This window comes from Aliivibrio sp. 1S175 (genome assembly GCF_001690985.1).
GTDB lineage: Bacteria > Pseudomonadota > Gammaproteobacteria > Enterobacterales > Vibrionaceae > Aliivibrio.
On sequence record NZ_MAJS01000046.1, the window covers coordinates 115344 to 230686 of the forward strand.

Here is a 115343-nt window from a genome sequence, read left to right on the forward strand (position 1 = left end):
GAATTATTATGCTGAGGAACATTGATTGGCGATAAAATATCTTGGGCCGCTAATGCATTAATGGAGTCGATTAAAGAAACATTACTTTGTGAATTTAGCGGTTTTATTGCTTCTAAAATCTTAGCTCTGCCTTGACTAACAGATAAAAAAGCAGGTGATAATTCATCACAGTTAGCCGATAGGTCACTTTGTTGTTTATGTTGATGCTGTTTTACGTATTCCACAATGAATTGTGTAATGGTATCAGTATCGTTGATGTCCATTTGAGGCAATTCAGATGCTGCTTTTGAGTCTGCTGCAATCGCAATGATGTTATCATCTTCTGGGAAGATCCACGGCTTACCCACGTCATCACGGTGCAATTCAATCTTGGTGTATGGCAGTTGCTTAAAGCCTTCAATAAGAATCAAATCAAGTTCAGTTTGATCTAATTTATTGATTAATTGCTGACAGGTTGTTTCTTCATCAGGGGTTTCAGTAATTAAGGCATTACGAAAACGAGAGCTGATTAGCATTTGGCTCGCACCCGCTTTACGTAAGCGGTAGCTGTCTTTGCCTTCTTGGTCGATATCAAAGTTATGGTGAGCGTGTTTGATGACTGCGACTTTTAGTCCCATTTCATTCAGTTTTGGTAATAACTTTTCCAATAATGTCGTTTTACCTGTGCCGCTATAAGCAGCAAAACCCAATAAAGGGATAGACGCAGTCGTTAAACTCATAATAAAGATCCAAATTGTTCAAGTTCTTGTGGGCTATTCAAATTGATAAAAGCATTTGAGTAAGCAGAGAAATCAGCAAAAACGGTATTACACTCTTTGTATAATAGGATGATTTTTCTGTCACCGCGCGCTAAGAAGGCATCAATTTTAGGAATAATACGTTTGTGCATTAGCGTGACAACCGGTTGCATGTATTCGCCGTCGTGTGCGACAACGATATCTGTGTCTTCTTTTACTGCATCACATAATAAAGAGATAAGATTGCTTGGTAGGTTAGGCGAATCACAAGGAATGAAACCAACCCAATCTGAATCCATATTAACTAAGCCAGAATGCATGCCAGCCAATGGACCAGGATAATCAATAAATAGGTCAGAGAACGTAGTGGCATAATCTGAATATTGCTCAATGCTACGATTAGCATTAATGGCGATTTGATCAGTTTGAGGTGTTAAAATTCCTATGGCGTGTTCGATAAGTGGTTTGTTTTGAAATACAACAAAACCTTTATCTTGACCACCCATACGACGGGCTTGTCCACCCGCTAAAATTACCCAACTAGTTTGCTTTGGCTGGAGCATACTTATCCTTGCTAACAATCACTTTCAATGGGGTTGATTCTATCAGCTTTGCGTCAGAAATAGTCCATTGACGGTGACAAATTTCAGTTAAGGCGTTGGTTTGGTGGCTGGTCACGACAATGCTAGAGCCTCGTTCGAGAAGATCTTTTGCCATAATCACTAATAATTGAATCGATTCTTGATCGACACTGGCACTCGGTTCATCCATTAATAGAATGGAAGGGGTCAATATCCAAGCTCGAGCCATCGCAACGCGCTGTTTCTCACCACCAGAAAGAACAGAAATATGTTCATCAGCTAAGGTTTCTAACCCAACCATGCGTAATGCATTGATCACCATATTGCGTTTTTTAAGCTTATTCATGGTGGTGTATTTCATGCCATAAATAACATTGTCATACACTGTACCATCAAATAAAAATGGATTTTGGTGAAGATAAACGATTTGGTTATTGCCTGAACGCCCAAATAAACGAGCAGACCAATGAGGTTGGTTAAGGTTAAGTTTACCTGTTGTTGCTGTTTGCAAACCGGATAAAATTTTAAGTAATGTTGTTTTACCGACTCCATTAGCACCACGTAAATAAACGGAATCTTTTGGCCCAAGCGATAAATGAGGAATGTGAAAAAGCACACGGTCATTGAATCGCATCGATAGATTATCGGCAGTAATTCTTATTGTCATGCTATGCCTACTAAGTACGTAAGTACCCTTTACCACGAGTGAATGAAAGGAAGAAGTTTAAAACTAATGCCAAAATAAGCAATACCATGCCAAGGGCGACGCCTTGAGCAAAGGCACCTTTTTGGCTTTCCATTGCAATGGCGGTTGGAATGTTACGTGTTGCATTAAATATGTTGCCGCCTACCATCATAGAGCAGCCAACTTCGGTGATTATACGTGAAAATCCTGCGATGATAGCAGCAAGAATAGGAAAGCGAGTTTCCCAAATTAAACTGCCAAAAGCACGGGGAAGGGAAGCGCCTAAAGTAAACGCTGTTTCCCATACTCTTCTATCACTGTGTTGAAATGCACCATGCATCATCGCGACCATAATAGGGAAGCAAATAAGCATTTGACCAATAATCATTGCTTCTTGAGTGAACAGAAGTTGCCAATCGCCTAAAGGCCCTGCACGTGAAAGCATCATATATAATAAGAGCCCGATCACGACAGTTGGAACCGATTGTAATGTATTGATAAGAGAGAGCAGTAGCCACCGCCCAGGAAACGATCCATACGCAAGAGCAAACGCCAGTAATAAAGCTGGCAGCATAACAACCGCCATTGCGAAAAGCGAAACCGAAAAAGAAACACCAACAATGCTCCATAATGCAGTATCACCGCTGAACAATAGTTGAATTGCTTCATGAGAAGTGGCTAATATAGTCATGGATTATTTAGCGTCCGCTGTGAACAGCTGTTTACCACTCAGTTGGAAACTATTAATCAATGCTTGACCTTTGTCGCTGACTAACCAATCACTAAATGCACGTGCACCTTTCGTGTTTAGGTTGTTGTAACGCTCAGGATTAATTAGGATCACTTGGTACGGATTAAACAGACGTTTATCGCCTTCAACCATAATGTCTAAATCCAATTTATTTTGGTAAGCTAACCAAGTGCCGCGGTCTGTCAATGTATAAGCTTGCAGTTCAGACGTCATGTTCAGTGTTGGTCCCATGCCTTGGCCAACGGCTTTGTAACCACCAAAGTTTGGTTCAATATTCGCTTGAGACCATAGGATCAATTCTTTCTTATTTGTGCCTGAATCATCACCACGAGAAACGAAGGTTGCATCAGCTTTTGCCATTTTTTTGAAGGCAGCCGTTACGTCTTTCATACCATAGATATGAGCGGGATCAGCTTTAGGACCAACAAGCACGAAATCATTGTACATTAGTGCTTTTGGTTCAATACCGTAGCCTTTTTCCACAAAATCTGCTTCTGCTTTAGGGGCGTGAGTCATCACTAAATCAACGTCGCCATTTTCACCCATTTTTAATGCTTTGCCTGTACCAGCAGCAAGTACTTGAACTTCATAACCCGAATCTTTTTTAAACACAGGTAAAATATAATCGAGTAGACCCGAGTGGTAGGTGCTTGTTGTTGTCGCTAAACGCACAACGCTTGCGTCGTCCGCATATACATTCGTTGCCGAAAAAGAACCCAGAGCCACAACAGCCATTGCTGAAAACGTACTGATTTTATTATTCATGTTATATCCATGTAATGAAGTTAAATATCACTGCAAGTGCAATGAGTGAATAGACTTATTGGCTATAAAGCAATCCTTATGCCAAGAATCCTGCTGATATTTTTATCTATAAGATAATGATAAATAAGCCATTGAGCGGCATTTTGACATAAAAACCTTACAAAAAATGTGACTAGGACAAAATGTCTCATTAGAAAGGATACATTTTGTTGAATACAGGTTAGAATAATTAGGACATTTTGACCCACAAATATCCACTTGTTCTCTCTAATTAGGAAATACTATGGTCGCGAAATCAGATTGGCACGCATTTTCAGTTCTTGTTGTTGATGATGAAATAGGTATGCAAACTATCCTAAAGAAAGCATTAAGCAAACAATTTGGTCAAGTCCACACTGTTGGCACGATTGAAGATGCAGAAGTTATCCGTCAATCTCATCATCTCGATCTTATAATCTTAGATATTAACTTACCAGGCCAAACAGGATTAGAGTGGCAAGAAAGTATTGCCAGTGATTCTCGTAATTATGACGTTATATTTATGACGGGCTATGCCGAGTTAGATACCGCGATTCAAGCGCTGCGTTTAGGTGCGGCTGATTTCATTTTAAAGCCATTTAATCTTGAAAATATGCTACAAGCGATCAGACGTTGTATGGATCGCCGACTGGTTGAAAGGACTAATTTTGCGTTACAAAGAGAAATAGAAAAGAGTAATCCAATTGAAATTATTGGTAATGCAGATAAAACCTTACAGTTAAAACAAATGGTGGCTCAATTAGCGCCCTCTAATGCTGCCGTGTTAATTGAAGGGGAGTCAGGGACAGGCAAAGAGCTTGTTGCTCGTGGTTTACATCAGTTAAGTCATCGTAAAGGACCGTTTGTGCCTTTGAATTGCGGTGCTATTGCCCCAGATCTTTTAGAAAGTGAATTATTCGGTCACACATCTGGCGCATTTACTGGCGCGAAAAAAAGCAGAGAAGGGTTATTTAGAGTCGCTAATGGTGGGACATTATTCCTTGATGAAATTGGTGAAATGCCAATTGGAATGCAATCATCATTGCTTCGTGCTCTTGAACAAAAAGCGATTCGACCGGTGGGTTCTGAAAAAGAGATACCAGTTGATGTTCGTATTGTAGCGGCGACCAACCGAAATTTGCTTGAAGAAGTAGAAAAAGGGAATTTTAGAAAAGATCTCTTCTATCGCTTAAATGTCCTTACTGTCTCATTGCCAACCTTGCGTGAACGTAAAGCCGATTTGGCCTGTTTGACTGAGCATTTTTCACACATGATCGCGAAAGAAATGGGATTGAAACCAATTCATTGGGCGCATGAAGATATCGTGGCGATGGCACATTACGATTGGCCTGGTAATATTCGTGAACTTAAAAATATGATCGAGCGTTGTATTTTATTAGGAAAACCACCAGTTGAACATTGGTCAGGGTTACAAGGTAATACACCTCTGCATCAAGATTCTGTATTTGATGCTGCAATAGAGCAAAAAGAAACAGAGTGTAGCTGTATGCCTGAAATGGATGTTTACCCTGAGCAATGGACACTAAAAGAAGTAGAAAAAAAGCACATTATTGCCGTTGTTGATTTACATGATGGCAATAAATCAGCAGCAGCAAGACAACTTGGTGTCGCCCGAAAAACATTAGAAAGAAAGTTTAAAGAGTGGAGTGAAGAGATCGCATGATGTTATCTCCTCTTTTATGGAAACGTAGAATTAAAACCATGGTGAGATACCGCTTGCTGTGGTTGAACTCTGTCCCTTTATTCTTAACCTTACTTGCTCTAGTGATTATTACTGCGTTTTGGTCTGTTCATTATACGTGGCAAAATGCGCTTAATGACGTAGGAAGTAAATTGTCTGTTGCAGATAACAGCATTAATTTTTTACAGCAAGAGCAAAGTGCTGAACTTCGTGGTTTTGTTGAGTCTTATCAATTTCAAACACGATTAAAAAACAACGATAAAAACCTTCAACGATGGTCGGTACAACAAGCAGATAAGTACAATTCTGATTTTATTGTCGTGCATCCCATTAGTTATATTAATCATTTACCGGACTCATCAATAAAAGCCTTATCATTAGGTATATCTCGTACGTTTTTTCAAGTAATGAATAAAGACGAATTGAGCAATATTAACCCTCAATTAAGTACTCAGGTAAGTATTGTAAACAAAGAAGATGGCAGCATAGAAAGTCGAAGCTTAATTATTAGAACGTTAATTCCTATTTTTGATGATCACGGGAATTTAGTTTGGATCGTTGATAGCGGGATCATTCTTAATAACAGTACATTTTTGGTCGACCGTATCCGAGATCTCATTTATCCAGAAGGCGATCTTGATTCTGATAGCTATGGAACGGTTACTCTATTTTTAGATGATTTACGTATTAGTACCAATGTGCCATTACATAATGATTTTGCGAATAAATCGCTAAACCAAGGTCGGGCGATAGGAACCAAAGTGTCGCTTGAAGTTAAAAAAAGAGTGATTGAAAACGGAGAACGTTGGGTAAACCGAGCTTATGTTTATAACGATTGGTATATCTCAGCTTATCAACCAATTAAAGACATGAACGATAACATTATTGGTATGCTGTATACCGGTTATTTAGAGTGGCCTTTATTAAAACAATATTTACAAAATTTGGTAGAAGCGGGCGTGACTATTCTAATTACGTTGTTGTTATCAACCATCTTTGTCCACCGTGGGGCAAGAGATCTCTTTCAACCGATTGAAAAAATACATTATGTAGTAAAATCAGTTCAAATGGGTAAAGAAGTTCGTATTGGTGATTTAGGGTTAGATAATGGACACGAACTGGCTAGCCTTGCACAGCAATTCGACAATATGTTGGATCAATTGCAACAACGAAATATGGAGATCCAGCATGCATCTAAAGAACTTGAATCAAAAGTAGAATCTCGTACTGCCAGCTTGCACGAAAAAACCATTGAGCTTGAGCAATATATTAAGTTATTAAAACAAGCGCAAGATAAGCTCATTATGAGTGAAAAATTAGCCTCTCTGGGTGAATTGACCGCAGGCATTGCTCATGAAATTAATAATCCTACCGCTGTGATTTTAGGAAATGCTGAATTAATTAAATATGAGTTAGGTGAGGGAGCGGATGTTATTTCAGAAGAGTTAGAAGCTATCATGGAGCAGATCGACCGTATCCGTAATATCACTCGTAGTTTGCTGCAGTACAGCCGCCAAGGTGGTATTCAAGATGAAGTAACATGGCAATATATCAATCCAATTATCGAAGAGAGTGTCACTCTTGTTCGTACTGGGTCTAATAAGCGTGATATTGAAGTGGAATTTGATTTCCAGCAAGCCCCTAGAGTTGAAGTGAATCGACATCATTTATTGCAAGTCCTCGTTAATTTACAAATGAATGGAATTCATGCAATGAACAGTAAAGGAAAACTGATCATTCGCAGCCGAACGTGGTCAGAAGAGGGGATTGAACTTGGGGCGATAATTGAAATCGAAGATTTTGGTACAGGAATGAATTTAGAACAATTAAACCGAATATTTGATCCATTCTATACCACTAAGCGGGATGGAACAGGACTTGGTTTGTCAGTGTCTCAAAGTTTATTAAGTCAAACTGGTGGAGAAATAAAAGCGCGATCTGAACTTGGCGTGGGCTCTACTTTTATTATCTATTTACCAACAAAATCAGAACATCATCAATATGATAATTTGGTTGGTTAGATATTGAAGTGTATGAATTTAAAAAAAGAGGGGGGCGGAAGTGTTACCCCCCTCACAAAAATGTGGAATAGCCTCATTTTTGTTTCTTTTTTCGCCACAATGTTATCAAAAAATGTTGAAATTTAGTCAGTGTTATTAGATAGTTAGCACGTCCGGTTATGACCCCGAACAGTACTAAATTAAGCCACATTCTGAGACGTGTGGCTTTCCTTCCTCTCTCTTTATGTTTTCTTTTATTTACACTTTCCTAAAAACAGTATCTACCTTTACTTGAACAACTTACTCAATAATTATGATGTTATCAGTTTGATCTGTATGTAATTGAGCTTTGTTTTGTTCGATAAGCTGAGCTGCGTAAGAAGGCGTTACTGCATGAAGCTGACCTTTTAAGCGTACGCTTGAAGCTTCCCAAGGATGATCCTTATAAACACCAGTTTGAATGTATTGAATGAGCACTTTCATTTACTTTCTCCTTAGTAACAAATGACTGAATGTCTTTCTAACCATAAGTCTTACTTTTATTATGTGCTACAGATAAAAATGTAATATTAGATTTATAAAATAGATTCGGTTTCGTTTGTGTAATTTAACGAGGGATGAAGTACCAGGTAGCTTATTTTTATAAAGATAAATGACCTGTGCATGAACGCAAAATGAATAATTTCCTCATGAATCATTAAGGTATGGTTAGGTATTCTTACTCCTAAGTTAAACCAGTTAGGTTTACATCGAATAGGGTAAAGAATATGAAACCATTAAGCATTGTCGTTATCACATTAAATGAAGAAAAAAGAATCGGCCGTTTATTAGAAGGGCTAAGTAAACAAACACATCAAGATTTTGAAGTTATTGTTATCGACTCAAATAGTGAGGATGCAACGTGTGAGGTTGCACAAGCATATCAAGCTTCTATTCCTGAATTAACGGTTCATAAAATGGAAAAACGCGGAGTGAGCCTAGGACGAAACACAGGCGCTTCTCTTGCTAAACATGAACGTTTACTTTTTTTGGATGCCGATGTGTGTTTGAAACCTGATTTTCTAGCTACGGCAATGACTCAATTGAGTGCTAAAAAACTAGAAGTCGCTGGTGTGTATATGGGGTCTAAAGGGTTGCCAGTGGCTCATAGACTTGGCTATGGTATGTTTAATATTGGATTGTTCCTTACTCAATATACTTTCCCTACAGCTGTCGGTGCTTGTATTTTTTCAACGAAGCGTGCTCATGAAGAACTGCAAGGATTTGATGAACATATTACGCTTTGTGAAGATTGTGATTATGTAAAACGAGCTAGCCAAACGTGGCGTTTCCGTTTTCTACCAATAACATTTGAATTTGATCCACGTCGTTTAGATCAAGATGGATTATTTAAAATGGGCGCTACGTATTTAAAAGCGAATATACGTCGATTTTTCTTTGGTGAGATGCGAAATAACGAAATGGAATACAAGTTTGGGCATTATTCTGAACAATAATAATTAGAATAACGAGAATTGGCTATGTACGCTTCGATGACATTATTTATAGGCGCATTATTAGATGCGCTTATTGGACCTAATTTATTTGTACCGGGAGAGCCATTTTTAATTGCAGCTGGCTATCAACTTCATCAGGGTCTTTGGTATGGAGTCATTGCGGTATTATGTGGTGGTTTAATTGGAGACCAATTAAGTTACTTGATAGGGTATCATTATGGACGAAAAGCACAGAAGAAACTAATTCAATGGCAGCCTAAAATTCGTCGTCCCATTGCTCGTTGTCGATTGTTATTAAAAAGAAAAGGGAACTTCGTCCTTGTTTTTTCGCGCCTATTAGGACCTGTTGCTTGGATTGTCCCTTTTATCGCAGGGGTTAATCACATCGAATGGCGTCGTTTCTCTTTATTTGCAACGGTTGGATTACTTTTAGGTGTTGGCCAATTTGTACTTTGGGGATATTTGTTATCATATGGTTTAGAGGCTTTTCCTTGGTTTAATAACGTTAAGATTTTTGTAATAGAGCATAAGCAATTTATTATTACCTTATTCACAGTTATTATTATTTTAGCCATTGCATACAAATGCCAATGGAAAAATAGTCGTCAAAAATTAGTGATGATGATCCTTAGCGCTGTTATTTATCTTAATTACAGCCACTTCTTTTGGGTCGCTGATGATGTTACCGAAAACCCAATTGCGGCCCCTTTGTATTTCGATGAGCAGCAAGCATCATTTAAAGTATTTCCTGGTGTGTCATCTATTTTTGATGCTCAAGCCATTAATATCGCACTGATTGGTTATCATCCTAAAAGTGTAATGACTCAATTAGGTTGGATAGAAAACAAAACATTTTCTCGAGATGATATTGAATTTTTAGATTACCTTGCGTTATTAAAGAATAAAACACCACCAGTCTCGGATTTGTTTTGGAATGGGCGAATACAGACATGGCATTTCAATTTTATTAATGGCAAAGAACTAGGGCTATTCATTTGCCCTAGTTCTTTATGAGAAGTAGAAAAACTAATTTTGTACTAGAGGGAAGGTCAGTGTTGCTTTTAAACCACCCATTGGGCTTTTATCTAATGCTAATGAACCTCGATAACTGTGTGCCATTTCATTAACTATGTGTAAGCCAAGCCCTGTTCCTGGTGTCGATTCATCTAAACGAAAACCCCGCTTTAAAACATGCTCGAATTTTTCTATTGGAATTCCGCAGCCATCATCTTCAATAATAATACTTATTTGGTTGTTAACCGGTATAGAGGCATGAACACGGATCATCGAATGTGCCCATTTGTAGCTATTTTCAAGTAAGTTACCTAACATTTCATCGAGATCGGTTTTATCGACCGTTATTTTTGAATCGGTATCAAGCTCATTAATTAATAAAATCTCACGCTCTGCATAGACTTTATCGAATGCCATTGATATTGCATCGATTCGTTCCGAAGGGGACGTAGCAACAGAAAGAATGTTCATTGCTCCAGCCATTCGAGCGCGACCAAGATGATAATCAATGTGTTCTTGCAATTGATCTATTGGAATTGAAAGGCGGGCTTTTTCTTCTTCTGTTAAATAAGACAACTCGTTCTTTAATACCGATAAAGGCGTTTTGAGGGAATGAGATAAATTGCCAGCATGATGACGGGCACGCTCTAGTAACTCTTGGTAATGAAATAATAGCGCGTTGAGATCAGAAACCAGCGGTGCGATTTCTTGAGGATAATGTTGGCTTAATGCCTGTTGCTCACCTTTACGCAACATGACTAACTCAGATTGCATTTTAGCTAAAGGACGAAGTGACCAACTGACTTGAATACCGATAAGAAATAATACCCCGCTGAACAATAAGCCAAGAATGACCCAGAGTTGGCCCGTAAGTTGATGTAAGGTTTTTTCTAGTGGGTCTTCATCAAGACCAATAGTGATGGTTATTGGCTGTTTAATTTCAGGAAGGTAAATATTTTTTTGTACATAAATAAGTTCCTCGTTATTAGCGCCTTTAACTTTTGTGTTAATTGATAAGCTATCTTCTTCGAATGTGAGCTTTTTATCCCATAATGAACGCGAACGGAGCTCATTTCCTTTGGTTTTTATTGTCCAGTAAATACCGCTATAAGGTTGATTAAAGCGAGGATCAGATAAGCGTGAAGGCATAATAAGTTTCCCTTCACTGTCTACTTCAATGTTAGCGGTGATTTCATCCATAGAGAGAGATAACTGATCTTTTGTATCTTGAACTAGATAATCACTTACCAATTTTGGGATCCCAACCCCAGCAGCTAAGATCATGGCAGATAGCCAAAAAGCCGCAGCAAGAAGCAAGCGGCTTTTTAGGCTTAGTTTTTTAAATGTATCTTTAAGGTGTCTTGGTGCTTTTTTCACTGCGAACCTTTAGTATTTTAAGGATTTAATTGGTAACCAAGCCCACGGACTGTTTTGATAATATTAGGCGCAATTTTTTTACGAATACGTCCAATAAATACTTCGACAGTGTTTGAGTCACGATCAAAGTCTTGTTTATAAATATGCTCAACTAAGGTAGTTCTTGAAATTACTTTTTCTGGATTGTGCATAAAGTAGGCTATAACTTTATATTCTAGCGCGGTAAGACTAACTGCTTGCTCTTGCCATAACACTTTTGAGCTTCTGGTATCTAAACTTAAGTCACCAATTTTGAGAATAGGAGATGCGTTTCCTGATGCTCGACGTAACTGAGCACGAATACGGGCAATTAACTCGACCATTTCAAATGGTTTAGTTAAATAATCATCGGCTCCGGCATTTAAGCCTTCGACGCGTTGAGATAGTGTGTCACGCGCACTTAAAATAATAACAGGCGTATTAATGTTTTCGTCACGGATGCTTTTTAAAACCGTTAAGCCATTTAATTTTGGTAAACCAAGATCAAGAACAATTGCATCCCATTCCTCTGTCGTTGCTCGATATAAGGCATCGATACCGTCTTGGGATAATTCAGGAACCCAATCAGCACCTTCTAAGGTTTCAATGATTTGTTCACCTAAACGCGGCTCATCTTCTACGACTAAAATTTTCATTATTATTCTCTTAGTAATTATCTTTTTTGTTGTTATTTAAGAGCTGCGCGAATATCGCGGCCTTTGATCTCTGTGATTGCTAAGGTTGCTGCATCATATTCAACTTTGATTATATTGCTCTCATGAACCAGTTTTAATTCGTAGGTCCACTCATTATCGTCTTCATCGAGCTCTACCTTGATAATTCGGCCATGAAAGTCTTTTTCAACCATAGCGTAAAGATCAGAAAATGGCTTTACTAAACCGGCTTGAACTGCGTCATAAACTTCATCTTGATCTTCATCTATATCTATTTTAGCGCCATTGTGCTGAACATCTTGAATGAGCTGATGCCCATCAGGGTGATCATTAGCAAAAGCACTTTGCGATAATGGAATAAAAGTGAATAGGGCAGCAAGGTATATAGCTGGTTTTTTTAGCATAATGCTTCCTAATTAAGTCAATTATAGGAGAAGTATAAAACAGCCAAGATGAATAGAACATGAATTTTCATTTTACATGACCTACAAATAATGAGTTATTTTGATAAAAGTGTAAATTTATTTGAGTTATTGTGCTATTTAATGACTATTTTTATAAGCGTCTGATTTTACGGCTTAATTGTTAAATAATGTGATTAGAATCATAATTATTTGACTGTTTTTTTGCCTTTTTTAAAAATATTTCACTGGTTTTACGTTTTTCAAGCTGCTAGAGTCCCATCCCTCACGCATCAAGTGGGATACCCATGTTTAAAAATAGCAATGAAAATAGCGATAAACTAGTTCCAACACTTACTATAGGATTTATCCTTTTATTTCTTCTCTTTGCTCTTGTTGATCTCTCAACATTTACTGCAACGATTCAAACCATGTTTATGTCGGCATCGACAATGTTTGGTTTGTGGTGGCAGTGGTTAATGATCATCACGTTTGTTTTAGCTCTTATCATTGCGATGAGCAGTTACGGCAAAATCAAAATGGGTGGTGAAGAAAAACCAACGTTCGGTACGTTTAAATGGGTCGCAATGATCATGTGTACCTTACTTGCTGGCGGTGGCGTTTTCTGGTCAGCTGCTGAACCTATCTTTCACTTCATCACGCCTTCTCCAACTTTCTCAGACATTAAAAGCGGTACTCTTGCTGCGGTAACTCCAGCATTAAGTCAAAGCTTTTTGCATTGGGGCTTTCTTGCATGGGCGGTATTGGGCACATTAAGTACGATTGTACTAATGTACGCACATTATAACTGCGGTGTTAAATTACGTCCTCGTGCGTTGCTATACCCGATTTTAGGTACGAAACTTGAAAACCATTGGTTAGGTTCATTAATCGATGCTTGTTCAATTATTGCAGTTGCAGCAGGTACTATTGGTCCGATTGGCTTCTTGGCAACTCAGCTAAGCTATAGTTTAACTGTTCTAACAGGGCTTGAAAGCTCCCTGATGAGTCAAATGGGTCTTTTATCGATAATTGTTGCCATTTATTCAGTTTCAGCCTTCACAGGGATGGACAAAGGCTTACAGTGGTTAAGCCGAATGAATGTTATTGCAGCTGTTACATTATTAGTGGCTATTTTAGTACTAGGTCCAACAAGCTTTATCTTTACTGAGTTTGGTCTTGCATTTGGTAACTATATTCAACACCTTCCGGAAATGAGCTTAAGCACAGCAGATCCTGCATGGAACTCGTGGTGGACATGGTTCTTCTGGGGTTGGTTTATTGGTTTCGCTCCAATGATGGCTATCTTTATTGCGCGTATTTCAAAAGGTCGCAGTATTCGTGAACTTGTGATTACAGTCGCAATTATTGCTCCTATCGCAACAAACTTCTGGTTCTCTGCATTGGGTGGTACAGGTATTTTCCTTGAGTTACAAACTCCGGGCAGTATTTCTGGACCATTACAAGAAGCGGGCTTACCTGCGGTATTACTGGCGTCATTAGAACAACTGCCATTAAGTTGGTTGCTGATTCCAGCATTCTTAGTGCTGACGACGACATTTGTTGCTACAACGGGTGATTCAATGGCGTATTCAATTGCAATGGCAGTTGAGGGTACAGATACACCATCACGTTACCAACGTCTGTTTTGGGCAATAATGATGGGTGTGGTTGCTGGCGTACTATTGATTGCAGGGGATGGTGGATTAAACGCTCTACAATCTTTCATTGTGATCACGGCGGTTCCAGTTTCAATCTTACTTGGCTTTACGTTTATTTCAGCACCTATTGCTGTATTACGAATGAAAAAAGTTGAGCAAGAAAATAACCAATCTGAATCGGTTAGCCAAAAAACAGCGACTGCATAACAGATAAAGAACAGTACTGAATCAAAGGCTTATCGCAGGATCTGTGGTAAGCCTTTTTTAATATCTGCTATTTGAGTGAAAAACGAATAGTAGAACGATAAATGAACTATGATTTTAGTGTTGATACAATAAGACATTCGTCCAGAGCACACCGCGCAAGATGTTGCTAATGATATGATGGGGTAAGAATGAAAAATAAAGCCGCTATTTTACAACAATTATTTCTTAGAGAGACACTGGGAAGCCCAATAGCAGAGCGAGGAAGTCAATCACTAACGGAAATGCAATTAGAGCAATATGATCAGTGGTTGTCTGAGAAACGTGATTTTTCAGTTGAAGAGGTATGTGCATCCCATTGGATTAAGTCATGTACAGCGGGTTACATTACCGAGGTTATTTTCAAGGCGAGTGGCAGCTTAATTGAATTTACGTTGTTTGATAGATTAAAAACGGTCGGGCAGTGGGAGTTAGATGATGGTTTATTGTATGTATCAATATTTAAAGGTGAAAACCAATACGATTTTGCGATTGTGGCAAACTCTAGCGTTAACATTCACTCTGCGATTGAATACAAAAATGATGAACTTCATTCCTATCTTAAATTAGCTCAGACTAGAATGTGAATGGGAAATAGGCCGCTACTAATAGCGACCTATGATTCTTTCTTAAGTGTTTTTAAACTCTTTTCCAAACTCCCCATTCGCCAGAGGTCTCAGGGTTATTACCTTGAGTCCACCACTGAGCTTGATAAGTTACGCCGTTAACGGTCACTTGGTCACCGGTATTATAAGTTGCGGTTGTATCCCACGTTGAATTAGGGTCAACAGGTACTGTTGGCGGTGTTGGCTCTACAGGTGGTGTTGGTTCTACAGGTGTTGGCGGTGTCGGTTCAACAGGTGGTATTGTTGGTGTTCCGCTGATCGCTTCCCAAACACCAGTTGTGCTTGTTACTGGGTTATCACCTTGGTTCCACCATTTAGCTTGGTAAGTTACTCCACTTACAACAACTTGATCGCCAGTATTGTATACTTTATCAATATCCCAAGAATTTGTTGGATCAGTCGGGTCGGTTGGCTCTGATGGATCGGTAGGTAGCGTTTCAACAACACGAGTCACAGGCCAGTTAGCGTGGGATTCATAGAAGTTAGTCACACATTTTTCATAGTCGCCAGGGACAAGCGCTGAATACGCGGTTTGGAAACCGACCAACTCACACTCAAATGAAGCGCCTTCTGGACGATCAGAATAGTATTTCCAGTTACCATCCCAGTTAGTGTATAAAACATCAGTAGCGCCATTTAAGTTCAAGCTACCATAAGGTGTTTGCTGCCAACAAGTATTTGTTTCATCCGCTTCAACAGGGATTTGGTAATGTGAAGATAATCCTTCCCAATAACGAATACGGTTAACAGGTTGGCCCTTGTCTTTGTTTTGCTCACCGCATTCGATTCCACCATTAATGACATTAATCGTAGTACCAAATCCATAACCGATCCCCGCATCCGTTTCTCGTTGTGAAGGGGTCCAAGTGCGATCGATAACATGAAGCATGGCAGGTTTAGGTGCTTGCGGTGTTAAGAAAAACCAAATTGCAGAAGCAAGATTTAACCAAGAATCGGCAACAAGTGCAGGGTTATTAAGCAATACGGTTGCATCGCCATCGTACATTACTTCAGAGAAAGCACCGTAGTTAAAGTGGTAAGACAGTTGTTTTGCACCACGCCCGAAGTAACCTTGGCCCGCAGCACATGGCCAACGTTTATTTTGCCAATCATTTTGACCACACCCTGTTGTGTAGCCTTCTTGGCCTTCAGACCAACCCATTTCACGAACATGGACTAATGCTTGTTGCCATTCTTCAAGCCCCAGTGGATTATCCCATGTATTATCTATTGCGATATGGCCGCCAGTTTCCTGAGAAAAGTGTGCAAATGCGGTAACGATTGATTTCTTACAGATAGCATCAGAATCACGGCCATCAGTATAGTCACCACAGAAAGCAGGGAACTTACCAATTGCCTGTAAAAAACGAGTATAAGAATATTCAGGGGCTGCCATCTGAGTTAAAAAGAACCATTCAGATGCAGGAAAAACACGTTCAACACGTTTTACGTTGGCAGGGTTTGTTGCTAAGCCTGTATCGATAGCGTCAACAACAGAGTTAGGTTGAGTTGCTAAAGCTTTTGCCCAAACATCATACATAGGATCTGCTGTCTTTGCGGCTTCAGCAGCATCAATTTCAGCTTGAGTAACAATATAGCCTGTCGGGTTTTCAGGATCCGGTTGGGGATTCATGGTAAAACTATTAGCTGCAAAACTGCATGCAAGCAATGTTGGCAGAACGGCCAGTTTAAACATGGGTAACGCTCCTTGTAGTTAATTACAAAATAAAAATAAGTTGGAATAACTATAGAAGTTTTTATACAGTTTAGTTATCTAGATGTGTGAACCTGTTTTAACTATGCGAGTCGCATCAAAGAGTATAAATTATAAGAAAAATTACAGTCACAGTGTGATTTTTTGTCAGGTAAATAAGAGGCATTAATGGTAAGTATTGTTCAAGCGACTAAAGCAGATCTAAAGTGTATTTACAATGTAGAAACGGAAGCTTTCGGTTCTCATGGTTATCCAGCTTTCTTTATACGACAAGCATTTGATTGTTGGGCTAATGGATTATTAGTTGCCAAAAATGAAGACCAAATATTTGGTTACGTACTTCAAGTGCCATCAAGCAATCATCAAGGTGATGCATGGGTATTATCCTTAGCTGTTTCTAAACAAGCGCAGGGAAAAGGGTTAGGTAAGAAATTACTAGAGACAGCAATAAAGAATGCAAAAGGATATAAACGATTATTATTAACGGTTTGTCCTAAAAATACAGGAGCGTATGCTTTGTACCAATCATATGGCTTTTACTTAGTTGAAGAAGAACAAGACTATTTTGATATTGGTGAGCACCGTCTCGTTCTGGCGCTAGATATTGCAGAGTAACTTGTTATTGTACTTGTAGTAAGAAGACAAAACGATTTGAATTCGAGGTGAAGAGAGCATGGAAATCGATTATAAAGTTAATGAACCTATTACTGCTGAGCAGTTTATTACCTTATTAAAGAAAACATCTTTAGGGGAGCGTCGCCCAATCGACGATGTTGAAAGAATACAGGCGATATTAGATAACTCAAATCTAATAGTCACTGCGTGGGGAGATGGAGAGTTAATCGGTGTCGCTCGTTCGGTGACTGATTTTAATTTCTGTTGTTATCTATCTGATTTAGCTGTTGATAAAAGTGTTCAATCAATGGGGGTCGGTAAATACCTTATTTTGGTTACTAAAGAAGAGGTGACACCTGATTGTAAATTGATTTTGTTAGCGGCTCCACAAGCAGAAGGCTATTACCCTAAGATCGGTTTTGAAGCGCACAACAGCGCCTGGGTTTTGTCGGATGAAAGCCAATTGAAACTCTTTTAAGGATAAATAATGACATCAATTAGTGTATTAGGTTGTGGTTGGTTAGGCTTTCAGTTAGCAAAGCACCTGGTAAGTAATGGTTTTACCGTTAAAGGCTCTGTTCGTAGCAAAGAAAAAACAGGGCTATTGGAAAATGCTACGGTGACTTCGTTTTTGTTGGATATCGACGGTGAAGTAACCGGGCAATCATGGAAACAATTTTTAGATTCAGATATATTAATTATTGCTATCCCTTCTAAGAACCAAGCAGGCTTTGCTTCTCTGATCTCTACTTTAGAATTGTCATCTATTAAACATGTTATTTTTGTTAGCTCAACTTCTGTATATACAGATAACAATGCCGTGGTTACTGAAGAGGTAGCTGCATCTGAGTCTTCTGCATTATTTCAAATTGAATCTCTATTTTTTCAATCGTCTGCATTCACAACAACAGTGATCCGTTTTAGTGGTTTAGTTGGTTATCAACGAAATCCTGGGCGATTTTTTCAGAAAAGTGGCCGTTCGGTCAGCAATCCGGATGCGCCTGTAAATATGATCCATCAGGATGATTGTGTTGAATTAATTACGCAGATTATAAAACAAGAAAAGTGGGATGAAGTATTTAATGCGTGTGCTGATAACCATCCAAGTAAACGTGAATTTTATACTCAAGCGACCCAACAAATTGGGGTCAACACTCCTGAATTTATCGAATCAGAAACCCAAACCTTTAAAATTATTAGTAATGAAAAAATTAAAAGGGCATTGGGTTATGCGTTCATTTACCCTGATGTAATGCAAATTTCTTATGACATCTAAACGCCATTAATTAAGGATAGAATAATGAGTAATCCAATAGTAGCTAATCCATTAGTAACCACAGCATGGTTAGCTGAACATCTTGATGACGATAACCTTGTAATTGTTGATGCCTATATGGCGAATGTCGTAGGTAAAGAACCGTTAGTTTATGATGAATTTTCTTGTTTACCGACGGCGCGTAAATTGGATATCGAAGCTGATTTTTGTGACCATTCTTCTTCTCAGAGCCATGCATTACCTACTGAGTCGCAATTCACTCAAGCAGCTCAAGCATTAGGAATTAATAGCGATAGCACCGTTGTTATTTATGATAACCAAGGCATTTATTCATCACCGAGAGCGTGGTGGACGTTTAAGGTGATGGGATTTGAACATGTTTATGTTTTAGATGGTGGATTACCTCAATGGATAAAAGAAGGCAGAGAAACGGCTTCTGAATATGCAACAAATAAGAGGGTCGGCAACGCGATAGGAAAAGAAGTCGCAGGATTAGCTTGTGGTTCAGATGAAGTACTTAAGGCTATAAACACCACTACTGCTATTTTAGATGCTCGAGCTGAAATGCGATTTTTAGGTAAAGCTCCAGAACCAAGAGAAGGGGTTCGTAGTGGGCATATTCCAGGTTCAAGAAACCTCCCGTTTTCTATATTGTTAGATGAATATTCCTACCAAGATAAAGAGACATTACGAGCTATTTTTGAAGAAAGAGTGCCATCAGTAGATACAGTAACCTATTTCAGTTGTGGGTCAGGTATCACAGCATGTATCTTAATGTTAGCCGCAGTATCTATTGGTTATAAAGAGGTCACTTTATACGATGGTTCATGGGCTGATTGGGGAACTAATCACGCATTACCTATCGAATAACGAAAGTAAGGATTGTGAATGCGTGACAGTTTACGGAAGAAGATCATCGAAGTATGTGATAAGAAAGTAGCGCAGAAAGGAGACAATGTCGGGTTGTCTTTTTATGCTTTTTTTGCCAATAAAAATGATGATCCAGAATTGCTTATGGAAGCCGCTACGTGGTGGATATCTACCCATAAATTAGACCATTTTGAAAAGGCGATTAAGGTTAAAAATATGGTAGTTAATAAGCTATGAATATACATATACGCCAAGGAACAATTGAAGATGTGGTTCGTGTAGATGGTCAAATACCAGAGTTTGATAATCGTAATACTAAAGAAAAAGTCGCCTTACGCTTGGATGGTTTAGCTCATTTAATCCTTATTGCATTTGAGAATGACTTGCCTGTTGCATATAAAATGGGTTATCAACTTTCAGCAACAGAATTTTACAGTTGGCTTGGCGGTGTTATTCCAAGAGCCCGTAAAAAAGGCATTGCCACTCAGCTTCGACTACTTCAGGAGCAATGGGTAAAAGAAAAAGGCTATCAAAGCATTAGCGTTAAATCGATGAACCGTTATCCTGCAATGTTACAACTCCTTATTTCAAGTGGTTATCATATTTCAGGTTATGAAGATGAAGGGACGCCGGATAGTAGCAAGATTAAGTTTCAAAAGAATATGATTGAATAACAATAGGCTTATTTTTTCAAAGCAATACGAAGTTATGGTCTACAATTGAAGTAGACCCAACCTAGATATGATTGGTGGGATTTTTAAATAGAAAGTACAGGGATAATCGATGGATAGAATCACCTTTCAAAAAGTGACAGCGTGTGAATATCCATCACTTTTCTCTATCTACAAAAAATACCTCTATTCTACGATTGAAGATACTTTTGGTTGGGATGAGGTTTTCCAAACTCAACATTTTGCTGATTCCTATCGAAAAGAATGGTTTGAATGGATCATGTTCAATGGAGAGAGACTTGGATTTATTTGTGTTAAACAAGAACAAACTAGTGTGCATTTTCATTTGTTACTTATTTTTGAAAAATATCAAAATAAAGGGGTAGGGTCTGCGGTGATGAAATATTATCAACGATACTACAGTGACAGGGTCACTAAAGTCAGCTTGTCTGCGTTTAAATGCAATCAAAAGGTGATCGATTTTTATTCAGCGCTTGGCTACCAGATCACAGGTGAGAATAAATATTTTTACGATATGGAACGTTCGCTTTGTTTTAATGGGTATTTAGGAACGGACAGCTATATATAGTACTGGTTATTCTATTTAAGTGTAACGTATTATTCCTCTATACATATGGGGTTTATTTGTATTTTAATAATATCCCCACCAGTATAAACCGCCATAAGTAACATAAAAAGGGAAGGATGCTTATTCATTGTAGACCTCACAATTCAAAAAATGAAAAAGAATAGCGAGACAATCGATGATGTTGTCTCACTACTTTTCAGGGGTTATTGTATTTTTTGAGATAGTCCTATGTTTTTAGGCGGAAACTTTTTAAACGTTGCTGCGTGCATTTTTGCTTCTTCTCCCATTGATGCTAACCAAGGGTTAAGTCTATGTCCTACTGGCATTTCTTCTTTAGGATCAATGTATAAATTGAATAGCCATGGTGCTAACCCAACATTTTGCTTCACAGAGTAGTCAATTCCCATGAAATTACTTTGTTCATTAGTGACTTTTACGTGCATTTTATATTCACGCATACGCAGAGCCATGAAATCTTCACCCGCCCAAATATAAACATGTTCACGTTTACTTTTTCCGTCGTCCGTAATTAAGAATGACGTTTGATCAATACCATCAAAGTACTTATCACTTGGCAGTTCTTTTTTGTATCCAGCAAGGTGCAATGAGGTATTAAATAAATCCATCATATCGAAAAGTTCCGCACTTTCTCGTGGTTGGATAACACCTTTCCAGTAAGCAATACCGGGAACCCGAACGCCACCTTCCCATGCCGAAGCCTTACCTCCTCTAAATGGAGTAAAACCACTGTCTGGCCAACTGTCACGTTGAGGGCCATTATCTGAGGTGAAGAAGATAAAGGTATTTTCTTCAATGCCTTCGTCTCTAATAGTTTGTATGATTCGGCCTACAAGGGCATCTACTTCGACGACATTATCTTTATAAGGGTATTTACTAGCACTTGCACCTTTAAATTCTTTACTTGGGTGATTATCGGCGTGAACGCGCATGAAATTGTGTGAGATAAAGAAGGGTTTATCTGTTTTTGTTAGTTCTTTAATTTTAGTCATCGTAAAGTCAGCTAAGATATGGTCTGCTTCGGCAAACTGTTCAATTCCAGTTGTTGGTACAATAACTTTTTCGTCTTGTCCTTTTACTGCATGATACATATCGATCTTTCCACCAACGGCTTTAAATCGTTGCGCTTTTTCTTTATCAAGGACGAGATCCGGATAACGGCGTTCATCAAATTGTTGGGTTAATTCTTTTTGAGACGCGTAATAGCCTTGAAACTCATCAAATCCAACATCTACCGGACGCATACCTTCATCTTCACCTGTATGCCATTTCCCTGTTAATACAGTGTAATAACCAACACTTGATAGTGCTTTGCCAATACTCATTTCATCAACCCATGGATTTGAGGTGACTTTATCTCCAGCTAGAATAGGGCGAATTAATCCGGTTCTTATCGGTAAGCGTCCCGTCATCATTGCTGAGCGCGTCGGAGTACAAGTAGGTTGAGAATATACTGAGGTTAGGGCGAGTCCATTTCTAGCTAGCTCATCTATATTGGGTGTTGCAGCTCCTATATGCGCACCGCCTCCCCAGGGGCCACCAATATCCCCAAAACCTAAATCATCAACAACCAACCAGACAATGTTGGGTTTTTTATTGGTAGATTTCAGTTTTGATGCTAATTCAGAATTAGCGGCTTTATCTTGTTCTGGTCTTGGTATGTTTGGCTGCATATTATTTTCATTAGAAACCGCGCGCGATAATGCACTCGCAGAAGTCAATGATGGTGCAGATAATACAATACCTGCGAGTAAGCATGTTGCGAGTTTTCTGGTTGATTTCATAACACTCTCCTTAGCGATTAAGATAAAGAATAGTAGACAAGATCCGTTTCGCAATCTGGATGGCTCTTATTTATATCCAATAAGTAATTTATTTGAAGAAAAGAGAAATAAAAGAGTTTTTTTACTGATTCAATTCATTTATTTCGGTTATGTACTATATTTTTATTATTGTTCTTAATAGTAAATGGATTTCTATTTATGAAAATAAGAGTTATTCCGTCAGCGTTGATAAGCACACTATTGATGTCTTTTTTTACCTCTTTATACAGTATTCACGTATTTTCTGAAGAAGGAGGGAGTGGTCATTATATGCCCGGTTCGATGTCTTCTTTTGTGGATGGTATTCCTGATTCTCCTTCCTTTATCGCCCGCCTAAATGTGTTAACTTACGAAGGGAAATACGATAAAAATCTTCCTATTGCAGGCTTGAATACCGCAGATATAGACGTTAAATCACAAGCCTTAGGACTAACGATGGTTTATCGTCCGAATTTTGAGATCGGTGATAATTGGAGTTATGCATTTGGTGGAACGATTCCATTTGTTGATATAGAAGTAACGGCTAGTGTTGAAACAAGCGGCCAATATGGCGTAAAAGTGACAGAAACTGACTCTGGTTTGGGCGATATCATGCTAATGCCTGTCATGCTGAATCAAATCATTAATCCTGATTTAAATGTGAATTATCGTGTCAGTGTTTACGCACCAACGGGTGATTATCAAGTGGGACGATTGGCGAACACAGGTAAAAACTTTTGGACGATAGAACCGACGATTGCGGCTATTTATGTAGGAAAAGAGAATGGTATTGAGGCTAGTATTTTTGCTGGAATGGATTTTAATACCGAGAATAAAGACACGAATTATAAATCAGGAATACAAGCGCATATTGAGACAACAATTGCTCAACACTTCCCCTTATTTGGTGGGTTAGCTGGCGTAGGAGCAACGGGTTTTTATTATACCCAGTTAACGGGGGATAGCGGATCTGGTGCAACATACGGTGATTTTAAAGCCAAATCGGTTGGCGCAGGACCTACGATTTCTTTTGTTCATTCCGTAGGGAAGACCGACATTTTAACTGAACTTAAATGGCTTCATGAGTTTGAAACCAAAAGACGCGTACAGGGCGATACCATTTTTTTAAAAGCGATGGCTAAATTTTAGTAACGCATTATCAAACGGTGTGCATCACTACATATGGAAGGAAATAATAAAAATGAATAAATTTAGAGCATTTCCCCAAGCCTTATTGGTATTCGCGGTATCACTTCAATTAGTGGGGTGTGAAAATGAGTCTCCACCAGCGTCTGACGTTAAGCCTATCAGTGATGCATCTGTGGACAAACAGAAATCAGATAGTGATATTGCCCTTAATCCAGAAAGAGATGTTTATTTTGGTGAAACTCACATGCATACCGCTTTTTCTTTAGATGCTTATATTGGTGGTAATCGAATGAGCCACGAAGATGCGTATCGTTATGCGAAAGGCGAAGGTGTGATGGTTGATGGACGTGAATTGAAGCGTCATCGACCACTTGATTTTGTCGCTATTTCTGACCATGCAGAATACATTGGTGAAATGTACTCAACAATGACAGAAGGTGCTCCGGGTTATGATCAAGATCTATTAAAGCAATTGAGAACCATGACGGACACTAAAGAAAGGGAAGAATGGTTTTTGAAATATGTTGTTTCTGCCAATCGAGGTGCTAATCCTCAACATCCGCCATTTTTCTCAGGGCAAGATACCGTGAAAAGTGCGTGGAAAGTCATGACAGAAACGGCGGACAGATACAATAAACCGGGCGAGTTTACGGCGCTAAAAGCATTTGAATGGAGTGGTGCGCCACAAGGTGGGAACTTGCACCGTAATGTTATATTTCGTGATGGAAATGTGCCAGATGCTCCTGTGAGCTACATTGATATAAATAGAGAAGATGGGTTATGGGAATGGATGGCAACGCTTGAATCTAAAGGCATGAAATTACTAGCCATACCGCACAACTCTAATGCGAGTAAGGGAATGATGTTTCCAAGCGTAAAGTCGGATGGTCAACCGATTGATTTGGAATACGCGCAAACGAGGCAGCATTTTGAACCATTAATGGAAACGATGCAGATTAAAGGGAATTCAGAAGTACATAGAAAATTCTGGCCTGAAGATGAATTTGCCGATTTTGAAAATGCCGATTCCATACAAAAATCAAGTGGACGAACGTTTCACAAAGGGGACTTTGTTCGTGAAGGGTTAAAAATGGGGCTGGTGTATGAGAAAGAGCTAGGTAGTAATCCGTTTAAATACGGAACAATAGGTGGCACGGATAATCATAATGGCTTGCCATCCGCAGTGGCAGAAGATTCCTTTATTGGTGGTCATGGGCCTGAAGATGGGACGGTTGAACGCCGTAGAACCGCCGGCGTTGCTGGGTGGATTGATGGCAAAGATCTGAGTATCGGTACCTTATCTGGTGTATGGGCGACTCAAAATACGCGCACCGGACTTTGGGATGCAATGAAGCGCCGTGAAACGTATTCAACGACAGGGCCTCGAATTAAAGTGCGCTTTTTTGCCGGCGTTGAGTTACCTGCTAATCCAACATCAGCGAAAGAGTTGGTACGTCAGGGGTATGAATTAGGGGTTCCAATGGGGAGTGATTTACCCTCTATTGGTAGCGCTCCAACCTTTACGGTTCACGCACTAAAAGACCCTGATGGTGCGAATCTTGATCGTGTTCAAATAATTAAAGGCTGGGTAGATAAGCAAGGTAAAACTCATGAGAAAATCATTGATGTTGTGTGGTCAGATAAACGTGAATTAACCGCAGAAGGTAAGTTACCTCCAGTGGGTAATACCGTTAATTTGAAAACTGCAGAATACGATAACAGTATAGGGGACACGGCATTGATGGGAAGTTGGGTCGATGCTGACTTTGACGCGGCACAAAATGCGTTCTATTACGCTCGTGTTATTGAGATCCCAACTCCTCGCTGGAGTACGTACGACGCGGTAAGAAATAATTTACCGTTACTCGAAGACGTTCAATCATCAATACAAGAACGGGCTTGGACATCACCAATTTGGTATAACCCTGCGAATTAAAAATGGAAAATCAATGAGCGGCAGTCAGCTGAGAGAGGTCGCTTAATTTTCACACTAAATAATGGATTATGTTGTGATAAAACTAATAAAAGACCCGTTTTTACATTTTATGGTGATAGGTGCAGGCTTGTTTGTCGCTTATGGACTTACTGTTGATGTAAATGCAGAGGATGAGAATCAAATTACAATTTCACAATTGGATGTAAACAATACCATAAAGCGTTGGGAGCAACGTTGGCAGCGATTACCATCGGATAAAGAGCTTGAAATTGTGATTGAAAAAAAAGTACGACAAGAAGTTTTTTATCGAGAAGCGTTAGCATTGGATTTAGGCAAAGATGATCCGGTTATTCGTCGACGTTTAGCCGAAAAAATGATGTTCATTGCGAATGATTTATTGGTGCCTGAGCAGGCATCTGACGCTCAATTATTGGCATTCATGAAAGCCTCACCCGCGCAATTCTCTAAACCGATCACCACGTCATTTCAACACGTTTATTTTAATCCTGATCTGCATTCAATGGGGACGAACTCTTTCAACGTTGAAGTACAAAAATACAAAGGAGAGCTGAATGAAACTGACGCAACGATGGTTGCTTATCAAAGTATGGGTGATGATTTTTATGATGAAAAAAATTATCAAAACTTACCTAGCCATCAAGCTGCGCGCCTCTTTGGTCAAGAGTTTACTCAAGGTTTAACGCAAGCGCCAATCGGTGAATGGTATGGTCCTATTCGCTCAGGGTATGGACAACATTTAGTTAAAATAGATCAACGATCTAAGCCATCATTACTTCCTTTGGATGAGATCAGAGAAGGCGTATTAATTCAATGGAAAGCCGAGCAACAACAACAAAGTAATGATTCTTTATATGAAGAATTGAAAAGTACTTATCACATCGTGATTGAATTGCCGAAAATAACAGAAAAGGGCAATGAATTATGAAAATCTTACCCGCTTATGCTTTTTTTCTGCCCTTGTTTTTGTTTTTCTCTACGGTTTCAATAGCTGATGAAATTCGTCCTGCCTATTTAGAAATCATGAATGACAGTGGGGATCATTATAATGTCACTCTCAAACTACCGAAAAAGAACGACAGAGTCTTAAATTTGACGCCTATCTTTCCGGAACGTTGTCAGTCTCAAGAGTTAATACGAATCAGTCATACTGACAACTCTCAAGTGAGTCGTTGGAGGATGGATTGTGAAGGCGGTTTACTTGGCGAGCAGATAGAAATAGAAGGGTTAGAACAAAGTTCAACGGATATATTAGTCCGTTTGCAACAAGATAAACAAACTCAAGTCGAACGATTATACGCAGGGAATAATCAATTTAGTGTCGCGTCCCATCCATCGAGTCTAGAGGTTATCAAGGTTTATACAATCATAGGTATTGAACATATATTATTAGGGTTTGATCATCTTCTTTTTGTATTCGCGTTATTGTTAATCATAAAAGGAAAACGGAAGTTAGTTGGTGCAATCACTGCGTTTACTGTAGCTCACAGTATTACATTAACGTTAGCGTCTTTAAATATGGTTACGATAGCACTGCCACCCGTCGAGGCGGTGATAGCCCTTAGTATTTTGTTTTTAGCGGTAGAAATCATTCATGATATCAAAGGAAAACAAGGTATTGCGGCACAATATCCATGGATTGTTGCGTTCTCGTTTGGGTTGTTACATGGCTTTGGTTTTGCAGGGGCATTGGCAGAAATAGGGTTACCACAAAATGAAGTTCCGCTTGCGTTGATCTGTTTTAATGTTGGAGTCGAGTTAGGCCAACTTGCGTTTGTTTGTATAGTTTTGCTTATTGGTCGAATATTGGTCCCCCGATTAACGGCACCATACGTAAAAAAAGGGACCGTCGTTATTGCCTACAGTATTGGTAGTTTAGCGAGTTTTTGGGTTTATGAACGCACCTTTAGTTTTTTATGGTAAAGCGGAATGTAGGTTATTAACGTTGTTTTTTACGAGAAGGAATGCCACCAAATAAAATAGGCTCATTACCACTTTTCCATTTTGGGTAGATCTGCATTACTTTTGCAAAAAGTGGGTCATTATAATGATTAATTAGCCATGCACGTAAATAAGGTAAGGGCGCTTGAGCGTACCATTTCTTATCTACTCGCGAAAATTGACGAATAAACGGCAAGATGGCGTAATCAATTAAACTGGGTGTTTCTCCCATGATGTAAGCGTGCTGACACAATGACTGCTCGATAGTCATCAACCAATCACAACATACATTACGCCATTCAATTTCATTATCATCATGGTAACGAGACGCGGCTCGGTACTTCTGTAAAGCATTCACAAATTCAGTGTCACTGCGGTTCATTAACTCAAGCATCACAGGCAATAGAGCTTTATCGTGTGAATACAGTAGATTATTAGGATCTGATTGGTTGAGAGTCCATACCATCACATCAAGACTTTCATCTATTACAGAGCCATCACTCAGTAGCAATACAGGAACCGTGCCTTTTGGTGAAATCGACAACATTTCTTCAGGCTTATTGTTCATATCAATATCGCGTAATTCTACGACTTTCTGAGCATGCAGAATTCCAAGGCGAGCACGCATGGCATAAGGACACTGTCTTAACGAATAAAGAATCGGCGTTGTCATTGGATAAGTACCTAAAATTCGAGGGCTTATGAACATCTTATCGGATAGAAGAAAGAGATTCACGGAAAATTCGTCATGATCTAGATCAATAAAAGCTTAAGTGAGTGGTAATAAAAGCGAGAGGCGAGTAGAATGCCCCCTCAAAAAAATTATTACATAAAAACCGAAGCGAGCAATTTCATAATGAGTAGAAAACTTGAATTATTGGCACCTGGTGGTGATGTTGAAGCGATTAAAGCGGCCATAGTTGCAGGAGCAAATGCGGTTTACTGTGGTCTAGATATGTTCAACGCCCGTAACCGAGCGTCCAATCTTTCATTTGATGAGCTAAATGGCGTATTGCGACTAGCTCACGAATACGGTTGTGAAGTATTTCTGACATTAAACGTTGTTATTCTTGAGCATGAAATTAAATCAGTAGCGAAGCTGCTTAATCAATTAGTTAATACGACTATTGATGGCATCATCGTTCAAGATTTAGGTATGTTTAACTTAGTTAAAAAATACTTCCCAACATTAGACGTTCACGCATCTACTCAGCTAACGACGCACAATGAAGGTCAAATTCACTTCCTTTCAAAAGTCGGCGCTTCACGTGTTAACTTGTCCCGTGAACTGAATATCGACGAAATCAAAGAAATGACAGCCGTTGCTCATGAACACGATATCCTAACGGAAGTGTTTGTGCATGGTTCGTTATGTATTGCTTTCTCTGGTCAATGTTACTCAAGTTCGGTGAGCGTTGGTAACTCAGGCAACCGTGGCCGTTGTAGCCAAGCGTGTCGTGATGAATATGAAATTACCGCAGCGGGTAACAAATTCCCACTAAATCTAAAAGATAACTCAGCGTACTTTGATTTACCGGAACTTGTGGACGCGAAAGTGGATTCACTGAAAATTGAAGGCCGTATTAAAGGCGCTCATTACGTTTACACCGTGGTTGAAAACTGGCGTAAAAACATCAATAAATTTGTTGAGACAGGTGAGCTATATGAAGATGACTCAAATCTTCATAAAGTATTCAACCGTGGCTTAACCAACAAATTCTTGAAAGGTAATTTGACTAAAGACATGTTCATCGATAACCCTCGTGATAACAGCGTAAATTACGCCGTAGCTCAGAGTAACTCGATTGATGTAGTACAAATTCAAGAAGTAAAACAAGATCTTTACAGTGCTAAGAATGCACTGGGTGCGACACTAGAAGAAAAAGTAAAATCTCTAAGTATTGATAAAATTGCGATTACGATTGCGTTTAAAGCGGTATTGGGTGAGCCACTAACAGTCGTGATCACACCAAGTAAAGACGATCAAGATACGTTTGAAGTGAAGTCTACGTCACTACTGAGCGAAGCGGGTCAAAAAGCGATCACGGAAAAAGAACTAGAAAAACGCTTTAAAGGGGTTATTACGCCAGATTATCTTCTTGAAGGTTACGATTTCTCAGAGCTTGGTGAAAATTTAGCCATTCCATTTAGAGAGCTTTCTGAGCTTAAAGAGAAAGTCGCGTTTTTATTGAATGGTTCTAAAGAAGTAATTAAGTACACTGATGTTGAAGCATTAGTTCAACAGCCAAAAGTCGAAGAAAAACCGACTCTATCTATGTTGATCTCTGATGTTGCTGATTTGAATATATGTGATGTGACTGACGCAGATATCTACTTCAAATTACCAGAAAGCTTTAAAAAGCGTGATAAAAAATACATTAATATCTTCTTAGAAAACCCTCGTTTAATTCCATGGTTCCCAGCGGTCCTGATTGGTAAAGATTACGACGAAGCAGTAAAAGTCTTAGAAGAAGCAAAACCGACTCGTATCGTAACCAATAATACGGGTATTGCGTATAAAGCATTTGAAATGGGGATAGAGTGGATTGCAGGTCCATTACTAAACACGACCAACTCTCATGCGTTAATTACGATGAAAGAAGCGTTGAATTGTGCAGGTGCGTTTATTTCAAATGAGATTAATAAGGGTCAGATAAAACACATTCGTCGCCCTGAAAATTTCAAATTGGTATACAGCATTTATCACCCGATCCTGATGATGACAAGTCGTCAATGTTTCTTCCAACAAACCGTGGGTTGTAATAAGCCATCGATTGAAGCGGGTTGTATGTTGAAGTGTGAAAAAGCGACCACAATTACCAATGTGAAGGGTATTTCATTTGCGGTAGATAAGCAGAAAGGCGGCTATCCAAGCATCTACAATCACGAGCAATTCTTAAACATGGATATCGTGACTGATTTGTCAGATTTGTTTGATGAGTTCTTCATCGATTTGACCAATATTGGTGGTGGTTCTAAAGAGCAAGCGGACAAAGTTGAATTAGTTAAACATTTTGAGAAACTAATCAATGGTGATGTAAGCGTGCAAGAAGATCTATTCACTATGGTGCCAATCAATACCAATGATCAATATCAACAAGGTCTTTAAGATTTACACCTTGTAGGTTAGAAGAGAAAAAGATAAAGCCGCGATATATTATCGCGGCTTTTTTTGTCTATAATTCAAATAATACTATTATATAAATAGACGAAATTAAAAACATTAGAGGAATTGATTATGGTGACATTGCAACTACTCAAAACAGAAGATGAAGAGGCGTTATTAGCATTTGAACTCATTAATAAGGAATGGTTTGAGTCTTTCGTTGAAGCTCGTGATGAAGATTTTTTTAGTGAAGAAGGAATAAAAGATCATATTGATTTCTACCTTTCTGAACATAAAGCGGGTCGAATTTATCCAATGTTATTAAAGAATGAACAAGGGGTAATTTGTGGGCGAGCAAATCTTTATAATATTAATAGAGAAAAAGAGTTGGGTTTTATTGGATATCGAATTGGTGAAGATTTTATCTCACAAGGCTTAGCAACTTATGCAACAAAAGAACTGATTGATATAGCAAGAGAGGCGTTAGCATTAAACGTATTAGTGGCAACAGCATCAACAGACAATCTTGCGTCACAAAAAGTATTAAGTAAAAATGGTTTTAAACGGGTTGCTTTTAAGCCTGAATTTACCATTGTGGATGGTGAGATTATCGATTGTTATGAATATCGCTGTGTAATTAAGCAGTTGTCTGCGGCGACATAAAGTGAATATAGAAGTAGGTTGATGCTTACTATATAATTCCTTTTTTTGAAAGGAATTCCTATAATGGAAATGATCATAGTTTCTTCTGAAAGACAAAAACGTCTCATCATGATATTTGCTCGCATGAAGGCAAAAATGTCAGATAAAGCGCTTTTAAAGAATTTAGATGCGTACGATATCAATTCAACGGCTTATGCTGCTTTTAAAAAAGCATCAGATCTTCATGTTGAGCGTATTCATTTACCGTTTGGCGATGACAGAACTGGCTCACTAGATGGTGGCGATTTCCTATTCCGCTATCTTTCTAAAGGCTACATTTGCCTTGGTGATTTTGAAGGTCAACCAAAACCAGATCTAGGCCCATGGGGCGTTCGCTCTGTTCGTCGTCAACCTAAGATCGGTTTCGGCCTGTAATAGATTAAAACTATTAATTACATAATAGTTATAGCTGCATCGTGATATTTTCGAGCTAAGCAGAATTAAATTGCAATGGGAGTATTCTATAAAATTCATACTAATGAGTTTTGTAGAGGACTTCCATGAATCACCTCACTATAAGTATCATCACACTTCCTTTATTATGTTTACCCCCTTCGCAACATTCAAATGTGTAACTGTCCGTATTTTAGAATCCCCCAATGAAACAAATGCTTCAACACGATATAATGCAATTCAAATAAGTATTTGGTTGTTTTGTGTTCTAAAATGATTCAGCTCACTTACTTATCCAAATTGCTATAAAAGGAAGTTAAAGTGAAAAACAGATCGTTTTCGTCAATATTTACGTTCAGTGTGTTGTCTCTTTCGATGTTGAGTGCAAACAGTTCGGCCAACGTCAGTTCAATCCCCGTAGTTGGCGGAGTTGTTAACTCAGCAGAAATACTAAAAAATCAGATACACTCTTCTGTCATTTATACAACGAAAACGGTTCGTGATGCCGCTATTTTTACCATTGCTGGCATCACATTAGACGCTTACATTTTATCTCTTCCATTGGAGAGTGATGTTAAGAAAAGCATCATTGCAAAGCTTTCAAATCCCTCATACGCGATCCCTTTAGGGCATTTTCTTTATACCTTTGTGGATAAATACGGAGATATGGACAATGAAGATGCCTTTAAAGCTTACTTAAAAACTCAATATGATGAAGAAACACTCACCGGATTTAGCCACTCTTTGTTTACTCTCAATGACGTAAAAAAAGAAGAGAAGCCAGAGTTAGCTGATAGTCATCACCAAGGGCTAAATATTGATCGTAAATTCATTGCGAACATGGTGATTGTTTATGATGAATTGGTACAGATTGGTGAGTGGAAGGACCTAGAGGTATTACCCGAGCGCTATACTTATCTCTCTGATACTCCAGAAGACAGAAAAATAATAGATAAAATTCAACCCATCATTATTGCTGGAATGACAAAAGCGGTCACAAGTATGGATGAGGGAGAAATGCGTGGGGCGTTAGAACAAATCATTGAAGAGGGCAAGCCTGAGCATAAAGGTTCTGTGAACAATAAAGCAGAAGCATTAACCATAACACTTATCGATTTTGTTCGTCTTAATGTATTGAAATCGTACCGTCAGTTTGTCTATCAAGAGCAGCGACAAGAAGTGCTGAATGAATGGTTACAAGAGAGCTTTAAAGAAGATCCTAATGCCCTAATTTCTTATTTAGAGTCTCGTCAACAACGTCGACTAGCAGTTCAGATTACGGTGGATGGTTTGCAACAAGGTCTGCTTGAAGGACTAATGTCACCGCTTGAAAAACCATTTATTAAGCAGATATATCAAGATCACCTTAAGCATGAAAACTATAAGCCTCAGAATGAAATCACCACACAGCCAGAACATGAGCAACAACTGTCATTCTTAAAAAGACTTACCGAGAAAGAGTATAAAAACCCATCGTACTTGCCATTTTTTACTGAGCTGTATAAAAACTACGATAACAGCATTATCGATGTGGGCATTTCATCAACACCGACTATCAGTGTTCGTAATTTACCGATAATAAAAACGGGTGCGAAAGTATCTGGTAAAGGGGGCACTGGAATACCGAACTTCCACTTTGTCGATAGAAAAGAAGATCGTGCCTATTACTTCTTTGGCAACGATGCGTTGCAACTTGACCGCTTGATGGAAGCGAACAAGGTTCAAACCATGTTTGATCGCTTGGATTATTTAGTCACTTTAAACTGTAATGCGCAATATGATTGGAATGCACATACCACCTATGATGGCTTGGTGAATTTAGGGGCAGGTGAGAGCTTACGAGATTTTGGTGAAAAGCGTTGTTTACGAGAATTGACACAACGAGCCAAAGTAGAGAAAACAATTGTTAAGATGCGAGCAGAGTTAATTGACGATATTCGTGTTTATGATGATATTTTTGTTTTGGATATCTACAGTAAACTAACGCAAAAATGGAAGATCCAACAGAACTTAGAATCCCTCTCGAAACTCGAACAAAAAGGGATGCCAGATTACACACTAATTTATAATCCATGGCCAGATCACTTTGCCCATTTCACTGGTCCGTTTAGTGATGAAATACTCATGCCGACAGGGGAGTTAAACCGATTAGATTATTGGTTAACGCAATTTACCAACACATATAAAGACGCGGGCGTATACGATAGAACCCTTTGGGGAATGGCTGGGGATCATGGCTTATCTCCAGTGTATTACTCTCTTAATCCAGAAAAACAGGTGTTTGATCCTCTTCAAACAGAGCTTGGTTACCCGTTAGTGATTAAGAAGATCTCTTCGGATGAAGGTGAAGGCCCTAAAATTACCAACGCGCTTAATTATGAAAGTAATAAAGAGGTAGATGTGGTGGTCGCCTCTACAGCGGGCGGTAACTTTATGATGGATTTCTTTAATTCAGCTCAAGGTTGGAAAGTGCAACCTACATACGCCGAACTAACAATGTGGACGCCTGTTAATGCACAGAAAGGCGGATCTATTAATGTGGTTAATGAAATAGCATCACGTTTACAAGAGTCGCTAGATTATCTCGTTGTTAGAGAAACAAACTGTACGCTAGATGAATGTAATGTTCGAGTTATTGGTTTTAAAGACGGTGTTAGAGTTGATGAATTGATATCTAAAAAAGGTAATCGACTGTTTTACCAACCAGTGATTGGATCATCTCAGTTACTTGAACTTGATGTTCTTAATCCATATAAATCGCAACCAAATGACGCTGAATTAGTATCATATCAAGAGTTATATCAACGATGTATGGTTTCTGCTGTTAGCGACAATGTGAACTCATGGTGTACAGAACAAGAGTGGAGAGAATTGACGGCTTACACGGCGCGACCCGATTCAGTCAATCAATTGGCTACATTGTATGAAGAAGACAGAGCAGGGACGATAAACTTGTTCCCTAAATTTGGTGTTGGTTTTAATACCAAAGTACCGGGCAGACATGCTGGCGAACACTATTTAGAAAAAGATGCTTTTTTAGGATTCTGGGGACCCCCTGTAGGCCCTAATGTTACGCCATTAACGAGTGAGGCGAATGGGTCATTGGCGCCAACATTGTATGAATACCTTACTCAAGAAACCGTTATCGAGAATAACAACGGCTGGGGCTATCCTTCTTTACTTGATGATCTCGATATACAACTGAGTAAATAGACAGAAGGCTGATTCATTACAGCAACAAAATCGGCAATTGTTGGTGACTATAAACACCCTTTTGGATGCCAGTCTTCAGTTGGTTAATCACTGGTATGATGGCTCTTATGAGTATATACACCTTTTATTTGATGGTATTTTAATCAGTTAGGCTAATTATCCTAAGAATATCGTTATATTTTAGAATTATAATGCAGATAAATACTTTTCATCTGCTTAATTTTCAATATACTCAATAGCTGACCCCAATACGTTTACCAACGTGTTGGGGTCAACTTAGTTTTACATACTGTAAAATTTACAAGTATCCGTCCTTCATGATGTAGGACTGAGATAAAGCAAATAAGGATATATGATGATTGATTTTTGGCCTTTAATCGGGGTAGTAATTATTACTCTTGGGCTGGCTTTACGCTTAAATACGTTATTGGTTATTTTAACCGCAGGGATAGTGACTGGTTTAGTTGCTGATATCGACTTTATAGAGATTTTATCCATTTTAGGTGCTTCATTTACTCAAAATCGCTATATGTCTTTATTCATACTTGTACTCCCTATGATTGGTGTACTAGAACGCTTTGGTTTAAGAGAGCGAGCAGAAACGCTGATTGGCTCAATCAAGCAAGCGTCTGCTGGTCGAGTTATGTTTACGTACTTATTACTGCGTAAAGTAACGAATGCGTTAGGTTTGAATTTAGGTGGACATCCATCGATGATCCGCCCTTTAGTGGCACCAATGGCAGAAGCCGCTGCTGAGAAGAACAGAAAACCGCTAACGATTAAAGAAAGACAACACCTTCGTGCGCTTGCTGCAATGAGTGAAAACTTTGCTAACTTTTTCAGTCAATTAATCTTTATTGGTGCGGGTGGTTTACTGCTTATTAAGGGCGTACTTGAAGAGCATGGTTACAGTGTTGCGTTAAATGACATGTTTATGTGGGGGATTCCTACGGCGTTAGCCTCGTGCGTTGTGTTCTATGTTCGAGCGTGGATAGAAGATTCACGTTTAGCGAAAGCTGGTAAAGAAGAGTAGGGATTAATCATGTTAGAGTATATTTATCAAGCGACAGGCTTACTTCTGATTGCGTTTTCATTTCAAAGTTTTACCGATAAAAAGAACCCAAAAGCCATTGGCACAGGACTTTTTTGGTTAGCTTATGGTCTTTCTTTTTGCTTAGGTGCGGTATTACCTGATTGGGTTGTCGGTTTATTAGTATTATTGATGACGTTGATTGCTTCGGCGGGGTTAATGGGCATTGGTTCTTACAACTCAAGTAATAATGAGTTCAGAGAAACGAGCGCGAAGTCATTACAAAATATGTTGTTTCTTCCGGCCTTAATTGTACCAGTGGGTACGATTTTATGGAGTCAGCTAACCGGAACAAGTGCATTGATTGGGTTAGGATTAAGCTCATTATTGTCACTTCTTGTCGCGAACTGGCTAACAAAATGCAAACCAGTACAAAGTATTCATGAAGGTCGTCGCCTGATTGATACCATTGGTTGGGCAGCTATTTTATCTCAATTTCTAGCCGCATTAGGTTATCTATTTGGTCAGGCTGGAGTCGGTGATACCGTTTCTCAAATAGTAAAAGAAATTGTCCCTCACGGCAGCGTATTAGCTTATGTCATTGCGTATACGTTTGGTATGGCTATTTTCACTATCGTTATGGGTAATGCGTTTGCGGCTTTTGCTGTCATTACCGCAGGTATTGGTATTCCATTGCTGATTGTTGAAATGGGCGGTGATCCAATTGTGGTTGGTGTATTAGGCATGATCTCAGGCTATTGTGGCACCTTAATGACACCAATGGCGGCTAACTTTAATGTTGTACCTGCGGCATTATTGGAATTAGATAATAAAAACCAAGTGATCATTACCCAGTTCATTCCCGGTTTTATCATGCTACTTATTAACACTACCTTTATGTACTTTTTTGCCTTTTAGGGATTAACGATGAAAAAGATTCTAATTACAGGTTTCGAACCTTTTGGTAATGACAAAATTAATCCAGCGCTAGAAGCGGTAAGATTAATTGCAGGCCGTAAATTGAACGGTGGCGAGATCAGCATTTGCCAAGTGCCGGTTGTGCGTTATAAATCGATCGACGTGGTTAAACAAGCCATTGAAGATCAACAACCGTATGCGGTGATCACAGTAGGTCAAGCTTCGGGTCGAACGGCTATAACGCCAGAGCGAATTGCAATTAATGTGGATGATTTTCGCATCCCAGATAATGATGGCATTCAAGTGATTGATGAACCCGTAGTCGAAGGGGGTCCAGATGCTTACTTTACCACTCTGCCAGTAAAAGCGATGGTAAGTGCGATGCAAAGTGAGGGGATCCCTGCAATGGTATCGAATACTGCTGGGACATTTGTATGTAATCATTTGTTTTACGGGATCCAACATTACCTAAAAGACACCAATATTCGTCATGGTTTTGTACATATTCCACTATTGCCAGAGCAATCTGTTGATGGTTCTCAACCAACAATGAAGTTAGAGCAAATAGCAGAAGGCTTAGCCATTGCTGCTCAAGCGATTATTGATAATGACGAAGACATCCAGCAAGGTGCAGGAACGATTTGTTAATGTAATAACCACCGAATAATATTCGTATATAAGCCTAACAATCATCATTATTGTTAGGCTTTTTTATTTGCTTGTGTGTGGGATAAATAGACTAGCTTCCGTCATTAAACGTGCTGTTTAGTTGTGTGGGCGTAGTTTTGATAACAAATTTATTACTACTTAGGTAGCAGTTTGTGAAAAAGAACACATTTTTAAATGGTAAGACTGTTAGTATGATTCATAATGTAAGCATTTGTTTCATTTATGAGTCTCGCACTTATGATTGCAGTGTAGGCTCCGCTGTTTATCATTAATTGCCTCCATTCTTATTTAAAATCACAATCATTAGAAGTAGAAAGATTATGCACCTAACCTTAAAAATGAAACTTGTTTTAACAAGTGTGGCACTTATCGTATTCACGATTATATCGCTAGGAACGTTTTCATACCAAACCATGAAAACCCAAGCATGGGATGCAATTCGTAGTGAGAGCGGAAATACCGCGAAAGCGTACAGTTTAGGCATTGGTGACTGGTTTAAAGGTCGTCAAGATGCAATAACCGGCATGAAAGAAGCCATTGAACGCGATCCTAATCTCGATATGGTAGCTCATTTAAAGCAAACTTTTACCTCCGGTGGTTTTGGTTTAAGTTACTACGGTGACGCGGAAGGCGTAATGCAACGTCAAGATCCATCATTGAATAAAGCGGGCTACGATCCTCGTACTCGTGGGTGGTATAAAGAAACATTAGCTGCAAATAAAGCGATTACCACAAAACCGTATGTTAGCCACACAATGCAAGCGTTAGTAGTAACCTTAACAGAACCGGTTCGTGAGAATGGCAGAATCGTTGGTGTTACGGCTTCAAATTTAGCATTGGGTGCATTAATTGATGATGTGCTTGATATTTCAGTACCTGGAAATGGCTATGCGATGCTTTTAGATGTGAGTAATCGAATTGTGGTTGCACACCCAAATGAAAAAATGGCGTTAAAACCAATTTCAGAATTAGGGCAAGGGTTTGATGCGAATAATCTGAATAGCGAAATTTCATCGGATGGTTTCTTCTTTACTGAACAACAAGGTAAAGAGAAAGCTGTAATGGTGACAGCGGTGCCTAATACTAATTGGGCGATAGCGCTAGTCATGGATCAAGAAACATTAGAAGCCCCATTACATGCGATGCTAGTTAAATTATTGCTTATTGGTGGTTTAATTCTATTGTTTGTTTCATTGTTTACGGGATGGTTAGTGACGCGTCAATTACGTGAACTAGGTACAGTATCAGAAGCATTAGCAGACATCGCCAATGGTGAAGGGGATTTAACGGTTCGCATCAATGTGAAATCGGATGATGAAGTGGGTAAACTGGCAGAGAACTTTAACCAATTTGTTTCTCGCTTACATACAATGGCATCTAATTTACGAGAGATAACATTAGACCTGAATCGCTCGGCAGCAGATTCCGCCGATTCTGCGATCAAAAGAAGTGAGAATATTCGACAACAACAAGATGAAATCACAATGGTGGCCACTGCGGTAACAGAGATGGCAAGTGCAACACAAGAAATCGCAGGTAATGCAGAGAACACCGCAAAATCAGCATCACAAGCCGTTGATCTAACGCAAGAAGGCCATCAACAAGTGAATCAAAGCCAATCTTCAATTGGTAATTTAGCGCGCGAAGTGAATAGTGCGGTAGGGATAATTGAAGATCTTAATGGTCATGCACATAAAATAAGTTCAATCTTAGCCACAATACGTTCTATTGCAGAGCAAACTAACTTACTGGCGTTGAATGCAGCTATTGAAGCCGCGCGAGCAGGAGAGCAAGGTCGTGGTTTTGCTGTGGTTGCGGATGAAGTTCGAGTATTATCACAGCGAACACATACATCCACCGAAGAAATTCAATCAATGATTGAAACATTACAATCGACCACACAAGAAGCGGTATCTGTTATGTCTGACAGTCATCAGCTTGCAGAAACCAGCGTGAAAGACGTTGATGAGGCAGGGGTGAGTATCGATAATATTGCCGCGCAAATTAATGTCATTAGTGATATGGCAACGCAAATAGCGTCAGCGGCAGAAGAGCAATCAAGTGTAACTGCAGAGATAAGCCGTAATACAGAAGGTGTGCAAGAAGTTGCTAACCAAATGGCGAATGAAGCAGTAACCGCAGCCAAGCAAGCTGAAGCACTAAAATCATTAGCGGATTCGTTAGAAGAAGAAATTAAACGCTATAAGCTTTAATAACTCACATTATAATAAAAAACCGTCATTTTTTGGCGGTTTTTTTGTGTCAATAAATTGTGATATTGATCTAAAAATAAAGTCTATTTAACATTGGATGAAAATATTAAGAAACTTCTTTCTCTGACTATTCCCAAAATTGAAACAAAGTGTAGAATACGCCTCCTTATCGGCTAATCTGCCAGTGTAATTTATCCCAGTCTATTGAAAATTAAGATCAATATGCTATTTAGGACATAAATGAAAAACGTATTAATTTCTCTTGTTATTACTTTAGTGACGGCTTCTTGTACGCCAATTTTTGATGGCAACTATAATAGACCAGACTCATGTAATTGCAGTGCTGAGAGTGGAAACTCTCAATCCAATTCATGGAAGCCGAGTACCACCAAACCAAATCAATCAATTGAAGATCAGTTAGCGAATTTGTCTGAGCATGTGCATAAAACATGGGGTGATAAAGAGTTTTTAGAAGCAGGCAAACATCGCTATGTAAAGTACCTTGATGGCTATCGCACTCGTGCTCATATTGATTTTGAGAAAGGTAAGATTTATGTATCAACCATTTCTCAATATCAACCCAAAGAGACGCTTAAAAAAGCCATTATAGGCACGGTACTCATGCCTGCCGATCCATCGCATGTTGATTTATTCAGTGATAAATCGATTCCTTTACGTGGACGTCCATTTTTACTTGGTCAAATTAAAGATCAAGAAAACAAAGACATTGAATGGCCATGGCGAGCAGGGGAATACGCGGATTATTTAATCGAGAATAAGCTTAAAACGAAAACCATAAAAAATGGCAAAGCGTATTACGTTGAGATCTCAATGGTGGATGACCATCTAGAGCAGCGTGAATTTCAATATGCAGATTTAATTAAAAAAGCGTCGAAAGAATACGGTATTTCAATCGATTTAATCTACGCCATTATCCAGACCGAAAGTAGCTTCAATCCTTACGCAGTAAGTCATGCTGGAGCTTATGGTTTAATGCAAGTGATCCCAAAAACAGCAGGAGCAGATGTATTTAAACTAGTAAAAAACAAATCAGGTATCCCAACAAAAGAGTATTTGTTTAACCCTGCGAATAATATAGACACAGGCACCGCTTATTTTTATATCTTGAAGAATAGATATTTACGAGATATCACTCATGCAACCAATAAACATTACAGCATGATATCAGCGTATAACGGTGGTTCAGGTGGTGTATTTTCAACCTTTGATACAAGTAAAACAAAAGCGATAAGCGAGATAAATAGTTTACAACCAAGTCAATTGTACTGGGCGTTAACAAATAAACACCCAAAAGCAGAAGCGCGTCGTTATCTTGAAAAAGTATTAAAATATCAAAAAGAATTTAATGAAAAAGCATAGATAGAATTATGCCTCTGTTAAGGGATTAGATTGTCGGGATTAAGGACGAGTCATTGCTTTTTGCTCTTACTCGTCCTTGCTATGCTTAGTTTCTAGTTTCTAGTTTCTGTTTTAGTCCCCAAGCGCCGCTTCGCCTTTCACATCAAAGTTGATTTTTTCATATCCAGCAAACACTTGAAAACGCTTACCTTTCGCGCGAGCAATAATCGTAATGCCAAATTTCTGCGCCAAATCTAAACCCATTTGCGTGACACCTGAGCGAGAAAGTAAGACCGGAATACCCATTTGAGCGACTTTAATCACCATTTCAGAGGTTAAACGACCCGTGGTGTAAAACAGTTTATTGTCGCCCGTACCACGGTTTAACCATAATTCGCCCGCAAGTGTATCTACTGCATTATGACGGCCTACATCTTCCACAAAAGACGAGACTTGGTTGTTTTCACAAATCGCACAGCCATGCACTGCACCTGCGGCTTTGTACGTGTCATTGTGATAAGTCAGTGCTTCTAACGAGGCGTAAATATCCGATTGATTGATGGTTACTTGAGGCACTTGGTAATTCTCAAGTTGCTTCATCACGTTGCCATACATGGTGCCTTGACCACAGCCAGAGGTAACCGTTTTCTTCTTTAAATTCTCTTTAACGTGTTCAGTAGTCTCTTTAGTATTCACCGCGGCTGTTTTGGTTTCCCAATCAATCATGATGGATTCTAATAACGTTACATCGCTAATGAAATGTTGATTCTTTAAATAGCCAACGACTAATTCAGCAGGGCGTGCGCCTAACGTCATTAGAGTCACCACTTCTTGCCAATTCAACATAACCGTTAATGGTTGTTCACACGCGACTTCTTTTGTTAGCTTCTCACCGTATTCATCATAAACATCCACAGTAAGAGTTTGTTTAGGTACAGCGCCAGTAGTTATTATTCTTGGTGATTGGCTCAAAGTAAGCTCCAAATTAATGAGATTTAAGGTAATTAACGTATTACACGCAAATTTTATACCACAGGATGAGTTGTGGTTAAATTAGAAATAAACCGTTGTTGGTATAAGGATTGCTTTATAGTGTGAATAGAGATAAAAAAGCCTCATAAAAAGAAGGGTGACTTGTGGATCAAAAAACAGAAAACCAATGGCCGCTTCAATTTGAAGTGATTGAAGAAATCAAACAAGTGGGACGTTGGAGTGCGCCATCTTGGCATATTGGTGACATTCATCTTTATGAGAAAAAAACACAAGCAGCGCAAAGTAACGGCATCTTATTTGAGCGAGATCTAGAAATATTTTTAGATGAACGAACCGATTACCGTTTTAATTTAAGCTCTCAAGATCCAAAGCTATTTTTTGCCTTTGAAAATGATAATGACGTACTTACCCTAGTAATGATCACTGCGTCACAAAGCTTGATAGGGCAATACATGGATGGTGATTACGTTGTGCTATCGATTGGTATGCCACTACCTGTACAGGCATGGCTAGAAGCCTTTATCGGCAAAAACGGTGAACTGATAGAAGTTCGTAGAAAGAAACGTAAAGGTGCGGGGCGCGCAAGTGAGCAACTTCCTAAGTAGATGGGCACTGAGAAAACAGAAGGTAAAACAAGGTGAAGAGGTCAGTGATGAGCCTATTCAAGCACCGTCAACACCTGTTATTGACGCTTCTGTCGAGGATGTTGAAACAGCATCAGTTCTAGAAGAGGTAGAATCAACGCCTGAGATAGATCTGCCTACCGAGGCCGATCTGGGTACGATTACAGGAACCAGCAATGTCAGCCAATTTATGGCAATAGGGGTAGATAAAAACCTGAAAAAAGCCGCATTGCGTAAGATGTTTTTGAACCCTGAATTTGCAATGGAAGATGAGCCAAACTACTCAACACCACCCAAATTGGATAGTGAAACTGCAGCCAAATTACGAGATTGGATGGTAGAGCCTGTTGAAGAAGCAGGCGAGATTGAGCAAGAGTTAGTGGCAGAGCAATTATCAGAATCATTATCAAAAGAAGCATCAGAACAACAACAAGAATTAACCGCTAAAAATGAAGCAATAAACAGTAATGATAATGAATATCAATACGTTACTGACGACGAAAAAGCCTCAAGTGAGACAAAAAAGACCACTTAAACAATCGGGACATTTTGAACCATGGTGAGACAAAATGTCCCGACAAAAAACACCGCCTGCCAAATAGTCTAAAAATTGCGCATTTTACCCAATTAATATTTCTAATTATTACCCATTAAGTTGGTACGGTTATTGCGATGTACTACCTAGAAACCAGTCTTAGAACTGAATAGGCCCAAATGGGGTCAAGAATAGGTGAAGCAATGTTAACCCAATTTTTAGCACAATCTGAAACAACGAATGCCAAAGCGCGTCAGTTCGCTATTGCGCAAACCGTTGAGTTAAACAACTTAATCCCACCAACGGTTAGTTACGAAAGCCGTGGTAACTTGATCATCATTGGACCTACCAGCATTATTGTTGATGTTGCCGAGCAGTTCTCAGAGCTGAACAGCATCACACTGGTATCAACCGAATCCGATGCACACGATAAAGAGACTGAAAAAACGGTTTACCACGCTAAAGATCTAAGCATCAAAGGCTTTTTAGGCGCATTTGATGTTGAGTGCACGTTAAATGGTGAACGCGTGAATCTAGCAAAAGCAACCATTGGTGCCGCTGCGTTCGATCTTGTGTTAGACATGAAACTAGACAGCGTAATGTCAGAGCAAGTGCCTGTACCGGGTTATTATCCTGTCGGTCGTGGTTATCCAACGCTTGCACAAGTGCTTGATGAATTGCCAGCGCTTGTTGGTACGTTTGATAAACCAAAATACTTTCGCTTAAACCCAGAATTATGTGCACACAGTTCACGTGGCGTAAAAGGGTGTGAGCGTTGTGTCGATGCGTGTCCTGCTGGCGCACTAACCAGTGAAGGCTCAGATCAAACAGGCCACCACATTCAAATTAACCCATACCTTTGTCAAGGTGTTGGTACCTGTGCAACGGCTTGTCCGACTGAAGCGATCAGCTATGCATTGCCAGAAGCCGAGAAAACACAAAACTTCGCAACTCGCCTACTAGAAAACTACAAGAAAGAGGGTGGCAAAACACCTATTATTGCTTTTTGTAGTGATCGTCATGAAAACTTTAACGTGATGGCACTGAAAACCATGCCAGATCATGTTATCCCAGTGGTTCTTGATGAGCTTCTTTCTGTTGGTATTGATACATGGTTCTCTGCACTTGTTAATGGCGCAGCACAAATCCTTTTCATTGCCAGCCGCAGAATGCCAGAAACCATTCAGCGTGTATTAACGCAAGAAGTCGAAATCGCACAGGCTTTCTTATCTCAATTAGGATTAGAACCTCAACGCATCCAAGTCGTTTACATGGAAGCGTTACACGAAATGACACTTATCGATACGCCATTAGCGGTAATTGAACAACCTTTAACAGGCAATAAGCGTGCACGTTTAATGGGCGCGTTAGATCACCTAGCTGCTGATGCGACATCAAATAATATCGAAATTACTGAAATTCAATCTCTTCCTTTTCATGCACCTTATGGCAGCGTGAGCTGTGAAACGAAAGACTGTACCTTATGTATGGGTTGTGTTGCGGTTTGTCCGACTCGTGCATTGCACAGCGATCCCGATTCACCAACATTAAAATTCATTGAACAAGATTGTGTTCAATGTGGCCTTTGTGTTAGCGCGTGTCCAGAAAAAGTATTGAGCATGAAAGTGCAAATGAACTGGAGCCAAGCAGAGCGTCAAGAAACACAAATCATGCATAAAGAAGATGCCGCTTGTTGTATTACTTGTGGAACGCCTTTCGCTCCAGCATCAATGATTGAAATGCTAAGAGTTAAGTTACAGGGTAACCCACACTTTAGTGACGAAGCCTCAATCAGTCGTCTATACATGTGTGAAGATTGTCGAGTAAAAGACATCTTTATCGATTTGTCTGCAAATCCAGAAAAACAATTAAAGGTGTAATGACCATGAATGAACAACAACAAGTAAGACAAGAAATCTATGGTTTATTAGCGCATTTATTTCGTATTGCACCTGATGAAATGGTGATTGATTGGTTAAGTACGCTTGAAGTCGAAGGCAATGACAATCATGAGATGAGTCAAGCCTGGGTTGCGGTTTCAAAAGCAGCTCAAGAATCAAATCAAGAAGCACTAACAGACGAATACCAAAACTTATTCATTGGCGTTGGCCGTGGTGAAGTGATGCCGTTTGGCTCATGGCACATAGCGGGCGCTTTAATGGAAAAACCGTTAGTTGCCCTTCGCCAAGACCTTATGCAATTAGGTTTTGAGCGAGCAGATGACGTAAAAGAACCTGAAGATCATATCTCAGCATTATGTGAAGTAATGGCTATGCTTATTGGAGCGAATGATGCAGAAGTTTTGCAACAACGATTCTTTAACCGCCATATCCAACCTTGGTATGTCGCACTGTGTGAGCAAATCAATAACGCTGAAAATGCGGATTTCTACAAATCAGTGACACAACTAGTTGAGGCGTTTTTCATTGTAGAACAAACGCGCTTTGCAAAAAATCCAAACGCAATTGAAGTCACAGAAGTATAAACGTCGTTGTGATTTAAAAGAATTAAAACCATAAAAACAGACGCCCATTCCAAGTGAATTGGAAGCAAAGGAGCATTGAATGAGCAATAAAAATACGGACCTAAACCGCCGCACGTTACTGAAGGGCCTTGCAACTGCAGCTGCCGCAGGAACAGTAGCCGCAGCCGTTTCAGGAACAGCAAGTGCAAGCACAGTAACGGATAAAAAAGACGTTGAGAAGAAAGGCGATGGATATCGCGAAACTCAACATATTCGTGACTATTACGATAGCCTATAACGGAGCTTAATAATGAAATTGACTAAACGTTCCGATTCGGTACAAAAGCAAGAGAACCAGCTGGGCATTACACGTCGTATGTTCATGCGTACTTCAACCATTGCTGCGGGTGCAGTAGCAAGTGCAAGCATGTTTGTTCCAAGCATGATGAAAAAAGCACAAGCGAAAGAAGTGCCAGTTGATGCGCCAACAGAAGTGAAACGTACAATTTGTTCTCACTGTTCTGTTGGTTGTGGTATCTACGCTGAAGTACAAAATGGCGTATGGACTGGTCAAGAGCCAGCATTCGATCACCCATTTAACGCAGGCGGTCACTGTGCAAAAGGCGCAGCACTGCGTGAGCATGGTCATGGCGAACGTCGTCTAAAATACCCAATGAAGCTAGAAAATGGCAAATGGGTAAAACTGTCTTGGGATCAAGCGATCGAAGAGATCGGCAATAAAGCACTTGAGATCCGTAAAGAATCAGGTCCAGATTCAGTGTACTGGTTAGGTTCTGCGAAGCACAACAACGAACAAGCGTATTTGTACCGTAAAATGGCGTCACTATGGGGTACAAACAACGTCGATCACCAAGCGCGTATTTGTCACTCAACCACAGTAGCCGGTGTTGCAAACACATGGGGCTATGGTGCAATGACCAACTCATTCAATGACATGCATAACTGTAAATCTATGCTATTCATTGGTTCAAACCCTGCAGAAGCACACCCAGTAGCAATGCAACATATTCTGATCGCAAAAGAGAAGAATGGTTGTAAGATCGTTGTTGCCGACCCGCGTCGTACACGTACTGCTGCAAAAGCCGATCATTATGTTTCATTGCGTCCGGGTTCAGACGTTGCCTTCATTTGGGGCGTCTTGTACCACGTTTTTGCTAACAAATGGGAAGATCAAGAATTCATTAACCAACGTGTGTTTGGTATGGATGAGATCCGCACAGAAGTAGCTAAATGGAATCCTGCAGAAGTGGAACGTGTTACTGGCGTTACCGAAGCGGAAGTATACGAAACCGCAAAACTGCTTTCAGAAAACCGTCCAGGTTGTGTTGTTTGGTGTATGGGTGGTACTCAACATACAACAGGTAACAACAACACGCGTGCTTACTGTGTACTAGAACTTGCACTAGGTAACATGGGTAAATCAGGCGGCGGCGCAAACATCTTCCGTGGTCACGATAACGTACAAGGCGCAACGGATTTAGGTGTTCTTTCAGATACGCTTCCTGGCTACTACGGTGTTGGTGAAGGCGCGTGGAAACACTGGTCAAAAGTGTGGGATCTAGATTACTCATGGGTTAAAAACCGATTCGACCAAGGTAAATACAACGGCAAAACGCCGATGAACAACTTTGGTATTCCTGTATCTCGTTGGGTTGATGGTGTTTTAGAAGACAAAGCAAACATCGAACAAAACGACAATATCCGTGCAATGTTCTACTGGGGTCACGCAGTAAACTCACAAACACGTGGTACTGAGATCAGAAAAGCAATGAAACAATTGGATATGATGGTCATCGTTGATCCATACCCAACCGTTGCTGCTGTAATGAATGATCGTACAGACGGCGTATACCTTCTTCCTGCAACAACGCAGTTTGAAACGCACGGTTCAGTAACGGCATCAAACCGTTCATTCCAATGGCGTGAGCAAGTCATTCAGCCGTTGTTTGAATCAAAACCTGACCACGAGATCATGTACCTACTGACTAAAAAGTTAGGTTACTCAGATCAACTGTTCAAACACATCAAAATTGATGAGAACAATCAACCTGTAATTGAAGACATTACTCGTGAATTCAACAAAGGTATGTGGACAATTGGCTATACAGGTCAAAGCCCAGAGCGTATTAAAGCGCACACACAAAACTGGCACACGTTCCACAAAACAACGCTAGAAGCAGAAGGCGGCCCAGTTAATGGTGAAACCTACGGCCTTCCTTGGCCTTGTTGGGGCACGCCAGAAATGAAGCACCCAGGTACGCACATTCTTTATGATACGTCTAAACCTGTAGCGCAAGGCGGCGGTAACTTCCGTACTCGTTTTGGTGTGGAATTTGAAGGTGAAAGCTTACTAGCAGAAGACAGCTACCCAGTAGGGTGTGAGATTGAAGATGGCCACCCAGAATTCACTGACAAACTGCTTAAGCAACTTGGTTGGTGGGACGATCTGACTGCGGCTGAAAAAGTAGCAGCAGAAGGTAAAAACTGGAAAACCGATCTATCTGGCGGTATTCAACGTGTTGCCATTAAACACGGTTGTATGCCATTTGGTAATGCAAAAGCACGTGCGATTGTATGGACGTTCCCTGACCGTGTTCCACAACACCGTGAGCCGTTATACACACCACGTCGTGATTTGGTTGCTGATTACCCAACATGGGATGATCGTGCGGCTAACTTCCGTATACCAACATTGTACAAAACAATTCAAGACCAAGATAAGTCAAAAGAATACCCAATTATTCTTACGACGGGTCGTCTTGTTGAGTATGAAGGCGGTGGTGAAGAGACGCGTTCTAACCCATGGCTTGCTGAGCTTCAACAAGAAATGTTTGTTGAAGTGAACCCGAAAGACGCAAACGACATCGGCTTTAAAGACGGTGAAATGGTGTGGGTTGAAGGTGCAGAGAAAGGTCGAATTCACGTTAAAGCCATGGTGACACGTCGTGTGAAACCAGGTCTGGCGTTTTTACCATTCCACTTCGGCGGTAAATTCCAAGGCGAAGACTTAACGACTAAGTACCCAGAAGGTACGGTTCCATACGTTATTGGCGAAGCAGCAAACACAGCAACCACTTATGGCTATGATCCTGTAACACAAATGCAGGAAACCAAAGTGACACTATGCAAAATCACGAAAGCGTAAGGGGTGATATAAAATGGCTAGAATGAAATTCTTATGTGACACCAAACGTTGTATTGAATGTAACGGCTGTGTCACTGCATGTAAAAATGAAAATGATGATGCACTAGTGTGGGGCATCCAACGTCGTCGCGTAGTAACACTAAACGACGGTGAGCCGGGTGAAACATCAATCTCTGTTGCATGTATGCATTGTACGGATGCGCCTTGTATGGCGGTTTGTCCTGCGGATTGTTTTGAACAAACAGAAGATGGCATCGTGCGTCACAACAAAGATCTTTGTATCGGTTGTGGTTACTGCCTATTTGCTTGCCCATTTGGTGCGCCGCAGTTCCCTAAACAGGGTGCATTTGCTGAGCGTGGCAAAATGGACAAATGTACATTCTGTGCAGGTGGCCCGGGTGTAGAACCAGGTTCACAAGAAGAACGTGATAAGTACGGTGCAAACCGTATCGCTGAAGGTAAATTGCCAATGTGTGCTTCATTATGTTCAACCAAAGCACTGCTTGCTGGTGATGCAGAGAAAGTCTCTGACATCTTCCGTCAACGTGTTGTAGAGCGTGGCGCAAAAGACGCAGGTTGGACAAACGGTGAAGACTTATCGTTCGATGCGACTAAGAGCTAATCCGGTGGAGAGAGCGATGTTGAAACAACTAAAACGTCTTTCTCTTTCGTTATTGCTGCCAGTATTGGCAGCATTAACACTGACATTTTCTATGCCTAGCATGGCAAATGACAGTGTAGCCGCGAAAAGTGCAGAGAAAGAGATGACCCAACTTGGTGGTGCTGATTTTTGGCGTCAAGTAAGAGCGGGCGAAGAAGGCTACACGACCTCACAATCACCAGAGCATGGCGTACTTATCAGTACGGCTGGCGAAACGTGGTATGTGTTAAAAGAGAAGTGGATGTCACCATTAGGTGCATTAGCGATCTTTGGTAGTTTAGCAATGGTGACACTGGCGTATTTTACCATTGGTCCCCTAAAATTAAGCAAACCAAAAACAGGACGTCGAATTCAACGTTGGAGCAAAATGGACCGTGCATTGCACTGGAGCATGGCGTTCACGTTTTTAACACTGGCGTTCAGTGGATTATGTTTGGTCTATGGTAAGCACTTCTTAAAACCGATATTACCGACCGATATTTGGGGCATGATCATTTATGCAGCGAAGCAGTATCACAACTACATGGGCCCGATCTTTGGCATCCTATTAATGACTGTTTTAGTGAAATGGTGGAGAAAATCCATTGTAAACAAGACAGACATTCAATGGTTCCTAAAAATGGGCGGCATGGTTGGTAAGCATAAAGGCTCGCATCCATCAGCGGGTTTCTCAAACGGTGGTGAAAAAGCGATTTTCTGGCTTCTAATCTGGTTTGGTGCTATTGCAGCGATCAGTGGTTTTGTACTAGATTTCCCAATCTTCGGCCAATTACGCCGTGATATGGAATTATCAAACTTGATCCACATGTTCTCAGCTCTGATCTTGATTTGTGGTTTTATCTTCCACATCTATATCGGTCTATTTGGTATGGAAGCTGGACTAGAGGGCATGGTGACTGGCGATGTTGACGAAACATGGGCTAAAGAACACCACGACTTATGGTATGCCGAAGTAAAAGACTTACCAGAGAATCAGCCAAAAGACAAAAACAGCTAATAACGAGTTAATATTCGTATAGCGATAATTGGTAAAACTAAAAGCCGAGCAGGGTAACTTGCTCGGCTTTTTTGTGCCTGAACGTTAGCTACCGGACAATCAATGGTTGTTAAGTTACTAGTAATATTATCAATAGCTTATGACTTTGAAAAATACAGATCCCAAAAGCGAAATGAAAAAAAATAGAATGAAATCCATTTATGGAAGGGTATGATGTGCGAATGAAAAATATACATCTTCATTAATTTTTAACGACAAGATTAGAAATCAATAAGTTCGTTGAGGATTTGGGGTGTATGTATAAGGGTTATATTGGCAAAAGGTGAATTATGTTTACAGTGGAAGTTGATAGTGAATTGAAATTGGCTCTTATTGAGCCCTCTTTTGCTAAGAAGTACTTTGAAATCGTCTCAAAAGAAGAAGCCTATTTATCTCAATGGCTAGCTTGGCCGTCACACGCAAAGTCTGAGGATTTCTTTCTACGCTTTGTGCGTAAATCGTTACTTGATTATGCCGAAGGTAAAGGAATGGTTTGTGCCATGATTTACCAAGGTGAGTTGGTTGGTAATGTCAGCTTCAATACGATTAATCATCCGTTAAAAATGGCTGAGATTGGTTATTGGCTCAGCGAGTCTTATCAGGGTAAAGGCATTATTACTCGTGCAGTGTCCAAGTTAATCGAGATTGCTTTCACAGATTTACAGCTTGAGAAAATTCAAATAGCAGCAGGTGAGCACAATCTACCAAGCCGCAAGGTTTGTGAACGTTTAGGCATGACATTAGAAGGCATTATTTCTAATCGAGAAAACCTGAATGGCCGTATTATCAATCATGCTATTTATGGTTTATCAAAGCAGCCTGTGAGCTAACCGCATAAAGCGACACGTTGTCGTATAGTCTGAATACATCGACCTATATGACGTGGTTTATAGTGTTGATTTATTTGAGTTTTAGAAAAAGGCTAGATGCCTTAATAGAATAGCTAGAGACAAATGTGGTAGGGAACTATAAGACATTTTGTCGTAGAAAGAGCGTTAGCCATTGCGAAATATTCGTGAGCGAAATTAACTTTTAATTTAATAAGAAGATAAAATGAAAAGACTATTTAACCGTAAAGCATCTGTCTATGCTCTATGCTACCTATCACTGATTCCAATATTTGCTCTAGTTTTTTCTTTGGTTGATCTCAAGGTTGGAGAACATTCAAAGGATGTGATCACCTATATTTATTTTAGCGTTGTATCAATTACAACGCTTGGCTATGGTGATGTTCTGCCTAACAGTTCATGGGCTCAAATTGCTGCTGCTTCAGAATCATTATTGGGAATAATGTTAATTGGTTTGTTTCTAAATGCATTATCGATACAACATAGTCAGGAAATCGAGCAGAAAGAATTAGAAAAACAAGAAAAAGAGAACGCTAGGGTTGCGAAAGAGCGTTTCATTTCATTTGAAAGGCTTTTGTTGATACGGATTCAGAGATATCAGGAGTATTCTATACCTTTGACTGTCCCTATTGGTGGAGACCGAAGTGAAATTAATCGAAATTTCAAGTTTAATGATATGAAAGACCTATTTAAAACCACTTTGAAATTGGCAGATAATAATTTTAAACCAGCGGTTAGTTACTATTTTGAGAGTCTTTTTGATCTTACTAGAACCTTAGAGGACTTGGTTAAGCTAGGGTACGCGTCGAAGTGGCCAGAAATGGAGAGTCTTTGCATTGATTTCTGTCAGCTAAGTAAGTCTTTGGACTTCAGTGAAAGCATCCTAAATCAACCCAAGACAAGGTATGGTGATAACGATGCTTCAGAAGAAGATGCGAGTTCGATTGAAAACCATACAGGAAAAGTAGAGTTTCGTCATTCCAATGGCATGAACCAATATGTGGCTCTATACATGTTACTCAATGCTAGTTTTAAATTCATTGAACAATATGAAGAATATGCGGCTCGAATAAAAAATGGCTAACAAACGACTATGGTGTCAATAACTCAGTTTTGGAGTTTCCCCTCAAGCTGAGGCTTTTTTATTACTAATACTTCCAAACTCAGGGAGATTACTTATTGGTATGTTCAAGCTTCTATTATGATGAAATATTGGTAGGTTTTTGATTGGAGCTGGGTGAAGGTGAAGTCCTACAGTCTCGTTAACTGCTTCTCGGTTTAAATTAATTCACCGATACTGGCTCTAATGTCTGCAATTGTAATAAACAGTTTGTTATCAGCGTCTTTGAACGCAGTAAAACCGTATTTTTCATAGAAATACTCAGCGCCATCTTTTGCATCAACAATGACGACAGGGAAGGCGACGGTTTCACTTGCCATTAATAGCTTTCTAAGTGCATCAATCAAAAGCCATTCACCGAAACCTTGACCTTTGTATCTATGGTCAACGGCTAAGCGAGCAATCAAACCACCAGAAGTTACACTGTGATGTTTCTTTTGTAATTTGGGAGGTAAATCCTGAATATCAATGGGTATCATTGTTAATGTGTAATAACCAATAATGTGCTCAGGACATTGTTTATCTTCAAGAACAAAAGTACGAGTATTGTCTTTCTTAGCTTGTTGGCTTGCCATAACTTTCAAGTAATTATTGAGTGCGGTAATGCCACAATCAAAGCGATTTCGGTCATGCTTAGCTTTTTCTAATTGGACAGTATTCATTATTGAGTTTTATCCATGTAACGTGAAGCGGCTTTTTGTAATTTGCTATTTGGTTTAGCTGGTTGGTCTAACGCAGTCATTAACGTCATAGCATCTTGCTGACTTAGCTGTAGGGCACGTTCACGTTCCAGAATAGTTTTTGCTTTTTCTACAGCTGCACTAAGCACAAATGAGTTAATGCTAGACATACCGGCAATAGCCGCAGCTTGAGACAGTAGTTCTTGTGTATCAATATCTACACGTGCTGTAATACGAGGTAATGCAGTCGCCATAATAATCTCCATGCAGTGTCAAAGTGGCACAAGTGAATTCTAGTTTAATTATTATACTATGACAAGTTTTGTGTCACTTTGGCACGCAGTTAGCAAATGCATTAACACAACTTACCACGCTCGGGGAAATCAGAAAGGGGTACGAAATGAATCAGCATGAAAAACTAAATTATGTAGAGTTTGGTGCAAAGGACTTGGAATCAACCAAATCATTTTTCTCTTCAGTTTTTGGTTGGAATTTTGTCGATTATGGTCCGGAATATTCAGCGTTTTCCAATCAGGGTTTAGGCGGTGGTTTCTATAAGGCAGATTCTTGCAGCCAGACAAATTCTGGCGGGGCTCTTTTGGTCTTTTACAGTGCGGATATTGAATCTACATTGAGTAAAGTTGTTCAAAGTGATGGTGAAATCATTCGTCCTATATTTGAGTTTCCTGGTGGCTGTCGTTTTCACTTTCTAGAGCCAAGTGGCAATGAGTTCGCAGTTTGGTCGGAAGCTCGCATATAACAAATAAGGATTAAGCGCTACACCGCCAGCGTTAAATCCCGGGTGTTGAACAAGACTATAGCCACTTCTTATCGTAAATTGTGCGATCTAGTTTGATGGGCACATCGCATTGAGTCTTTTTTCAAGACGAACGAGGCTAAGATAAGATTTCGATATTAATTTTATCAATGGGTTAGCTGTTTTTTTATCGTCTTTTTTGTTGTGTCTCCTCTGGCTTAACGTCAGTCATTATCCTTATTATATTTGCCTTTTGGCTATCTCGGTCGCGTTATTCCCACATACTCCACGAGAGTAGGCATCAATGGTGGCAGGCCGCTTACCTTGCAGAGTTAAGTTGGTAAGGTGTAATTCATAAAGGCGATGATATCGTTCTAGTTCGGTTGGGATCATGGTGTTTACTCCTGTTATCCTCCATCAAAACGATGGAGGTACAGAGAGTATTGACGATACCGGCTTTACTCTGCCGCTAAGCGGCTTCGTTCACAAATACATTAAGACAGATTTCCAACGCTTGGAATTTTTTCATTCCATCGTTGGGTTTTGTGTTTATGGTGGTATGGTTTAGTTTTGTGTCAGCGTTGTTTACACCTAATTTGGCGTTACATGTTAAAGTTGTCTCCTTTGGGATACGGCGCTATAGTTTAACCAGATTTGATAATTAGAGGTTGCTATGCCAGAGATAGATGCATAGCTTGGACTTTTTGCTTGTATTTTTTCGATAACAAGCAGCATAAATTGCCTCATATTCATGTCAAATATGGTAGTTATGAGTTAATCATAGCAATTGAAACAGGTGAGTGCTTAGAAGGTTATTTGCCAAATAAGCAACGAAAACGAGCAGAAGCTCACATTGAAAGTAATCGAGTAAAATTGATGGCAATGTGGGAACAAGCTGTTGCTGGTATTAATCCGGGTAAATTATAGGTGACGTATGTTAAAAGTAATTGATGTTGATTTGGTAGCTGACTTTACACTTGAGCTTACTTTTAGTGACGGTTATACCGGTGAAGCAAACTTAGCTGAGTATTTCCAAAAAGAAGTATTTAGTCATGTGACTAATTTTCAAAAGTTTTCATTAACGGCTGAAGGCTCTCTTGATTGGGGTGGTGTTGAGTTATCAGCGGCAACGTTAAAAGAAATCACGGTTGGTAGTTATACTGAATCTGATTTAACGCCTTTTGACGTTAAAGAAATGGAAGTGGTAATTAAACAGGCATCATGGGATTCAATGCAAGAAGGTCGAGCTGACATTTTGCAAGCGGCTATCCGCTCTTATGTTGAACTATTTGGTCACAGTGTTGTAATTGAACGTGCAGGAATTAAAAGTAGGACGAGTGCTTACCGTTCATTAAAACCTGAAACAACACCAAGTTTTGGTACTTTGGTTCAACTGGGTCATGCAGTTATTGAATTGGCTAAAGATAGAGTATCTGCTCATTCTTTGAGTAGCATGTAACAAGCGTTTAAGACAGTTCCCTAACGCTTGGCATTTTTCATTCCACAGTAGGGTTTTGAGTTTACGACGGTCTGGTTAGGCTTCACAAAGGGAATTATGAAGATCAATATTCGAAATGCAGACATCAAAGATGTTCACTCAATAGCTTTGGTTCACGTGACTTCTTGGGCTCAAGCTTATGATGGTTTGCTACCTAAGTCGTTCATTGAAAGCTATAACATTGAACGTCGACAAAAGTTATGGAGTAACACGCTATCTGATAACTTAGCATCAGTACTTGTTGCTGAGATGGGTAATGAGATTGTTGGATTTTTAAGTTATCGAGAGCCTAGAGGTGACCAATCGAGTAATTCTATCGAGCTTAATTCTCTGTATGTAGCTCCTAGCTTATTTGGTCGTAGCATTGGCAGTGACTTATTCGATTATTTTGAGAGAGGTCTGCTTAATAGCTCTTATACACAGATAGTATTATGGGCTTTAGACACCAATCAAATAGCTTTGAATTTTTATCGTAAGCACGGTTTTTGTGAAACGGGGCTTCAAGGTAAAGAACGTCTTGATGGCACTATTCTAAATGACCTTCAAATGGTTAAGTCGATAAAAGCCTAACAAATAAATCACTCATAAGGATACTCATGGAAGAGCTTCAAGGTGGGCGTGAAGGGCAGGTTTTTCGCTCTGAAAACAAGATTTATCGACCTCGTGGTAAGTGGTCTGAAACCATACATAGTTTGTTGTCCCATATTGCCGAAAACGGTTTTAATGCAGCCCCTAAGCCTTACGGTTTTGATGGAGATGATAATGAAATTTTATCTTATGTCGAAGGAGAGGTTTTCAATTACCCGCTAAAAGGTAATATTGCCACGACTGAAGCACTGACTTCTGCTGCTAAACTACTTCGTTTATACCACGATGCATCAAGTTCGTTTCTATTACATCATTCGACTGAATCATTAGAGTGGATGCTTCCCAGCAGAGAACCAATGGAAGTTATCTGTCACGGAGACTACGCGCCATACAATGTTGCATTGATTGGCTCAGAAACCGTGGGTATTATTGACTTTGATACTGCGCATCCCGCGCCGAGAGTTTGGGATATCGCTTATGCCGTGTATTGTTGGGCTCCATTCAAAACCAATGAATACGATGCCATGGGGGATTTAGGATCTCAATCTATACGAGCCAAGCAGTTTTGTGATGCTTATGGATTGCTTGAAGTTGATCGTTTGGCTTTAGTTAAAGCAATGACAGAGAGAGTTCAATCGTTGGTTAACCATATGCATAATGAAGCAAGTAATGGCAATCAAGCTTTCATCGAAAATATCAAAGACGGTCACCATTTGGCGTACCTAGCAGATATTCAATATTTGAATGACAATGAGCAGTATATTACCGATGTAGTGGTTGGTGAAAAGTGCTTATAACAACGCTTTAAGAGGTTAATTATGATCCCATTAAATACATCAATTGTGTCAGGCGTGGCATTATCTAAAATTGATGGCGAAGTGAAAATATTACTCATGAAAAGAGTAAAAGGTGGTTTTTGGTGTCATGTTGCAGGCTCAATTGAAGAAGATGAAACTGGCATTGATGCTATCATTCGTGAGTTCAAGGAAGAGACTCAAATTGAAGTGTCAAACCTATACAACGCGCAGTTTTTAGAGCAGTTTTATGAAGCGAGTGTGAATGTCATTCAGCTTATCCCTGTTTTCGTTGTGATGTGCTCACCGGAGCAAGAGGTGGTTCTAAATGAAGAACATACAGAATATAAGTGGTGTAATTTAGAAGAAGCGCTAGAGTTGGCTCCATTTCCAAATCAACACGCAGTGTTTAAGCATGTGTGGTCGTATTTTGTAGAAAAGCCAGTCAATGCGCTTTATCGGGTAGATGTCGACGAATAAACAATTAAAATCTTTTATGGAGGCGTGGCGTAATGAGCAATCGTGATCTATTTCAGAGTTACAACCACTTTTCAATGCAACCAATGGTCGCTATTTTCTCAGATCCCTACGGTTACTGGTGAATAAAAAGGCAATCAACATTCATTTTGTGAATTATTACTTTCTGCGCCTGATCGAACTTATCAAATATGTTATGTTTTATAAATAATAAATAAGCCAGAATTATTCGCTAGGTAAATAATGAAAAGCAGTGGTTTCACTCTAATAGAACTCGTCGTCGTAATCGTTCTTCTTGGTATTCTTTTAGTCGTTGCCGCGCCTAAATTTCTCAATTCACAATCAGATGCACGTATCGCTGCATTGGATGGTTTTATTGCACAGTTTCATACGGCAGATACTATAGCAGTGAGCAAAGCGGCCATTACGGGAGTTGATGATAGTGATGGGGATGTGTTGTTACCTGGAACGGATGTGTACGTGAACCGTGGTTATATTAGTTTAAAAGCCGATAATGTAAAAAATGCGATGAATACAACAGGCTATTCAATGGAGAATTTTATGGGCAATAATATTCCACTACTAATGATTGGCTTGGGAGAGGATGTCGATTTTAGTAAATCGAGAACGGAGCAATGCTTTGTTATGATTTCAAGAAGCTTTGGTAATTTTGGTGCTAACAATCAACTCGCTTACGGTGATTTAAAGATCACTAAATATTACCGAGATTGTTAACCCACCACATCTCACGGCATTAATCCCTATGTAGCTGAGAATTTAACGGTCAATCTTGTTAACAGTATAATAGATTGAATTCGTCAATTAATCGATTTTGGGTAGATTAAAACGCCAAGTTACTTCTCGTGACTTGGTGTGTTTCTCGTTTTAGCTCATCAATTTTAGGTATAGTAATAAATACATTGTATAGAATTAAAGATAGGAGAATCAATGTATGACTACTATTAATGAACTTACCGTATTTTTTGGTTGGTGCTCCGTAATCAATATGGTTTTTTTAGTTTTCGCTGGGTTATCTATTTCCTTATTTAAAGGTTTTATTATTAACGTTCACAGTAAAATACTGAGTATTCCTCCATCAGAGCTCCCTATATTGTATTTTAAATATTTGGCTAACTATAAAGTTGTAATTTTGATTTTCAATCTAACGCCGTACATAGCATTAAAATTAATGGGTTAGCTCATATTGATGTGCATGTTAGTGGCCTGTAACGTATATCGTGGTCGGTTTCTAGCCTTTAAGTATTTAAGTTAAGGGCTAGAAGGTTCAAATAGGATTAACGTTAATTTGTTTTATCTTTTAAAATATCACAAGCTTTAGTCATTGCGTTATCAAGGTTTTCTAATCTTCCTGCACCAACAGGCCCAAGCACACTGGAATATAAAGCAAATTTTTTGTCAAACGGTAAATTTAACTGGTCATATAATTTTTGTCTGATTTGCGCGTATTGAGCAGGATCTGCGTTTGTTAAATCTGTCAACGTGTCATAGACGAGTGATGTTGTATCCATAGTTTTATCTCCATATTGTCATCTAATATTATGGCTATTATAGGACGGATTTTTAAAGATATCCGTCACATAACAAAATGAAATACTCTTTTAAAGAGGAGAAAATTGGAGGCGCCAGTTAATGACTAATAAATTATCTATTAGTCATTAACCTAAAGGTTAGATAACATTATTATCAGTGGTCTGCTAAAATTCAGTAATAAAACTTAAACCAGTTTTATATAGTGCGTATATCATAAGTATTGGTTTATTAATGCCCTTGGTTCTGGATTGGGTATTGTGTTTTTAGTTTGTATTTACATGGTGTAGGGAGTGGTTTGTGAAGATAGTAAGCATCGATAATAGTAATGAACAGGTGTACGCCAATCTATATCAAGGCTATGCGGCAGAGTTTTCAAAAATTATAGACGATAAACCAAATGAAAATGGTTTGTTTGAAATATACCCAAAAATTGAAGGTAAGGTTTCAGGCTATTTATTGTATGTTGATGGCATTCCTGCAGCGCTCACTGCAATTATGGAAAAGTCACCAAAAGAGTATGAGATTTGTGATTTTTACGTTTTACCCTGTTTTCGTAAAAATAAAGTAGGTAAAAATTTCATCTCAATTCTTTTTGAACGTTTTAGAGGCTCTTGGGAAATAAAACAAGTTGCTGGTGCTGATCATGCAGTGAAATTTTGGCAAGATGTGGTTAATGATTATACAGCAGGTAGATTTGTTGAGGATAAGTACGTTGATGAAAAATGGGGCTTAGTGACAAGGCAGCGTTTTAATCACAATGTCGATAATTAAATCAATAGTATACGTTTCTTAGTCCAGAAATTATCGTTTAAAAGAGTAGATATATTATGAATAATAACGGAGAGATCATTGAGATCCTACGTGAGCGAATTCCATCGTTTGAATGCACAAAAGGTTGCCATGATTGTTGTGGTCCAGTCACAACCTCTTCGGAAGAAATGTCACGTCTGCCAGTAAAAACGGATGCAGAGCATGAAGCCGCATTGGATGAATATAACTGCGTACATTTAGGACCGAATGGATGTACAGTCTATGAAGAACGTCCATTAATCTGCCGACTGTTTGGAACAACACCTCGAATGGCTTGTCCAAATGGTTGCCGTCCTGAAGAAATGATAGATGTAAAAACTGAGCGTCAAATTCATTATTACATCGCGAATACACGACAAGTTTTGGTCTAATGCTCTCTAAATAAATACAAATAGTACCAATATTAACGATTTTGATTACCCACGATAACCTCATGTTATTGTGGGTTTTCTGCTTTAGGGATCAACATTATCGTGTTTATTAACAATAGTCCTCTACACTTTATAAAGACAATATAATTAATATTGGGAGGATGACATGGAATTTTTACATGAAGAAAAAATACATTGTCCATATTGTAATGAGCAGATAGTAATCCTTATAGACAAAGAAGATCTTGAACATGAATATGTTGACGATTGCAGCGTGTGCTGTCGGCCAATTAGCATTCAAATATCAAGTGATGACAATGATGAATTATTAGTAACCGTTCGTGATGAAGACGAAGCTTAAATTCTTATTTAAGAATATAGGCTATTAACGTTTCACTTTGTCGAGTGTTTCTCTTTTAAATCGTTAAAATTACGTTATGGCTTTACTTACGACGCTGCACTTTCTATCCAGCCAGATAACTGTTTTGCTTGTTTAAAAGCATTAAAATGATCTTCTACACGTTCTCTGGCCATTTTTCCCATCTTTGTTCTTTCGTTAAAAGTGAGTTGAGCAAATTGTTTAATACTTTGTTGTAGTTCAGCCACATTTTTTTCATTAACTAAGTATCCTGTCTCTGACGTAACAATTTCTTTGCATCCCATTATATTGGTTGTAATAACCGGAGTCCCGACAGCCATCGCTTCTTTTAAAACTAATGGACCAGTATCAACACATCCAGTCTCAGAGAAACAAAAGGGAGCAACTAAACAATCATAGTTTACTAAGTTTTCTTTTACCCAGCGATGTGGTTTTGAGCCTAAGAAATGCACATGGTTTGATAATCCTTGTTGAATGGCTTGGTCTTTTAATTGTTCTTCCATTTCTCCTGTGCCGACAATATCTAATTGAATATTAAGCTGTTTAGCAATGGGAGCTAAAGCGTCAATTAAATGGTGGATCCCTTTTTGTTCAACTAATCGTCCAAGAAAGACAAACGTTAACTGCGTTGAAGGTATTTTGGGTTGAATGACGAATTGCTCGGTTTTTACACCACAATGCAATAGCTTAATATTGCCAGAAGCCATATGTTCAAAATCGCGTTGCATATCTTTACAAACGGTAACCACAAAATCACTGGCAATGATTTTCTTGTCTATATCATAGGCCGTTTCATAGACGTCATGACCGTGAGCAACGAATGAACAGGTGATGTTAAGCAGTTTTGCCGCGACAATAGCATGGGCGGCAGTGTGTTGGCAGAAATGAGCATGAATATGTTCTGCTTTTATATCAGCAAGTTGCAGTGCTAATTTTAACCCATAATTAAAGAGTGATTTTTTAGGAAGATGCTCTTGTTCTCGTACGAATTTTAACGCCTTTAGAATGCCAGGAAAAGTAAGGTTTTTATACATGCTTGTATGTATATCCTTGCCTATCTTAATGACACTGTAGTCAAATTGTTGTTTAAGATCTTCAATTTCAAAAGTTAGAACGCACACCTCATGACCACAGGCTTTAATAGAATCTACCTCTGTTTGAATAAAGGTTTCACTAAGCACTGGGTAGGTGGGTGAGATAAAAGCCACTTTCTTCATATTCAAATCCTTTAATGCTGGTTTATATTAATATAGCAAAATATAGGCCAATAAAAAGTGATTAAATATCAAGGTGTTATATTGTTAATGGTGTTTTTATAAGGGCTTTCTCAATATGACAATCAATATGAAATAATGTGGAAACTTCGCTTTATTATCTTTTCATTTTAAGAAATGTAAAGAATATTCCATCAAATTCAATTGGTTATATTTTGGCATAAATTCTGCTGTAATAAATTATTACTTAGAATGTTGAGAGGTGAGCTTTATGGTTAAGGTCTCTATTATTATTCCGACATATAACTGTTTACTTTTTTTACCAAAAGCGATTAACAGTGTACTTGAACAAACACATAAAAATATTGAGCTAATAATAATTAATGATAATAGTAATGATGGAACAACAGACTATTTAAATGAGTTAACTGATAAAAGAATTAAAACAATAACGACGAATGGCGTAGGTGCTTCCCAAGCTCGAAATCTAGGCATTGCCAAAGCTTCAGGTGAGTTTGTTGCATTTTTAGATGCCGATGATTTTTGGTTACCAGAAAAGCTGGCATTACAGTTAGCACTGCATACAACGTATCCTAATTTAGCGATGAGTTTTACTAATTATGATCATTTAACCGAAAGCTACCAATCAATAGTCGATTGTTTTAGCTATTGGGAGCAATTTAAAGAACGAAAAGAAGAATTCATTATATTAACTAAACCTCTTGATTTCATTATTAAAAATAACGTTGTTGGTACATCTACCGTTATGCTAAAAGCCAATGTATTAGACAAAATTAATTGGTTTGATGAGAGCTTAAAATATGGTGAAGATTGGGAATTATGGCTAAGGATCTGTGAAAGCCATGACGTTGGTGTGCTGAATTCTGTTCAAACCGGTTATTTGATGCGTCAGAGTTCAACAACACAAACGGATGGATTGCGATTGAAAAATCTCAAATGCATTGAATCTATTTTGGATCATTATAAAAGTAAACAACAGCGTTGGAATTTGTCTTCTTCTGCTCTGAAAAACGCAAGAGCTAGAATTCTTGAAGGGTATGCTGATTATCACCGTGGTTTACAGCAGTACAGTTCTGCAATCGGATATGGTGTTTATTCGTTATTGCTTGTCCCTCAAAAGCGAAGAGTGCGTAGTTTGCTTGGTGACTGTAAAAACCTTTTACTGCCGACTTAAATAAGGAAGACAAATGGACTCGCTAAAGCAACCAGCCTATTACGCAGTAGGGATCTTGATGATGAAAGGGATCTCACTCATTATGATCCCTTATATTACCCATAAAATGACGCTTGAAGAATACGGCTCTTTAGAGTCTTTAATCTTACTTGCTGATATAGGAACGATCTTGTTTGGGTTTGGTATTGTTGATGCAATGTACCGTTATGTCGGCGTATCTAAAGGAGAAGAAAAACGTAAGCTAATATCTAATTGCTTTACTTTAAGTGTATTTGTTTGTCTTGCTGGTGGTTTTTTAATGTTAATTAGCTTACCTGCATTATTAATGATATTACCGGTTAAATTTTCTGCCTATCAAATAGGCTTGCTACTTATACCAACGATGCTTGATGGCGTGATATCTATTCCTTTAACATTATTACGTATGAATGCAATGGCGAAGCGTTTTTGCTTTCTCAACGTATTTAAAGGTTTGCTACAAGCATTAATGACATTCTGTCTTTTAGAGGCTGGTTACGGTATTGACGGGGTTCTTATTTCAGGTGCGGTCTCAAGTATCATATTGTTGCTTTGTTTATTAGGTTATCAATGGAAAGAGATGGGACGGTTTGGTCACCTTAAATCGTCAAAATTGGTGTTGAGCTTTGGGCTTCCAGTGTTGGTCGGTGGTGCGTCCGTATATATGATTAATGGATTAGATAGATGGTTTTTAGCCAGTTTTGTCGGTGTAGAAGAACTCGCTGTGTATGCCGTGAGTGCTAAATTTGCATTAATACTTGGATTAATCCTCCAACCTTATGCATTGTGGTGGTTCCCCAATCGTATTGCTATATTTCAGTCTGATAATGGCAAACAACAATGTGCAGATAAATCCTTGCTTGGTGTAAATCTTGGCGTTGTTATGGGGACTTTTTTAATTCTAACCGCTCCTGGTGTTATTACATTACTTCTACCGAGCAGTTATAGTTTAGCTGGCACTATTTCCGTCGTTTTACTCACTATCGGTATGATTAAGAATGCAGGGGATTATTTGAATTTTGGTTGTTATAGCGGGAGTTCAAGTCATTCCCAGATGTGGGTACAAGGGCTTTGTGCTGTTGTTGCCGTTGCTGGGTATTTTGTTATTACCCCAATTTACGGTCTATGGGGGGTAGTAGGGGTTCTTGCTACCGCTTATACACTGCGCTTGGTTTTATTGTATATGGTTAGCCAATCTATGGAATACCTCCCTTATGACCATGTTAAATGGATTATATGTATTGTGATTGCTTTACTGGCGATTACGTTAAATCATATTTTAAACAGGGTATTCGTTAGTGTTCCTGATCTTGTTCTTGGTATATTAGTTAGTGTTGTTGCTCTGCTGAGTTTTATTATGTGTGGCATTATTCCGTTCCCTAAGACTGGAATTATGGCGTTTAAACAGAACAAGAACAGTCTCCAATAAGTACCTTCTGTATCTACAGACATACATTATGAATTGACGGGTGTTTTTTGTTCTCTTTTTAATCACTGAATGTTAAGTTTGAAATGTATGACGCAGTAATAAATATATTAATAAGACGTAGATTATAAAAGGGACGAATTTGCAAAACGTATTTAGAGAAAAGATCGCGACTACTATATATACCTTTATTGCTCTTCTCGCGTTTGCAGCTAATTCAGTTTTATGCCGCATGGCGTTAAAGGGGGAGATGATAGATGTATCTAGCTTTACTATTATTCGCCTTCTTTCTGGAGTGCTAATGTTTACGGTTTTGCTTAGTTTTACATCGAATCGAACTCAAAAAAAGCTTAAACAGAATGAAAGGCGTTGGCAGTCTTCGATATTACTCTTTGTTTATGCGATTACCTTTTCATTGGCTTATGTCTCACTAGATACGGGAACGGGGGCGTTGGTTTTATTTGGTGCCGTTCAATTGACCATGATTGTGTATAACGTGCTTAAAGGAAGTAAGTTGCATTTTTTTGAATGGTTTGGTATCGCTATCTCTTTTTCCGGCTTAGTCTATTTAGTATATCCTACATTAACGACTCCAACTGCGTCTGGTTTTGTGTTAATGCTCGTCTCTGGCATTGCATGGGGAGGATATACGTTATTTGGTAAACAGTCGACAACGCCTCTTATTGATACGGCGTCTAATTTTACATATACCATCCCTTTAGTGTTAATACTGTGCCTGTTTTCTATATCAACGCTAGAACTTTCAAATAAAGGAATAATACTGGCAGTTATGTCAGGGGCTTTTGCGTCTGCATTAGGATATACGATATGGTACCTAGCCCTTAGAGGGTTGTCTTCAACTCAAGCTGCGGTAGTCCAATTATCTGTTCCTGTAATTGCCGCGATTGGAGGGGTGATATTTGTCTCTGACCCTATTTCTGAAAGATTAGTTCTCGCTTGTATCCTTGTGTTAGGTGGGATATTCATTGTTGTGGCTAGTGGAATTAGAATTGATAATCAAAAAGATAACCGCTAATCTGTCGGTTATCTTGATACGAACATGATGAAGTTTTAACATTGTTTTTTTTATAAGTAGGGATCAAAAATGTCAGGAATTACTGATTTAGACGTATTATTAGCATCAATGTCCCCAAAATTAATGGATGGTGAGTATGTGTTTTGTACGGTACAAGGCTCACTGGCTGAGTATGTTAAATATAATCCATTAGCTACATATCAAGAACATGAGGGCCTAACGTTAGTACTGCCGCTAAAAGAAGCAAACACAGGCAATTTTGAATTCGATGGTGTTTATAAATTAATTACCTTAATGATTCATTCCAGTTTAGATGCAGTAGGCTTAACGGCAGCAGTAGCGAGTAAGCTAAAAGATCATGGGATTAGTGCTAATGTTATTGCCGCTTATTATCATGACCATATTTTTATTCAAAAAGACAAAGCAGTTCTTGCGTTAAAGGCGCTAAACGAATTTAGTCAATAAACATAAACATAAACATAAACATAAGATGGACATTAAATGAGAACGCGTAATTTGGGCTCCGTGCTAATGGTATTTTTAACTGGATGCAGTGCTCATTTAGACCCTCTTGATGGGCCGATTTCGATTTTTGATATTAAGCCTCAGGTATTCACTTATACAGAGTTGAATAGCACTCAAGATATCTTGTGGGAAAAAGCTCGACGCCACATTATGTCTACTTATGGTAAAAGTCAGCCAATCTTGCGAGTTGAAAACAAATCGAGAGGAGCCTTACTTGGTAAAGGGGTTATTCGATGGAAAATATCGACATCTACCAGTAATACATATTGTAACTCTGAATACGATGTTCGATTTATGAGTAGAGATAACAAAGCACGCTTGCAGTTACTGCTTTTGCCTAATGTGTCAGGTGATTCTGAATGTGATAATTTAGGGCTGCCTTCTAAATATGGTTATGAACAGATACTTAATAAATTTGAGTTCATGTCTAATAACCTTGAATTGGCGTTAACCACTCAATCTAAAATCTAATCAATTACCTTCAATATTAATGTCGTTGTAATTTATTTCTTAATCATCACTGTGTTGAGCCATCTCCTTATCCTAGACTGACTACCATGGACAGTAAAAGAGAGGGATTTCAATGGGAGTTAAGAGCACGATCACAACAATTATTTCTATCGGTTTTAGCTTGTTGTTACTAACGACAAATTCAGTTTTTTCTGAATCGACAGACTTTTCTTTGCCTAATCACAAACCCCTTCCTTACTTTGATGAATGGCCACAAATACAGAGTGCGATCCCAAAGCGCGATTATATTGAAGAAAGAGTCTCTGATATTGTGGCTCAAATGACCCTTGGTGAAAAAGTGGGTCAAATGATCATGCCTGAATACCGTCAAATAACCCCAGAAGAAGCGAAACTGTATAAAATTGGTTCAGTACTTAATGGTGGTGGTGGTTGGCCTAATGAAAATAAGCATGCATCAGCTATGGATTGGGCTTTGCAATCAGATCAATATTGGATTGCTTTAGATGAGGCTTATGCTGGTCGAGGGTTTAAAGTTCCATTTTTATGGGCAACCGATGCCGTTCATGGGAACAATAATGTCTATGGAGCCACATTATTTCCTCATAACATTGGATTAGGCGCGGCAAATAACCCTGAACTACTGTTTGAAATTGGCCGAGTGACGGCAAAAGAAGTCGCAGCGACAGGGCTTGACTTGACCTTTGCTCCAACCGTTGCCACACCGCGAGACTATCGTTGGGGAAGAGTGTATGAAGGGTATTCTGAGATCCCCGACATTACCTATCAATACGCGAGTGCGATTGTTCAAGGCTTACAAGGAAATGAAAAAGAGCTGCGCTCTGAGACTCAAGTGTTATCTACCGTAAAGCACTGGCTTGGTGATGGTGGGACATATAACGGGGTTGATCGCGGTATCAATTACTACACAGAAGATCATTTACGTAATATTCATGCAATGGGCTATTTCTCTGCACTTGAAGCGGGCGCGCAAGTGGTTATGACGTCATTTAACTCTTGGCAGAATAACCATAAAGACAAATCAACGACCGCAACAGAGATAAGTAATGATCGGTTTGGTAAGCTTCATGGCAGTCATTATCTGATTACTGACGTATTAAAAGAAAAAATGGGGTTTGATGGCATAGTCGTTACCGATTGGAATGGTCATGGAGAAGTCAAAGGCTGCACTAACATGAGTTGCCCTAAAGCGGTGAATGCGGGTAATGATTTATTCATGGTGACAGACAATAAAGATTGGAAAGCCTTCTATAAAAATGTGATTAAACAAGTTAAAGATGGGCAAATATCAATGGAACGAATTGATGATGCCGTTACTCGTATTTTACGCGTTAAGATGCGAGCGGGGTTATGGGAGAAACCGAGACCGTCTTATCGACGTCTTGCTGGCGAGCAACAATTACTAGGAGCGATTGAACACCGTAAAGTCGCTCGACAAGCCGTAAGTGAATCTCTGGTCTTATTGAAAAATGAAAACCAAATATTGCCATTTAAACAACGTAATCAGAGTTATTTGGTAGTAGGAAGTGCCGCGAATGACCTTCAAAAACAGACCGGCGGTTGGACGCTAACTTGGCAAGGGAATGAAAATAAATCACAGGATTTTGTTAATGCAACCACGACATTAGATGCGTTTAGAGAAATGGTTGGAGATAAGTATGTATATACCGCTGTCAATCAAGCGCCGATGGATGCTATTGCCGTCGTAGTGATTGGTGAAGACCCTTATGCAGAAATGTATGGTGACATTAAAGCACACCAAACGTTGGCATATTCAGAGTTAAAACCAAGTTATGCAAAAGACTTACAACTAATTGAACGTCTTAAAAAGAAAGGTTTTATTGTAGTAACCATCTTGTTCTCTGGTCGTCCTTTGTATATTAATCCTGAATTAGCATTATCCGATGCTTTTGTTGCTGCGTGGCTACCAGGAACAGAAGGCGGTGGCATTACCGATGTTTTATTTGCTAAAGAGGGCGCTGACTTTACAGGTAAACTGTCTTACTCTTGGCCAAACAGTAAATGCATGACCACCATTAATCAGAACAGCCAAAATATACCCCATTATCAGGTTCCAGAGTTTGAGCAAGATACCAAAGCGTTTGTTCCATTGTTCCCATACGGATATGGATTAAACTATTCTTCTAAACCAAAGGCACCAACCAGTCCTGCTTTATTTATGGATAAACGTCAGTGGGGTTGTGGTGAAACAAAAGTAAAAGATCGTCCAACGACGGATCTTGAAATATTCAATCGAGAAGCGACTACCACATTTGTGCCTAAGATGAGCGGGCAAGTGACAAAATGGAAAGGAACGTTTATCTCTCGTTCTAAAAAGATCGACGTTGGTAGTGCTTCAAGCTTGCCTCTTAATTATAAACATCAGCAAGACGCATTAAGAATGGATTTTGGAAAACAACTTCCTATGCAATTTTATCTGCAAACGCCCGATAAAAGAGGGATAGATATGCGTCATTATTTAGCCGCTAACTCAACATTAGAATTTGATATCGCGGTGAAAGGTGAGATCCCTATGTCACTGAAACTGGCCACTCACTGTGTTTACCCTTGCGGTGCGATGGCTCTGATACAAAAAGAATTAAAAGCTATTGTTGAAGCATCCAATTCTGAATGGGTAACGATGAAAGTGCCTTTACGTTGTTTTGCAGATAACGGGGTGAATTTCTCAAGCATTAATACGCCCTTTCTTTTATATTCTGACGAACCGTTTGAGTTTGATATCGGTGAAATTCGGTATGTACCTAGTGGCGAGGAAGTAGAAAAAGAGGTGGTGGATTGTGATATTTTTAAGTCGATTTAATATCAATTAATGCTTTAGTTAACAATGAAATTAATAATAATGATTACATTCTTTTATTTCAGTAACTTAGGTGGTAGATTGAGGTTATCGTTAAGGCTTGTTGATAGTCATTGACGTGTAAGTTGAACGGGTATTGGAATTATTTAAGCTCAATAAGTACAAGGATTAAGTTATGAATGTGGATAAAGCAAAAAAGCGTATAGCAAAGCAAGTTAAAAAAGGCTTCAAAGGATATCCTCAGCTTTCTCTATCTTATTTCGGTAAAACATCTGAACTAGCAACAGAGGTGGTTGTTACGTTTATTTTGGAAGAAGGCGCAGAGCCTCAAGAGCAAAAATTTGTCAGTGAAACCAATGTCCGAGAAGATGAAACCATTCAATCTGTCTTAGTTAAGATTATCGATCGTGCTGATGCAAATAGCGTAATGGAAGTGGAAGGAACCGCGATTATTTAACTTCTAATATAGGTTCAATCAGACCAATGACACGGCGAAGGTTTATTCAAACAGTGTCATTGGCTTTTTCGGGTTAAGCGTGAATTTATGAATAAAGCAACAATCATGGGAATGGTCATGTCATTTTTAGGCTTAATCGGGCTTATTATTGCGATGTCCCTTGGTTCTCATTTTCCGATATATCAGTGGCCTTACGAAGCATTTCAAGGTATTGCTTTTGCTTTATCCTTTGGGCTAGGATTATCCGTGATTATAAGTTACGTTGTAACCTGTGTTCTATTTGTCATAGTCGCGAGTGTTTTCTTTATGTTAGGTGCTAAATTATCGCATTGCCTGTTTCGTACTAAGTGATGTCAAAGTAAAATAATCAGATTAATAAGCGTGTGTCACGTTCCGTGCTTTTGATGTTGAGTATAATTCTAAGATAACTGTTTTTATTAAACTTTCTGGAATTTTAAATGACTGAAAAAGAAAAGATGCTATCTGGCCTTCCGTACGATGCTTGGGATAAAACACTATTAAATGATCGCATGAATGCGAAGGCAGTTTGCCATAAATTTAACCTAGCAGATCCAACTCAACTAAATGAAAGAATGGCTATTCTAAAAGGGCTTTTATGTATTAAAGACCAAGCTCACATGGAACCTAACTTTTTTTGTGACTATGGCTATAATATTGAAATTGGCAGCAACTTTTACTCAAATCATAACCTGACGATTGTTGATGTATGCAAAGTGACGATTGGTAATAACGTGTTATTTGGTCCGCATGTAATGATCTCAACGGGTACTCATCCTTTAGACTCGATTGAGCGCCAAAAAACAGAATATGGTGTGAGTATTTCTATCGGTAATGATGTATGGGTAGGGGGCAATGTCTCTATCTTACCCGGTGTGAAGATAGGTAATAATTGTGTGATTGGGGCTGGCAGTGTTGTCAATCGTGATATACCCGATAACAGCGTTGCGGTTGGAAACCCTTGCCGAGTGATTAAATCCATTTAAATAACAAAAAAATACCGTATTTATTACACCCAGGGACCTTAGGTTGTTGGGTGTTTTTTTTATTTAGAACAAAATGATACTACGTCACATTATGAGTGAGAATTTTGTCATAGTTTTAAACTCTTACCTATATTTCACATAAGTAGAACCCATATGATGTAAATTAATGGAATTATAAATATTAGGATAATGATGATGAGACAAAAAACATTACGCTTACTTTTAGTTTCTACAATGAGTTATAGTGCCTTTTTTTCAGGAACGGTAATGGCACAAACGGCATCTCTTACGGATTGCAGTGCTAACGTTGGTTGTGATCAGAAAAGTTGTGAAATTGAAAAACAGATCTCTTTTGCTAAAGAGAATGGAAATGAACACCAATTAAAAGGATTAAATATTGCGCTTGAAGAAGTGAATACCTATTGTACTGATGAGAACATTAAAGACGATTTAAAAGAAGAGATTGAAGAACTGAATGAGGAAATTGCGGAAGACCATTCAGATTTGATTGAAGCGAAGCAAGATCAAAAAGCAGATAAAGTAGATAAATATCAACGTAAGATTAAAGAAAAAGAGCAAGAGATAGAAAAGCTTAAAAAAGAATTGATGAGAATTAAATAAAAATCAGAGGTCGGATAATGGATGTAGATATCTTTCAAGTGGATTCATTCACTACAGAAGCGTTTAAAGGAAATCCTGCTGGTGTATGTATTACAGAGCATGGATTAACAGAAGCGCTTATGTTGTCTATTGCTGAGGAAATGGGGGTTTCAGAAACGGCATTTCTTTCTCTTTTTGATATGAGGTTAAGGTGGTTTACTCCAGAAGTGGAAGTGGCTTTATGCGGTCATGGAACCTTGGCTGTTGCGCATATATTAAAAGAAATAGGAATAGCGAGTATTGATGACACCATTATCTTTAATACCTTATCAGGAGTGTTGTCAGCAAAATTACAAGACTCAAGCATAGCACTCGATTTTCCTTCGACCGAGCTGACATTTACTGATAGTAAAAAGAAAGAATTGCTTCTACATTTAGGTATTGAAGAAAAAGACGTCGTATCATTTGGTCAATTCGATACTAAAGATTTTATTGAAATTAAAAGTGAAGTGGCACTACGTAATCTTTCGCCTAATTTTGATGGATTAAAGAAACTGACTGGTCGTGGTGTGCTTGTTACTGCGGAATCATTATCTGATGAATTAGATTTTGTTTCTCGCTACTTTGCTCCGTGGGTAGGGATTAATGAAGACCCTGTTACGGGGTCTGCGCATTGTGCTTTAACCGTGTATTGGGCAAAGAAATTAACGAAATCGTTCTTGAATGGTTATCAGGCTTCATCTCGTGGTGGCTATATAAGTACTGAATTATTATCAACGGGTCGAATTAAGTTGATAGGCTCTGCTGTGACTACAATAAAAGGTAAAATGCGAATATAGTCGCTATTTTATTTGGTATGTATATTAAGGAAAATAGGGTGTTTATTCATGGTTGTATGTGAAAGTGAAAGGCTAATTGTTCGTCACTTTACGTTAGATGATGCTGAGTTTGTCATTAAGCTATTAAATGATGAATCCTTTATCCGTTATATTGCGGATAAGAACGTGCGTAATACAGCAGATGCTGAAAATTATTTACTTTCTGGTCCTATGGCAAGTTATGAGAAATTTGGTTTTGGGTTAAGTGTCGTTATGCTAAAAGAAAACCATACTCCGATTGGGATGTGTGGCTTACTTAAACGAAACGAATTAGCATCACCAGATCTTGGATATGCATTTTTACCTGCATATTGTGGCCAAGGTTACGCAGCAGAGGCGGCAAAGGCCGTACTTAGTGAAGGGATGACGCAATATTTGCTAGATAAAGTAGTAGCGGTGACGCTACCTACTAATGAACACTCTAATCGATTATTGCAACGAGTTGGCTTTAAGCAAACAGGTATGGTTGAGTTGTATGATTGTCAGAATAATTTATATGAGTATGGTTTAAAGGAATAATTAACGATGAGTATTAATGTTAATTGGAAAGAAAAATGTCAGTTTACAGTGGTTACCAGTGGTGGATTTACACTCGATATTGATTCTGAAAGTAAAAGTGCACCTTGTCCAACAGAGATACTGTTATCGGCTTTAGGTTCGTGTAGTGCAACAGATGTCGCTCTTTATTTTGAAGACAATAATCTTGAATTAAAAAAGTTAACTAATGAATTAACTTATGAACTGACAGACACAGAGCCAAGGTTATATAAATCAGTTAATTTACATTTTTCAATTGAAGCAACAAATGTTTCAGAGCATCAAGTTGAAACGGCAATTAAAGATGCAATTACTAAATATTGTCATGTGTGTTTGATGTTAAAGCCTGCCATGACAATTACTCATTCACTCGATTTGAATTAGTTCTAGTCCTAAATACAACAGTTTAGTAGGGTTTAACGTTAATGGCATCACCTTCATCTTTGTATTTCTGTTTTTAAATAGGTAGTTATGGACAGCTTTTTTAGTAGTGAGATTATTCTCTCTAATTCGACCTTCTTTTTCTTTATGACGTTATTACTTACTGGTTTTCTTCATATTCCGCTTTGGTGCGGTAAAAATTTGTCTAAAATACAATGGAAAAAAATTGATTACCTTTGGCCTATTGTTGCTGGTATTGGTTTGATGGGGACGGTTTCGGAAGTCAGATCAAGAGTAGCGAGTGATTGGGCAGATACAGAACATACACGAGCGGTGTTAAGTCTAGAATCTATAAATGATTATACCGTGAATCAATTAAACAGTTTCTTATGTGCGAATGATGCAAGAGTCGATGAGGGGATTGCATCGCAACAATCTTGCTTATGGCTTTCTGAATCTGCGCGCTATTTACAATCAATAAATTTTAACGAATTACCCAATGTGACGTTTGATAGTTTGCCAAAAATTACATTTAGTTCTGATTTGATCGATTCTGACGTCATGTGGTTGCAAGGTATGTTTGATAATTATCAGACTCAAAAATATGTTTACGAAAGTACGGTATTAGAAACAAAGAAACACCCATTAGAAGAGTTATTTTGGTATTTGAGCCCTTATTTGATCTGTATTGCGATTTCAGTTCGTGTTACTAAAGTATCTGCAGAGTTAAAGATGGAGAGACAATTTGAATGAGCTAGTCTAAGAGGTGGTCAGTCCAGATAGTGTCTGGCTCACACTATGACTAAGGAATAATAGCATTCCCTTATTTAAGCGGTATTTTTATTAATGTAGATAACAATACTAATAAAATACATAAGGAAATGTGATGCTCACTGAAACGCTATCAGGCTTAGAATTAATGCAGGCAATGGTGACGGGGGATTTTCCTCATCCATCAATGGCTGATGTTGTTCCGATGAAAATTATCTCAGCAGAATATGGCCATGTGGTGTTTGAAGCGATGGCTGACGAACGGCACTTAAATCCACTTGGTGGCGTACATGGTGGATTTTTTGCAACGGTGATGGATTTAGTGACAGGTTGCGCTGTTCATACGACATTAGAACCGAATATTGGGTATGGAACGATTGATTTGCATGTAAAGATGCTAAGAGCTATCCCTAAAAACACGTTATTGATTGCAGAAAGTCGAGTGATTCAATCTGGTTATTCTTTGGGAATATCAGAAGGAAGTTTAAAAGACGAAAAAGGGAATTTATATGCACATGCGACCGCAACTTGTATGATCTATCGCGATAAATGATACCAGTTAGTGATAATGTGGTATGAGATTTACAGATATACTCAATTCTCAATTAAGGATGCATCATGTTGTTTAAATTGATTTTTCTATTTGCCGCACTAACGTTGCATGGTGTTAAGATGAATCCTTATCCTCCTGCACTTCTTTATACAATCCCTCTTGTATTAATGAGTTTGCTATCAGGTTCTTCATTCTTTATGTCGTTGATATGGGGGGCGATAACTCTGTGTGTTTCATTTGTGTATTTTTCGCTACTCACTCATGTCTCTAGTGGCCCAAGACACTATGCTATTATTATTTTGGGTGGCATGTTATTAATTTTCTTTGTGTAAATTAATAATGAAATCAATACAAATCAAATAGGGTGATGCAGTGAAAGCGATAGACATATTTGAAGTACAGTTTTTGGATTTTATTCAAACAGAAATGGCGCAAGATCTCGCTCATGATATTAATCATGTTATGCGGGTTGTGGATACAGCAAAGCAGTTGTGTGAAGAAGAACACGCAAGAAAAGAAGTGGTGATTCCTGCGGCTTATTTGCATGATTGTTTTTCATTTGAAAAAAATCACCCAAATCGAACACAAAGCTCTAAAGTTGCAGCGGATAAAGCGATTTCATTTTTAATGAGTATTGATTACCCCTCTGAATATTTACAAGATATTCACCATGCCATTATTGCTCATAGTTTCAGTGCAAATGTAGCCCCAATAACACTAGAAGCGAAAATTGTTCAGGATGCTGATAGGTTGGATGCATTAGGAGCAATAGGGATCACAAGGTGTATTCAAGTTAGCTCAACACTAGGTCGTTCTTTATATTCTTCAGAGGACCCATTTTGTTATGAGAGAGTACCCGATGATTCATCTTATACACTAGACCATTTCTATACAAAGCTACTTCATTTATCGAGTACGATGAAAACGAAATCAGCAGTCAAAGAAGCCGACAAGCGAACATTAGTGATGCGTGCATTTTTAATGCAATTAGAGTCAGAGTTATAAGATCGTAGAATAGAAAGAAGTATCTATATATAACTAGGGTAGAAAGAAAGGGGGGAATAAAAGCAGTATATCCATACACTGCTTTAAATTTATGTTGTTACGCGTTATTTAGCATATCTAGAGCAACCGCTTCAGCGATCTTAATTCCATCGATACCAGCAGATAAAATACCACCCGCATAACCCGCACCTTCACCACCTGGGTATAATCCCTTAGTGTTGATGCTTTGGAAATCTTTACCACGTTTAATTTGCACTGGAGATGAAGTACGTGTCTCAACACCAGTTAGCATGGCATCTTTACTGTCAAAACCACGGATTTTCTTAGCAAATGCAGGTAGAGCTTCGCGGATTGCTTCAATCGCAAAGTCTGGTAATGCATCACTAAGATCCGTCATCTTCACGTTAGGCTTATAAGATGGTTCAACGTTTTCAAATGGTTTACCTTTGCCTGCGGCTAAGAAATCACCCACCATTTGAGCAGGAGCATCATAATTGCTGCCACCCATAACATACGCATTACGCTCTAATTGACGCTGAAGTGCAATACCTTGCAGCGGATCGTTATTAAAGTCTTCAGGTGAGATACCAACAACGATTGCACTGTTTGCATTACGCTCACTACGTGAATATTGACTCATGCCGTTAGTTACTACAGCATGTTCTTCTGACGTAGCGGCAACAACAACACCACCCGGACACATACAGAAGCTGTATACAGAACGGCCATTTTTACAGTGATGCACGAGTTTATAATCGGCAGCGCCTAGAAGTGGGTGACCTGCATTTTTTCCAAAGCGTGCTTGGTCAATCATTTCTTGTTTGTGTTCAACACGGAAACCAATCGAGAATGATTGAGCTTCCATGTGTACGCCTTTATCATGCAACATTTGGAATGTATCACGTGCACTGTGGCCGATAGCTGCAACAACGTGTTTACTATTGATGACTTCGCCACCGTTTAGTGTCACGCCCGTTACTTGCCCGTCTTCGATATTGATTTCATCAACGCGGCTTTCAAAGCGAATGTCTCCACCCAGCTCAATGATCTTGCTACGCATTTGTGAAACCATGGTCACTAATTTATAAGTACCGATATGAGGCTTACTTACATAAATGATTTCAGCAGGTGCACCGGCTGCAACAAATTCTGTTTTTACTTTAAGTCCTAGGAAACCTGGATCTTTCACTTGGCTGTATAGCTTGCCATCAGAGAAAGTGCCTGCGCCGCCTTCACCAAACTGAACGTTTGATTCTGTGTTTAATTCACTGGTACGCCAAAAACGGAAGGTATCTTTTGCACGTTCGTGTACTGATTTGCCACGTTCTAATACGATTGGTTTGAATCCCATTTGCGCTAAGATAAGTGCAACAAATAAACCACATGGGCCCATACCAATAACAATAGGGCGCTCAGTTAAATCAGCAGGAGCAGTGGCAACGTATTTGTATTCTGTGTCAGGTGAAACACGAATGTTATGGTTGTCTTCAACGTTGCCTAGTAGCTGCTCTTCATTCACGTCTTGTAGGGTAATATCTAGCGTGTAGATTAAGAAAATTTGATTCTTTTTACGTGCGTCATAGCCACGTTTAAATACATGGATATCAACCAGCTGCTCTTCAGTAATAGACAGTGTACTTAAAACTGTATTTTTCAGTTCGTCTTCACTGTGATCCAGCGGTAATTTAACTTGGTTGATACGTATCATAATTCACCTGATAGTTGGCATGAAAATAAGCGCGTAGTTTACGTGATCTATCTCAAAAATGTAATCAATATTACCGCTTAAAAACGGCAAAAATACTCATTTCATATCACACCGTGCCAATGATATTTTTTTGCTAATTTTTTCAATAAGTTTATTTCATTTTCTGAACTCACTTTTAACCATTCGATTAGATCATCAATTACGGCTGAATGGGTGCGTTGGTGTCCGAAATATGTCCATGCGCTGTGCTGTATTTTTGCATTTTCAGGGCAATAAAAGAAACCTCTGTCCAACTCTTGAAGTATGAGTAAGAGATCCGTTACGGTAGCGCCTTGTCCTGATAAACAGGCACTCAACGCTAAATCTAATGAAAGAAAACTGGTATTTCTTATTTGTTGATATGGGGAACTTGCCATATCTGCTAGCCACATTTTCCAATCATGATGGTCCAAGGTTGGGTGCAGTCGTGGCATGGTTAATATCGAATCCACATTTGTGTGTTCCGTTACGATACTGGCGGCACAAACGGGAGCCATAAACTCTTCTCGGAGAAGAAACATATTTGGTCTGTTGTCATAATAATCTTTTAAACGAGAGTGAAAGATCAACAGGTCATAGTCTGGGTTATTTAGGCATTCATCTTCTTCCAAAGAAGGGATGATAACGATTTCGTAATCAGGGTAACGTTCATTAAGCTCTCGAACCTTAGGGATGAGTATCCGAGTCGCAAAGCTGAGCGTTGCTTTAATAACGATTCGTTTCTGTTTTGGTTCTTGCCAAGATGAAATGATTGATTCTAACGTGGAATAGTTACCTTGTAACGCATGATAAAGATCTAACCCTTGTAAAGTCAGTTCGATGGCTCGATGTTTACGTATAATTAAGGATGCATTGAGGTCATCCTCAAGCTGTTTTACCTGCCGACTTACCGCACTTTGTGTCACATTAAGTTCGTTTGCTGCTGAGGTGAAGCTCATTAGGCGCGCTACGGATTCAAAGGCTTTTAGGCCGTTATGTGAGTAAGGTAAATTAGGATAAGGAGTCATAATCTCTTCGCATGAGTTTTTGGAATGTCAGTGTGGCGGATATATCAATTGAATACTAGCGCTTTACACTTTAACTTTGGCCCTAATCAATAATGTCGCGATATAATTATAAGAACGTTCACCTTTATGAAAAAAATACTCTCATTAGCATTCCCTCTCATCATCTCACAACTTATTTCTATGGCTTTGGTATTGACTGATGTATGGATGATGTCGCGTTTAAATGTTTCCGCATTGGCTGGCGGTGGTTTGGGTGCCTCTATCTACTTTTTCATTTTTATTATTGGCAGCAGCACGGTTGGTTGTGTCGCCAATTTAATTGCGATTGCTTATGGGCAGCGCTTGGCAAGACCTGATTATGGTAACCAGCAGATCCGCTTAGCGGTTAAAGGGGCCGTATTATTGTCTGTGTTATTAAGCGTTGTTCTTATGTTTCTTTTTTCGTATGCACCATTAGTATTAAGGGCGGCAAATCAACCAGAAGAAATGATCACTTTGGCGATGGAATACGTTCACGCTTTAAAATGGGTTATGTTTCCATCACTCATATTACTTGTGCTGCGAGGCTTAACCAGTGCATTGGGCAATGTGAGGTCGATTATGGTGATGTCAGTGATTACCGTGATTCTTAATGTACCTATCAGTTATGTATTAACGTTTCAATTTGATATGGGTCTTACCGGTTTAGGATTAGGAACGGCAATTGCGGCGTTTATAGTGATGATTGGGTACGGTTTATGGGTATTTAAGCAAGCAGAGTATCAGCCGTTTTCCCCTTGGTTACATCTTGACGAATATTCATTGAAGTTAATGAGCCCCTTGCTCGTGATGGGATTACCTATTGCGGTAGCCGCATTACTTGAACATGGCTTAATTTACGGTGGCACTCTAATGGCTGGAACAATAAGTATTGCTTCTTTAGCGTTACATCAAATCCTATTACAGTGTTTAAGTTTTACATGGAATTTTAACTTTGGTTTCTCACAAGCCTCTGCCATTTTAGTGGGGCGTGATTTTGGTTCTGAGAATTATGAAGGAATAAAACGCACTTCGTTGCACAGTTTTATGTTGGTCACGGTATTAAGTGTATTTTTATCTGCTCTTTTCATTATCTGGCCAGAAGCGGTGGCAAACTTGTTCTTATTGGATGATGGAAGTAATAATATGTCTGAATTACTGTCGTCTGTTATTTGGGTTGTCGCCTTGTGTTTCATTGTAGATGCATGGCAATTACTTGCGATTAACTTATTGCGTGGAATGAAAATTGTCTCAATGCCAACAGTTATGACAGCGATAGGTTATTGGGTGTTTGGTTTACCCGCGGCATGGTTCTTAATGCCATTGTTTGGATTGGCTGGAATTTGGGCCGGTATTGGGGTCGGATTAGGTGTAACTGGCATATTGTTATTGATTCATCTAATGGTGGCCATACGTCGCTATAATCATATAGGCAGTCATTCGTTGAATTAAAACACATCGTAAAAGACAATAAATTTCATTTAAGCATTCAACAGTTAAATATGTTGAATGCTTTTTTTATTTATATTATTCACTCTAATATGTTGTTTTAGTTGCATACTCACATCTTTCACACTCTCTATAGCTGACATCACAAATTCATTAAGTCTTCATACACACAGAATTAATAGGGGATTATAATGGACAGAATAGAATGTTGCAGACCACTATTCGCCCACGCGTCTAATCTGTGTTTATAAAAGGAATTTATGATGATTCACACGATTCAAGAAACGGTATTTACGTATTCTCAACCATTGTTTGAAGATTGGAAAAAAGGTGCAAATACTTGGCTGCCTTCTGAAGTCTCTGTCCCTATAGAAATAGATGCTCAGCGTGATGAATATTTTGGTTCATACTTCGCTTTATCTCAATATATGAAGAAAGGGTGGTTAGGCACTCCGTTTTATGCATTAGGTAATAGGGAGGTGGATAACCCGATGTATACAGAAGGGCGAATTTTACTCGCCCAATATATAAACCCGAATAAATTATCTCTTTTTAAAGGATTACGAACAGGGTTAACGTCAGGAGAGCCTGATTTATTCTTATACCGACCTGATGGCGCCATATTGTTTGTTGTGGTAAAAAAAGAGAATGAATACCTTTCGGATGCAGAGTTAATTTGTTTATCCAACATTAAATCAGTCTTGGAGTGTGAGGTTGAAGTCGCCTACCTGGCAGAAGAGGACTGCAATTATGTTCCGAAGAGTTATGATATTAAGGTGGTTCAATTTCCTAACCCATTAGGAGTGTAAGACAAAGTGACTGATATAGGGGTAACAATGAATAAGATAATAGATAAATTAGCTTGGATTTACCTAGAAGATGGAAAGTTACTTACTGTGCGTTCTAAGGGGAAAGCCTTGTTTTATCTTCCTGGTGGAAAACGGGAATCAGGTGAAACTGATGAGGAGGCTTTGGTTCGAGAGATAAAAGAAGAGCTATCCGTTGATTTAAACGTTGATACCATCAAATATGCAAATACGTTTACCGCCCAAGCCGATGGGAAAGACAAGGGAGTATCTGTTCAATTGACGTGCTATTTTTCAGAATATGAAGGAGAGCTAGCCCCTGATGCAGAAATTGAAGAAGCTAAATTTTTAGACTTGTCTGAGAAAGCGTTATGTTCACTAGCAACATTAGTGACTATGGATTGGCTTGAAGAAGAAAATCAATTAATCGGTAAAGAAGAAACTAGTGAGGTATAAATGGTAATTTGGCCAGCAATAGTAAAATTTGATGGTGATCCTGAACTTGATTACATCTCTGATGAAAAGAAATGGGAAATAGAATCTGAATTACATTATTTAGGGTATCAGGATAAAGACATATTGATTGATTCTACTGGTACGATATTTAGCTTGAATGATCCAAGTAATAATTCGACGAAGGTTATTAATAGCAATAAAACGATAGCGGTGGACGCTTTACTTGATCTTATTAAAGCACATCAGTCTTCATTAGGTTTATGTTGTGCTGCTAAAGTGGGTTTTAATTCAATAAAAGAGGCCATTAATTCTGTTAAAGAATGATGTAAACCTCGAGGTATAAGGGTATCTCGAGGTTTATATGAAAACATTATGAGCATGAACCGCAACAAACCCCTGGTTCACCGTGTTTTCCTTTTTGTTCTGCTTTAGCGTCTTCAGTGCTTTTAGTTGACGCTTGCTGTTGAATTACCGCTTTTGTTTCTTTGTTGGTTTCTTCTTTTTTGAAAATCTTTTTAAGTGAAAATGTCATAAGAACTCCTGATGGTTAATAAGGTGTATTTTAGATGCATCTTATTAATTATTTGTTGATTAGTCAAGAGTACATTCTTATCACTCTTAACCCATCTGATATTTAGATGGTATCTAACTATTCCTGGAATGGCGTGGTTCTTAAATATCAGCCTAGTTGAAGCCTTTATTTTAGATATTGGTCTCGTTGTGTTTTATCTGTTTTATGCTTATATCTATAACTTGGCTTATGATAAAGCTTTCCCTATACAGCATAAAACTCAGTTAAAGAATGAGAACGTAACAATATAGTTTTATTTGGTTGGATTTAAATAGGGAGTCTCGTTTAACAAGGAGTGAGAATGAGTCATAAATTGTCAGATTTTAGTGTGCATATCCCTATTGATCGTGAATTGATGGATCTTCAAAACCAAGTAAAAGAAAAACTCTATGATTTTAATCATAGTCGCCCGTCGCAAAGTGTACTTAGACAAGAATTATTGGATGATCTCTTTGGAAGTAATAAAGGAGTTACCATCATTCCTCCTTTTTATTGTGATATGGGGAAAAACATTCGCTTTAAACAAGGCGGTTTTTTAAATACAGGTGTCACTATTCTTGACCTTGCTACCGTAACTATCGGTGAATACGTTCAAATTGGGCCAAATGTGGTTATTAGCACTGCCGGGCATCCTTTTGATCTTGCTGAGCGAGTGCTTCCTATTGCTACAGGTAATCCTATTGTTATTGGTGATAACGTATGGATTGGTGCCAACAGTGTTATTCTTGATGGTGTAACAATAGGGGATAGAAGTATTATTGGTGCAGGAAGTATAGTAACGAAAGATATTCCTTCTGATTGTGTTGCTGTTGGTAATCCTTGTCGTGTAATTAAGTCAATTTCTCATAGTAAAATGCCGACAAATGAAGAATTAGATGAAATGTGGTTGCCATTGTTTGACGCACATAATTAAAGATAGAATTAACATTTGTTCTTTTTTTGAACAAATGAAGGTAATAGTGATCGTGATAGCATTTTGTGTTTATAAAGTTATCTAAACTCTTAATGGAAAATTTATTTTTGAAGTTTGAGTAAGATTATCAAACAAACAAGGAGGTAACACATGGATAATGTAGCGATTGCATTGCACCAATTAAATAGGGCCATTGATCTTTACTTTAATCAGCAAGATTTTATCAGCACAATAACATTGAGTAATGCCGCTCAGACTCTTTTATTAAAGAAATGGATCGTTGATAGCCAAGCGAAAGCCTGTGAAGATGTTATTTTTAATTCAACCGAGTCTTCTGAATTTTTACAATACGGTTATAAAATGGATTCATGCATTTCATTTTCTGCGCTAGATAATAATGAAGAATTAGAAGATAAAGCTCATCAAATATTAATGCGATGCTGTGATAATGTAATGAGGTTAAACCTCCCTCGAAGCAAAGAGGTCTCTGCCTTTATTCGTATGAAAAGTAAAATATTCATATAGCGCATTTAAATACTGGTGTTGTGAATGTTAACCTATAGGAGGAGGCTCGTGTCGTCCTTTTTAAGCCCTCCTTGCCCAAGTAACCGTTTTTCTTATCCAGGGTTCTTTGTTTTACTTTTATTCACCACAGGTTCTGTTTTACGTCTTAAAACTCGTCTTTATTATGCCTTTAAGTTTTTGTTTTTTATGAGTTTATAATTATTGGTATTTGTAATGGATACTGGTAATCTTTCCCTAGATAAATTCAGAGGACAAGATATGGCGACCTACAATGAAGTATTTGAAAAAGTAGATTTCTCACGTCAAGATTTGAGTGAGTCCTATTATGAAGGATGTAAGTTTTATTGCTGTAATTTTAGTCGAGCAAACTTAAGAGACGCTAGATTTATAGATTGTTCTTTTATTGAGCAAGGTGCCATTGAAGGTTGTCATTTTGATTACAGTGATTTACGAGATGCTTCTTTTAAAAGTTGCCGTTTAACAATGTCTAATTTTAAAGGCGCAAATGGATTTGGAGCAGAGTTTAGAGATTGTGATTTAAAAGGCGCGAATTTTGTCCAAGCAAACTTTGTAAATCAAATAAGCCACCAAATGTATTTTTGTTCTGTTTACATCACTGGTTGTAACTTGTCTTATGCGAACTTTGAACGTTTATGTATTGAAAAATGTGATTTGTTTGAAAATAAATGGAATGGCGCCAATCTACAAGGAACCTCATTAAAAGGTTCTGATCTTTCCCGTGGTTCTTTCTCTGAAGATGCGTGGGGGCAATTTAGAATGCAAGATGCTAATTTATGCCATTGTGAATTAGAAGGCTTGGATCCCCGTAGAGTTGATTTAACAGGCGTTAAAATTTGTGGTTGGCAACAAGAGCAGTTATTAGAACCACTGGGTTTAGTCGTTTTACCTGATTAATAGGAGAGTGCGATGAGTAATTTGTTTACAAACCTTCCTAATGATCTCAGCAATGAGGTATTTACTGATTTAGTGACAAGTCATTTTGTGCGTATAGAGAGAATAGTATCGTCAGGCCAAAGCTCTCCTGAATCTGGTTGGTATGATCAAGATGAGAATGAATGGGTTTTAGTACTTGAAGGTTTTGGTACGATTGTATTTGAAGATGGTACAGAGAAAACCTTATGTAAGGGAGATTACTTAACTATCCCTGCACATCAAAAACATAAAGTGAGTAAAACAGACCCTGATAACATCACTATTTGGTTAGCGGTCTTCTATTGAGTAAATGAAGATTCTTACATTTGGGCCTTTAATCGTTTACTCTGTCTTCTCTATTAATAGAACGGAACCAATATAATGACTCAAACACTGACGATTGTTGCAAGAATTGAAGCACAAGAAGGCAAAGCGGAATTTGTTAAAGCAGAAATGCTTAAGTTACTTGAACCGACACGTAAAGAAGTCGGTTGTATTCAGTATGATTTACATCAAGACAACGACAACCCATGTGTATTTGTGTTCCATGAGCAATGGGAAAGCGAAGCGCTTTTACAAGACCATTTAGATAGCGCTCATATAGCTGAGTATGTAAAAGCAGTAGACGGCTCAGTCGCCTCATTTGTGCTTAATCGTATGACAAAGCTTTAATAGAGATTGAATACTGATAATTTATTCGAGACTGCAAGCTTATTGTATAGCGAATAAGTTATGAGTAAGAAAAAGCCACTCACGTATCATCATGAGTGGCTTTTTTATATCTTATGTATTTATCAGTATCGACCCCTTAGAAGGAAAGGAAGATACCTGCAACTGTTGCACTCATTAAGTTTGCTAATGTAGCAGCAAAGATGGCTTTCATGCCTAAACGGGCAATATCAGGACGACGACTTGGTACAACACCACCTAACCCCCCCATTAACATGGCAATAGAGGTTAAGTTTGCAAAACCGCATAAAGCAAAAGTGACAATAGCTTGAGAGTGTTCACTCAATTGGTCTTTAACTGTCATTAAGTCAGCAAAAGCAACGAATTCATTAATCGCGATTTTCTTACCAATTAAACTGGCAGCAACCGTTGCTTCTGACCATGGCACACCGATTAACCAGGCGACAGGGGCAAATAGGTAACCAAAAATAAGATCTAAGCTTAAGTTTTCAAACCCAACTAACATTCCTATTTTATGTAATCCGCCATTCAATAGAGCGATAAGACTGATAATAGCTAATAAGCTGGCACCAACAGCAAATACAATTTGTAAACCGTTCAATGCACCTTGAGAAGCCGCATCAATAATATTGACAGGGGCATCATCAACACAATCATCTTCGTATTGGTCTGTTTCGTTAATGTCTTCAGTTTGAGGGACAATGAGTTTTGCCATCATTAGGCCTGCTGGTGCAGACATAAAGCTTGCTGCGATTAAGTAACGTAATTCAACACCTAAACCTGCGTAACCGACCATTGTGCCACCCGCAACGGATGCTAAACCACCCACCATTACGGCAAACAATTCAGAACGAGACATTTTAGCAAGGAAGGGGCGTACAACTAACGGTGCTTCAACTGAGCCAACAAAAATATTCGCGGTTGCTGACATTGATTCTGTACGAGTTGTGCCAAGGAAGCGCTGTAAACCGCCGCCAATAATTTTAATGATCCATCCCATTATACCTAAGTAGTAAAGAACAGAGATTAGCGCTGAGAAGAAAACGATGGTAGGCAAAACGTTGACGGCAAAAATAAAGCCTAGTTTGTATTGGGCTAAATCACCAAAAAGGAATTCTGTGCCTACACGTCCATAAGCAATAATGTCTGAAACAGCAAGAGAGATACTATTAAGGATAGTTTGGCCAATTGGCACGTAGAGGATGAATCCGGCAAATAATAACTGAATTAAGAACGCGCCTAATACAGTGCGCCATTTGATGGCTTGTCGGTTTTCTGAAAAAAGAAACGCAATCGCGAATAGGCAAACAATGCCTAAAATACTGACCAAAAAGTCCAAGGTCAAACTCCAATAGTATTTAGTTGATGATTGCGGGGGTATTCTAGTCAAAAATAAAAGTGTGACAAGGATCAAGATGTTATTGAAACTACATAGCCATAACAAAAATAAGGTAATTTGTTTATAGATCCATCAATAAATACTCATTTGAGAGGTTTGTCACATATAAAAGAGTCAGTTGTTACTATATGGGATAATGGGTGCGATTAATTACGATTATTATCCCTAAGGTAGGGTGTTTTTTTATCGATTAATCTAATTAACAATGATTCAAAAAGTTGATTAGGTAACCATTACACATTATCAATCTTCTCTGCATTAATGTGGTGGCGAACAAACTCCATAAAGATGTGTACTTTTTTGGCTAAGAATTTACGACGCGGATAAACAGCGTAAAGAGGCATTGATTGATTTAATTCCCAATCAGGAAGAAGTTGCACAAGCTTACCAGTTCGTAATTCATCAGAAAGCAGATAAGTCGCTATATAGCCTATACCATTACCTGATACGGTCGCGTTACGAATCGCATCGGCAGAATCAATTCGATAATTACCCGATACTTTTATTTGTAGATTCTCATCTCCTTTATGGAAACCCCATACATTATCTTTACGCTCACGACTCATGTACGTTAGACAGTTATGCTTTTTAAGATCGTAAGGGTGATAAGGGATCCCATGCTTAGCTAGATACGTAGAGTTAGCGACAAGCACAAAATGACAATCAATTAGATGCCTTGCTACAAATCCTTCAGGAGGGGAATCCATCACACCTATCCATAAGTCTAATTGCTCTGCAATCACATCGATCTTATGATCAAACAACGTTATCTCTATATTAAGCTGTGGATAGCGCTGATGAAGCTCAGAAAGATAGGGCAATATATGATTGGTTGCAAAAGACTGCGCGATACCGACACGTAATTTACCATTCAATGTATCTACGCTAGAAAGCAATTCATTTTCGGCTTCGTTAATTTCATCGGCGATATTGGCACAATGCACTGCGAACGATTGACCTGCTTCCGTAAGAGAAAAAGAGCGCGTGGTTCGCTGTACTAGCTGAACACCTAAACGCTCTTCAAGAAGTTGGATTTGTAAACTGACCTGAGTTCTTGAAATATCAAGAAGTTGAGCGGCTTTGGTAAAGCTTTTTTGTTGAGTAAGCGCATTGAATACGATCATTTGTTTAGCTTGCTTTAGCATGGGCTTCTCTATGGGCATTTTAACAGTTAAAAGGTCAACTCTATTGTAATAGAGCGATGGGATTGAATAAAGTGTGTAATATCTTTGTTTTACGTGGTCTATTGAAAAATACACTGTTTTTTCATGGTAAAGTTTGGTTATGAAAGAAGTTTATTAAGGAAGATTGAATGTTATTTCCATATAAGAATATAGTTATATTAACGGGTGCTGGCATTTCAGCAGAATCAGGTATTCAAACCTTTCGTGCAAATGATGGCCTGTGGGAAAACCATAGAATTGAAGATGTCGCTACACCGGAAGGTTTTTTTAAAGATCCCGATTTAGTTCAAGATTTTTATAATAAGCGCCGTGCATTATTAAAAAGCAATGAGATCAAACCAAACGCAGCCCATAAAGCATTAGCGAAGCTTGAGAGTGAGCTTGATGGCACGGTGACTATTGTGACTCAAAATATTGATAATTTACACGAACGTGGTGGCAGTTCAAATGTGATTCATATGCATGGTGAGCTAAATAAGATCCGCTGTGAAGAATCAAACCAAGTTATCGGCTGTACTGATGATATCCATACCGGCGATCTTTGCCATTGTTGCCAGATACCTGCGCAGCTACGCCCTCATGTGGTGTGGTTTGGTGAGATGCCATTAGAGATGGGACGAATTCATGATGCGTTAAATAAAGCGGATTTGTTTATTTCTATTGGAACGTCAGGTTCTGTGTATCCCGCTGCAGGGTTTGTTCATGAGGCCATGCTTCATGGAGCTCACACCATTGAGATTAATCTAGAGGCAAGTGCCGTTGATGATGAGTTTGAAGAGAAACGTTATGGGAAGGCGGGTACGCTCGTTCCTGAGCTAGTTGCGGAACTATTAGAAGCATAAAACGAACCTAAATCGATATAATACAAAAAAGCCAATGAAGTATTTGTTCATTGGCTTTTTTTGTTTTATTTATGACTTAGTCAAAAGTAAAAATAATATTACATATCTACTTTTAGGCGTTGGAAGTATTCATCATAAATAGAACTTGCAGAGCCTACTTCATCTTGCCACTCGCCTGAATCCATAACTTCTTGTGGTGGGAAGATATTAGGATCATTAGCAAACGCTTTAGGAAGAAGAGGATATGCAGATTTAACTGGCGTAGGGTAGCCAATTTCTAGCGCAATTTTTGCTGCATTTTCAGGGCGAAGTAAAAAATCTATCATTTGGTGTGCAGCATCTACATTTTTCGCACCAGAAGGAATCGCTAGGCTATCCATCCAAAAAATAGTGCCTTTATCAGGCCATACGATTTGAATATTAGCACCTTCTTCACGAGCCATATAAGCAGAACCGTTCCACAACATACCTACGCTTGTTTCGCCAGCTAAGTATGGATTTGCAGGGAAATCAGAATTAAATACCAATACGTTTGGCATTAATTTTTTCAATTCTTCGTATGCAGCTTTGATTTCGTCAGGATTAGTTGTATTTCCTGAGTAACCTAATTTAGTTAATGCCATATGGAAGACTTCACGTGAGTCATCCATCATCATTAATTGGCCTTGCCATTTTTCATCCCAGAAGTCATTCCAAGAATGAAGCTCATTCGGGTTCATCATATCCGCATTAACACCGATACCCGTCGCACCCCAAATATAAGGAATAGAGTAGTTGTTGTTTGGATCGAATGGTTTGTTCAAATAGTTAGGATCTAAATCTTTGAAATGTGGCAATTTACTTTTATCAATTTTTTGTAACATACCTTCTTTGCGCATTTTAGACACAAAGTAAGTTGAAGGAACAACTAGGTCGTATCCTGAACCTTGAGTTTTTAACTTAGCGTACATGCTTTCGTTAGACTCGTATGTAGAATAATAGACTTTGATGCCGGTTTCTTTTGTGAAGTCTTCTAGTACTTCATTAGGAATATATTCTGACCAGTTGTAAAAATAGAGCTCTTTATCTGCAGCTTGTGCATTACCAGCGATTAAGGCTGCAGCGCACAGTCCTGTAGAGACGAGAGTGGTCCACTTTTTCATTTCCTTCTCCTATATCAGAGGGATTTCCATTAATTAGCCGAGCATTATACCAATATTTGAGACAGACTTCATGGGTTTATAAATCAAGGGCTTGATATAGATTAGTTTTTGAGGAAAGAAAGGGGGGGGATAGAGATGAATAAGCATAAATCTTGAGTATAAAAATGGCAGCGTAAACGCTGCCATTAATTAAGGTCAGTAAAGGGTTAGGTTACTGTCCGGCTTTCAGTTTTAAGAAGTACTCTTCGTATTTCACTGTCATATCACCAACGGCAGATTGCCATTCAACACGGTCAAGATCTTCTTGAGAAGGGAATAATGGCGCTATATCTTTAAATTTGTCATTTGATGCTTTAACAGCAGTTAGGTAACCAGTATCTTGAGAAATACGTGCTGCAATTTCAGGGCGAAGTAAGAAATCAATCATCTTATGTGATGCTTCTACGTTTGTCGCGCCAGATGGAATTGCAAAGTTATCAACCCAACCAATACCACCTTCTTTAGGGAAGATTAGCTTAATTGGTAATCCTTCCGCTTGTGCAGCCGCCGCTGAACCATTCCAAAGCATACCAAGACCAACTTCGCCTGCCATGTATGGAGCAGCAGGGTTGTCTGAGTTAAACACCAATACGTTTGGCATTAGTTTTTGTAGCTCAGCGTAAGCTTCATCAATTTCTTTTGGATTGGTTGAGTTACCTGAGTAACCTAATTTGCGCAATGCAATATGGAATACTTCACGAGTGTCATCCATTAGCATTAATTGACCTTCAAACTCTGGGTTCCAAAGATCGCTCCAGCTATCGAAATCATCTGGATTATACATTTCAGTATTTACAGCAAGACCTGTAATGGCAACTACGTGTGGGATAGAGTATTCATTCTTTGGATCGAATGCTTTATCTAAATAGTTTGTATCTAAACCATTGAAGTTTGAAATTTTTGATTTATCAATTGGTTGTAGCATTTTTTCGTCACGCATTTTTGCTACAAAGTAAGTTGATGGTACAACTAAATCGTAACCTTTATTATGCGCTTTCATTTTTGCGTATAAAGTTTCGTTAGACTCATAAGTAGAGTAGATAACTTTAATGCCAGTTTCTTTAGTAAATTCTTCTAAGATATCACTGTTGATGTATGGTCCCCAGTTCATGAATACCAATTCATCATTTTCTTTTGCGTTAGCAACATTGATTGTTAGTGCTAATGCACAGGCGGTTCCAGTAAAAAACGCAGCCATTTTGTTCATTGATTGACTCTCCATTAGAGTGATAAAAAAGGAGACATGTCGAACAAAAGGCATGTCTTCCAGATTTTATTGCTTATATTAAGCAATTAATTTTTAGATTTACTTTATTTTTTCTCTTGCTAGCAGTTGTGATATTACAACTAAAGCAAGTGAAACAATTAACATTACCGTCGCTAGGGCGTTCACTTCAGGTGAAATGCCCACTTTAACCATTGAATAAATCTTCAGTGGTAAGATTTCGTAAGTTGGCCCCGTTACAAATGAACTGATAATTACGTCATCTAACGAAAGCGTAAAACTTAGTAACCAACCAGCGGCAACGGCTGGTTTTGCTAGTGGTAAGATAATCTGTTTTAGAATTACCCATTCACTTGCACCTAAATCACGAGCCGCTTCTAGCATCTTCACGTCAAAGCCTTTTAAGCGGCTATAAACAGTGACCACTACGAATGGCAGGCAGAAGGTAATGTGAGCAATTAATAAGGTTAAAAAACCAAGTTCAAATCCGATAACTAAGAAAATAGCTAATAATGAAATTGCCATCACGATATCTGGTGACATCATGACGATAAACAATAATCCATTAACGAATTTCTTGCCTTTAAACTGATAACGAAATAGGGCAACCGCTGTCAAGCTACCAATCACGGTTGCTGCAGTACCTGAAATTACTGCAATGGTAATTGAGTGCCAAGCGGCTTGCATTAAACTGTCGTTATTTGCTAGAGCTTCATACCACTTAGTAGTAAAACCTCCCCATTTCATGCCAAACTTACTTGCGTTAAATGAGTTCGCAATTAAAACGATGATTGGTAAATATAAGAAAATATATACCAAGCTCATGAAACTGAATTTTATAGTGCGTCCCATTAATCTAGATCCGCCTTTTTATTTAATAACTTGCCTGCACGATAGTATGCGTACAGCATTAATGCCATTGCTAGAGTTAGGGCAATACTGGTTGCTGCGCCAAATGGCCAGTCTCGAGCATTAAGTACCTGACTCTTGATAACATTACCAATCAATAGATTTTTCGCGCCACCTAACAGGTCAGAAATATAGAACATACCTAATGCTGGTAATAGAACCAATAAACAACCACCGATAATGCCTGGCATAGTAAGCGGTAAAACAATCTTCCATAACGTTTGAAGTTTGTTTGCGCCTAAATCACGAGCGGCTTCTAAATAGGTGCGATCCAACTTTTCGATTGCTGAATATAATGGCAAGATCATAAAAGGTAATAGGATATAAACCAAACCGATCATAACCGCGCTTTCCGTATACATAATTCGCATTGGTTTATCAATGATATCCATTGCGATTAAGCTTTTATTCAGAATACCTTGGGTGCCTAACACTATTTTTAAGCCGTAAGTACGGATCAATGAGTTAGTCCAGAAAGGAACAATGATTAAAAAAAGCATAAATGGACGCCATTTTTCTGGCATTTTTGCAACAATGTAAGCAAATGGGTAACCCACAACTAAACATATTAGTGTTGCAACAATGGCCATATAAAATGAATGCCACAGTACTTTTGCGTATAAAGGATCAAAAAGACGCAGATAGTTATCTATCGTAAACGTCATTTCAATTAAATTTGCTTCATCACGAGTTAGGAAACTGGTGCCGATGATCATTACATTAGGAATGAAAACGAACAGCAGTAACCAGGTTACGATAACAGTGATGATGATATTTTGGAGATTAAACTTCTTGTTCATCTGCTAACACCACTTCCCAGCTTTCAACCCAAGTAATTGCTACTTTTTGACCTAAAGAGTGATCAACATCAGGATCATCTTCATTAAAGAACTCACTGATCATGACTCGCATCCCTGAATCTAATTCAAGAACAGAATCTAATGTCATGCCTTTATAAGTACGTTCGCGAACATACCCAGTAATGCCTTTAGTATCTGATTCTTTAATTTCTTCAAGTCGTAAATCTTCAGGACGCAACAGCACTTTTACTTTATCTCCTGGATTTACATCCAGTTCACAGTAAACAGTTGCTGATGTGTCTTCAATTTCTGCTTTAATACGTTTGTCATCAAGACGTTCCAGCACAGTGGCTGCGAATACGTTGATTTCACCAATAAAGCGAGCAACAAATAGGTTCTTTGGTTCTTCATAAATTTCACGAGGAGTACCATCTTGTTCGATAACACCATCACGCATTACAATAATACGGTCTGACATCGATAGGGCTTCTTCTTGATCGTGAGTTACAAAGATAAAAGTAATACCCAACTGACGCTGTAGTTGTTTAAGCTCAATTTGCATTTGTTTACGTAATTTGTAATCAAGTGCAGATAACGATTCATCTAATAATAGAACCTTAGGCTTATTTACTACTGCGCGTGCAATAGCAATACGTTGTTGTTGGCCACCAGATAACTGATGCGGCTTACGATTTGCCATTTGAGCAAGACGTACCATTTGCAATGCTTCCATTACTCTTGGTTCGATGTCTTTACTTGGAATGTTTTGCATACGTAAACCAAACGCAACGTTTTCAAATACCGTCATGTGTGGGAATAGGGCATAGCTTTGGAATACAGTATTCACATGCCTCTGCTCTGCGGGTATTGACGTTACATCCGTCGAATCCAGTAAAATTGTTCCTGCATCTGCAGTTTCAAAACCTGCTATCATGCGCAACACTGTGGTTTTACCACACCCTGATGGCCCAAGAATGGTTAGAAATTCACCGTGGTTAACATCTAGATCAAAATTAGATATTACTTCTTTGCCATCAAAACTTTTTGAAATGCCTGTTAATTTAATAACGGCTTCTTTTTCGGATTTTTGTGTAACGTTCAATGTCTTTTTATCTCCGCCTTCGGGTAGTGATACCGCGCTTAGTATTATGAATGTAAGATGGGATTTCGGGCGCATAATAGACCCCAAGTTATCATATTAAAAGTGTTTTTTATTTGATAACCCTATTTTTTTTTAAACTCTTTGTATTTTAGCGCTTTAGTGTATATATGTTGAGCTTAATTATAGACAAAATTCAGTAAGTTGGTTGGTTTTGTTACAATTAAAAGTCGTTGTTTTCAAAGGATTAGTTAAATTCTTTTTTTTGATTACTGCACTAGGAGGATGAAAGCCGTATAATCGCCTCATGTTTTATTGTGGTATATAGAAATGAGCGAACAACCAAAAGAAAAAACGTTTCTCCTTGGTGGGAGCATCGAAAAGGCAATGACTGGTCAGGTTGAATTAAGTCCTGTTAGTGTACTTCAAGAAGCGTGGAAGAATACGATTACGCATTTCTTCACGTTTTCGCCCGCTATTTTATTGCTGACGTTTTCTTATATGGCAGTATTCTTCATTGCTTTACAAGTTCAATTAGGTGATCCCGCTATTTTGTTTCAAGCTTTCTTAGGTGAAACAGAACTGACGACGACTATCTCTTATGCAGCATTTGTTGCTGGTTTAAGTGCACAAGTTATTGTTTCTCCGTTAACGGCTGGAGCAAGCTTAATGGGCATGAGCCACGCGGCAGGGCTAAAGTGCCGTTCAAGTTATATCTTTAAAGGGATGGCTTCTGCGGGCATGGTTGCTTTAGTCACGATTCTTTCTGAGGTTTTACAAGGTTTGGTAAATATTTATTTACCAATGGTTGCCCTTTATTTATCAATGGCTTTTGGCTTTGCTATTCTTTTAGTGTGTGAGAAAAAAGTCCCACCATTAAAAGCCTTGCTATATTCATTTAGAGCAACGAATAAAAAGCTTACATCAATGCTTCTTATTCATGTTGTGATTATGCTTGCTTTGGTGTTTGGTATTGCTTTATATGGTGTAGGTTTAATTGTGGTGATGCCATTTATCTTTAATATTAAAGGTATTCTTTATCGTAATATGTTCGGTATTACTCTAAAAGTAATGGTGAAAAATGACGAGGATAGTGGTAATAACGATGACCACAATGCCCCAAATCAAGATGTTAAAAATAATATTTTCAATGCGTGAGTTCTGTAATGATTAAAAAAATTCTTGTTCTATCTGCTGTATTAATGATGTCTGCTTGTACTCCAAGAGAAGATGTTCCTGATTTTAAAGCCTTTACTGATGTAAAAGAGAAGAAAGCCGCTTTCTTTAATTTTATGTACCCAGCTGTGGTTGCTGAAAATGCTCGAGTTAAAGAAGAACGAACTTTCTTAGAATCTCTAGTTATGAAATTAGACAACGATACTGAGATTTCAAAAAAAGAGTTAGATAGAGCAACAGAGTTGTCTTCTTTATATAAAGGAAAATTGACGGATGCAGGTATTACCGCCGATTGGGTAAATGCAATGTTGGTTAAAGTTGATTATATTCCAGCGCCACTTGTGTTAAGCCAAGGGGCAAATGAATCAGCATGGGGGACATCTCGTTTTGCACGTGAAGCCAACAACTACTTTGGGCAGTGGTGTTACACTAAAGGTTGTGGTGTTGTTCCAAGTAAGCGCAACGAAGGTGCCGCTCACGAGGTGGCAAAATTTGATTCATCACAAGATGCGGTTCATGCTTATTTTATGAATGTAAACCGTAATGATGCGTATGCTGAACTTCGTATCATTCGTGCTAAATTACACAGTTCTCCTGAGGCATTAACACCAGAACAAGAAGCAAATGCATTAGCACATGGACTTATTCGTTACTCTGAACGTGGCGATGCTTACGTAGAAGAGATCCAAGCGATGATCCGTCATAACAGTCAGTATTGGAGATAAAATGAAAAAATGGATTGGTGCGACAACGTTGTCACTGTTGTGTTTGGCGTTACCAGTTAAAGCTGAGCAGTATCGTTTTACTTATTCGAAACTGTATTACCAGTTAAAAGTAAATCAAAAAGAAGGCCACGAAGATGTTCGCATGGCATTGTTCTTTAATGATTCACAAACGGGTAAAGCCTGTCAAATAACAAAAGCATGGATGGAAAAAGAAGAGCATTATGAGGAATTCACAATTCCAACTAATCAGGAGCTGCTTCTTCCAATTGATGACAACTTAAAATCAGCCAATCCATTAGTTTATATTCAAACAGAGGAAGGCAAGCAATGCGATATTTCGATGGAAGTATTAGCAAATAATCCACTGATAGGGACGGTGAGTGTTAATGAATTAACGCTATTAACAACTCAAATGGATGCGATGCTTTCTGATATTGGAGGTATGTTCTCTAAGTATTTTATGCCAGATGTAGAAGGCGTGCGTTTTGTTTTTAGTGACGCGGTAACATCAGGAATTAAAGCATCTAATGGCGTAATAATTCCTATTGAAAATGGGAAGGCAACGATAGACTTAAGATCCTTCAGTAAAGAGGATTCTTTTGAATTACCCGCCACGCCATTGAAGGTCACCCCTTGGCTTGTTAAGTAATCTGTTTCAATTAAATAAAAAATGGCGTTACTTTTAATAAGTAACGCCATTTTTATATATGATTTTTAGATAACGTGAGTATCTATGACTTGCAGTTCAACATAAGATTATTGAACGTTTACTACATTTAATTGTAAAGACGGGTCAAATTCTGCGACTGCATCATCAGCATCAACAGGTTGAACTGGCATGTCTTCTTTATCAAAACCAATGTCTCCGCCATTAATGATACCAGAATCACTGTTAATGCTCTTGAAATCAAAGGTGTTAAAATCAGCAAGGTGACTTGGTACTACGTTTTGCATTGCAGTAAACATAGATTCAATACGCCCTGGGAATTGGCTATCCCATGTATTCAGCATTTGCTTAATATTTTGGCGTTGCATGTTAGGTTGAGAGCCACAAAGATTACATGGAATGATAGGGTAATCAGCCAGATCAGCGTATTTTATGATGTCTTTTTCACGACAATAAGCCAATGGACGAATTACTACGTGCTCGCCATTATCAGAAACTAACTTTGGTGGCATTCCTTTTAGTTTGCCGCCGTAGAACATGTTTAAGAACATCGTTTCTAAAATATCATCACGATGATGACCAAGTGCAATTTTAGTTGCCCCTAGCTCTTTTGCTGTGCGGTACAAAATACCACGACGTAAACGTGAGCATAAAGAACAAGTAGTTTTACCTTCAACTAATTTGTCTTGAACAATCGAATAAGTATCTTCTTCGACAACCTTATATTCAACACCTAGCTTTTCTAAGTACTCCGGTAGGATATGCGAAGGAAAGCCTGGCTGTTTTTGATCAAGGTTTACTGCGATTAGATCAAATGAGATAGGCGCACTTTTCTTTAAACCCATAAGAATATCTAACATGGTAAAACTGTCTTTACCACCAGATAGACAGACCATGATACGGTCGCCATCTTCAATCATATTGTAATCGGCAATTGCATTACCGGTATTACGACGGATTTTCTTTTGAAGCTTATTGAAATTGACTTGCTGCGCTTTAGTGAATTCGCTCATTTACTTACTCTAACATAATGATGGAACTGATAAGGCGGGTATTATACCCAATCAAGATCAATAAGCGAGTTTCGACGGAATTATTTTAGTAGTGAAAGGGCTACATGGTAGCCCTTTATTATGTTAAAGGAGAGTATTAAGTATTATTAGGGTCAAGAGGACTAATGTAACCTTCAGGTTTTAGGGCTAATATATCGCTGTTTAATAGAGACAATGTATTTTCAGCAGTATTTCCTATGAATATAGCCGATAAACCGGTACGACCTGTTGTTCCTAGTATTACCAGTCCAGCATGAAGTTCATCTTCAACTTCAGATATCACTTCTTCGGTTATACCTTCGTATACATGAGTTTGTTCTTCAGGCAGACCATGCTCTTGTCTTAATGCCTTCATTTGAGTCAAATGATGCCCACGAATAGCATCTTTATATTGAATGGAATCAAATTCAGGTAATTCAACATGGATAGAAGGAGGCGTTGAAGGATAGGCATTCACTAAATGAGCGGTAGAATTTAAAATCTCCGCAAAGTATTTTGCTTCTTCTACCATTTTATGATTAAGAGCAAGGTGTGCTGGGTTTTCAGAGCCAACATGAACCGAGGCTAAAATATTTCCATTGTTTGGCCAGCCTCTTTCTTTAACTAAAAGTACAGGAATAGGGGCTTTACGTAGTAGATGCCAATCTGTAGGGGTAAAAAATACGGTTTCAAATTTAGCGTGCTCGCGAGTGGCTTTAACCAGTAAATCGTAACCACCGTCAAATATTTCATGAATAATGGCTTCATAAGGTCTATTATGCCAAACGATTTTTACCGTAACGGTAACATGATTAGGGATATCATAACTATCGATAATATCATTAAGCATTTTCATTTTTTGAGAAACTACGCCATTTCTCATTGCTGTTCTTTCATCAGCAGAAAGCATTGACGTCATTTCATAAGAAAAGTCGTAAGTTGTGCAGAATAGAGTGATTTCGGATGTTTTTGTACTGCGCTTAGCTATTTCTAATGCGCGATATAGTGCGGGTTGTTCATCCTGATCAATAATCCCTGCAACAAGTATTTTACGATAGCGGTTCATAGTAACCTCCTTGGTAAAACCAAATCTATAACATCGTTTTGTTATATTTACTTTAGCACCTTGGGGGGGAATTTGTAGCGTTAGAATACAAAAAAGTGAAGTACTTCAAAGAGAAATACCTCACTTTTTTATGTTATTTGTGGGAGGAGAGGACTTATTTTATCTCTTTTGCAGAACCTGCTAATTCAGCCAATGCATCGTGATCATTAATCGTGATGTATTTGCCTTTAACCGTAAGCATTTCTGTTTTTTGGAAGCGACCTAATAATCGACTAATGGTTTCTACTGTTAAGCCTAAGTAGTTGCCAATATCACCACGTGTCATGGTTAAACGAAATTCTCTTGGAGAAAAACCTCGTTGATGGAAGCGGGTCGATAAATTATATAAGAAAGCAGCGAGACGTTCTTCAGCATTCTTTTTAGAAAGCAATAGGATCATTTCTTGATCGCCTTTGATTTCATTGCTCATCAAACGCATGATTTGTTGACGAAGTTTTGGCATTTTACCAGAAAGGTCATCAAGAATTTCATAAGGTATTTCACATACCATTGATGTTTCAAGAGCTTGAGCAAAACTTGGATGCTCAGCTTCAGAAATGGCATCAAAACCTACTAAATCACCAGCTAAGTGAAAAGCGGTAATTTGCTCATCGCCTTGCTCTGTAATTGTGTAACTCTTAATTGTTCCTGAGCGAATAGCATAGAGTGAACGTAGCTCATCACCAGCTTTAAAAAGCTCTTGGCCTTTTTGAATTGGTTTTTTACGCTCAATAATCTCATCCAACTGATCTAATTCTGATTCATTTAACGTGAATGGAATACATAGCTGACTGATACTACAATCTTGGCAGTGAATAGCACAACCGCCTGATTGGATTCGTTTGTTTGCTGAGTTATCTGACATCATTTAATTCAATGCTCTTATAATTGACCTATGTCAATTTTAACATTAACCTGAACCAAAGTGGTAGCATAAAAACAAAACTATGCAAAAAAAATATAATTAGTTTAGTTGATCTATAGCAATATATATCGTATGAATTCCGTATGCTAATAATAATAAACCGCTAATGTTCTTGGTTATCTTGTGGTTTAGCCATGATTTAAAGATTTGAGCACCTAGGCCAACTAAAAACATGGCCGGGAGGGTGCCTAAACCAAATGCCATCATAATTAATGCACCATTGTTGGCACTACCTGAAACAGCAGCCCAGCTTAATGTTGAATAAACCAACCCACAAGGTAGCCAACCCCATAAAAATCCAAATGGAATCGCATGCAGGGGCGTTTTTAAAGGAAGGAGTGGTTTTGTTAATGGTGATATTAATTGCCATAGCCGTTTGCCTATCACTTCAATATAAACGAGACCTTTCCACCAATTAGCGATATAACATGCTAATAGACACATGAGTAGCCCAGCCAATACTCTTAATGCTACTAATGCACTATAACTTTCTGATGCTAGGGCAATCGAAACAAACAACCCACCAATAATATAACCAAAAAGAGAATATGAAATTATTCTTCCAATATTATAAAGAAGGATAAATTGCCAGCGCGGATGTCTTTTGTTTGTCGAATTCATTGATATTACGGCAGATATACCGCCGCACATTCCTATACAATGAGCCGCTCCCATCACTCCAACAAAAAAAGCGCCTACAAGATCAATGTTCATTTTTAGTCTTTTTTACTGGGGTGTCTTCATCAAATAAAATTTCAGTTCCTTGACGATCTAAGTCTTCAAATTGGTCACTCTTAACAGCCCAAATAAAGACAACAACGGCAACACAAACTAACATGATCGCAATTGGGATTAATAAATATAAACTAGCCATTTTCTTTTAATAACCTGAGTGAATTAGATACAACAATAATTGAACTTCCCGACATTCCAACAACGGCAATATAAGGAGCGACCAATCCCATGACGGCAAGAGGTAAGATAATGGCATTATAGCCTAATGCCCATGCTAAGTTTTCACGGATTATTTTCCGAGTTTTGATTGCTAACTCTCTCGCTTCAATAAGTCGAGAGAGGTTGTCTCCTAGTAAAATCATATCAGCAGAGGCTTTTGCTACATCAGTTCCTGATCCCATAGCAATAGATAAATGCGCTCCAGCAAGAGTAGGGGCATCATTAATGCCATCACCAACCATCAAGCTTACTTCTTGTTTTGGTAATGATTTTAAATAATCCAATTTACCTTGCGGTGTTGCCCCTGAAATGACGTCATCAATATCTAAAGCTTTAGCCACTCTTTCAACAGAAGAGCTACTGTCACCAGTGAGCATTGTAACTTTAATACCTAAATGGTGCAGGGATTGAATTAAGACTCTACTTTCTTGGCGAATTGGGTCATCCAATACAAAAGCGGCAACCGCTTGTCCATTTTTAGATAACCACACTTGATAATCTTGATGGTTTTCTAATTGACAATTTTGTGCGGCAAAGATTTTATGACCAATTTTCCATTCATCGTTACCGATAAAGCCTTGTAAGCCAGAGCCTATAATATTTTCAACTCGTTCAAAACGGGTCTGCGTTGAGTCTCGATACTGTGAAAAAGCACGAGCAATAGGATGATTGGCAAAAGATTCTAGTTCTGCTGCAATCATTTTTATTTCTTTTTCTGAAATATCAGTAAAAGAATGAAGTTGAGTTAGCCGAATATTACCTTCTGTTAACGTGCCTGTTTTATCAATTACTAAGCGATTTACTTTGCATAATGTTTCTAATACATGACCACGGCGTAACATTAAACCAAGTTGTGCTAAGCGAGAAGTAGAGCAAGTAATCGCAGTTGGTGTCGCTAGAGATAAAGCACAAGGACAAGTAGCGACTAAAACAGATAGCATGATCCAAAAAGCATCATCAGGTTTGGTTTCATGCCAATAAAACCAAGTAAATGCAGAAATAATTAAAATACCAGCAACAAAATAACGAGCCACTAAATCAGCAATCTCAGCCACTTTAGGCTTCGACATTTGAGCCTCATCTTGTAATTTCACGATATTAGAGATTAATGAATCAGCTTTGGTTTTTGTGACTTTAATCGTGAGGTTTCCATCACCATTAATAGTACCGGCATAAACAAGGTCGGCTTCTTTTTTAGCGACTGGCATTGATTCACCTGTAAACATGGATTCATCAATAGCACTACAACCAGAGAGTACTATACCATCCGCAGGTAAGTGTTCTCCTGGTGGAACAATTACGGTGTCACCAACATCGAGCGTTCTTGCAGGCACTTTTTTACCTGATATTAATGTCGCCATAACAGGTATTAATTTTAATAAGTTACCAGTAATTGCCGCCGCTTTACGACGAGCTCGCATTTCTAAGAATCGACCAAGTAACAAGAAAAAAGTAAACATCGCCACCGATTCAAAAAAAACTTCTCCTGTTTCGGTCACGGTTGCAACAACACTTGCAAAGTAAGCAAATAGCATAGCAATAGAAACGGGGACATCCATTCCTAATGTCCTTGTTTTTAAGCTACGCCAAGCGTTCATATAAAATGGTAATGCGGAATAAAGCATTACTGGTGTTGCAAAAACTAAACTGACATAACGAAGGTAATTTCTAAACTCTGCATCTAAATCACCAAATACTTCTAGGTATAAGGCAACAGCAAGCATCATGACTTGCATCGTAGCTAAACCTGCAATACCTAGACGATATAAGTATTGCTTCATTGAACGATGGTATTCTTCTTCTTGTTTATCTGCTTCAAATGGGGCAGCTTTATAACCAAGTTGGTGAATAAGAGTTAACAACGTACTTAATTTTGTTTCTTTTGGGTTCCAACTTAATAAGGCTCGATGTGTTGACGTATTAACTTGAATTCGATGGATGCCTTTGGCACTTGACAGTTGCTTTTCTATTAACCATGCACAAGCAGCACAAGAAACACCATCAAGTGACAGTGTCACCTCTTTGGCGTTATCACTTGACCGAATAAACTCTTTTTGAATTTCACTATGGTCATAATGCACTAGAGCTTTAAGTTGTTCTGGAATTAAATCTGCTTTATCAGCAGGGGCAGTACGATATTGATAATAAGACGAGAGACCATTATCTACGATGGTTTGCGCGACAGATTCACAACCAGGGCAACACATATCGCGATGTTCACCTAAAATATCAACTTGAAAATGTGAACCGGAAGGAACCGGCTCACTACAGTGGTAACAATCCTTCGACATATGGTCTACTTACCTAAAGGAAAAAAATCTGCGGTAGGGAAATTTACGCGCCCTTGAATCATCCAAGTACTGTTATGTGGCAATAATTCAATAAACCAAGGACCCGTTAAAGGTTCTTCTAATTGAATACGATAAACGCTTTTTGCATCAGAGGTTAATAATTGCGAGAAATCATGATTGGGCAATGTACGGTGAGTAAAAATAGCTTTAATTGCAGGATTATGCTCGAGCTTTCCTTTATCTAATTGAATTTCAATAGTGTTATCCACAGTGCGAACCTTAGCAAAAATTGAAAGTTCTTGAGCTACTTTGATTTTTGAAAGATCGACATTTATTGCTTTGCCTTTCTTGTAATAGTCTTCTGCGACCAGATCAACATCGTGCTCTACAAATAAAATGTAAGTTGATATACAAGCAACGACAACGGTACCTGGAAGAATGATGAGAAACCAAGGCCAGAACTGCTTATACCAAGGTTGAGACATAGTAATAATTCCCTATTAAAGTACTTTAGTTAAAAAAGTAAAAGCCCCTGAGTATACAGGGGCGTTGTTCTTATTATTTATTACTTAAGCTCCAGACATAAGCAGAAAGAAGTTGAATTTTCTCTTCGCCTAATATGTCTTTCCAAGCTGGCATTACACCTTGACGGCCATTAGCTACTGTTTCAGTAACATCAGCACGAGAATCGCCAAATAACCAATCATTGTCAGTTAGATCCGGAGCCCCAAGAGCAGGGTTACCTTTGCCATCTGTACCATGACAAGCAGCACAAACGATAAATCGTTGTTTACCTGCAGCTGCTTCTTTAACGTTTACTTTACGGCCAGATAGGCTAAGAGTATAACTTACTACTTCTTTAACACCATCAGCACCTAAAGCATCCCCCCAAGCTGGCATGTTACCAATACGACCATTCATAATAGTTGTTTTGATAGCTTGAGGCTCACCACCATATAACCATGCATTATCGGTTAGGTTAGGGAAGCCTTTCATGCCTCTTGCATCAGAGCTATGACACTGAGAGCAGTTTTGTAGGAACAAACGTTGACCTACTTTTAATGCTTCTTTGTCATTTGCAATGTCAGTAATAGCACGGAACTCAGAGGTTCCTGGCTTATAGGCAAGTTTTGAAAATGTTTCACCAAAACTTTGGTTCGCTTCATCAAGTTCTCGAGCGTATTCATCAAGCGTTTTATCTTTATGAGAACGCGCTATTGATGCTCTTGATTCTTCGACGGTACGAACGGTTTGATCTGAACTTGTCCAGCCTAATACGCCTTTGAAGTTGCCTAATCCTGGGTAAAGAATTAAATAAACAATCGCAAAAACGATTGTTGCCCAGAACATATAAGACCACCATTTTGGTAATGGATTATTTAGCTCACGAATACCATCGTATTCATGACCCATATCTTCACCTTCTTCAACGCCTGTAGTGTTTTTCAGACAAAAACGAAGAAGTAAACCACAACCTATCAGCGTACCAATGGTAATGACACTTATCCAGAGACTCCAAAAAGTACTCATTATTTTTCGACTCCTGTCTTAAGTTGGCTTGAAGTACTATTTTCTTCTTCATCAGCAAAAATCAAATTAGCCGCTTCTTCAAAACGTGTTTTTTGTTTTTTACTGTATGCCCAGAAAATAATGCCTACCATGCTTAAAAACAGAATGACTGTCCAAATTGCATGAATAGTTCCAGCGTCCATAGGGACCTCCTTACTTCATTGCGTGGCCAAGAGACTGAAGGTAAGCAATAAGTGCATCCATTTCAGTCTTGCCTTTAACCGCTTCAGATGCATTTTTCACATCATCTTCAGTGTATGGAACACCAAAGTTATTACGGAAAATGGCAATTTTCTTCGACGTTAATTTACCATCAAGCACGTTCTCAGCTAACCAAGGGAAGCCAGGCATGTTTGATTCAGGAACTACATCACGAGGGTTCATTAAGTGAACACGATGCCACTCATCAGAATATCGTTCACCAACTCGAGCTAGATCTGGACCTGTACGTTTAGAACCCCATAAGAATGGATGCTCCCAAACACTTTCACCAGCAACAGAATAATGACCGTAACGTTCCGTTTCTGCACGGAATGGACGGATCATTTGGCTGTGACAAACATTACAACCTTCACGGATGTAGATATCACGACCTTCCATTTCTAGAGGAGTGTATACGCGTAGGTTCTCAACTGGCTCTGTTGTTTGCTTTTGGAATATTAGCGGAGTGATCTCGACTAACGCACCAAAACTAATAGCAACAATAACCAATACAGCGAGGAGGCCAACATTTTTTTCTATGATTTCATGACGATTAGAACTCATAACCTGATCTCCTTATAGTGTTGGTTGAGGAATTGCTTTTAGGCTATTCTTCGGTGAGGAAATGGTCTTATATGCATTATATGCAAGTAGGAACATACCTGACAGGAAGATTAAACCACCAACAAAACGAACGAAATAGAATGGGTAAGATGCTTCTAATGATTCAACAAAGCTATACGTTAATGTGCCATCTGCGTTAACCGCACGCCACATTAGACCTTGCATAACACCTGAAATCCACATCGCCACGATATAAAGAACAGTACCAATCGTCGCTAACCAAAAATGAACATTGATAAGGGATACAGAATACATACGTTCTTGACCAAATAGCTTAGGTATTAAATGGTACAGTGCACCAATCGTAACCATCGCAACCCAACCTAATGCACCAGAATGAACATGACCGATAGTCCAGTCAGTATAATGAGAGAGTGCGTTAACTGATTTAATCGCCATCATCGGACCTTCAAAGGTAGACATACCATAGAACGATAAAGAAACGACTAAGAATCGAAGGATAGGGTCATAACGAAGTTTATGCCAAGCACCAGACAGCGTCATAATACCATTTATCATACCGCCCCAAGAAGGAGCAAATAAAACTAATGACATCACCATACCAAGTGACTGAGTCCAGTCAGGTAACGCAGTGTAATGTAAATGGTGAGGGCCGGCCCAGATATAAAGTGATACTAATGCCCAAAAATGCACAATAGATAAACGGTAAGAATAAACTGGACGTTCTGCTTGTTTTGGTACGAAGTAATACATCATACCTAAGAAGCCTGCAGTCAATAGAAATCCTACTGCATTATGGCCATACCACCATTGAACCATCGCATCGACAGCACCAGAGTAAATCGAATATGACTTACCTAGCGATACTGGAACAGCAAGGCTATTCACAATATGAAGAACCGCAACGGTTAATATAAATGCTCCAAAGAACCAGTTTGCAACGTAGATGTGAGATGTCTTACGTTTAAACAATGTTCCAAAGAAAACAATAGCATACGCAACCCAAACTAGAGTGATCGCGATATCAATCGGCCATTCTAATTCTGCATATTCTTTTCCTGATGTCATCCCTAGAGGCAACGAAATTGCTGCCGCTAAGATAATTGCTTGCCATCCCCAGAAGGTGAACGCAACTAATGGACCACCAAACAAACGTGTTTGACAAGTACGCTGAACAACATAATAAGATGTTGCAAAGAGGGCACTTGTACCGAATGCGAAAATCACTGCATTAGTATGCAGAGGACGCAAACGGCTATACGTAAGCCATGGTGTGTCAAAATTGAGTTGCGGCCAGACTAATTGAGCGGCAATTAATACACCCACACCCATGCCGACAATACCCCATAGAATAGTAACTAAGGTGAATTGACGAACAACGGTATAGTTGTAGTTTTGTTCATGCTGCTGTAATTGGCTCATAATTGCATGCTTCCACTTTTTTATTATAACTACACTTTACTTTCCTTAACGCGAACAAATTGTCCGCAATGCCATCCAAAATTCTATCTCTAATAATTAGATTTGTGACCCTTTTATTTTGAAATATCCTTTTTTAATGCAAAAATGGCATTTTCGACATCAATGATACTTCACTTCAAAAATGAATCATAGTTGGTGCCTATAGTAATTTTACGGTTAAGCAACATTTTTTCTCTTTTTTTGAACTAGATAACAAAGGTTTTTTCAACTATGGCTATAGAAAAGTTAACAGGTCCTCGTTTATATCAACTTATTTTCTTATTGGTGGTATTAATCACTGCATTTACTTGGAGAACAGTAACCTACGTTCCAGTAAGTGACATGAGTCTAATAAGTGAAGATTCTGATGTTTGTGACATAACAAATAAAGCATGTATATTGAATCTTGATAAGAATCAGATCATTATTGACGTAATAGAAAGGCCCATTAAACAAAACACTGAAATGACTGTATCTGTAGCAGGAAGTGATACAGAATTAAAAATTGAAGCGGAAGGAATAGATATGAATATGGGAATACTAAAATTCATTCCTGAAAAAGCGGGTAATAACAGTCAATTGTATTCGGTTTTTTTACCTAAATGTAAACACAATGAAATGAGGTGGAAAATGAACATCACCTTAAAAGAAAAGACATTAAATGTTATTTTTTCAGATGAAAAGTGATTAAATACAATGAGTTAAATTTTTAACTGCTAAAAATAAAAGACTCAATCTAAAATTGATTAATTTGAAGCATAAGTAATACTACTTGGAATGGTTATGAAGATAATTAGCTGTATTTCACAGAAAACAGATACAGAAATTGCAATTAAAGAATGCATCATGAACCTGAAAGAAGAGTTTACTGAACCAAGTATTTTACTTTGCTATTTGACAGAAGAGTACGATGAAAAAATTGTATTATCATTATTAAAAGAATATTTTCCAACAAGTAAAATTCATGGCTGTAGTTCATGTCAGGGAATCATGACAAATGATGGTTTTGCTTCGAATAAGGCTATTGCGGTTTGGGGACTTATTGATTTAAAAAATGGTCGATACGGTACAAGCATTAGTCAATATGAAGACAATGATAATGTCGCTTTGCTCACCATTCAATTATTAGAATCTGCGATCTCTGACAGTGGTCGAGAAGGGGAATTGCCCTCATTAATTCTTCTTCATGCGACTTCCGGTCATGAAGAAATCATAATATCTACCATTGATGATTTTTTTGGAACAGCGGTACCTCTGATTGGAGGTACTGCTGCAGATAATCACAATAAAGGCAACTGGTGTATTTTTACTCAAGAAGATATCGTTAATACTGGTATCTCTATTTCTATCTTTTATCCCTCTTGTAAGGTCTCGTATTCTTTTCATTCCGGCTATGCACCCTTTGATATTTCTGGCTTCGTAACAAAAACCAACAAACGAATACTTTATGAAATTGATAACCTGCCAATTATTGATGTTTACAAAGAGTGGACACAAATGTCAGAACTCATTAATAAAGAACAAAATTTGTTAGAGCATATGGCCCAATATCCTTTAGGACGAATTGCTGGCTATATGGATAATGTCCCTTATTTTAAATTAGCCCACCCAGCAAAAATTACTCACGATGGGGGAATTGAATGTTTTGCAGATATTAATGTTGGCGATGAGATCTATATGATGTATGGAGAAAAGGACCAAATTATTTCTCGGCCTCAAAGAGTGATTAATTCAGCCATAGGGTATCAACCGGAAAATTTCATTCCCATTGGAGGAGTAAATATTTTTTGTGCGGGTTCTATGATGCATATTAAATCTTCAATGTTAAAAGTGTATGATTCCGTAACCTCAGCCATGCATGATGCTCCTTTTATTTGTCCATTCACTTTTGGTGAGCAGGGTCGATTTACCGGTGGTGAAAATGCACATGGTAATTTAATGGTTTCTACCGTTTTATTCCATTATTAATCAGGTAATTATTTTTGAAAAATCACACGGAGAAAGAACAACTTCAAGAGCTTAGGTTGGAATTAAAACGCAGTAAAGAACGTGAAGCTCATCTCCAAAAAGAAAACCAAGTAATATTAAATGGCCTTTCAATTATTTCGGAAGCTCAAACCAAAGAAGATATTTTTAATGGCTTATTGACTGTTATTAAAGAGTTTATTCCATTTGATAACGCTCTTGTTTTATCGTCGTCTAATGCTGAAATTTTCTCAGTCCTTGCATCTACTGATTCTTCTTTAAATAAATTAACCTGGAAATATAACGAGCTTTTTTATAGAGCTTGCCATAAAGAAACAATCGTTTTATTTAAACCATCTCAAACGCCTCACTTCACTTTTGATTCAAAGATATTACAATCGTATTTTACCTCTGTTGCCATTAGTGGAATAAAGTCCGATTCTGGTTATGCTGTCATTATTTTAATGAGTTCACATTTTGGTGTTTATTCCACATCAACGAAAGAAAGTTTACAGCGTTTTATGCCTCTTATTGAAAGGGCTATTATTGATATTGATTACAAAGATAGACTAAATGCATTAGTCGATATTAAAACGAAAGAATTAAAATTAAGCAAAGAACGCTTTCAAGATTTTGCTGAAACCGTAGGTGATTGGTTTTGGGAAACAGACCTTAAATTTAACTTCACCTATTTATCAGATTCAAAGATAAATAGCGTACCAATCCTCTCTCGAAATTTACTTAACCTTCTTGATGAGGAATTAATTATTTCGATAATTAATTCCTCAAGACATAATCAAACAGCTTTTAATGAGATTGAATGGTGTCCTGAAATATTCAATCATAAAATTTGGTTTTCTCTTAGTGGCACTCCATTTTTTGACGAGTCTGGATTATTGCTTGGCTATAGAGGAACGTTGAAAGATATTTCCAGAAGAAAAAAACAAGTCCGAGATATTCAGAAATCTAAAAGCGAAGCAGAGAAAGCAAATACAGCAAAGTCTCAATTTCTTGCAATGATGAGTCATGAAATTAGAACGCCACTAAATGCTATTCTTGGATTAGTAGATGTATTTAAAGATAGTTCTTTATCTGGCAACCAAAGAGATTGGCTAAATCAAATGGAGTCATCAGCACAATTATTATTAACGATCATTAGTGATGTGTTAGATATTTCAAGAATTGAGGCAGGGTCATTTACTTTAGATGAACAGGTTATTGATTTACTAAGCACAATTAGTAACTCAGTTGATTTTTTCAAGGATAAGATAGACAGCGAACTGATAAATTTAAATGTGACCGTGTCACATAAAATAGCTAAGTATGTATATGGAGATCCAACAAGAATAGCTCAAATAATATTCAATCTTGTTGGAAATGCCGTAAAATTTACCGAAAAAGGCATTATTAGTGTAAATATTGCTCAGTTAGATGATGGTTTAATTTCAATATCAGTGTCTGATTCAGGTATTGGCATTAGTAAAAAGGCATTAAATCAATTATTCCAGCCATTTGTACAAGCAGATAGTTCAATTACTCGACAATATGGAGGTACAGGGTTAGGTTTATCGATCATAAAACACTTAACTGAATTAATGAATGGCACAATTACAGTCGAAAGTTCTTTAAATGAAGGGAGTAAATTCACCGTAGTTTTACCATTAAAAGAAACAACCAAAAAACCAAAAGTTATACTACATAATGATGTAGATATTTCGGTAAAAAGAATGCGAGTTCTTATTGCTGAAGATAACAAAGCCAATCAAGTAATAATTAAATTAATGCTAGAAAAGCAAGGGCACGAAGTCTGTATCGTAAATAATGGTGAAGATGCCATTAAAGAGATCACACAAAAATTAATATTAGATTATTACGATTTGATTTTAATGGATGTTTCAATGCCAATAAAAGATGGTATAACCGCAACCAAAGAACTAAGAAGTCTTGGGGTTAGATTACCGATTATAGCAATAACAGCTCACGCGATGGAGACTGAAAAAAAATCATGCTTAGATGCTGGGATGAATGATTTTATTTCAAAACCGATAAGATCAATAGAGTTAACACAATTATTAGCTTCTATAGATTTACGCTAATAATCAATGGATGAATACGAAGTATTATTTAATGATTATTAGCTATTTTATGGTAAATACGATTATGGTTAAATCAGTAATGCGAAGAAACCATAGTGAGATAAGGGGATAACTATAGAACTAAACGTGGGCTTCTCCATACGCCATTTAACATAATATACATAATACGCACTTGGGTTAAGGCTTTTAATAGAGCGATATGTGCTGAATATGCTATATTTTATCTAGTCGTTTATGGTTTTATTTCTATTAAATTTGTCTCTATCTATAGTTATCGTTAAACTAGTCCACATTGTATTTTGTTACCTTGTCACGATTTATACTTTTCTTCATGTTGTGCTCAAGAACTTAAGGTTACCAATGAATATTACAAAGCTGCCATTATTTACCTTGTTATCTAGTATGTTCTTAACTGGCTGTGCTAGCTATTCAATCACAGAAAAAGAAATGACCGATTATCTTTCTAATGAAATTCATGTAGAAAAATCAGTTGGTGTCCCTGGCTTTATCTACGCACAAATTAATGTAGAAAACGTTGATGTGAAAATTGGGCGTCTTGATGCTGACAGGATCAGTGTTGTTGCTAACACTACCGCTGACATTCAAATGATGGATGAGATAAAACAGAATTTAAATTTAACACTAGAATTTAGCGCTATTCCTGAATACGACAAAGAAACGGGAGAAATCTATTTAAAATCATTGAAGTTAGAAAAATTTGAAGATAAAGATAAACAACTCTCAACTGATCTAATCTCGTTATTAAAGCCTGCAGTCTCTATGATTGGATACGCGTTATCGAATGAACCGGCGTACAAGTTAAGCTCTGATAAATTAAAAGAATCTTTAATTAAATCAGCTAAACCTAATTTAGTAATAAAAAACAATGCGTTAGTTATTGAGTTGTTTGATTAATATAATGCACTTTGGTTAAGGTGCATTATATCGCTGTACGTATTATCTTGTTGCGTGGATTATTGTTTTAATAATTCATGCAAATCTGCTTTAAGAGATGAAACCGTTTGGCTTGCCTTTTCTGTTCTTGACGCTTCACTTAACAAATACTCAATTGTATCTGAAAGCGTTGAATCAAGATCTTGAGCTCTAAGTGAGAGCTTTTCCCACACTCGAAAATCTAAGTCGATCGATTTTTTACGAGTATGCTCTTGTTCAGCATTAAAATGACGTTTTCTTTTTGCTCGAATCGCTTGTTTTAGTTTATTTTCTAGTTCTGGATTCATATGTTTTTGAATCCAGTTAAGTGCTTTTACTGGCTCATGTTCAAGTTTTAAAAACTCATCTACCCATTGCGCTTGCTCACTAGAATCAATATAACAAGTAATAGCTCCTCCCATACGGTGTTTATTAAATAAATACATCCATTTCCAACCGGCTTCTAGGTTTTCAAGTTGCTGATATTTCATGTACACCTAATATAAAGAGAATAAAATTTGGGTGACAGTGTAACTCTAGTTATCACTTTCTTCAATAAAATTACTCTGTAATGAGATTCAACTCGAATTGATAATGTAATTACTGAAAAATCAGACGTATGTGACTATGTGATGTATAATCGGTTTTATTTCTTATTAATAAGTAAGCATGCAGTTAGACACGCCATTTTTAATCACGCCACAATATGATCATATTCAAGACAGCTTGAATGAACCTTATCTAATTGACGCGCAATCACCCTATTCTCTGCAGCCTAGATTGACCAAAGCTTTAGAGCGTTTCTCTCATATAAATGGTGTTAACATTCTTCAAATCAATGCGTTAGATAATCATGTATATCGTGATTACATCGCTCGTTGGTTAATGATAAATGCTTCAAACCGTTTAATGACCTCTGATGCGGCTCCTGTTATTATTGCAGAAAGCGCTTCTGAAACTGATCTTTTCGGTGTTTACCATAATAAAAGTGACGTACTAGAAACGGGCTTATTACAAAAAGCTGATGGTGGTTTTCTAATTATATCAGCAAGTATTTTACTTGCGACTCCTGCACTATGGCCTCGTTTAAAAAGCTTATTACAAGGTCATACCGTTGCTATTCCTACCAGCGATTCAAAATCACCAACACAAAAAAAACATCATTTAACTGCTGATGTGAAATTAATTATTGTAAGTGATCGTGCCTTGCTTGGTGAAATTGAACAATTAGAACCAGATTTACTTGCTGGTATGTCTATGTTTTCAGAATATGAATTTGACACTAAAATATCGTCAGATTCAATTATTGCATACAGAAAGTTAATTGAATCCATCATAGTCAAACATAATCATTTACCACTAGAAAATGGAGTCGCCCTACTTCCATTGCTGAAATTAGGTGCTCGTGAGTGTGAAGACCAAACTCGGATTAATTTATGTTTATTATGGCTTAACTCTACTTTAGCTCATGCCTCCTTATCTTCGGTATCAAAAACACATATCTGCGCGGGTGATTTTACTCAATCATTTGATGATAAATATTATTTAGAATCTTATTTACCATCACGAGCATTAGACGATATTTTAGAGCAAAACATTTTCATCGAAACAGATGGTGAGAAAGTTGGTCAAATTAATGGGTTAACTGTTGTCTCTGTACCAGGACACCCTATTTCTTATGGTGAACCTTCACGTATATCTTGTGTCGTACATGTTGGTGATGGTGAATTATCTGATGTGGAGCGTAAAGTCGAGTTAGGTGGTGATTTGCATGCTAAAGGCATGTTGATCATGCAAGCTTATATACTTAGCCAATTAAACACACATGAACCATTACCATTTACAGCGTCAATGGTATTTGAACAATCGTATTGTGAAGTCGATGGCGACAGTGCTAGCCTTGCTGAACTTTGTGCATTTTTAAGTGCTCTTGCTATAAAGCCAATTAACCAAAGTTTTGCCATTACAGGTTCTGTTGATCAATTCGGCATGGTACAACCTATTGGCGGTGTAAATGAAAAAATAGAAGCCTTCTTCCAGCTGTGTGAAAAGCGCGGGTTAACTGGTGAGCAAGGTGTTATTATCCCAGAAACAAATGGAATTAATCTTGTATTATCAGACGATGTAATTAGAGCAGTTGAAGATAAACAGTTTATAATTCATGGCATTAGTCATGTTGAACAAGCAATTGAGCTATTAACTGGCTTACCATTACAATCTGAAGAACATGAATCGATTTTCTCTTTAATAGCTCAACATATAGAAGACGTTGATAATAATCCGAGTCAGTGTTCTGCTTTATTATGTCGTATCAAGAACTGGTTTAACCAGCGCTGATCAGACTTGATAAGCGTACAAGTGTTCGCTAGAATCACAGCAACTTATTTAGGAGTAATACTTTAATGCAAAACAAACCTAGTTCATACAATCGTGAAGATTTACTAGCATCAAGCCGTGGTGAATTATTTGGTCCAAACGGTCCACAACTGCCTGCTCCAAACATGTTAATGATGGATCGTATCCCTCTTATGTCTGAAACTGAAGGTTTATTTGGTAAAGGTAAAGTGATTGCTGAACTAGATATTACTCCAGACCTTTGGTTTTTTGATTGTCACTTCCCTGGTGATCCTGTAATGCCTGGTTGCCTTGGCCTTGATGCTATGTGGCAGCTTGTTGGTTTCTTCCTTGGTTGGATTGGTGGCGAAGGTAAAGGTCGTGCTCTAGGTGTGGGTGAAGTTAAATTTACGGGCCAAGTATTGCCAACAGCGAAAAAAGTAACGTACGAAATTGATTTCAAACGTGTTATCAACCGTAAACTTGTAATGGGCCTAGCAGATGGTCGTGTTTTAGTTGATGGTAAAGAAATCTATGTTGCTAAAGATCTTAAAGTTGGTCTTTTCCAAGACACTTCTAAGTTCTAATTGTAGAATAATATGAATCGATAGGGTCAGCCATGTGCTGGCTTTATTTTTATCTAAACATGGTAAGTTATAGTGCGTTAGTTGTTTGTTGGTATGAATATAATTGAAGCCTCACAAGGAGGCTTCAATTATAAATTCTATTTAATGTTTAGTTATTTAAACAAACCGGAATGTTTGTCGTCTCTTGCGTCCCGCCAGCCCCCAAGCCAACATGAACGAGCATCCATTGATTGATATGGGCAATTCTCTGATGAGCGGCCATTTAATCCCGCTTTATAACCTTGCGATTGTGCTCGTTCTAAACGGTCACGCTTTTGTCTCTTCATAGTTCAGTCCTCATAGATGGAAGGCATAATGCTTCGATAAATATACTACTTTACTATTCACACCCTTTTCCGTTAGGGTTTACCATAAACATTTTATGGTAACAATATTAAGAATCGGACAAAATTAACGCTTTTTCAAGTATAAAAAAGCCCGAAGTCACAGATTGTGACTTCGGGCTTACTCTTATAAATCAGTTTTATTTAATTCGCTTTCTCATGAAACCAAACAAACTAAGCAGTGTCAGAGCACCAAAACCAAAACCTGCACCTTGACGTTCTGTCGCTGTACTTTCATAACCACGAGGTTGAATACTTCGTTGAGTATCATCGGATATAGGAACTAATTTAACTGCAATGACTGTTTCATCTCTATTACCATCACCACAATACGCATTGTGTGAAGTAGAATCATAACCGCCAGAGCACTTCACCGCCGTAGCAGAAATAACACCCGCATCATTTATGTCACTAGCATTATAGATACGGTATTGGTTATTGCCTGACGTTGAACCATCATTTGTTAGGTCATCGAGTAACCATGCTTTATTTTGGAATATCGTTTTTCTATCTGTAATTGCTGTCTTTTCAGTTGAATTTGTAACATTAGGTGTTAAACCATATGGATAAATAAACGCACGTTGGCGTCGTTGTTTTCCATCGTATTCTCGGAAGTTTTCTGAATCAATTCGGCCAACAATCTCATTGAAATTATTAATGCCTCCCATTTCACCACCGGCACCATCGAAGAAGATTCCACCAGAAAAGAAAGAAGCATTAGAGGATACTGAAGCATCAGTAACGATAAACAAACGATTTGCAGCAGCACCATTTTGCGGGTAACTACCCGAGCGTTTTGCTTGACCAACGACAACTAAGTTTTTATTGATATCAGTAGCAACAGAATTAGTGTTGATATTATCTCCACTGATATCGACTTGAGCATTGTTAATTTGTGTTGAAGTAATTAGTGCTAAATTGCTAGTATCACCTTTAAATATGGTGGCATTCATGTGTTGGTCATCGTAATTGTTATAACCTACACCATAAAACGTTGTGCCATTGACATAAAGATCGCGCATGCTGCCCTGAGCAAAATAATCGCCATCTTGTGTATTATTATGATTCCAATTAATAGCAGTTAACGCCGTTCCATTCCAAACAGCAGCTTTTGAGTAATATTCATATCTCTCACCACCAACACCTGTTTTAGAAGATACACTGCCAACACTATAAGTACCATCTGTAACCCACTGTCTGCCTTGTTTCCAGCCTGTAATATCCCCATGTATAGGAGTATTACGAACTGTTGTCGTACTGTAGTTACCAACCGCATTACCAGATGAATCAAGAGAATTGATTACAGTATTAATTGAATTAGCAGGGGCTTCAGGAGTAGCTTCAATAAACGCTAATGAATTCTGAGAGTTACTTCCATAAGTTTCATTAGAC

122 protein-coding genes and 3 pseudogenes (2 of these 125 cut by a window edge) are annotated in these 115343 nt (G+C 38.4%); 83 read left to right on the forward strand and 42 right to left on the reverse strand.

Features of this window, described 5'->3' with window-relative positions; genetic code table 11:
* The 5 genes in view from A6E06_RS13435 to A6E06_RS13455 are tightly spaced (at most 10 nt apart) and all read right to left on the reverse strand, a layout consistent with a single transcriptional unit that may run on beyond the window.
* A protein-coding gene (locus tag A6E06_RS13435; RefSeq protein ID WP_065591227.1) for a bifunctional molybdopterin-guanine dinucleotide biosynthesis adaptor protein MobB/molybdopterin molybdotransferase MoeA crosses the window boundary here: on the reverse strand, positions 1-719 show its 5' end (the start). 1063 nt of this gene lie to the left of the window's left edge; 719 of the gene's 1782 nt are visible here — the first part of the coding sequence; it begins with the start codon at positions 717-719; the stop codon falls past the left edge of the window.
* Entirely contained in the window at positions 716-1300 is a 585-nt protein-coding gene (gene mobA, locus A6E06_RS13440) for a molybdenum cofactor guanylyltransferase MobA (RefSeq protein ID WP_065591226.1), read from the reverse strand. The genes A6E06_RS13435 and mobA overlap by 4 nt, the downstream gene beginning before the upstream one ends.
* On the reverse strand, positions 1278-1985 hold the full coding sequence (locus A6E06_RS13445) for an energy-coupling factor ABC transporter ATP-binding protein (RefSeq protein WP_065591225.1): 708 nt from the start codon (positions 1983-1985) through the stop codon (positions 1278-1280). The genes mobA and A6E06_RS13445 overlap by 23 nt, the downstream gene beginning before the upstream one ends.
* A gap of 10 nt (positions 1986-1995) precedes the next feature.
* The gene (locus A6E06_RS13450) at positions 1996-2694 is read right to left on the reverse strand and encodes an ABC transporter permease (protein ID WP_065591224.1); all 699 of its coding nucleotides are present in this window, start codon (positions 2692-2694) and stop codon (positions 1996-1998) included.
* 3 nt (positions 2695-2697) lie between these two features.
* The gene (locus tag A6E06_RS13455; protein WP_065591223.1) at positions 2698-3519 is read right to left on the reverse strand and encodes a substrate-binding domain-containing protein; all 822 of its coding nucleotides are present in this window, start codon (positions 3517-3519) and stop codon (positions 2698-2700) included.
* Between the two features lie 283 nt (positions 3520-3802).
* Here A6E06_RS13455 and A6E06_RS13460 point away from each other — a divergent pair, with 283 nt between their 5' ends.
* Together A6E06_RS13460 and A6E06_RS13465 are read left to right on the forward strand one after the other, a co-directional pair.
* Positions 3803-5221 carry a sigma-54 dependent transcriptional regulator gene (locus A6E06_RS13460; protein WP_065591222.1) on the forward strand — a complete coding sequence of 473 codons (1419 nt, stop codon included), beginning with the start codon at positions 3803-3805 and terminating at the stop codon, positions 5219-5221.
* Positions 5218-7260, forward strand: a complete 2043-nt coding sequence (locus A6E06_RS13465; RefSeq protein WP_065591221.1) for a HAMP domain-containing sensor histidine kinase — start codon at positions 5218-5220, stop codon at positions 7258-7260. The genes A6E06_RS13460 and A6E06_RS13465 overlap by 4 nt, the downstream gene beginning before the upstream one ends.
* Before the next feature lie 279 nt (positions 7261-7539).
* Here the strand turns inward: A6E06_RS13465 and A6E06_RS13470 are convergent, their stop codons facing one another.
* The gene (locus A6E06_RS13470; RefSeq protein ID WP_065591220.1) at positions 7540-7722 is read right to left on the reverse strand and encodes a hypothetical protein; all 183 of its coding nucleotides are present in this window, start codon (positions 7720-7722) and stop codon (positions 7540-7542) included.
* 284 nt (positions 7723-8006) lie between these two features.
* Between A6E06_RS13470 and A6E06_RS13475 the strand changes: the two genes are divergently transcribed.
* Both A6E06_RS13475 and A6E06_RS13480 read left to right on the forward strand, forming a co-directional pair.
* A complete protein-coding gene (locus A6E06_RS13475; protein WP_065591219.1) occupies positions 8007-8735 on the forward strand; it encodes a glycosyltransferase in 729 nt (242 codons plus the stop codon).
* Positions 8736-8771: 36 nt separating this feature from the next.
* Positions 8772-9749: a VTT domain-containing protein gene (locus A6E06_RS13480; protein ID WP_255312098.1), complete on the forward strand. Its 978-nt coding sequence runs from the start codon at positions 8772-8774 to the stop codon at positions 9747-9749.
* A gap of 12 nt (positions 9750-9761) precedes the next feature.
* Here A6E06_RS13480 and A6E06_RS13485 read toward each other — a convergent pair whose 3' ends face one another.
* From A6E06_RS13485 to A6E06_RS13495, 3 genes are read right to left on the reverse strand one after another with little or no spacing between them, the layout of a single operon-like run.
* Entirely contained in the window at positions 9762-11126 is a 1365-nt protein-coding gene (locus A6E06_RS13485; RefSeq protein ID WP_065591217.1) for an ATP-binding protein, read from the reverse strand.
* Between the two features lie 17 nt (positions 11127-11143).
* Positions 11144-11800 carry a response regulator transcription factor gene (locus A6E06_RS13490; RefSeq protein ID WP_065591216.1) on the reverse strand — a complete coding sequence of 219 codons (657 nt, stop codon included), beginning with the start codon at positions 11798-11800 and terminating at the stop codon, positions 11144-11146.
* 32 nt (positions 11801-11832) lie between these two features.
* Positions 11833-12222, reverse strand: coding sequence for a PepSY domain-containing protein (locus A6E06_RS13495; protein WP_065591215.1), 390 nt, complete (start codon positions 12220-12222; stop codon positions 11833-11835).
* Positions 12223-12527: 305 nt separating this feature from the next.
* On the opposite strand from A6E06_RS13495, the gene A6E06_RS13500 reads away from it, so the two are divergent.
* Both A6E06_RS13500 and A6E06_RS13505 read left to right on the forward strand, forming a co-directional pair.
* On the forward strand, positions 12528-14087 hold the full coding sequence (locus A6E06_RS13500; RefSeq protein ID WP_065591214.1) for a BCCT family transporter: 1560 nt from the start codon (positions 12528-12530) through the stop codon (positions 14085-14087).
* Between the two features lie 188 nt (positions 14088-14275).
* Positions 14276-14710 carry a hypothetical protein gene (locus tag A6E06_RS13505; protein ID WP_065591213.1) on the forward strand — a complete coding sequence of 145 codons (435 nt, stop codon included), beginning with the start codon at positions 14276-14278 and terminating at the stop codon, positions 14708-14710.
* Positions 14711-14762: 52 nt separating this feature from the next.
* Here the strand turns inward: A6E06_RS13505 and A6E06_RS13510 are convergent, their stop codons facing one another.
* The gene (locus A6E06_RS13510) at positions 14763-16445 is read right to left on the reverse strand and encodes a chitinase (protein ID WP_065591212.1); all 1683 of its coding nucleotides are present in this window, start codon (positions 16443-16445) and stop codon (positions 14763-14765) included.
* A 186-nt stretch (positions 16446-16631) separates the two neighbouring features.
* On the opposite strand from A6E06_RS13510, the gene A6E06_RS13515 reads away from it, so the two are divergent.
* The 7 genes from A6E06_RS13515 (at position 16632) to A6E06_RS13545 (ending at position 20484) form a co-directional block, all read left to right on the forward strand.
* Positions 16632-17078, forward strand: a complete 447-nt coding sequence (locus A6E06_RS13515) for a GNAT family N-acetyltransferase (protein ID WP_065591211.1) — start codon at positions 16632-16634, stop codon at positions 17076-17078.
* Between the two features lie 58 nt (positions 17079-17136).
* Positions 17137-17556 (forward strand): GNAT family N-acetyltransferase, encoded by a 420-nt coding sequence (locus A6E06_RS13520; RefSeq protein WP_065591210.1) that lies wholly within the window; start codon positions 17137-17139, stop codon positions 17554-17556.
* A 9-nt stretch (positions 17557-17565) separates the two neighbouring features.
* A complete protein-coding gene (locus A6E06_RS13525; protein ID WP_065591209.1) occupies positions 17566-18354 on the forward strand; it encodes an SDR family oxidoreductase in 789 nt (262 codons plus the stop codon).
* Between the two features lie 24 nt (positions 18355-18378).
* Complete coding sequence (locus A6E06_RS13530; RefSeq protein WP_065591208.1) at positions 18379-19224, forward strand: sulfurtransferase; 846 nt, start codon at positions 18379-18381, stop codon at positions 19222-19224.
* Between the two features lie 18 nt (positions 19225-19242).
* Positions 19243-19461: a DUF6500 family protein gene (locus A6E06_RS13535; RefSeq protein WP_065591207.1), complete on the forward strand. Its 219-nt coding sequence runs from the start codon at positions 19243-19245 to the stop codon at positions 19459-19461.
* Positions 19458-19898, forward strand: coding sequence for a GNAT family N-acetyltransferase (locus A6E06_RS13540; protein WP_065591206.1), 441 nt, complete (start codon positions 19458-19460; stop codon positions 19896-19898). Before A6E06_RS13535 ends, A6E06_RS13540 begins: the two co-directional genes overlap by 4 nt.
* 109 nt (positions 19899-20007) lie before the next feature.
* Entirely contained in the window at positions 20008-20484 is a 477-nt protein-coding gene (locus A6E06_RS13545) for an N-acetyltransferase (protein WP_065591205.1), read from the forward strand.
* Positions 20485-20687: 203 nt separating this feature from the next.
* Here the strand turns inward: A6E06_RS13545 and A6E06_RS13550 are convergent, their stop codons facing one another.
* The gene (locus tag A6E06_RS13550) at positions 20688-22286 is read right to left on the reverse strand and encodes a sulfatase-like hydrolase/transferase (protein ID WP_065591204.1); all 1599 of its coding nucleotides are present in this window, start codon (positions 22284-22286) and stop codon (positions 20688-20690) included.
* 198 nt (positions 22287-22484) lie between these two features.
* Between A6E06_RS13550 and A6E06_RS13555 the strand changes: the two genes are divergently transcribed.
* From A6E06_RS13555 to A6E06_RS13570, 4 genes are all read left to right on the forward strand, one after another.
* The gene (locus tag A6E06_RS13555) at positions 22485-23453 is read left to right on the forward strand and encodes a transporter (protein WP_065591203.1); all 969 of its coding nucleotides are present in this window, start codon (positions 22485-22487) and stop codon (positions 23451-23453) included.
* A 52-nt stretch (positions 23454-23505) separates the two neighbouring features.
* Positions 23506-25389 (forward strand): DUF3604 domain-containing protein, encoded by a 1884-nt coding sequence (locus A6E06_RS13560; protein WP_065591202.1) that lies wholly within the window; start codon positions 23506-23508, stop codon positions 25387-25389.
* Positions 25390-25462: 73 nt separating this feature from the next.
* A complete protein-coding gene (locus A6E06_RS13565; RefSeq protein WP_176703463.1) occupies positions 25463-26335 on the forward strand; it encodes a peptidyl-prolyl cis-trans isomerase in 873 nt (290 codons plus the stop codon).
* Positions 26332-27330 (forward strand): HupE/UreJ family protein, encoded by a 999-nt coding sequence (locus A6E06_RS13570; RefSeq protein ID WP_083190339.1) that lies wholly within the window; start codon positions 26332-26334, stop codon positions 27328-27330. Before A6E06_RS13565 ends, A6E06_RS13570 begins: the two co-directional genes overlap by 4 nt.
* A 16-nt stretch (positions 27331-27346) precedes the next feature.
* On the opposite strand, the gene A6E06_RS13575 is transcribed toward A6E06_RS13570, so the two are convergent.
* Positions 27347-28021, reverse strand: a complete 675-nt coding sequence (locus A6E06_RS13575; RefSeq protein WP_065591199.1) for a glutathione S-transferase — start codon at positions 28019-28021, stop codon at positions 27347-27349.
* A 183-nt stretch (positions 28022-28204) separates the two neighbouring features.
* Between A6E06_RS13575 and A6E06_RS13580 the strand changes: the two genes are divergently transcribed.
* From A6E06_RS13580 to mltC, 9 genes are all read left to right on the forward strand, one after another.
* Entirely contained in the window at positions 28205-30457 is a 2253-nt protein-coding gene (locus A6E06_RS13580) for a peptidase U32 family protein (RefSeq protein WP_065591326.1), read from the forward strand.
* Positions 30458-30586: 129 nt separating this feature from the next.
* Entirely contained in the window at positions 30587-31117 is a 531-nt protein-coding gene (locus A6E06_RS13585; protein ID WP_065591198.1) for a GNAT family N-acetyltransferase, read from the forward strand.
* Between the two features lie 63 nt (positions 31118-31180).
* Positions 31181-31531 carry a hypothetical protein gene (locus A6E06_RS13590; RefSeq protein ID WP_065591197.1) on the forward strand — a complete coding sequence of 117 codons (351 nt, stop codon included), beginning with the start codon at positions 31181-31183 and terminating at the stop codon, positions 31529-31531.
* A 339-nt stretch (positions 31532-31870) separates the two neighbouring features.
* Entirely contained in the window at positions 31871-34762 is a 2892-nt protein-coding gene (locus tag A6E06_RS13595; protein ID WP_065640700.1) for an alkaline phosphatase family protein, read from the forward strand.
* Positions 34763-35117: 355 nt separating this feature from the next.
* On the forward strand, positions 35118-35795 hold the full coding sequence (locus tag A6E06_RS13600) for a DUF969 domain-containing protein (RefSeq protein ID WP_065591195.1): 678 nt from the start codon (positions 35118-35120) through the stop codon (positions 35793-35795).
* Positions 35796-35804: 9 nt separating this feature from the next.
* The gene (locus A6E06_RS13605) at positions 35805-36710 is read left to right on the forward strand and encodes a DUF979 domain-containing protein (protein WP_065591194.1); all 906 of its coding nucleotides are present in this window, start codon (positions 35805-35807) and stop codon (positions 36708-36710) included.
* 9 nt (positions 36711-36719) lie between these two features.
* The gene (pcp, locus tag A6E06_RS13610; protein ID WP_017022700.1) at positions 36720-37358 is read left to right on the forward strand and encodes a pyroglutamyl-peptidase I; all 639 of its coding nucleotides are present in this window, start codon (positions 36720-36722) and stop codon (positions 37356-37358) included.
* A 341-nt stretch (positions 37359-37699) separates the two neighbouring features.
* Positions 37700-39592 (forward strand): methyl-accepting chemotaxis protein, encoded by a 1893-nt coding sequence (locus A6E06_RS13615; protein WP_065591193.1) that lies wholly within the window; start codon positions 37700-37702, stop codon positions 39590-39592.
* Between the two features lie 240 nt (positions 39593-39832).
* Positions 39833-40972, forward strand: a complete 1140-nt coding sequence (mltC, locus tag A6E06_RS13620) for a membrane-bound lytic murein transglycosylase MltC (protein WP_065591192.1) — start codon at positions 39833-39835, stop codon at positions 40970-40972.
* Positions 40973-41083: 111 nt separating this feature from the next.
* On the opposite strand, the gene A6E06_RS13625 is transcribed toward mltC, so the two are convergent.
* Positions 41084-41923: a formate dehydrogenase accessory sulfurtransferase FdhD gene (locus A6E06_RS13625; protein WP_065591191.1), complete on the reverse strand. Its 840-nt coding sequence runs from the start codon at positions 41921-41923 to the stop codon at positions 41084-41086.
* A gap of 164 nt (positions 41924-42087) precedes the next feature.
* Here A6E06_RS13625 and A6E06_RS13630 point away from each other — a divergent pair, with 164 nt between their 5' ends.
* The 10 genes from A6E06_RS13630 (at position 42088) to A6E06_RS13675 (ending at position 52361) form a co-directional block, all read left to right on the forward strand.
* Complete coding sequence (locus A6E06_RS13630; RefSeq protein WP_065591190.1) at positions 42088-42549, forward strand: DUF3305 domain-containing protein; 462 nt, start codon at positions 42088-42090, stop codon at positions 42547-42549.
* Positions 42530-43102, forward strand: a complete 573-nt coding sequence (locus A6E06_RS13635; protein ID WP_065591189.1) for a DUF3306 domain-containing protein — start codon at positions 42530-42532, stop codon at positions 43100-43102. Before A6E06_RS13630 ends, A6E06_RS13635 begins: the two co-directional genes overlap by 20 nt.
* Positions 43103-43305: 203 nt before the next feature.
* The gene (locus A6E06_RS13640) at positions 43306-44982 is read left to right on the forward strand and encodes a 4Fe-4S dicluster domain-containing protein (RefSeq protein ID WP_065591188.1); all 1677 of its coding nucleotides are present in this window, start codon (positions 43306-43308) and stop codon (positions 44980-44982) included.
* A 5-nt stretch (positions 44983-44987) separates the two neighbouring features.
* The gene (locus A6E06_RS13645; protein ID WP_065591325.1) at positions 44988-45587 is read left to right on the forward strand and encodes a molecular chaperone; all 600 of its coding nucleotides are present in this window, start codon (positions 44988-44990) and stop codon (positions 45585-45587) included.
* 79 nt (positions 45588-45666) lie between these two features.
* Positions 45667-45864 (forward strand): twin-arginine translocation signal domain-containing protein, encoded by a 198-nt coding sequence (locus A6E06_RS13650; protein WP_045101998.1) that lies wholly within the window; start codon positions 45667-45669, stop codon positions 45862-45864.
* 12 nt (positions 45865-45876) lie between these two features.
* The gene (locus A6E06_RS13655) at positions 45877-48732 is read left to right on the forward strand and encodes a formate dehydrogenase subunit alpha (protein ID WP_065591187.1); all 2856 of its coding nucleotides are present in this window, start codon (positions 45877-45879) and stop codon (positions 48730-48732) included.
* A gap of 13 nt (positions 48733-48745) precedes the next feature.
* Entirely contained in the window at positions 48746-49354 is a 609-nt protein-coding gene (fdh3B, locus tag A6E06_RS13660) for a formate dehydrogenase FDH3 subunit beta (protein WP_065591186.1), read from the forward strand.
* A gap of 16 nt (positions 49355-49370) precedes the next feature.
* On the forward strand, positions 49371-50390 hold the full coding sequence (locus tag A6E06_RS13665; RefSeq protein ID WP_065591185.1) for a formate dehydrogenase subunit gamma: 1020 nt from the start codon (positions 49371-49373) through the stop codon (positions 50388-50390).
* Between the two features lie 329 nt (positions 50391-50719).
* Positions 50720-51259 carry a GNAT family N-acetyltransferase gene (locus A6E06_RS13670; RefSeq protein ID WP_065591184.1) on the forward strand — a complete coding sequence of 180 codons (540 nt, stop codon included), beginning with the start codon at positions 50720-50722 and terminating at the stop codon, positions 51257-51259.
* A 223-nt stretch (positions 51260-51482) separates the two neighbouring features.
* Complete coding sequence (locus A6E06_RS13675; protein ID WP_065591183.1) at positions 51483-52361, forward strand: potassium channel family protein; 879 nt, start codon at positions 51483-51485, stop codon at positions 52359-52361.
* A 194-nt stretch (positions 52362-52555) separates the two neighbouring features.
* Here A6E06_RS13675 and A6E06_RS13680 read toward each other — a convergent pair whose 3' ends face one another.
* Positions 52556-53062 carry a GNAT family N-acetyltransferase gene (locus A6E06_RS13680; protein WP_176713293.1) on the reverse strand — a complete coding sequence of 169 codons (507 nt, stop codon included), beginning with the start codon at positions 53060-53062 and terminating at the stop codon, positions 52556-52558.
* On the reverse strand, positions 53059-53331 hold the full coding sequence (locus tag A6E06_RS13685; protein ID WP_065591181.1) for a DUF1778 domain-containing protein: 273 nt from the start codon (positions 53329-53331) through the stop codon (positions 53059-53061). Before A6E06_RS13685 ends, A6E06_RS13680 begins: the two co-directional genes overlap by 4 nt.
* Before the next feature lie 146 nt (positions 53332-53477).
* Between A6E06_RS13685 and A6E06_RS13690 the strand changes: the two genes are divergently transcribed.
* On the forward strand, positions 53478-53837 hold the full coding sequence (locus tag A6E06_RS13690; protein WP_065591180.1) for a VOC family protein: 360 nt from the start codon (positions 53478-53480) through the stop codon (positions 53835-53837).
* Positions 53838-54116: 279 nt separating this feature from the next.
* Here the strand turns inward: A6E06_RS13690 and A6E06_RS20050 are convergent.
* Positions 54117-54227, reverse strand: a pseudogene (locus tag A6E06_RS20050) (integrase); the annotation flags it as partial.
* A 280-nt stretch (positions 54228-54507) separates the two neighbouring features.
* Here A6E06_RS20050 and A6E06_RS13695 point away from each other — a divergent pair.
* From A6E06_RS13695 to A6E06_RS20225, 7 genes and pseudogenes are all read left to right on the forward strand, one after another.
* Positions 54508-54775: pseudogene (locus A6E06_RS13695) on the forward strand (DUF4160 domain-containing protein).
* Positions 54769-55293: a DUF2442 domain-containing protein gene (locus A6E06_RS13700; RefSeq protein WP_065591179.1), complete on the forward strand. Its 525-nt coding sequence runs from the start codon at positions 54769-54771 to the stop codon at positions 55291-55293. The pseudogene A6E06_RS13695 and the gene A6E06_RS13700 overlap by 7 nt, the downstream one beginning before the upstream one ends.
* Before the next feature lie 96 nt (positions 55294-55389).
* The gene (locus tag A6E06_RS13705; protein WP_065591178.1) at positions 55390-55902 is read left to right on the forward strand and encodes a GNAT family N-acetyltransferase; all 513 of its coding nucleotides are present in this window, start codon (positions 55390-55392) and stop codon (positions 55900-55902) included.
* Positions 55903-55928: 26 nt separating this feature from the next.
* Positions 55929-56717 carry a phosphotransferase enzyme family protein gene (locus A6E06_RS13710; protein ID WP_065591177.1) on the forward strand — a complete coding sequence of 263 codons (789 nt, stop codon included), beginning with the start codon at positions 55929-55931 and terminating at the stop codon, positions 56715-56717.
* 21 nt (positions 56718-56738) lie between these two features.
* Complete coding sequence (locus tag A6E06_RS13715) at positions 56739-57194, forward strand: NUDIX pyrophosphatase (RefSeq protein WP_065591176.1); 456 nt, start codon at positions 56739-56741, stop codon at positions 57192-57194.
* Between the two features lie 240 nt (positions 57195-57434).
* Positions 57435-57926 carry a type II secretion system protein gene (locus A6E06_RS20195; protein WP_065591175.1) on the forward strand — a complete coding sequence of 164 codons (492 nt, stop codon included), beginning with the start codon at positions 57435-57437 and terminating at the stop codon, positions 57924-57926.
* Between the two features lie 217 nt (positions 57927-58143).
* A complete protein-coding gene (locus A6E06_RS20225) occupies positions 58144-58389 on the forward strand; it encodes a DUF6868 family protein (protein WP_065591174.1) in 246 nt (81 codons plus the stop codon).
* A gap of 103 nt (positions 58390-58492) precedes the next feature.
* Here the strand turns inward: A6E06_RS20225 and A6E06_RS13730 are convergent, their stop codons facing one another.
* On the reverse strand, positions 58493-58720 hold the full coding sequence (locus A6E06_RS13730) for a PAS factor family protein (protein ID WP_065591173.1): 228 nt from the start codon (positions 58718-58720) through the stop codon (positions 58493-58495).
* A 319-nt stretch (positions 58721-59039) separates the two neighbouring features.
* Here A6E06_RS13730 and A6E06_RS13735 point away from each other — a divergent pair, with 319 nt between their 5' ends.
* From A6E06_RS13735 to A6E06_RS13745, 3 genes are all read left to right on the forward strand, one after another.
* Positions 59040-59513: a GNAT family N-acetyltransferase gene (locus A6E06_RS13735; protein ID WP_065591172.1), complete on the forward strand. Its 474-nt coding sequence runs from the start codon at positions 59040-59042 to the stop codon at positions 59511-59513.
* A gap of 56 nt (positions 59514-59569) precedes the next feature.
* Positions 59570-59923: a YkgJ family cysteine cluster protein gene (locus tag A6E06_RS13740; RefSeq protein ID WP_065591171.1), complete on the forward strand. Its 354-nt coding sequence runs from the start codon at positions 59570-59572 to the stop codon at positions 59921-59923.
* A gap of 166 nt (positions 59924-60089) precedes the next feature.
* Positions 60090-60284: a CPXCG motif-containing cysteine-rich protein gene (locus tag A6E06_RS13745; RefSeq protein WP_065591170.1), complete on the forward strand. Its 195-nt coding sequence runs from the start codon at positions 60090-60092 to the stop codon at positions 60282-60284.
* Positions 60285-60370: 86 nt separating this feature from the next.
* Here the strand turns inward: A6E06_RS13745 and A6E06_RS13750 are convergent, their stop codons facing one another.
* A complete protein-coding gene (locus A6E06_RS13750) occupies positions 60371-61519 on the reverse strand; it encodes a glycosyltransferase family 4 protein (protein ID WP_065591169.1) in 1149 nt (382 codons plus the stop codon).
* Positions 61520-61787: 268 nt separating this feature from the next.
* Between A6E06_RS13750 and A6E06_RS13755 the strand changes: the two genes are divergently transcribed.
* The 16 genes from A6E06_RS13755 (at position 61788) to A6E06_RS13835 (ending at position 75209) form a co-directional block, all read left to right on the forward strand.
* Positions 61788-62711, forward strand: coding sequence for a glycosyltransferase (locus tag A6E06_RS13755; RefSeq protein ID WP_065591168.1), 924 nt, complete (start codon positions 61788-61790; stop codon positions 62709-62711).
* A gap of 13 nt (positions 62712-62724) precedes the next feature.
* Positions 62725-64158: a lipopolysaccharide biosynthesis protein gene (locus tag A6E06_RS13760; RefSeq protein WP_065591167.1), complete on the forward strand. Its 1434-nt coding sequence runs from the start codon at positions 62725-62727 to the stop codon at positions 64156-64158.
* Between the two features lie 139 nt (positions 64159-64297).
* On the forward strand, positions 64298-65191 hold the full coding sequence (locus A6E06_RS13765) for a DMT family transporter (protein WP_255312099.1): 894 nt from the start codon (positions 64298-64300) through the stop codon (positions 65189-65191).
* Positions 65192-65260: 69 nt separating this feature from the next.
* Entirely contained in the window at positions 65261-65656 is a 396-nt protein-coding gene (locus A6E06_RS13770; protein WP_065591166.1) for an ACT domain-containing protein, read from the forward strand.
* Between the two features lie 36 nt (positions 65657-65692).
* Positions 65693-66187 carry a hypothetical protein gene (locus tag A6E06_RS13775; protein ID WP_065591165.1) on the forward strand — a complete coding sequence of 165 codons (495 nt, stop codon included), beginning with the start codon at positions 65693-65695 and terminating at the stop codon, positions 66185-66187.
* Positions 66188-66299: 112 nt separating this feature from the next.
* Positions 66300-69026 carry a glycoside hydrolase family 3 protein gene (locus tag A6E06_RS13780; RefSeq protein WP_065591164.1) on the forward strand — a complete coding sequence of 909 codons (2727 nt, stop codon included), beginning with the start codon at positions 66300-66302 and terminating at the stop codon, positions 69024-69026.
* 172 nt (positions 69027-69198) lie between these two features.
* Positions 69199-69480 (forward strand): hypothetical protein, encoded by a 282-nt coding sequence (locus A6E06_RS13785; RefSeq protein ID WP_065591163.1) that lies wholly within the window; start codon positions 69199-69201, stop codon positions 69478-69480.
* Between the two features lie 458 nt (positions 69481-69938).
* Positions 69939-70484 carry a sugar O-acetyltransferase gene (locus A6E06_RS13795; RefSeq protein ID WP_065591161.1) on the forward strand — a complete coding sequence of 182 codons (546 nt, stop codon included), beginning with the start codon at positions 69939-69941 and terminating at the stop codon, positions 70482-70484.
* A gap of 192 nt (positions 70485-70676) precedes the next feature.
* The gene (locus tag A6E06_RS13800) at positions 70677-71105 is read left to right on the forward strand and encodes a DUF1090 domain-containing protein (RefSeq protein WP_255310610.1); all 429 of its coding nucleotides are present in this window, start codon (positions 70677-70679) and stop codon (positions 71103-71105) included.
* A 17-nt stretch (positions 71106-71122) separates the two neighbouring features.
* Positions 71123-71923 carry a PhzF family phenazine biosynthesis protein gene (locus tag A6E06_RS13805; RefSeq protein ID WP_065591159.1) on the forward strand — a complete coding sequence of 267 codons (801 nt, stop codon included), beginning with the start codon at positions 71123-71125 and terminating at the stop codon, positions 71921-71923.
* A 48-nt stretch (positions 71924-71971) separates the two neighbouring features.
* Positions 71972-72481, forward strand: coding sequence for a GNAT family N-acetyltransferase (locus A6E06_RS13810; RefSeq protein WP_065591158.1), 510 nt, complete (start codon positions 71972-71974; stop codon positions 72479-72481).
* A gap of 6 nt (positions 72482-72487) precedes the next feature.
* The gene (locus tag A6E06_RS13815; protein ID WP_065591157.1) at positions 72488-72883 is read left to right on the forward strand and encodes an OsmC family protein; all 396 of its coding nucleotides are present in this window, start codon (positions 72488-72490) and stop codon (positions 72881-72883) included.
* Positions 72884-72970: 87 nt separating this feature from the next.
* Entirely contained in the window at positions 72971-73633 is a 663-nt protein-coding gene (locus A6E06_RS13820; RefSeq protein ID WP_065591156.1) for a hypothetical protein, read from the forward strand.
* Between the two features lie 133 nt (positions 73634-73766).
* Positions 73767-74204: a PaaI family thioesterase gene (locus A6E06_RS13825; protein WP_065591155.1), complete on the forward strand. Its 438-nt coding sequence runs from the start codon at positions 73767-73769 to the stop codon at positions 74202-74204.
* Positions 74205-74269: 65 nt separating this feature from the next.
* The gene (locus tag A6E06_RS13830) at positions 74270-74536 is read left to right on the forward strand and encodes a hypothetical protein (protein ID WP_065591154.1); all 267 of its coding nucleotides are present in this window, start codon (positions 74270-74272) and stop codon (positions 74534-74536) included.
* Positions 74537-74576: 40 nt separating this feature from the next.
* Positions 74577-75209: an HD domain-containing protein gene (locus A6E06_RS13835; protein WP_304362652.1), complete on the forward strand. Its 633-nt coding sequence runs from the start codon at positions 74577-74579 to the stop codon at positions 75207-75209.
* A gap of 97 nt (positions 75210-75306) precedes the next feature.
* Here the strand turns inward: A6E06_RS13835 and A6E06_RS13840 are convergent, their stop codons facing one another.
* Positions 75307-76917, reverse strand: coding sequence for an NAD(P)/FAD-dependent oxidoreductase (locus A6E06_RS13840; RefSeq protein WP_065591153.1), 1611 nt, complete (start codon positions 76915-76917; stop codon positions 75307-75309).
* A gap of 101 nt (positions 76918-77018) precedes the next feature.
* A complete protein-coding gene (locus A6E06_RS13845; protein ID WP_065591152.1) occupies positions 77019-77963 on the reverse strand; it encodes a LysR family transcriptional regulator in 945 nt (314 codons plus the stop codon).
* A gap of 126 nt (positions 77964-78089) precedes the next feature.
* Here A6E06_RS13845 and A6E06_RS13850 point away from each other — a divergent pair, with 126 nt between their 5' ends.
* The 4 genes from A6E06_RS13850 (at position 78090) to A6E06_RS13865 (ending at position 81016) form a co-directional block, all read left to right on the forward strand.
* Positions 78090-79433 (forward strand): MATE family efflux transporter, encoded by a 1344-nt coding sequence (locus tag A6E06_RS13850; protein WP_065591151.1) that lies wholly within the window; start codon positions 78090-78092, stop codon positions 79431-79433.
* A 257-nt stretch (positions 79434-79690) separates the two neighbouring features.
* A complete protein-coding gene (locus A6E06_RS13855; protein ID WP_369688357.1) occupies positions 79691-80239 on the forward strand; it encodes a VRR-NUC domain-containing protein in 549 nt (182 codons plus the stop codon).
* A gap of 27 nt (positions 80240-80266) precedes the next feature.
* Positions 80267-80692 carry an NUDIX domain-containing protein gene (locus A6E06_RS13860; RefSeq protein WP_065591149.1) on the forward strand — a complete coding sequence of 142 codons (426 nt, stop codon included), beginning with the start codon at positions 80267-80269 and terminating at the stop codon, positions 80690-80692.
* Positions 80693-81016, forward strand: a complete 324-nt coding sequence (locus A6E06_RS13865) for a DUF4144 family protein (protein WP_065591148.1) — start codon at positions 80693-80695, stop codon at positions 81014-81016.
* A 46-nt stretch (positions 81017-81062) separates the two neighbouring features.
* On the opposite strand, the gene A6E06_RS13870 is transcribed toward A6E06_RS13865, so the two are convergent.
* Positions 81063-81224, reverse strand: a complete 162-nt coding sequence (locus A6E06_RS13870; RefSeq protein WP_065591147.1) for a CCGSCS motif protein — start codon at positions 81222-81224, stop codon at positions 81063-81065.
* Between the two features lie 113 nt (positions 81225-81337).
* Between A6E06_RS13870 and A6E06_RS13875 the strand changes: the two are divergent.
* The 6 genes and pseudogenes from A6E06_RS13875 to A6E06_RS13900 all read left to right on the forward strand — a co-directional run.
* A pseudogene (locus A6E06_RS13875) lies at positions 81338-81514 on the forward strand (chlorhexidine efflux transporter); the annotation flags it as partial.
* A gap of 50 nt (positions 81515-81564) precedes the next feature.
* Positions 81565-82176, forward strand: a complete 612-nt coding sequence (locus A6E06_RS13880; protein ID WP_065591146.1) for a sugar O-acetyltransferase — start codon at positions 81565-81567, stop codon at positions 82174-82176.
* Positions 82177-82326: 150 nt separating this feature from the next.
* Positions 82327-82701, forward strand: a complete 375-nt coding sequence (locus tag A6E06_RS13885; protein ID WP_065591145.1) for a hypothetical protein — start codon at positions 82327-82329, stop codon at positions 82699-82701.
* Positions 82702-82959: 258 nt separating this feature from the next.
* A complete protein-coding gene (locus A6E06_RS13890; protein WP_065591321.1) occupies positions 82960-83616 on the forward strand; it encodes a Qnr family pentapeptide repeat protein in 657 nt (218 codons plus the stop codon).
* A gap of 12 nt (positions 83617-83628) precedes the next feature.
* On the forward strand, positions 83629-83940 hold the full coding sequence (locus A6E06_RS13895) for a cupin domain-containing protein (RefSeq protein ID WP_065591144.1): 312 nt from the start codon (positions 83629-83631) through the stop codon (positions 83938-83940).
* Positions 83941-84015: 75 nt separating this feature from the next.
* Positions 84016-84306, forward strand: coding sequence for a putative quinol monooxygenase (locus tag A6E06_RS13900; RefSeq protein WP_065591143.1), 291 nt, complete (start codon positions 84016-84018; stop codon positions 84304-84306).
* Between the two features lie 136 nt (positions 84307-84442).
* Here A6E06_RS13900 and A6E06_RS13905 read toward each other — a convergent pair whose 3' ends face one another.
* The gene (locus tag A6E06_RS13905) at positions 84443-85663 is read right to left on the reverse strand and encodes a NupC/NupG family nucleoside CNT transporter (protein ID WP_065591142.1); all 1221 of its coding nucleotides are present in this window, start codon (positions 85661-85663) and stop codon (positions 84443-84445) included.
* Positions 85664-85956: 293 nt separating this feature from the next.
* Positions 85957-86868, reverse strand: coding sequence for a LysR family transcriptional regulator (locus A6E06_RS13910; protein WP_065591141.1), 912 nt, complete (start codon positions 86866-86868; stop codon positions 85957-85959).
* Positions 86869-87035: 167 nt separating this feature from the next.
* Here A6E06_RS13910 and cobB point away from each other — a divergent pair, with 167 nt between their 5' ends.
* Positions 87036-87749 (forward strand): Sir2 family NAD+-dependent deacetylase, encoded by a 714-nt coding sequence (cobB, locus tag A6E06_RS13915; RefSeq protein ID WP_065591140.1) that lies wholly within the window; start codon positions 87036-87038, stop codon positions 87747-87749.
* 98 nt (positions 87750-87847) lie between these two features.
* On the opposite strand, the gene A6E06_RS13920 is transcribed toward cobB, so the two are convergent.
* The 5 genes from A6E06_RS13920 to potA all read right to left on the reverse strand — a co-directional run bounded on the left by A6E06_RS13920 (position 87848) and on the right by potA (position 92966).
* Positions 87848-88891, reverse strand: coding sequence for an extracellular solute-binding protein (locus A6E06_RS13920; RefSeq protein ID WP_065591139.1), 1044 nt, complete (start codon positions 88889-88891; stop codon positions 87848-87850).
* A 211-nt stretch (positions 88892-89102) separates the two neighbouring features.
* A complete protein-coding gene (locus A6E06_RS13925) occupies positions 89103-90137 on the reverse strand; it encodes an extracellular solute-binding protein (protein ID WP_065591138.1) in 1035 nt (344 codons plus the stop codon).
* Positions 90138-90236: 99 nt separating this feature from the next.
* Positions 90237-91007 carry a spermidine/putrescine ABC transporter permease PotC gene (potC, locus tag A6E06_RS13930; RefSeq protein ID WP_065591137.1) on the reverse strand — a complete coding sequence of 257 codons (771 nt, stop codon included), beginning with the start codon at positions 91005-91007 and terminating at the stop codon, positions 90237-90239.
* Positions 91007-91864: a spermidine/putrescine ABC transporter permease PotB gene (gene potB, locus A6E06_RS13935; RefSeq protein WP_065591136.1), complete on the reverse strand. Its 858-nt coding sequence runs from the start codon at positions 91862-91864 to the stop codon at positions 91007-91009. The genes potC and potB overlap by 1 nt, the downstream gene beginning before the upstream one ends.
* Entirely contained in the window at positions 91848-92966 is a 1119-nt protein-coding gene (gene potA / locus A6E06_RS13940; protein ID WP_065591320.1) for a spermidine/putrescine ABC transporter ATP-binding protein PotA, read from the reverse strand. The genes potB and potA overlap by 17 nt, the downstream gene beginning before the upstream one ends.
* Positions 92967-93293: 327 nt before the next feature.
* Between potA and A6E06_RS13945 the strand changes: the two genes are divergently transcribed.
* From A6E06_RS13945 to A6E06_RS13955, 3 genes are read left to right on the forward strand one after another with little or no spacing between them, the layout of a single operon-like run.
* Entirely contained in the window at positions 93294-94121 is an 828-nt protein-coding gene (locus A6E06_RS13945; protein ID WP_065591135.1) for a hypothetical protein, read from the forward strand.
* Between the two features lie 8 nt (positions 94122-94129).
* Positions 94130-94864, forward strand: coding sequence for a glucosaminidase domain-containing protein (locus tag A6E06_RS13950; protein ID WP_065591134.1), 735 nt, complete (start codon positions 94130-94132; stop codon positions 94862-94864).
* 1 nt (position 94865) lies between these two features.
* Positions 94866-95513, forward strand: coding sequence for a DUF2987 domain-containing protein (locus A6E06_RS13955; protein WP_065591133.1), 648 nt, complete (start codon positions 94866-94868; stop codon positions 95511-95513).
* A gap of 107 nt (positions 95514-95620) precedes the next feature.
* Here the strand turns inward: A6E06_RS13955 and ttcA are convergent, their stop codons facing one another.
* The 11 genes from ttcA to ccoN all read right to left on the reverse strand — a co-directional run bounded on the left by ttcA (position 95621) and on the right by ccoN (position 105614).
* Complete coding sequence (gene ttcA, locus A6E06_RS13960) at positions 95621-96544, reverse strand: tRNA 2-thiocytidine(32) synthetase TtcA (RefSeq protein WP_065591132.1); 924 nt, start codon at positions 96542-96544, stop codon at positions 95621-95623.
* Between the two features lie 136 nt (positions 96545-96680).
* Complete coding sequence (uspE, locus tag A6E06_RS13965) at positions 96681-97628, reverse strand: universal stress protein UspE (RefSeq protein WP_065591131.1); 948 nt, start codon at positions 97626-97628, stop codon at positions 96681-96683.
* A gap of 154 nt (positions 97629-97782) precedes the next feature.
* Complete coding sequence (locus A6E06_RS13970; protein ID WP_065591130.1) at positions 97783-98535, reverse strand: FNR family transcription factor; 753 nt, start codon at positions 98533-98535, stop codon at positions 97783-97785.
* A gap of 96 nt (positions 98536-98631) precedes the next feature.
* Complete coding sequence (locus tag A6E06_RS13975) at positions 98632-99306, reverse strand: sulfite exporter TauE/SafE family protein (RefSeq protein WP_065591129.1); 675 nt, start codon at positions 99304-99306, stop codon at positions 98632-98634.
* The gene (ccoS, locus tag A6E06_RS13980; protein ID WP_065591128.1) at positions 99296-99466 is read right to left on the reverse strand and encodes a cbb3-type cytochrome oxidase assembly protein CcoS; all 171 of its coding nucleotides are present in this window, start codon (positions 99464-99466) and stop codon (positions 99296-99298) included. Before ccoS ends, A6E06_RS13975 begins: the two co-directional genes overlap by 11 nt.
* The gene (locus A6E06_RS13985; protein ID WP_065591127.1) at positions 99459-101837 is read right to left on the reverse strand and encodes a heavy metal translocating P-type ATPase; all 2379 of its coding nucleotides are present in this window, start codon (positions 101835-101837) and stop codon (positions 99459-99461) included. Before A6E06_RS13985 ends, ccoS begins: the two co-directional genes overlap by 8 nt.
* Before the next feature lie 5 nt (positions 101838-101842).
* Positions 101843-102322, reverse strand: a complete 480-nt coding sequence (locus A6E06_RS13990; protein WP_065591126.1) for a FixH family protein — start codon at positions 102320-102322, stop codon at positions 101843-101845.
* Between the two features lie 73 nt (positions 102323-102395).
* Positions 102396-103367 carry a cytochrome-c oxidase, cbb3-type subunit III gene (gene ccoP / locus A6E06_RS13995; RefSeq protein WP_065591125.1) on the reverse strand — a complete coding sequence of 324 codons (972 nt, stop codon included), beginning with the start codon at positions 103365-103367 and terminating at the stop codon, positions 102396-102398.
* Positions 103367-103549, reverse strand: a complete 183-nt coding sequence (locus tag A6E06_RS14000) for a CcoQ/FixQ family Cbb3-type cytochrome c oxidase assembly chaperone (protein WP_060990987.1) — start codon at positions 103547-103549, stop codon at positions 103367-103369. Before A6E06_RS14000 ends, ccoP begins: the two co-directional genes overlap by 1 nt.
* A 10-nt stretch (positions 103550-103559) precedes the next feature.
* On the reverse strand, positions 103560-104171 hold the full coding sequence (gene ccoO, locus A6E06_RS14005) for a cytochrome-c oxidase, cbb3-type subunit II (protein ID WP_065591124.1): 612 nt from the start codon (positions 104169-104171) through the stop codon (positions 103560-103562).
* A gap of 12 nt (positions 104172-104183) precedes the next feature.
* Complete coding sequence (gene ccoN / locus A6E06_RS14010) at positions 104184-105614, reverse strand: cytochrome-c oxidase, cbb3-type subunit I (RefSeq protein WP_065591123.1); 1431 nt, start codon at positions 105612-105614, stop codon at positions 104184-104186.
* Between the two features lie 270 nt (positions 105615-105884).
* Between ccoN and A6E06_RS14015 the strand changes: the two genes are divergently transcribed.
* The 4 genes from A6E06_RS14015 (at position 105885) to A6E06_RS14030 (ending at position 110629) form a co-directional block, all read left to right on the forward strand.
* Positions 105885-106340 (forward strand): hypothetical protein, encoded by a 456-nt coding sequence (locus tag A6E06_RS14015; RefSeq protein ID WP_065591122.1) that lies wholly within the window; start codon positions 105885-105887, stop codon positions 106338-106340.
* Between the two features lie 96 nt (positions 106341-106436).
* Complete coding sequence (locus tag A6E06_RS14020; RefSeq protein WP_083190341.1) at positions 106437-107621, forward strand: FIST signal transduction protein; 1185 nt, start codon at positions 106437-106439, stop codon at positions 107619-107621.
* Between the two features lie 14 nt (positions 107622-107635).
* Positions 107636-109714 carry an ATP-binding protein gene (locus A6E06_RS14025; protein ID WP_065591121.1) on the forward strand — a complete coding sequence of 693 codons (2079 nt, stop codon included), beginning with the start codon at positions 107636-107638 and terminating at the stop codon, positions 109712-109714.
* 360 nt (positions 109715-110074) lie between these two features.
* On the forward strand, positions 110075-110629 hold the full coding sequence (locus A6E06_RS14030) for a DUF1439 domain-containing protein (protein WP_065591120.1): 555 nt from the start codon (positions 110075-110077) through the stop codon (positions 110627-110629).
* 59 nt (positions 110630-110688) lie between these two features.
* On the opposite strand, the gene matP is transcribed toward A6E06_RS14030, so the two are convergent.
* On the reverse strand, positions 110689-111138 hold the full coding sequence (gene matP / locus A6E06_RS14035; protein WP_065591119.1) for a macrodomain Ter protein MatP: 450 nt from the start codon (positions 111136-111138) through the stop codon (positions 110689-110691).
* Positions 111139-111316: 178 nt separating this feature from the next.
* On the opposite strand from matP, the gene A6E06_RS14040 reads away from it, so the two are divergent.
* A complete protein-coding gene (locus A6E06_RS14040) occupies positions 111317-112984 on the forward strand; it encodes an AAA family ATPase (RefSeq protein ID WP_065591118.1) in 1668 nt (555 codons plus the stop codon).
* Positions 112985-113049: 65 nt separating this feature from the next.
* Positions 113050-113568, forward strand: coding sequence for a bifunctional 3-hydroxydecanoyl-ACP dehydratase/trans-2-decenoyl-ACP isomerase (gene fabA, locus A6E06_RS14045; protein WP_065591117.1), 519 nt, complete (start codon positions 113050-113052; stop codon positions 113566-113568).
* A 152-nt stretch (positions 113569-113720) separates the two neighbouring features.
* Here fabA and rmf read toward each other — a convergent pair whose 3' ends face one another.
* Both rmf and A6E06_RS14055 read right to left on the reverse strand, forming a co-directional pair.
* Entirely contained in the window at positions 113721-113894 is a 174-nt protein-coding gene (rmf, locus tag A6E06_RS14050; RefSeq protein WP_060990978.1) for a ribosome modulation factor, read from the reverse strand.
* A 197-nt stretch (positions 113895-114091) separates the two neighbouring features.
* Positions 114092-115343, reverse strand: the 3' portion of a protein-coding gene (locus tag A6E06_RS14055; RefSeq protein WP_065591116.1) for a DUF3466 family protein. 392 nt of this gene lie beyond the right edge of the window; only the last 1252 of its 1644 coding nucleotides appear in the window; its start codon lies off the right edge, out of view — the gene reads right to left on this strand; it ends in the stop codon at positions 114092-114094.

Excerpts from the sequence above, each read along its gene's own strand:
- mobA (WP_065591226.1), bottom strand. The coding sequence starts at position 1,300 with ATGCTCCAGCCAAAGCAAACTAGTTGGGTAATTTTAGCGGGTGGACAA.
- A6E06_RS13445 (WP_065591225.1), bottom strand. The coding sequence starts at position 1,985 with ATGACAATAAGAATTACTGCCGATAATCTATCGATGCGATTCAATGAC.
- A6E06_RS13450 (WP_065591224.1), bottom strand. The coding sequence starts at position 2,694 with ATGACTATATTAGCCACTTCTCATGAAGCAATTCAACTATTGTTCAGC.
- A6E06_RS13455 (WP_065591223.1), bottom strand. The coding sequence starts at position 3,519 with ATGAATAATAAAATCAGTACGTTTTCAGCAATGGCTGTTGTGGCTCTG.
- A6E06_RS13460 (WP_065591222.1), top strand. The coding sequence starts at position 3,803 with ATGGTCGCGAAATCAGATTGGCACGCATTTTCAGTTCTTGTTGTTGAT.
- A6E06_RS13465 (WP_065591221.1), top strand. The coding sequence starts at position 5,218 with ATGATGTTATCTCCTCTTTTATGGAAACGTAGAATTAAAACCATGGTG.
- A6E06_RS13470 (WP_065591220.1), bottom strand. The coding sequence starts at position 7,722 with ATGAAAGTGCTCATTCAATACATTCAAACTGGTGTTTATAAGGATCAT.
- A6E06_RS13475 (WP_065591219.1), top strand. The coding sequence starts at position 8,007 with ATGAAACCATTAAGCATTGTCGTTATCACATTAAATGAAGAAAAAAGA.
- A6E06_RS13480 (WP_255312098.1), top strand. The coding sequence starts at position 8,772 with ATGACATTATTTATAGGCGCATTATTAGATGCGCTTATTGGACCTAAT.
- A6E06_RS13490 (WP_065591216.1), bottom strand. The coding sequence starts at position 11,800 with ATGAAAATTTTAGTCGTAGAAGATGAGCCGCGTTTAGGTGAACAAATC.
- A6E06_RS13495 (WP_065591215.1), bottom strand. The coding sequence starts at position 12,222 with ATGCTAAAAAAACCAGCTATATACCTTGCTGCCCTATTCACTTTTATT.
- A6E06_RS13500 (WP_065591214.1), top strand. The coding sequence starts at position 12,528 with ATGTTTAAAAATAGCAATGAAAATAGCGATAAACTAGTTCCAACACTT.
- A6E06_RS13505 (WP_065591213.1), top strand. The coding sequence starts at position 14,276 with ATGAAAAATAAAGCCGCTATTTTACAACAATTATTTCTTAGAGAGACA.
- A6E06_RS13510 (WP_065591212.1), bottom strand. The coding sequence starts at position 16,445 with ATGTTTAAACTGGCCGTTCTGCCAACATTGCTTGCATGCAGTTTTGCA.
- A6E06_RS13515 (WP_065591211.1), top strand. The coding sequence starts at position 16,632 with ATGGTAAGTATTGTTCAAGCGACTAAAGCAGATCTAAAGTGTATTTAC.
- A6E06_RS13520 (WP_065591210.1), top strand. The coding sequence starts at position 17,137 with ATGGAAATCGATTATAAAGTTAATGAACCTATTACTGCTGAGCAGTTT.
- A6E06_RS13525 (WP_065591209.1), top strand. The coding sequence starts at position 17,566 with ATGACATCAATTAGTGTATTAGGTTGTGGTTGGTTAGGCTTTCAGTTA.
- A6E06_RS13530 (WP_065591208.1), top strand. The coding sequence starts at position 18,379 with ATGAGTAATCCAATAGTAGCTAATCCATTAGTAACCACAGCATGGTTA.
- A6E06_RS13535 (WP_065591207.1), top strand. The coding sequence starts at position 19,243 with ATGCGTGACAGTTTACGGAAGAAGATCATCGAAGTATGTGATAAGAAA.
- A6E06_RS13540 (WP_065591206.1), top strand. The coding sequence starts at position 19,458 with ATGAATATACATATACGCCAAGGAACAATTGAAGATGTGGTTCGTGTA.
- A6E06_RS13545 (WP_065591205.1), top strand. The coding sequence starts at position 20,008 with ATGGATAGAATCACCTTTCAAAAAGTGACAGCGTGTGAATATCCATCA.
- A6E06_RS13550 (WP_065591204.1), bottom strand. The coding sequence starts at position 22,286 with ATGAAATCAACCAGAAAACTCGCAACATGCTTACTCGCAGGTATTGTA.
- A6E06_RS13555 (WP_065591203.1), top strand. The coding sequence starts at position 22,485 with ATGAAAATAAGAGTTATTCCGTCAGCGTTGATAAGCACACTATTGATG.
- A6E06_RS13560 (WP_065591202.1), top strand. The coding sequence starts at position 23,506 with ATGAATAAATTTAGAGCATTTCCCCAAGCCTTATTGGTATTCGCGGTA.
- A6E06_RS13570 (WP_083190339.1), top strand. The coding sequence starts at position 26,332 with ATGAAAATCTTACCCGCTTATGCTTTTTTTCTGCCCTTGTTTTTGTTT.
- A6E06_RS13575 (WP_065591199.1), bottom strand. The coding sequence starts at position 28,021 with ATGACAACGCCGATTCTTTATTCGTTAAGACAGTGTCCTTATGCCATG.
- A6E06_RS13580 (WP_065591326.1), top strand. The coding sequence starts at position 28,205 with ATGAGTAGAAAACTTGAATTATTGGCACCTGGTGGTGATGTTGAAGCG.
- A6E06_RS13585 (WP_065591198.1), top strand. The coding sequence starts at position 30,587 with ATGGTGACATTGCAACTACTCAAAACAGAAGATGAAGAGGCGTTATTA.
- A6E06_RS13590 (WP_065591197.1), top strand. The coding sequence starts at position 31,181 with ATGGAAATGATCATAGTTTCTTCTGAAAGACAAAAACGTCTCATCATG.
- A6E06_RS13600 (WP_065591195.1), top strand. The coding sequence starts at position 35,118 with ATGATTGATTTTTGGCCTTTAATCGGGGTAGTAATTATTACTCTTGGG.
- A6E06_RS13605 (WP_065591194.1), top strand. The coding sequence starts at position 35,805 with ATGTTAGAGTATATTTATCAAGCGACAGGCTTACTTCTGATTGCGTTT.
- pcp (WP_017022700.1), top strand. The coding sequence starts at position 36,720 with ATGAAAAAGATTCTAATTACAGGTTTCGAACCTTTTGGTAATGACAAA.
- A6E06_RS13615 (WP_065591193.1), top strand. The coding sequence starts at position 37,700 with ATGCACCTAACCTTAAAAATGAAACTTGTTTTAACAAGTGTGGCACTT.
- mltC (WP_065591192.1), top strand. The coding sequence starts at position 39,833 with ATGAAAAACGTATTAATTTCTCTTGTTATTACTTTAGTGACGGCTTCT.
- A6E06_RS13640 (WP_065591188.1), top strand. The coding sequence starts at position 43,306 with ATGTTAACCCAATTTTTAGCACAATCTGAAACAACGAATGCCAAAGCG.
- A6E06_RS13645 (WP_065591325.1), top strand. The coding sequence starts at position 44,988 with ATGAATGAACAACAACAAGTAAGACAAGAAATCTATGGTTTATTAGCG.
- A6E06_RS13650 (WP_045101998.1), top strand. The coding sequence starts at position 45,667 with ATGAGCAATAAAAATACGGACCTAAACCGCCGCACGTTACTGAAGGGC.
- A6E06_RS13655 (WP_065591187.1), top strand. The coding sequence starts at position 45,877 with ATGAAATTGACTAAACGTTCCGATTCGGTACAAAAGCAAGAGAACCAG.
- fdh3B (WP_065591186.1), top strand. The coding sequence starts at position 48,746 with ATGGCTAGAATGAAATTCTTATGTGACACCAAACGTTGTATTGAATGT.
- A6E06_RS13665 (WP_065591185.1), top strand. The coding sequence starts at position 49,371 with ATGTTGAAACAACTAAAACGTCTTTCTCTTTCGTTATTGCTGCCAGTA.
- A6E06_RS13670 (WP_065591184.1), top strand. The coding sequence starts at position 50,720 with ATGTTTACAGTGGAAGTTGATAGTGAATTGAAATTGGCTCTTATTGAG.
- A6E06_RS13675 (WP_065591183.1), top strand. The coding sequence starts at position 51,483 with ATGAAAAGACTATTTAACCGTAAAGCATCTGTCTATGCTCTATGCTAC.
- A6E06_RS13685 (WP_065591181.1), bottom strand. The coding sequence starts at position 53,331 with ATGGCGACTGCATTACCTCGTATTACAGCACGTGTAGATATTGATACA.
- A6E06_RS13690 (WP_065591180.1), top strand. The coding sequence starts at position 53,478 with ATGAATCAGCATGAAAAACTAAATTATGTAGAGTTTGGTGCAAAGGAC.
- A6E06_RS13700 (WP_065591179.1), top strand. The coding sequence starts at position 54,769 with ATGTTAAAAGTAATTGATGTTGATTTGGTAGCTGACTTTACACTTGAG.
- A6E06_RS13705 (WP_065591178.1), top strand. The coding sequence starts at position 55,390 with ATGAAGATCAATATTCGAAATGCAGACATCAAAGATGTTCACTCAATA.
- A6E06_RS13710 (WP_065591177.1), top strand. The coding sequence starts at position 55,929 with ATGGAAGAGCTTCAAGGTGGGCGTGAAGGGCAGGTTTTTCGCTCTGAA.
- A6E06_RS13715 (WP_065591176.1), top strand. The coding sequence starts at position 56,739 with ATGATCCCATTAAATACATCAATTGTGTCAGGCGTGGCATTATCTAAA.
- A6E06_RS20195 (WP_065591175.1), top strand. The coding sequence starts at position 57,435 with ATGAAAAGCAGTGGTTTCACTCTAATAGAACTCGTCGTCGTAATCGTT.
- A6E06_RS20225 (WP_065591174.1), top strand. The coding sequence starts at position 58,144 with ATGACTACTATTAATGAACTTACCGTATTTTTTGGTTGGTGCTCCGTA.
- A6E06_RS13730 (WP_065591173.1), bottom strand. The coding sequence starts at position 58,720 with ATGGATACAACATCACTCGTCTATGACACGTTGACAGATTTAACAAAC.
- A6E06_RS13740 (WP_065591171.1), top strand. The coding sequence starts at position 59,570 with ATGAATAATAACGGAGAGATCATTGAGATCCTACGTGAGCGAATTCCA.
- A6E06_RS13745 (WP_065591170.1), top strand. The coding sequence starts at position 60,090 with ATGGAATTTTTACATGAAGAAAAAATACATTGTCCATATTGTAATGAG.
- A6E06_RS13750 (WP_065591169.1), bottom strand. The coding sequence starts at position 61,519 with ATGAAGAAAGTGGCTTTTATCTCACCCACCTACCCAGTGCTTAGTGAA.
- A6E06_RS13755 (WP_065591168.1), top strand. The coding sequence starts at position 61,788 with ATGGTTAAGGTCTCTATTATTATTCCGACATATAACTGTTTACTTTTT.
- A6E06_RS13760 (WP_065591167.1), top strand. The coding sequence starts at position 62,725 with ATGGACTCGCTAAAGCAACCAGCCTATTACGCAGTAGGGATCTTGATG.
- A6E06_RS13770 (WP_065591166.1), top strand. The coding sequence starts at position 65,261 with ATGTCAGGAATTACTGATTTAGACGTATTATTAGCATCAATGTCCCCA.
- A6E06_RS13775 (WP_065591165.1), top strand. The coding sequence starts at position 65,693 with ATGAGAACGCGTAATTTGGGCTCCGTGCTAATGGTATTTTTAACTGGA.
- A6E06_RS13780 (WP_065591164.1), top strand. The coding sequence starts at position 66,300 with ATGGGAGTTAAGAGCACGATCACAACAATTATTTCTATCGGTTTTAGC.
- A6E06_RS13785 (WP_065591163.1), top strand. The coding sequence starts at position 69,199 with ATGAATGTGGATAAAGCAAAAAAGCGTATAGCAAAGCAAGTTAAAAAA.
- A6E06_RS13795 (WP_065591161.1), top strand. The coding sequence starts at position 69,939 with ATGACTGAAAAAGAAAAGATGCTATCTGGCCTTCCGTACGATGCTTGG.
- A6E06_RS13800 (WP_255310610.1), top strand. The coding sequence starts at position 70,677 with ATGATGAGACAAAAAACATTACGCTTACTTTTAGTTTCTACAATGAGT.
- A6E06_RS13805 (WP_065591159.1), top strand. The coding sequence starts at position 71,123 with ATGGATGTAGATATCTTTCAAGTGGATTCATTCACTACAGAAGCGTTT.
- A6E06_RS13810 (WP_065591158.1), top strand. The coding sequence starts at position 71,972 with ATGGTTGTATGTGAAAGTGAAAGGCTAATTGTTCGTCACTTTACGTTA.
- A6E06_RS13815 (WP_065591157.1), top strand. The coding sequence starts at position 72,488 with ATGAGTATTAATGTTAATTGGAAAGAAAAATGTCAGTTTACAGTGGTT.
- A6E06_RS13820 (WP_065591156.1), top strand. The coding sequence starts at position 72,971 with ATGGACAGCTTTTTTAGTAGTGAGATTATTCTCTCTAATTCGACCTTC.
- A6E06_RS13825 (WP_065591155.1), top strand. The coding sequence starts at position 73,767 with ATGCTCACTGAAACGCTATCAGGCTTAGAATTAATGCAGGCAATGGTG.
- A6E06_RS13830 (WP_065591154.1), top strand. The coding sequence starts at position 74,270 with ATGTTGTTTAAATTGATTTTTCTATTTGCCGCACTAACGTTGCATGGT.
- A6E06_RS13840 (WP_065591153.1), bottom strand. The coding sequence starts at position 76,917 with ATGATACGTATCAACCAAGTTAAATTACCGCTGGATCACAGTGAAGAC.
- A6E06_RS13845 (WP_065591152.1), bottom strand. The coding sequence starts at position 77,963 with ATGACTCCTTATCCTAATTTACCTTACTCACATAACGGCCTAAAAGCC.
- A6E06_RS13850 (WP_065591151.1), top strand. The coding sequence starts at position 78,090 with ATGAAAAAAATACTCTCATTAGCATTCCCTCTCATCATCTCACAACTT.
- A6E06_RS13855 (WP_369688357.1), top strand. The coding sequence starts at position 79,691 with ATGATGATTCACACGATTCAAGAAACGGTATTTACGTATTCTCAACCA.
- A6E06_RS13860 (WP_065591149.1), top strand. The coding sequence starts at position 80,267 with ATGAATAAGATAATAGATAAATTAGCTTGGATTTACCTAGAAGATGGA.
- A6E06_RS13865 (WP_065591148.1), top strand. The coding sequence starts at position 80,693 with ATGGTAATTTGGCCAGCAATAGTAAAATTTGATGGTGATCCTGAACTT.
- A6E06_RS13870 (WP_065591147.1), bottom strand. The coding sequence starts at position 81,224 with ATGACATTTTCACTTAAAAAGATTTTCAAAAAAGAAGAAACCAACAAA.
- A6E06_RS13880 (WP_065591146.1), top strand. The coding sequence starts at position 81,565 with ATGAGTCATAAATTGTCAGATTTTAGTGTGCATATCCCTATTGATCGT.
- A6E06_RS13885 (WP_065591145.1), top strand. The coding sequence starts at position 82,327 with ATGGATAATGTAGCGATTGCATTGCACCAATTAAATAGGGCCATTGAT.
- A6E06_RS13890 (WP_065591321.1), top strand. The coding sequence starts at position 82,960 with ATGGCGACCTACAATGAAGTATTTGAAAAAGTAGATTTCTCACGTCAA.
- A6E06_RS13895 (WP_065591144.1), top strand. The coding sequence starts at position 83,629 with ATGAGTAATTTGTTTACAAACCTTCCTAATGATCTCAGCAATGAGGTA.
- A6E06_RS13900 (WP_065591143.1), top strand. The coding sequence starts at position 84,016 with ATGACTCAAACACTGACGATTGTTGCAAGAATTGAAGCACAAGAAGGC.
- A6E06_RS13910 (WP_065591141.1), bottom strand. The coding sequence starts at position 86,868 with ATGCTAAAGCAAGCTAAACAAATGATCGTATTCAATGCGCTTACTCAA.
- cobB (WP_065591140.1), top strand. The coding sequence starts at position 87,036 with ATGTTATTTCCATATAAGAATATAGTTATATTAACGGGTGCTGGCATT.
- A6E06_RS13920 (WP_065591139.1), bottom strand. The coding sequence starts at position 88,891 with ATGAAAAAGTGGACCACTCTCGTCTCTACAGGACTGTGCGCTGCAGCC.
- A6E06_RS13925 (WP_065591138.1), bottom strand. The coding sequence starts at position 90,137 with ATGAACAAAATGGCTGCGTTTTTTACTGGAACCGCCTGTGCATTAGCA.
- potC (WP_065591137.1), bottom strand. The coding sequence starts at position 91,007 with ATGGGACGCACTATAAAATTCAGTTTCATGAGCTTGGTATATATTTTC.
- potB (WP_065591136.1), bottom strand. The coding sequence starts at position 91,864 with ATGAACAAGAAGTTTAATCTCCAAAATATCATCATCACTGTTATCGTA.
- A6E06_RS13945 (WP_065591135.1), top strand. The coding sequence starts at position 93,294 with ATGAGCGAACAACCAAAAGAAAAAACGTTTCTCCTTGGTGGGAGCATC.
- A6E06_RS13950 (WP_065591134.1), top strand. The coding sequence starts at position 94,130 with ATGATTAAAAAAATTCTTGTTCTATCTGCTGTATTAATGATGTCTGCT.
- A6E06_RS13955 (WP_065591133.1), top strand. The coding sequence starts at position 94,866 with ATGAAAAAATGGATTGGTGCGACAACGTTGTCACTGTTGTGTTTGGCG.
- ttcA (WP_065591132.1), bottom strand. The coding sequence starts at position 96,544 with ATGAGCGAATTCACTAAAGCGCAGCAAGTCAATTTCAATAAGCTTCAA.
- uspE (WP_065591131.1), bottom strand. The coding sequence starts at position 97,628 with ATGAACCGCTATCGTAAAATACTTGTTGCAGGGATTATTGATCAGGAT.
- A6E06_RS13970 (WP_065591130.1), bottom strand. The coding sequence starts at position 98,535 with ATGATGTCAGATAACTCAGCAAACAAACGAATCCAATCAGGCGGTTGT.
- A6E06_RS13975 (WP_065591129.1), bottom strand. The coding sequence starts at position 99,306 with ATGAACATTGATCTTGTAGGCGCTTTTTTTGTTGGAGTGATGGGAGCG.
- ccoS (WP_065591128.1), bottom strand. The coding sequence starts at position 99,466 with ATGGCTAGTTTATATTTATTAATCCCAATTGCGATCATGTTAGTTTGT.
- A6E06_RS13985 (WP_065591127.1), bottom strand. The coding sequence starts at position 101,837 with ATGTCGAAGGATTGTTACCACTGTAGTGAGCCGGTTCCTTCCGGTTCA.
- A6E06_RS13990 (WP_065591126.1), bottom strand. The coding sequence starts at position 102,322 with ATGTCTCAACCTTGGTATAAGCAGTTCTGGCCTTGGTTTCTCATCATT.
- ccoP (WP_065591125.1), bottom strand. The coding sequence starts at position 103,367 with ATGAGTACTTTTTGGAGTCTCTGGATAAGTGTCATTACCATTGGTACG.
- A6E06_RS14000 (WP_060990987.1), bottom strand. The coding sequence starts at position 103,549 with ATGGACGCTGGAACTATTCATGCAATTTGGACAGTCATTCTGTTTTTA.
- ccoO (WP_065591124.1), bottom strand. The coding sequence starts at position 104,171 with ATGAGTTCTAATCGTCATGAAATCATAGAAAAAAATGTTGGCCTCCTC.
- ccoN (WP_065591123.1), bottom strand. The coding sequence starts at position 105,614 with ATGAGCCAATTACAGCAGCATGAACAAAACTACAACTATACCGTTGTT.
- A6E06_RS14015 (WP_065591122.1), top strand. The coding sequence starts at position 105,885 with ATGGCTATAGAAAAGTTAACAGGTCCTCGTTTATATCAACTTATTTTC.
- A6E06_RS14020 (WP_083190341.1), top strand. The coding sequence starts at position 106,437 with ATGAAGATAATTAGCTGTATTTCACAGAAAACAGATACAGAAATTGCA.
- A6E06_RS14030 (WP_065591120.1), top strand. The coding sequence starts at position 110,075 with ATGAATATTACAAAGCTGCCATTATTTACCTTGTTATCTAGTATGTTC.
- matP (WP_065591119.1), bottom strand. The coding sequence starts at position 111,138 with ATGAAATATCAGCAACTTGAAAACCTAGAAGCCGGTTGGAAATGGATG.
- A6E06_RS14040 (WP_065591118.1), top strand. The coding sequence starts at position 111,317 with ATGCAGTTAGACACGCCATTTTTAATCACGCCACAATATGATCATATT.
- fabA (WP_065591117.1), top strand. The coding sequence starts at position 113,050 with ATGCAAAACAAACCTAGTTCATACAATCGTGAAGATTTACTAGCATCA.
- rmf (WP_060990978.1), bottom strand. The coding sequence starts at position 113,894 with ATGAAGAGACAAAAGCGTGACCGTTTAGAACGAGCACAATCGCAAGGT.